The 91993-nt window shown below is 41.8% G+C and carries 71 protein-coding genes, 2 tRNA genes and 2 pseudogenes (1 of these 75 only partly in view); 28 read left to right on the top strand and 47 right to left on the bottom strand.

What is annotated here, in order from left to right; all coding sequences use genetic code 11:
- Nucleotides 1-34: 34 nt before the first annotated feature.
- The 4 genes from L2729_RS07965 to L2729_RS07950 all read left to right on the top strand — a co-directional run bounded on the left by L2729_RS07965 (nucleotide 35) and on the right by L2729_RS07950 (nucleotide 2245).
- Nucleotides 35-110, top strand: a tRNA-Val gene (locus L2729_RS07965).
- A 45-nt stretch (nucleotides 111-155) separates the two neighbouring features.
- Nucleotides 156-231, top strand: a tRNA-Val gene (locus L2729_RS07960).
- A 107-nt stretch (nucleotides 232-338) separates the two neighbouring features.
- A complete protein-coding gene (locus L2729_RS07955) occupies nucleotides 339-566 on the top strand; it encodes a hypothetical protein (RefSeq protein WP_101089292.1) in 228 nt (75 codons plus the stop codon).
- 449 nt (nucleotides 567-1015) lie between these two features.
- Nucleotides 1016-2245, top strand: coding sequence for an MFS transporter (locus L2729_RS07950; protein WP_248987787.1), 1230 nt, complete (start codon nucleotides 1016-1018; stop codon nucleotides 2243-2245).
- A gap of 157 nt (nucleotides 2246-2402) precedes the next feature.
- On the opposite strand, the gene L2729_RS07945 is transcribed toward L2729_RS07950, so the two are convergent.
- Complete coding sequence (locus L2729_RS07945) at nucleotides 2403-3629, bottom strand: MFS transporter (protein ID WP_248987786.1); 1227 nt, start codon at nucleotides 3627-3629, stop codon at nucleotides 2403-2405.
- Between the two features lie 182 nt (nucleotides 3630-3811).
- On the opposite strand from L2729_RS07945, the gene L2729_RS07940 reads away from it, so the two are divergent.
- Nucleotides 3812-4693, top strand: coding sequence for a LysR family transcriptional regulator (locus L2729_RS07940; RefSeq protein ID WP_248987785.1), 882 nt, complete (start codon nucleotides 3812-3814; stop codon nucleotides 4691-4693).
- A gap of 21 nt (nucleotides 4694-4714) precedes the next feature.
- Here L2729_RS07940 and maiA read toward each other — a convergent pair whose 3' ends face one another.
- The 5 genes from maiA to phhA all read right to left on the bottom strand — a co-directional run bounded on the left by maiA (nucleotide 4715) and on the right by phhA (nucleotide 10419).
- Nucleotides 4715-5368 carry a maleylacetoacetate isomerase gene (gene maiA / locus L2729_RS07935; protein WP_248987798.1) on the bottom strand — a complete coding sequence of 218 codons (654 nt, stop codon included), beginning with the start codon at nucleotides 5366-5368 and terminating at the stop codon, nucleotides 4715-4717.
- A gap of 482 nt (nucleotides 5369-5850) precedes the next feature.
- On the bottom strand, nucleotides 5851-6837 hold the full coding sequence (locus tag L2729_RS07930) for a fumarylacetoacetate hydrolase family protein (RefSeq protein ID WP_101089296.1): 987 nt from the start codon (nucleotides 6835-6837) through the stop codon (nucleotides 5851-5853).
- 523 nt (nucleotides 6838-7360) lie between these two features.
- Nucleotides 7361-8905, bottom strand: coding sequence for a transcriptional regulator TyrR (gene tyrR / locus L2729_RS07925; protein ID WP_248987784.1), 1545 nt, complete (start codon nucleotides 8903-8905; stop codon nucleotides 7361-7363).
- Between the two features lie 346 nt (nucleotides 8906-9251).
- Complete coding sequence (locus L2729_RS07920; protein ID WP_101089298.1) at nucleotides 9252-9593, bottom strand: 4a-hydroxytetrahydrobiopterin dehydratase; 342 nt, start codon at nucleotides 9591-9593, stop codon at nucleotides 9252-9254.
- A 34-nt stretch (nucleotides 9594-9627) separates the two neighbouring features.
- Nucleotides 9628-10419, bottom strand: a complete 792-nt coding sequence (gene phhA, locus L2729_RS07915; protein ID WP_248987783.1) for a phenylalanine 4-monooxygenase — start codon at nucleotides 10417-10419, stop codon at nucleotides 9628-9630.
- Between the two features lie 457 nt (nucleotides 10420-10876).
- Here phhA and galU point away from each other — a divergent pair, with 457 nt between their 5' ends.
- From galU to L2729_RS07895, 4 genes are all read left to right on the top strand, one after another.
- Nucleotides 10877-11782 (top strand): UTP--glucose-1-phosphate uridylyltransferase GalU, encoded by a 906-nt coding sequence (gene galU / locus L2729_RS07910; RefSeq protein WP_248987782.1) that lies wholly within the window; start codon nucleotides 10877-10879, stop codon nucleotides 11780-11782.
- Between the two features lie 50 nt (nucleotides 11783-11832).
- Nucleotides 11833-12846 (top strand): UDP-glucose 4-epimerase GalE, encoded by a 1014-nt coding sequence (gene galE / locus L2729_RS07905; protein WP_248987781.1) that lies wholly within the window; start codon nucleotides 11833-11835, stop codon nucleotides 12844-12846.
- 63 nt (nucleotides 12847-12909) lie between these two features.
- A complete protein-coding gene (gene napF / locus L2729_RS07900; protein ID WP_248987780.1) occupies nucleotides 12910-13386 on the top strand; it encodes a ferredoxin-type protein NapF in 477 nt (158 codons plus the stop codon).
- 178 nt (nucleotides 13387-13564) lie between these two features.
- Nucleotides 13565-13981, top strand: a complete 417-nt coding sequence (locus L2729_RS07895; protein WP_248987779.1) for a bactofilin family protein — start codon at nucleotides 13565-13567, stop codon at nucleotides 13979-13981.
- Between the two features lie 108 nt (nucleotides 13982-14089).
- On the opposite strand, the gene L2729_RS07890 is transcribed toward L2729_RS07895, so the two are convergent.
- The 5 genes from L2729_RS07890 to L2729_RS07870 form a co-directional block, all read right to left on the bottom strand.
- The gene (locus tag L2729_RS07890; protein ID WP_248987778.1) at nucleotides 14090-14827 is read right to left on the bottom strand and encodes a DUF2982 domain-containing protein; all 738 of its coding nucleotides are present in this window, start codon (nucleotides 14825-14827) and stop codon (nucleotides 14090-14092) included.
- Nucleotides 14828-14933: 106 nt separating this feature from the next.
- Nucleotides 14934-15671, bottom strand: a complete 738-nt coding sequence (locus tag L2729_RS07885) for a YdcF family protein (RefSeq protein WP_248987777.1) — start codon at nucleotides 15669-15671, stop codon at nucleotides 14934-14936.
- A 184-nt stretch (nucleotides 15672-15855) separates the two neighbouring features.
- Complete coding sequence (mak, locus tag L2729_RS07880) at nucleotides 15856-16761, bottom strand: fructokinase (RefSeq protein ID WP_248987776.1); 906 nt, start codon at nucleotides 16759-16761, stop codon at nucleotides 15856-15858.
- Nucleotides 16762-16969: 208 nt separating this feature from the next.
- Entirely contained in the window at nucleotides 16970-17749 is a 780-nt protein-coding gene (gene cysQ, locus L2729_RS07875) for a 3'(2'),5'-bisphosphate nucleotidase CysQ (protein ID WP_248987797.1), read from the bottom strand.
- 589 nt (nucleotides 17750-18338) lie between these two features.
- Nucleotides 18339-20909 carry a glycoside hydrolase family 3 protein gene (locus L2729_RS07870; protein WP_283104176.1) on the bottom strand — a complete coding sequence of 857 codons (2571 nt, stop codon included), beginning with the start codon at nucleotides 20907-20909 and terminating at the stop codon, nucleotides 18339-18341.
- A 585-nt stretch (nucleotides 20910-21494) separates the two neighbouring features.
- Here L2729_RS07870 and L2729_RS07865 point away from each other — a divergent pair.
- Nucleotides 21495-24083 (top strand): glycoside hydrolase family 3 C-terminal domain-containing protein, encoded by a 2589-nt coding sequence (locus tag L2729_RS07865; RefSeq protein WP_248987775.1) that lies wholly within the window; start codon nucleotides 21495-21497, stop codon nucleotides 24081-24083.
- A 2-nt stretch (nucleotides 24084-24085) separates the two neighbouring features.
- Here the strand turns inward: L2729_RS07865 and L2729_RS07860 are convergent, their stop codons facing one another.
- Nucleotides 24086-24982 carry a LysR family transcriptional regulator gene (locus tag L2729_RS07860; RefSeq protein WP_248987774.1) on the bottom strand — a complete coding sequence of 299 codons (897 nt, stop codon included), beginning with the start codon at nucleotides 24980-24982 and terminating at the stop codon, nucleotides 24086-24088.
- Between the two features lie 91 nt (nucleotides 24983-25073).
- Here L2729_RS07860 and L2729_RS07855 point away from each other — a divergent pair, with 91 nt between their 5' ends.
- Both L2729_RS07855 and L2729_RS07850 read left to right on the top strand, forming a co-directional pair.
- Nucleotides 25074-26198, top strand: a complete 1125-nt coding sequence (locus L2729_RS07855; protein WP_248987773.1) for an alkene reductase — start codon at nucleotides 25074-25076, stop codon at nucleotides 26196-26198.
- Nucleotides 26199-26701: 503 nt separating this feature from the next.
- Nucleotides 26702-28168 carry a capsule assembly Wzi family protein gene (locus L2729_RS07850; RefSeq protein WP_248987772.1) on the top strand — a complete coding sequence of 489 codons (1467 nt, stop codon included), beginning with the start codon at nucleotides 26702-26704 and terminating at the stop codon, nucleotides 28166-28168.
- Nucleotides 28169-28321: 153 nt separating this feature from the next.
- Here L2729_RS07850 and rfbD (L2729_RS07845) read toward each other — a convergent pair whose 3' ends face one another.
- The 5 genes from rfbD (L2729_RS07845) to L2729_RS07825 all read right to left on the bottom strand — a co-directional run bounded on the left by rfbD (L2729_RS07845) (nucleotide 28322) and on the right by L2729_RS07825 (nucleotide 36589).
- Complete coding sequence (rfbD, locus tag L2729_RS07845; protein WP_248987771.1) at nucleotides 28322-29404, bottom strand: dTDP-4-dehydrorhamnose reductase; 1083 nt, start codon at nucleotides 29402-29404, stop codon at nucleotides 28322-28324.
- A 163-nt stretch (nucleotides 29405-29567) separates the two neighbouring features.
- Nucleotides 29568-30314 carry a phosphatase gene (locus tag L2729_RS07840; RefSeq protein ID WP_248987770.1) on the bottom strand — a complete coding sequence of 249 codons (747 nt, stop codon included), beginning with the start codon at nucleotides 30312-30314 and terminating at the stop codon, nucleotides 29568-29570.
- A 91-nt stretch (nucleotides 30315-30405) separates the two neighbouring features.
- Nucleotides 30406-31899, bottom strand: a complete 1494-nt coding sequence (locus tag L2729_RS07835; protein WP_248987769.1) for a sigma-54-dependent transcriptional regulator — start codon at nucleotides 31897-31899, stop codon at nucleotides 30406-30408.
- 137 nt (nucleotides 31900-32036) lie between these two features.
- Complete coding sequence (locus L2729_RS07830) at nucleotides 32037-35669, bottom strand: PAS domain S-box protein (protein WP_248987768.1); 3633 nt, start codon at nucleotides 35667-35669, stop codon at nucleotides 32037-32039.
- Nucleotides 35669-36589, bottom strand: coding sequence for a phosphate/phosphite/phosphonate ABC transporter substrate-binding protein (locus tag L2729_RS07825; protein ID WP_248987767.1), 921 nt, complete (start codon nucleotides 36587-36589; stop codon nucleotides 35669-35671). Before L2729_RS07825 ends, L2729_RS07830 begins: the two co-directional genes overlap by 1 nt.
- A gap of 293 nt (nucleotides 36590-36882) precedes the next feature.
- On the opposite strand from L2729_RS07825, the gene L2729_RS07820 reads away from it, so the two are divergent.
- The 12 genes from L2729_RS07820 to L2729_RS07765 all read left to right on the top strand — a co-directional run bounded on the left by L2729_RS07820 (nucleotide 36883) and on the right by L2729_RS07765 (nucleotide 52098).
- Nucleotides 36883-38130 (top strand): SpoIIE family protein phosphatase, encoded by a 1248-nt coding sequence (locus L2729_RS07820; protein ID WP_248987766.1) that lies wholly within the window; start codon nucleotides 36883-36885, stop codon nucleotides 38128-38130.
- A 13-nt stretch (nucleotides 38131-38143) separates the two neighbouring features.
- Complete coding sequence (locus L2729_RS07815; RefSeq protein WP_248987765.1) at nucleotides 38144-38536, top strand: ATP-binding protein; 393 nt, start codon at nucleotides 38144-38146, stop codon at nucleotides 38534-38536.
- Between the two features lie 426 nt (nucleotides 38537-38962).
- Nucleotides 38963-39313, top strand: a complete 351-nt coding sequence (locus tag L2729_RS07810; RefSeq protein WP_248987764.1) for an STAS domain-containing protein — start codon at nucleotides 38963-38965, stop codon at nucleotides 39311-39313.
- A 25-nt stretch (nucleotides 39314-39338) separates the two neighbouring features.
- Nucleotides 39339-40673, top strand: a complete 1335-nt coding sequence (locus L2729_RS07805; protein ID WP_248987763.1) for a polysaccharide biosynthesis/export family protein — start codon at nucleotides 39339-39341, stop codon at nucleotides 40671-40673.
- A gap of 26 nt (nucleotides 40674-40699) precedes the next feature.
- Nucleotides 40700-42112 (top strand): GumC family protein, encoded by a 1413-nt coding sequence (locus L2729_RS07800; protein WP_248987762.1) that lies wholly within the window; start codon nucleotides 40700-40702, stop codon nucleotides 42110-42112.
- Nucleotides 42067-43314 (top strand): O-antigen ligase family protein, encoded by a 1248-nt coding sequence (locus L2729_RS07795; protein WP_248987761.1) that lies wholly within the window; start codon nucleotides 42067-42069, stop codon nucleotides 43312-43314. Before L2729_RS07800 ends, L2729_RS07795 begins: the two co-directional genes overlap by 46 nt.
- A 537-nt stretch (nucleotides 43315-43851) precedes the next feature.
- Entirely contained in the window at nucleotides 43852-45381 is a 1530-nt protein-coding gene (locus tag L2729_RS07790) for an oligosaccharide flippase family protein (protein WP_248987760.1), read from the top strand.
- On the top strand, nucleotides 45368-46447 hold the full coding sequence (locus L2729_RS07785) for a glycosyltransferase family 2 protein (protein ID WP_248987759.1): 1080 nt from the start codon (nucleotides 45368-45370) through the stop codon (nucleotides 46445-46447). The genes L2729_RS07790 and L2729_RS07785 overlap by 14 nt, the downstream gene beginning before the upstream one ends.
- Nucleotides 46448-46758: 311 nt before the next feature.
- On the top strand, nucleotides 46759-48801 hold the full coding sequence (locus L2729_RS07780; protein WP_248987758.1) for a WecB/TagA/CpsF family glycosyltransferase: 2043 nt from the start codon (nucleotides 46759-46761) through the stop codon (nucleotides 48799-48801).
- A gap of 10 nt (nucleotides 48802-48811) precedes the next feature.
- Nucleotides 48812-50281 (top strand): sugar phosphate nucleotidyltransferase, encoded by a 1470-nt coding sequence (locus L2729_RS07775; RefSeq protein WP_248987757.1) that lies wholly within the window; start codon nucleotides 48812-48814, stop codon nucleotides 50279-50281.
- 93 nt (nucleotides 50282-50374) lie between these two features.
- Nucleotides 50375-50797: an adenylyltransferase/cytidyltransferase family protein gene (locus L2729_RS07770; RefSeq protein ID WP_248987756.1), complete on the top strand. Its 423-nt coding sequence runs from the start codon at nucleotides 50375-50377 to the stop codon at nucleotides 50795-50797.
- A complete protein-coding gene (locus L2729_RS07765) occupies nucleotides 50797-52098 on the top strand; it encodes a CDP-glycerol glycerophosphotransferase family protein (RefSeq protein WP_248987755.1) in 1302 nt (433 codons plus the stop codon). The genes L2729_RS07770 and L2729_RS07765 overlap by 1 nt, the downstream gene beginning before the upstream one ends.
- A 440-nt stretch (nucleotides 52099-52538) precedes the next feature.
- On the opposite strand, the gene rfbC (L2729_RS07760) is transcribed toward L2729_RS07765, so the two are convergent.
- Nucleotides 52539-53078, bottom strand: coding sequence for a dTDP-4-dehydrorhamnose 3,5-epimerase (rfbC, locus tag L2729_RS07760; RefSeq protein WP_248987754.1), 540 nt, complete (start codon nucleotides 53076-53078; stop codon nucleotides 52539-52541).
- Between the two features lie 221 nt (nucleotides 53079-53299).
- Here rfbC (L2729_RS07760) and L2729_RS07755 point away from each other — a divergent pair, with 221 nt between their 5' ends.
- On the top strand, nucleotides 53300-54817 hold the full coding sequence (locus tag L2729_RS07755; protein WP_248987753.1) for an MBL fold metallo-hydrolase RNA specificity domain-containing protein: 1518 nt from the start codon (nucleotides 53300-53302) through the stop codon (nucleotides 54815-54817).
- 336 nt (nucleotides 54818-55153) lie between these two features.
- On the opposite strand, the gene rfbB (L2729_RS07750) is transcribed toward L2729_RS07755, so the two are convergent.
- Together rfbB (L2729_RS07750) and L2729_RS07745 are read right to left on the bottom strand one after the other, a co-directional pair.
- Nucleotides 55154-56206: a dTDP-glucose 4,6-dehydratase gene (gene rfbB / locus L2729_RS07750; RefSeq protein WP_248987752.1), complete on the bottom strand. Its 1053-nt coding sequence runs from the start codon at nucleotides 56204-56206 to the stop codon at nucleotides 55154-55156.
- Nucleotides 56207-56824: 618 nt separating this feature from the next.
- Entirely contained in the window at nucleotides 56825-58774 is a 1950-nt protein-coding gene (locus L2729_RS07745; RefSeq protein WP_248987795.1) for a polysaccharide biosynthesis protein, read from the bottom strand.
- Nucleotides 58775-59364: 590 nt separating this feature from the next.
- Between L2729_RS07745 and L2729_RS07740 the strand changes: the two genes are divergently transcribed.
- A complete protein-coding gene (locus L2729_RS07740) occupies nucleotides 59365-59706 on the top strand; it encodes a hypothetical protein (RefSeq protein ID WP_248987751.1) in 342 nt (113 codons plus the stop codon).
- Between the two features lie 138 nt (nucleotides 59707-59844).
- Here L2729_RS07740 and L2729_RS07735 read toward each other — a convergent pair whose 3' ends face one another.
- Both L2729_RS07735 and L2729_RS07730 read right to left on the bottom strand, forming a co-directional pair.
- Nucleotides 59845-60171, bottom strand: coding sequence for a hypothetical protein (locus tag L2729_RS07735; RefSeq protein WP_248987750.1), 327 nt, complete (start codon nucleotides 60169-60171; stop codon nucleotides 59845-59847).
- Nucleotides 60172-60861: 690 nt separating this feature from the next.
- A pseudogene (locus tag L2729_RS07730) lies at nucleotides 60862-61899 on the bottom strand (IS110 family RNA-guided transposase).
- Nucleotides 61900-62208: 309 nt separating this feature from the next.
- Here L2729_RS07730 and L2729_RS07725 point away from each other — a divergent pair.
- A protein-coding gene (locus tag L2729_RS07725; protein ID WP_248987749.1) for an IS3 family transposase occupies nucleotides 62209-63365 on the top strand; the annotation gives its coding sequence in 2 pieces (ribosomal slippage) (nucleotides 62209-62455 and nucleotides 62455-63365; 1158 coding nt in all).
- Nucleotides 63366-63373: 8 nt separating this feature from the next.
- On the opposite strand, the pseudogene L2729_RS07720 reads toward L2729_RS07725, so the two are convergent.
- From L2729_RS07720 to rfaH, 22 genes and pseudogenes are all read right to left on the bottom strand, one after another.
- Nucleotides 63374-63508: pseudogene (locus L2729_RS07720) on the bottom strand (sugar phosphate nucleotidyltransferase); the annotation flags it as partial.
- 226 nt (nucleotides 63509-63734) lie between these two features.
- Nucleotides 63735-64283, bottom strand: a complete 549-nt coding sequence (locus L2729_RS07715; protein ID WP_248987748.1) for a sugar transferase — start codon at nucleotides 64281-64283, stop codon at nucleotides 63735-63737.
- Nucleotides 64280-65206, bottom strand: coding sequence for an NAD-dependent epimerase/dehydratase family protein (locus tag L2729_RS07710; RefSeq protein WP_248987747.1), 927 nt, complete (start codon nucleotides 65204-65206; stop codon nucleotides 64280-64282). The genes L2729_RS07715 and L2729_RS07710 overlap by 4 nt, the downstream gene beginning before the upstream one ends.
- A 21-nt stretch (nucleotides 65207-65227) precedes the next feature.
- Entirely contained in the window at nucleotides 65228-66160 is a 933-nt protein-coding gene (locus L2729_RS07705) for a glycosyltransferase (RefSeq protein WP_248987746.1), read from the bottom strand.
- Between the two features lie 90 nt (nucleotides 66161-66250).
- A complete protein-coding gene (rfbD, locus tag L2729_RS07700) occupies nucleotides 66251-67114 on the bottom strand; it encodes a dTDP-4-dehydrorhamnose reductase (protein ID WP_248987745.1) in 864 nt (287 codons plus the stop codon).
- A gap of 14 nt (nucleotides 67115-67128) precedes the next feature.
- The gene (gene rfbC, locus L2729_RS07695; RefSeq protein WP_248987744.1) at nucleotides 67129-67677 is read right to left on the bottom strand and encodes a dTDP-4-dehydrorhamnose 3,5-epimerase; all 549 of its coding nucleotides are present in this window, start codon (nucleotides 67675-67677) and stop codon (nucleotides 67129-67131) included.
- Nucleotides 67677-68573, bottom strand: a complete 897-nt coding sequence (gene rfbA, locus L2729_RS07690) for a glucose-1-phosphate thymidylyltransferase RfbA (RefSeq protein ID WP_248987743.1) — start codon at nucleotides 68571-68573, stop codon at nucleotides 67677-67679. The genes rfbC (L2729_RS07695) and rfbA overlap by 1 nt, the downstream gene beginning before the upstream one ends.
- Before the next feature lie 2 nt (nucleotides 68574-68575).
- On the bottom strand, nucleotides 68576-69658 hold the full coding sequence (gene rfbB / locus L2729_RS07685) for a dTDP-glucose 4,6-dehydratase (RefSeq protein ID WP_248987742.1): 1083 nt from the start codon (nucleotides 69656-69658) through the stop codon (nucleotides 68576-68578).
- A gap of 126 nt (nucleotides 69659-69784) precedes the next feature.
- Nucleotides 69785-70759: an acyltransferase family protein gene (locus L2729_RS07680; RefSeq protein WP_248987741.1), complete on the bottom strand. Its 975-nt coding sequence runs from the start codon at nucleotides 70757-70759 to the stop codon at nucleotides 69785-69787.
- A gap of 213 nt (nucleotides 70760-70972) precedes the next feature.
- Nucleotides 70973-72037, bottom strand: a complete 1065-nt coding sequence (locus L2729_RS07675; RefSeq protein WP_248987740.1) for an acyltransferase family protein — start codon at nucleotides 72035-72037, stop codon at nucleotides 70973-70975.
- A 639-nt stretch (nucleotides 72038-72676) separates the two neighbouring features.
- Nucleotides 72677-73561, bottom strand: a complete 885-nt coding sequence (locus L2729_RS07670; protein WP_248987739.1) for a glycosyltransferase family 2 protein — start codon at nucleotides 73559-73561, stop codon at nucleotides 72677-72679.
- Nucleotides 73551-74750: a hypothetical protein gene (locus tag L2729_RS07665; RefSeq protein ID WP_248987738.1), complete on the bottom strand. Its 1200-nt coding sequence runs from the start codon at nucleotides 74748-74750 to the stop codon at nucleotides 73551-73553. The genes L2729_RS07670 and L2729_RS07665 overlap by 11 nt, the downstream gene beginning before the upstream one ends.
- 1 nt (nucleotide 74751) lies before the next feature.
- On the bottom strand, nucleotides 74752-75969 hold the full coding sequence (locus L2729_RS07660) for an oligosaccharide flippase family protein (RefSeq protein WP_248987737.1): 1218 nt from the start codon (nucleotides 75967-75969) through the stop codon (nucleotides 74752-74754).
- Entirely contained in the window at nucleotides 75962-77221 is a 1260-nt protein-coding gene (locus L2729_RS21780) for a glycosyltransferase (protein WP_248987736.1), read from the bottom strand. The genes L2729_RS07660 and L2729_RS21780 overlap by 8 nt, the downstream gene beginning before the upstream one ends.
- Entirely contained in the window at nucleotides 77214-78293 is a 1080-nt protein-coding gene (locus tag L2729_RS07650) for a DegT/DnrJ/EryC1/StrS family aminotransferase (RefSeq protein WP_248987794.1), read from the bottom strand. The genes L2729_RS21780 and L2729_RS07650 overlap by 8 nt, the downstream gene beginning before the upstream one ends.
- 11 nt (nucleotides 78294-78304) lie before the next feature.
- Nucleotides 78305-78898, bottom strand: a complete 594-nt coding sequence (locus tag L2729_RS07645; protein ID WP_248987735.1) for an acyltransferase — start codon at nucleotides 78896-78898, stop codon at nucleotides 78305-78307.
- Nucleotides 78899-78920: 22 nt separating this feature from the next.
- Nucleotides 78921-79865 (bottom strand): Gfo/Idh/MocA family protein, encoded by a 945-nt coding sequence (locus tag L2729_RS07640; protein ID WP_248987734.1) that lies wholly within the window; start codon nucleotides 79863-79865, stop codon nucleotides 78921-78923.
- 12 nt (nucleotides 79866-79877) lie between these two features.
- On the bottom strand, nucleotides 79878-81158 hold the full coding sequence (gene tviB / locus L2729_RS07635; RefSeq protein ID WP_248987733.1) for a Vi polysaccharide biosynthesis UDP-N-acetylglucosamine C-6 dehydrogenase TviB: 1281 nt from the start codon (nucleotides 81156-81158) through the stop codon (nucleotides 79878-79880).
- A gap of 354 nt (nucleotides 81159-81512) precedes the next feature.
- Nucleotides 81513-82463: a Wzz/FepE/Etk N-terminal domain-containing protein gene (locus L2729_RS07630; protein WP_428848231.1), complete on the bottom strand. Its 951-nt coding sequence runs from the start codon at nucleotides 82461-82463 to the stop codon at nucleotides 81513-81515.
- A 117-nt stretch (nucleotides 82464-82580) separates the two neighbouring features.
- Nucleotides 82581-82928 carry a four helix bundle protein gene (locus tag L2729_RS07625; protein WP_248987731.1) on the bottom strand — a complete coding sequence of 116 codons (348 nt, stop codon included), beginning with the start codon at nucleotides 82926-82928 and terminating at the stop codon, nucleotides 82581-82583.
- A 171-nt stretch (nucleotides 82929-83099) separates the two neighbouring features.
- Nucleotides 83100-85847 (bottom strand): SLBB domain-containing protein, encoded by a 2748-nt coding sequence (locus L2729_RS07620; RefSeq protein ID WP_248987730.1) that lies wholly within the window; start codon nucleotides 85845-85847, stop codon nucleotides 83100-83102.
- A gap of 1035 nt (nucleotides 85848-86882) precedes the next feature.
- Nucleotides 86883-87413, bottom strand: a complete 531-nt coding sequence (rfaH, locus tag L2729_RS07615; RefSeq protein WP_248987729.1) for a transcription/translation regulatory transformer protein RfaH — start codon at nucleotides 87411-87413, stop codon at nucleotides 86883-86885.
- 432 nt (nucleotides 87414-87845) lie between these two features.
- Between rfaH and L2729_RS07610 the strand changes: the two genes are divergently transcribed.
- Nucleotides 87846-89351: a peptide MFS transporter gene (locus L2729_RS07610; protein WP_101092186.1), complete on the top strand. Its 1506-nt coding sequence runs from the start codon at nucleotides 87846-87848 to the stop codon at nucleotides 89349-89351.
- 476 nt (nucleotides 89352-89827) lie between these two features.
- On the opposite strand, the gene L2729_RS07605 is transcribed toward L2729_RS07610, so the two are convergent.
- The 3 genes from L2729_RS07605 to L2729_RS07595 form a co-directional block, all read right to left on the bottom strand.
- Complete coding sequence (locus tag L2729_RS07605; protein WP_248987793.1) at nucleotides 89828-90043, bottom strand: four helix bundle protein; 216 nt, start codon at nucleotides 90041-90043, stop codon at nucleotides 89828-89830.
- Nucleotides 90044-90113: 70 nt separating this feature from the next.
- Entirely contained in the window at nucleotides 90114-90464 is a 351-nt protein-coding gene (locus L2729_RS07600) for a four helix bundle protein (RefSeq protein WP_248987728.1), read from the bottom strand.
- Between the two features lie 615 nt (nucleotides 90465-91079).
- On the bottom strand, nucleotides 91080-91993 hold the 3' portion of the coding sequence (locus L2729_RS07595; RefSeq protein WP_248987727.1) for a response regulator. Its footprint extends 193 nt past the window's final position; 914 of the gene's 1107 nt are visible here — the last part of the coding sequence; its start codon lies beyond the right edge, outside the window; the stop codon is at nucleotides 91080-91082.

The raw sequence follows: 91993 nt of genomic DNA, 5'->3' as shown, positions 1-91993 counted from the left end.
AGAGAATAACAGTTAGTACAATTAGTAAGTCCCAGGTCGATTAGCTCAGCTGGGAGAGCACCTCCCTTACAAGGAGGGGGTCACTGGTTCGAGCCCAGTATCGACCACCATTCTCTGCTAAAGAGAATAACAGTTAGTACAATTAGTAAGTCCCAGGTCGATTAGCTCAGCTGGGAGAGCACCTCCCTTACAAGGAGGGGGTCACTGGTTCGAGCCCAGTATCGACCACCATATTTCCTCTCTAGATTCGATGTTACACACCATTTTTTTATCTATTCTTCTTCAGTACTTCTCAATTTCAACTATCCTTTAGTATGTTCTATTTTTGGATGAATCTCATGGCTGACGTTAGTCAATCGGCTTCACTTTCGAGTATTGCCGCCTACTTAAAGCTCACGTATCAATACGATCAACAAACTGCGCTTGTAGAAGCAAAAGAAGTCATGCAAAACTTAGTCAGAATGCGACAAAAAGGGTTTATCACGGGTTGGTATTTCGACGAGCAAGGTCACCTTGAGTTGCTTCCTAGCGACACAGTGATGCACCAGATAAATCCAACTAAATAATACTCATCATAAGTGGCATCAATACTGTTTAGCGATGCTAGATATACTTCAATCATCTGCGTCTACTTAGATGTAGTGGACGTCGATATTGCAGAAGTAATAAATGAACTATATCGACAAGATATTAAACCGCGATAAATGCTCAAAGGCTTACGGCAACAAGCATAAAGGAAGTCACTTTTTCAGAACACCTCACTATCTCGCTTCATATAACGACCTCAGCATATCTAAAAAGTATCACTTAACATTAGCGCTATTCACTTGATCTCAGGACTCTAATTTTCGATAGTATTTGACCTATAGCTGTTAACTTACCATCAAAGATGACATCTTCTATTCAGCACGTTAATTAAAACCCACATCATTAAGTAAACATTTTTATTTACTTAACTAGCTGTACATGTAATATTTAGCTTTATCATTACCAGATAAAGCTAAAGATGAAAGAGATGTCTACCTGCACGACTCAAGCTGAAGCAAAAAAGATACTGATGATCACTTTGATAGTGACGCTTATTAGTGTTGCTGGTATTGCCCTTCCCTACCCCATCTTAGCGCCACTGTTCGAACAAGGTGAAAGTGCATTAACTCAGTTTCAAGGTCTACCTAAAGAGCTATTACTAGGCATCGTATTAGGTGTCTATCCCTTAGGTATTATTATAGGTAGTTCTTTTATTGGCGCTTTATCTGATAGTTACGGTAGGCGTCGCCTATTAACTCTGACCTTAGTGGGCAGTGGTATTGGCTATAGTGCGACCGCTTTCGCTGCACTCTCTGGTAACTTTGCGCTATTTTGTATCGCGAGGCTAATGACAGGCGTGTGCGAAGGCAATATTTCGATTGCCCGTGCAATCGCAGCAGACCTTCACCCTATCATCGATAAAACTCGCAGCTTTTCTCTCATTAGTGCAATGGGCTACGGTGGGTATTTACTAGGTCCTCTTATGGGTGGCTATTTAATTTATTCGGGGATTGAAACAGTATTTATTGTCGCGGCTATTGCATGTTTCTTGTGCGCAGGGTTAAGTCACTTCCTAATGCCATCAAGCCTAAACGAAACGACCAATGCACCAAGCAATGCTTCAAGCCTTGTACTGCTGCGCCAAGTTGATTTACGCCGTTTTTTTATGCTGTACTTATTGTTAACTATGGGAGTCAACCTCTACTACGAATTCTACCCCCTATTTTTAGTCAGACAATTCAGCTACACCCCAGTAGATATTAGTTGGGCTACCGTATTCTTAACGGCATGTATGATTTTTACCAGCATTTGGATTAACCCAAAAATTCAGCAAACAATGTCACATGCTAGAGCAGGCTTAATGGGAGTTATTATCTTTGGCTCTGCCCTTACCGCGCTTCCCTTTCTCACCAGCCAGCTATATTTAATTTGTTTCGCACTCATGGGCGCAGGAATAGCCATTTATAACGGTTTCCTGCCAGTGTACTTATCGAATTCATACCACAACAACGCACAGGGACAACTGATGGGAATGTTGGTGACTATATTCTGCTTAGGTAACTTACTCGCTGCGGGGCTTGGCAGTATATTGAGTATACTTGATGTGAAATGGGCTTTACTCAGTGGGGCTTTAGTCACATTTTTTGCAGCTGCGGTGTTCTTTCATGGCCATTATCGGGCAAAAATATGGCCGCAACCTTCGAGTGCACCAGCTTAGAGAAGTTAAGCAGCAATAGGCCGGCAAGTCCGTATTTATCGAATGGTACTGAGAAAACCCAGTGCTCTTTAGTCGCTGGGTATTTCACATTGTCCCGATCCATAAAGATGGGCTTTAAAAGCAGCTCAGCATAAACCCCAGTATTAATTAATATATGTTAAGCAGTAAATGACACAGGGCTTTTTGCATTCGCAGGCGATATTAACTTATTGACGAGTACAGCCAGTACACTCAAGCAAATCATTGAACCGAATACAACACCTTGCCAACCCCAATGTTGCCAAAAAGGTAACAGATAAGGTCCGCCAATGGCAGCGCCTAGATAGTAACTGCATAAGTACAGCGCTGTGGCTTTTGCACGATGTTGCTTAGCGATAAACGCAACCCAAGCATTACAACTGCTGTGAATAAGAAAAAAACCGAATGAGGAGACCAGAAACCCTACGTAGATGGTAATCACACTATCAAAAAGGGTAAATAGTGTCCCTAGCATTAGCGCGAGAACTGACAAACTAAATACACGTTTAATGCCCAGTTTACTAATCCATTTGGCACTACGATACGATGCATATGTACCGCTTGAATAACAAAGGAAGATCAAGGTGACCTCAAAAGGTCCCTGCATGAAGGGGCTCGCCATTAAATGCAGTTGTATATAGCTAAACTGATTGACCATCACCATGAATGCGACGCCACCTACAAGATAAATTAATCTCAACTTTGGGTTAGCTAGATGATGATAAAACCCTTTTAAATCTGATTGCACAGCGAATTTTCCGAGTCCAAGCTTAGGCTTAACAAACTGACTGTCAGGTAACATCGTTGCAGCGAGTATCGTGCCAATGAGTGATAAAGCCGCCAACAGCGCCATTGCCTCATGCCATTGCAAATATTCAGACATCATACCGCCAAGTAACCTACCCGTTATACCACCAACACTGTTCGCTGCAATATAAATGGCCCCCGCTTTTAACAGCACATTGCCACCAAGCTCGTCTTTAAAATAAGCCATTGCCATCGCGGGCACTGAAGCGAGTAAAACCCCTTGTACCATTCGCAATGCAACAAGTTGACTGAAATCACCAATAAATATTGCAATTATATCCACAATAACGAGCAGATAAAGGCTAATAATGATCGGGCGTTTACGGCCGATACGATCTGACAGAACTGCAAACAGTAGCAACGAAAATGCCATTGTGAAGCTTGTCACCGATAACAATAAAGTCGCATGTGTTTTTGACACCCAAAATGTCTCGGCAATAAGCGGTAGCATTCCCTGAACAAGATACAAATTGATAAAAATAACAATCGAAGCAATAGATAAACCGCCAATTAATTGTAGTTCGCGCTTATCGTTAACCTGCACAGCAGTATTGCTCATAATAATATGACTCTTCACAACGTTGTCTCAGTCCGATGATCATAGCAATGCTAGTTACATAACGATAATAACTAAAAACAGCTCTATTCATTGATTTTTGTTATGGAAAGTTAACTTCAAAATTGGCAGTATAACCACTCGAGAACAAAACATTTCGTCGTTCCGCCTTAAATGGGTTTGCTATGGATATAAAACAGTTAAAACATCTTGATGCATTGATAACCTCAGGAAGCTTTACTAAAGCCGCGCAACAATTAAACATAGCGCAACCAGCACTGAGCCAGAGCATTAAAAGGTTAGAAGGCTCGCTCGGGGTTACGTTAGTAGACAGAGGCGCCCACAAGCGCAGTAAGGTCCTTTCTCTAACCGCTGAGGGACGCGCACTACATCAACACGCAACACTCATTATTAAAAACATGGCGCAAGCAGAAGCACATATCAAATCAATGGCAAATTTGACCAAAGGTGAAGTGAGGGTTGCCGTTCCCGGTATGTTGGGCTCTTTTTACCTGCCAAGCCGATTAATGGCTTTTAGGCATCAACATCCGGACTTGAAGTTATCATTATTTGAAGGTGGTACTCGTGACACGTTAAAAATGCTGCTACGAGAAGATGTCGATATCGCCATCATTACCGCCAACGATTTGAACGAAAACTTTGAAAGTCATCTTTTACTGCAAGAACAGATGGTCGTTGCCGTAGGTAAACATCATCCGTTAGCGGATCAAGCTTCCGTGCCCCTTGAACAGTTTTTTCAACACGATTTAGTCCTATTTAAACAAGGATACTTTCATCGAGAGTGGATGTTAGCACAGGCTGAGTTATTGGGCCTCAATGCCAGTATTGCATTTGAAACTAACCTTATAAACCTTATAAAACAAGTGGTTGCTCAAGAGTATGGAATTACCAGTGTGTTGGAAATGGTGATTGAACCGCATGACAACATTTTGGCAAAACCTTTTGATCCGCCAGTGTATTTAGACCTGCACATTGCTTGGAAAAAGCAACGCCCAATCAGTAAAGCCGATCGGGCGTTTGTCGAATTCTTAATGCAAAACCGCTAGAAATTTACGCGATTGCCTAACTTATGTCGCGTCGTGCTGATTCTCGGGAATCGCATCAATAAAGACTTGCTGAGCTAAACAATGTGCATTAACCCGTACAATATTGGGAAATGGCGTCATATCGACGTTAAATCGCTCTGCGTTATAAACTTGCGGCACCAGACATAGGTCAGCTAACGTGATGTTATCGCCAAAACAGAAATCACCACTATATTGTGCCAATTGCTGTTCTAATGCAGCAAACCCTTGATTTACCCAGCTGTGATACCACGCCGTTTTTGCGTTATCGCTAGTCTCTAATTCTGCCGCTAAATACTGCAATACTTTTAAGTTATTCAAAGGATGGATTTCACACGCTACCGTCAGCGCCATCGCTCTTACAATGGCTTTGTCAAAAGCACCGATAGGTAAAAGTGGGCTATTGCTATATCTATCTTCAAGGTACTCGATTATCGCAAGTGACTGCGTTAACACCCACTCTTGGCCATCTTCATCTGTTGTCACCAATGTAGGGACCAACTCCTGTGCATTCAAGGCAGTGTATTGGGACTGATGTTGCTCACCACCATTTTTGACTAGATGAACAGAAATGTGCTCAGCAGTGAGTCCTTTGCAATTCAGCGCGATACGCACACGGTAAGCCGCGCTTGAACGCCAGTACCCATATAATTTGATCATTCTGACTTCCCTTTTATATCAATAACGTTGACTCACAAGCGAGTAAGCCATGCCTCATCAATGCAACCTGAATTGAACAGATTAAGCGTTTCCGAATTAACCACATATGTAATTCCAACAGGCTTATCAAATACCAATTGCATTAAGTATTTGACCAATTCAGAGCGCCTCAGACTTTTCAATTCAAGGCGCATTGGTGAAAAAAGGGTTATTCCCTTTTAAAGCACTGCAAAGCAGAAGTGGAAAGTCTGAGGCACTCACGTAGTGCGGGTTTCAAAGCCCTTTAAGCTTCGCTGTGGGCTTTAGATATAGAATAACTATTAGCTTCAATCCCCCATCTCGCCTACAGGGCTTTGAATTCCCGCTGAATGGTCAAACTTTTAATCCAATTGGTATTAACGCAACAACCTAAAAAAAGAGTTAACCCTTACGAATTAACTCTTCATGTTGCTAATTGCATCAATGGCTTAGACTACAAATCAAGCTTTATACTCAACAACCTGCTGATCAATCGTACCAAATATTGAATGCTCATTTTCATCAAGCATTTCAATACGAACACGGTCGCCAAAGCGCATAAATGGAGTTGATGGCTTACCTTCTGCAATGGTTTCAAGCATACGAGTCTCAGCAAGACAGCTTGAGCCGGCACTGCGGTCATAGTTAGAAATCGTTCCAGAACCAATAATGGCACCAGCACCTAAAGGACGACTCTTAGCCACGTGAGACACCAATTGGCTGAAGTTGAACGTCATGTCGACACCCGCGTTTGGACGACCAAACAGCTCATTATTTAAATGAGTGATTAATGGCAGATGTACTTTACTATCTTGCCACTTGTCGTTTAACTCATCCGGCGTTACCGCTACAGGTGAAAAACTGCTTGAAGGCTTAGCTTGGAAGAAACCAAAACCTTTGGCTAATTCACCTGGGATCAAGTTTCTTAGGGACACATCGTTAACCAGCATTAGCAGTTTAATGTGCTTAGCTGCATTTTCTGTTGTAATTCCCATTGGCACATCATCAGTGATCACGGCAATTTCAGATTCAAAATCAATGCCCCACTCTTCACTCGCTAATAGGATGTCGGCTTTAGGTGCAATAAAACAATCTGAGCCACCTTGGTAAACTAACGGATCGGTCCAGAATGTTGCTGGCATCTCAGCCCCACGTGCCTTACGTACCAATTCAACATGGTTTACATAAGCACTACAATCGGCCCATTGATAAGCTCTTGGAAGCGGTGATAGACACTTAGCTTCGTCAAATGCAATGGCGTTATCCATCAAACCTTCGTTCAATGCATCATAAAGCTCAACCAACTGTGGGTTAAGTAGATCCCATGCATCTAGCAACTGCTGCATAGTATGAGCAATAGCTGGTACCGCAACCGCTTTAGTTAGATCTCGGCTAACTAACATTAACTGGCCGTCACGGCGTCCATTATCATAACTTGCTAACTTCATACTCACTCCTAATAAAATGTGGCTAGCTGATTATCCCAGCTTTTGCATGCTGTTTTAAATGGATCAAGCTTACGCCTAAATCTGCTTTTGCATATACCCGTTCTACTTGAAAATGCTCGCTTCAGAGGCGTTGTGCCAGTTCAATTCTAGGCGCATTAACGTAGAAATGGTGATTTCCTTTTAAGTTAATGCAACAACGAAGTGGGCTTGCACAACCCCTTCTTTGATGGGTTTTAATGGCCTTTACTCTGTGTTATTGATTTTACCAAGGGAGCGACCATTAGTTGCAATCAATGCCTTGATCAAAGCCCATTAAATTCCCACTGAATCCTGCAGTTTCAGGCAGAACGGGTATAGGAATACATTAACTACGGCAATAGTGGAATAGCGTGAGCCAAATCACATTTATGTAGAATGGCCCCTAGTTTGTAAACATATGATTACAGCCTATATGAAATAGGCTGTAATGGGGGTTATTGATGATTTTTTGCTGCTAAAGCAAGCAATGACTGGCAACCCGATGTTACATGGTTTTATGCTTACTTATTTTGTATTCACGCAACTTATTCGCAATAGCAGTGTGGGACACTCCTAACTTTTTAGCTAATTGACGTGTACTTGGGTAAGCAGGATATAATCGACGCAGTAAACTTGCTTCAAATTGCTTCATCGCTTGCTCAAGGCTTCCCTCGAATTGATGATCAAAATAGCCAAAACCTTCAGCGTATGATGGCAATTTAAGCTGGTCTACCGTCAATTCCGCACTGCCATCCCACATTGATACAGCTCTAAAGATGGCATTTTTAAGCTGACGTATATTACCAGGCCAAGCATAACCCAGCAGATGTTCACGACACGCACCTGAGATACGGCGAATAGGAATAGATAATTGCTGGCTGTAATGCTCCAAAAACATTTCCGTCAGTGGAATAACGTCAACTTTTCGTTCGCGCAAAGAAGGCACATGAAAGCCTAAGACGTGGATACGGTAATAAAGATCTTCTCTAAACTCACCACTTTGGCAAAGTTCAGCTAGATTTTTTTGCGTCGAACAGATAATGCGAACATCACTTCGCACCTCTTCATCGCCGCCCACACGTCTAAAGGTACCGTCTTGTAAAAAGCGTAATAACTTAACTTGTGCAGATCGAGACATCTCAGCGATTTCGTCTAAAAAGACCGTTCCGCCTTTGGCTTCTTCAAAAAAGCCGCGTTTAACCACGCTCCCATTACTAACATAGCCAAATAACTCTTCTTCGGCTGCGCTGTCTGGCATAGCGGCGCAATTAATCGCAATAAAAGGTTGATCGCGGCGCATACTGGCATCATGACATGCTCGTGACATCAACTCTTTACCGGTCCCCGTTTCGCCGGTGATCAATAATGGCGCGTCTAACTGAGCCATTCTCCGGGCCTGCACAAGCACCTCTTTCATCTTATCGCTTGTTGCTAATACATTTTCAAAACCTGCAGTTTGGTTTTGCAACGCATTAAACTGTTTACCTAAACGGGCCGGTGACTTTAAAGACACCACAGCACCAGCAAGAATCGGGGTTTCACTGCCGTCTGGTAAATAGATAGGTAACATTTCGGCCAGATATTCGTTCTCACCAATATTGACCCGGGTCGCTTGCGCAAGCACTGTTGATTCACTCAACCAACGGCTAAAATTGAAGCCTTGTACCCAGTGACCAATAGATTCTTCGATGACCTCATGTTCAGCCATACCAATAATATGCAAAGCCGATTCGTTCACAATACGAATACGGCCTTTTATATCGAGGGAAAATACAGAATCAGGCAACGTCTTTAATAAGGTTTTTAGCGCGTAATGCTCTTGTTCTGAAGGCATAAAGGAGACGGTTCGTACATCATGTACACCTTCTACTTTACGGATGAGCGGCAGTAACTCACTGAGCATATCAAAACTAACTTCAGCAAATTGCAGATACAGAAAACCCTGATTGCTAGCATCGATAGCAAACAAGTTGATCCCATAATCTTCCATTATCAATAATATATCTTTCGCTAGACCGACTCGGTCCAAACAGCTGACTTCCAAGCGCATACTATTGCAGTTCCCTTTTCTAAATAATTGTTATTGGGATAAAACTAATTGCATTAACTATTTAATGGTCTTTGAAGCTAATTTAGTGGCAGCATCAATGGACAAACACCGATCCACTTTCGACTAACATTAACGTAGACAATCAAATAGTTAATAAAACTGATAAGAAGCTAGTAACCAGCATTAAGCGACGCTAAGCTCTGATCTTATAAGAAGAACAGATAACTGTTAAGCATATTTCGCCTATACGTTAAAAGGTTATGAGGGTTGTGGCAAGGCTTGTTTACAGCAGATTTGTAACATAAAGAAAAAAGAAGCGTGCCAGCAGCGCTGGCACGGCATAAAACTAGTCAGCTAATAATCCATCTGTTTTGGCAGCCATAATAAAATCGTTCTTGTGCAGGCCCTTAATTGAATGAGACCACCATGTCACAGTCACTTTTCCCCACTCGGTCAAAATGCCTGGATGATGAAATTCAGCCTCTGCAAGATCGGCAAGTTTGTTGGTGAACGCCATTGCCAACTTAAAATTCTTAAACTTGTACACACGCTCAAGCTGCATAATTCCGTCACGCACTTCTACAGTCCAGTCAGGGATCATACGTACAAGTTCACCCAGCTCGGCATCACTCACTTTAGGTGCATCTGCTTGACAGGCTTCACACTTCATTTGGGCTAATTCAGTCATTATCTTTCCTTTAATTCTGTAATTTAAATCGTATTTAACCCGCTTTAGCAGGATACGTTGCTGCAAATAATCCAAGCTGCTGGGCTTTCTTTACCGCGCCCATAATATCCATTTCAGCGATACCATCGAGATCACTAATACTATTTATTGCATAATAGATGGGTTGCATAATATCGATACGATAAGGGGTTCGCATCACATCAACCAGATCGAACGGTCTAATTTCAGGCTCATTGCCCATCACAAAGAGTGTTTCACCAGGCGAGCTTATAATACCGCCACCATAAATGCTCAGGTCATTATTGGCTGCGCGTATAATGCCAAACTCAACAGTAAACCAATAAAGTCGTGCTAAGAAAACACGTTCTTCTCTACTCGCTGCTAATCCTAATTGACCATAAAGATGCGAAAAATGGGCAAACGATGGGTTGGTCAGTAATGGGCAATGTCCGAATACTTCATGGAAAATATCAGGCTCTTGCAGATAATCGAGTTCTTCACGACTTCGAATAAAGGTCGCTACTGGGAAAGATTTATTCGCTAGCAGTTCAAAAAACTTACCAAAAGAGATAAGCGCCGGTACTGCCGCCGTTTTCCATCCTGTCGTTTCTTGTAGAACCGCATCAATTTCACTTAGCTGCGGTATCCTATCGCTTGGCAATGCCAGACGCTCAAGTCCATCGATGTAAGCTTGGCATGCACGGCCGGGTAAATTGACAAGCTGTCTTGCATAGAGCTCTTGCCAGATATCATGTTCGTCTTGTGGGTACTGGATACGGCCACTTGCATCAGGCAAGTGAGCGATATACTTAGTTGGTTTGCTCATGGTGATAAAAACACTCGTAACTATTGCCTGTCTCCATAGTTAACCAAACTCGGTTTTTTGTTAACTAGATCACAGTTTATTCTTTACTCGTTACGGCCTACTGAATGTAACGAATAAGTTACGCATATCTATCTATGCCAATAAATGCTTTTATTAACAGTGAATTTAATGTACGCCTACATTTACACCTTGGTTGGATTTTTAACGCCAAACCATAAAATACTTCACTAAAAAGCGTAGAAGGGAGCTTTAATCCTGCACTGGCATAAATTACTGAGCAAAGAGGCTTAAGGAACATTGGATACTCGCTAAACAATATACGATGAAAAATTCGCCTTACAAGCTTCAAATTTAATAAATATCAATCAGCTTCGCCAAAATCAAAGCACACCTGATTAAATTTCAGTATAGAATAAAGCTAAGACATTAATCCGTTGATAGTAAAAGTAGGAAGATAATGAAACAACATAAGATTCTAAAAGCAGTTATCCCCGTCGCAGGTCTTGGTACACGGATGTTACCAGCAACAAAAGCGATGCCTAAAGAGATGCTGCCCGTTATGGATAAGCCCCTTATCCAATATGTTGTAAAAGAAGCTATCGCTGCGGGGATTAAAGAAATCGTTCTGGTCACCCACGCCAGTAAGAATTCCGTTGAAAACCATTTCGACACCAGTTTTGAGCTTGAAGCGCACCTTGAGCGCCGAGTGAAAAGACAGTTACTGGCAGAAGTGCAATCAATTTGCCCTGCTGATGTGGCCATTATTAGTGTGCGTCAGGCGCAAGCAAAAGGTTTAGGCCATGCCATTCTTTGTGCTAAAACCATTGTTGGTGATGCCCCTTTTGCGGTGTTATTGCCTGACGTTATTATAGATGATGCTAGCTGTAATTTAGCCAAAGACAATTTAGCACAAATGGTTGCGTTATATGACGAAACCGAAGTCGGCCAGATAATGGTTGAAGGCGTGCCACACGATCAAGTCGATCAATACGGTATTGCAGACATTGGTGGCCAAGAGCTAAAACCCGGTCAATCACTTCCGCTTACCCAATTAGTTGAAAAACCAGATGTTGATCAAGCACCGTCTAATTTGGGTGTCGTTGGCCGTTACGTTCTTCCAGCTGATATTTGGAAGTACCTAGCAAAGACGCCAGCGGGTGTAGCTGATGAGATTCAATTAACCGATGCGATTGCCATGCTGATGGAAAATCAAACGGTTAATGCCTATTACATGCAAGGTAAAAGTCATGACTGCGGTAATAAGTTGGGCTATATGAAAGCCAATGTAGAGCATGCACTGCGCCATAAAGATATTGGTCCAGAGTTTGCCAAGTATCTAAAAGACATAGTGAAAAGTCTTTAATACTTATTTCACTTCATGAGTAAAAAAGCAAAGTCGTAAAGGATATTGAGATGACAATTTTGGTAACAGGTGGTGCTGGTTATATCGGCACGCATACAGTAGTCGAACTGCTTAACAGCGGCAGCGATGTCGTGATCGTCGATAATCTAAGTAACTCTTGTGTCACTGCATTAGAGCGCGTCGAGACAATCACGGGTAAATCTGTGACCTTTTGCCAAGGCGATGTTCTGAACAAACCTTTTTTACAAAAGGTGTTTACCGACCACGATATTGAGTCTGTCATTCATTTTGCAGGCTTTAAAGCCGTAGGCGAATCTGTAGAGCAACCGCTTCGTTACTATGAAAACAACGTTACTGGCACCCTTGTTTTATGCCAAGTAATGCACGAGTTTAACGTCAAGAATTTAGTATTCAGCTCTTCCGCAACGGTTTATGGCGATCCGGCATCCTTGCCGATAACGGAAGATTTTCCAACCAGTGCGACTAACCCTTATGGGCAATCGAAATTGATGGTTGAACATATACTCGCAGATCTACACCACGCTGATTCAAGTTGGAATATTGCCCTTCTAAGGTACTTTAACCCTGTTGGCGCTCACGACAGTGGTTTGATTGGTGAAGATCCAAATGATATTCCCAATAACCTGATGCCGTTCATTACCCAAGTTGCGGTAGGAAAACGAGAGCAACTCAGTGTATTTGGTGATGATTACGATACCGTTGATGGCACAGGTGTGCGTGATTACATCCATGTGGTTGACTTAGCTATTGGTCATTTAAGAGCACTTGATAAACTCCGCACCCAGCCGGGTCTAGTGACTTATAACCTAGGCACAGGTCAAGGCTATAGTGTGCTAGAAATGGTTAAAGCATTTGAAAAAGCCAGCGGCACCGTCATAAAATATCAATTGGTTGCAAGGCGAGCTGGCGATATAGCCGCTTGTTATGCTAATCCACAAAAAGCCCTAACGGAGCTTAATTGGCAAGCAACGCATAATATTGATGATATGGCGCAAAGTAGTTGGCATTGGCAGTCAAGTAACCCTAATGGCTACAGCAGCTAAACAAACAATACGTTTAGTTAGTGATGCATTAACGCACTATCGACAAAACCAAGAGTACAGCGGATGAACAGTATCAATCAAAGTCGACGTCGTCTTTTTAACCGTAAAAAGAATGATGCAGTTCATCTTCCTTGGGTGAAAAAAGACATCGAATTTACTGATGAATGCACCCGCTGCAATAAATGTATTGAAGCGTGTGAAACCAACATCATCATCAGAGGTGATGGTGGTTTTCCCGAAGTCAATTTTAACATTGATGAATGTACTTTCTGTCAGCGCTGCGTTGATGTTTGTCCAGAACCTTTATTTACCGACACCAGCGCTGCGCCTTGGGAAGTCACCGCCTCAATACAAGACACTTGCATGGCCTATCAAGGCATATGGTGCCAAAGTTGTAAAGATGCTTGTGATGTAAGCGCTATCAGCTTTACCATGGCGATAGGCAAAGCGCCTCAACCTAACATTGATATTGATGCTTGCACGGGTTGCGGTGCCTGCGTTGCGCCTTGTCCATCCAATGCAATATTAATTAAGACCTGATTAACACGGATATTTTTCATACTAATATCTCTTGCCATAAATCCTTTTCTCCAATGAACACTAGTCCTCTCCCATGCTGAAGAGCCAAAATAATGACAGCGAGTGCCAAATATAAGTGGTTTTTAAATGTTTTTTTTCAAGGTAACATCAAGCTACCTTGACTAACAGCGGCGCATTTATGTTTAACAGAAAAAGAAGCGGTGGGCTCACTTATATTGCCCAAGGAACCAAACTGACGGGAGAGAGTGAATTCAGCGCAGAGGCATTAGTCTCTGGTGAAGTTTATGGTGACATCCAATCCACAAGTAACATCACCATTGAACAAGATGGCCTAATCGATGGCGTATTGAATTGCCAAGAACTGCGAGTATCAGGCACCTTTCGTGGCAAATTAAACTGCAATAAGCTCAATATAACCAGTACTGGTGTTGTTGACGGTGAAGTGGCTTGTCAATCGATGGAGATTTTTGAAGGCGGCCAGTTTATAGGAATGCGTGTTCGTGACGAAATAGCCTTTTTACCCGCCTCTTCAGTAGACAAACAAGAAGCCGTTAAACCAGCACAAATTGAAGATGCACAATTATCCACTAGCTGATAATTAGCTAAGAACTAAGTTTATAAAACAGCAAGGCTTTATAAACTTAGTTTTTATATCATTAGTTTTTTTAGCTCTATACTTTTATAGGTTAAGTATTTATCCGCTTCAATTAGCTCTATCGACCAAAGCCAATCTTTGATACTCGCGCACGAGTGCAATAAACTCGTCCGCAGGCCTATCTAAAGCATCTGTGGCGATATAAAGATGAAAACCTAAATGACTGCCCAATATACGGCATCGATGGCCAAACATAGCCAGTACGCCTTTATAACGACTATCGTCTTCAATAAAGGGCGTGAACTCTTCACTCATTTGGTTTTCTAATGTCGATAGATCTTCATCTTGCGCCGACGCAGTCATCAATAGCGGTCTTTGCTCGGTCAGTAATCCCGAAGCCAAGCGCAGTGAGATACAATCCAAAATGGGGCCTATTAACTTCAGCTTTAACCCTACATAGGGCAAAGTGAGTGTCTCCAGACCTTGAATCACTCTTGGCTGATCAAATCTTTGAATATTATCCCAATCTATTTTAACCTCACCACGGCGATGAAAGTAGCGGATCCCATCGGTATCAATACTTACCGTCACTTCAGGCTCAAATATCTTAGAGACACCGAGCACAGCTGAAATAGCACCGAAAGCGAAACATACAATACCAGGTGCAAATAGATGGCTGCCGTTAATAAAGAGTCCTATCCCGATAGTGAGCCCGGTGATACCGGCAAACGTCAGCGTTAATCCATTACGTTTATTCTCGGGTTTAATGAACAGCGGTTCTAAATTCGATACTTCCAATGTGGTGTCTACTATAAGTTGATTAACATAAAATGACTCTACAGCCATCGCTGACTCGTCGGTATAAAGAGTAACAATCTCGCCAAAATATCTGGCCTTAATATTCGCTCACAACGGTAAGATGAGTAGCCTTACTATGGACTTACACCGCGGCTCAAATTACACGCTTTAGTTTAAACCAAAGTAAACCGAGATACTCGTGGATAGCACGCTGTGACGATAACAAACTTTCAGCATCAAAATACCACCAATAGGTTTGTCTTTGAGCGAAATCCGTCGGCGCAGCAGTTACATTTAATCCTGCATGTTCAAATATCGCCATAGAACGCGGCATATGGCTTGCTGAGGTCACCAAGCGAAAAGGCGCATCTACCACTTCCCATTGCATATACTGTGCTTCTTCTATGGTGTCTTTTGCTAACGGAAACTTGATAATGGAATTTGGGTTGACTCCAAGCTCTACCGCAGCATCAAACATAACATCGGCATGGGCTCTTTTGTTAGTCCCCCCGCTCCAGCCGCTGACCACAAGCTTACAGTCTTCTCCTAATGAAAGTTGTCTTATCCCTTCACTCAAACGGGCCAGCGCCGTGTTTGATAACTGCTGCACCGCAGTATGATTATCAGCCTCATCATGACTGTTGCCTAACACCATCACCAAGCAACCTTTACCCATAGGCTCATTATTCACAGGGTATTTATCTTCTAACGGGACTAATAGTGTGTTGCTGCCCATGCTGCTGCACAGAATAATTAATACCCCCCCCGCCATCGCTAACAGGCTTTTTGCCAACTTTCGATTACGGATCACCACAAAGCTAAGGACAATGAAGATGATCACCAAGGGCACAGGCATAAATAGCTGAGAAACGATCTTCTTTAACAAAAACATGAGATGAAACCAGAAATGACTGAACAGAATTGCAAGTTTAGCATGCTTCTCAAGTGGTAAGGTTAGCGATTATTCTTGGCCGCCGCCTTTAAAAAGCCAACATGAAGCATGTAGTACAGAGATCAAAAAGCCATATACTCGATATGGCTTCGTCGTGATCTTTAGCGGTAAAACATCGCGCGCTCTATATCTCGTGCTTGCTCCAAAGCCAAGCTGCACCGCGAACGCCAGAGGAGCCACCATACATATTTTGCACTACAGGCGTTCGACATTCACCGCCAAGCACATATTTAGATAGAATATTTGGCAACAATGAATAGAGTGCTTCAATATTAGAAACGCCACCACCAAGCACTATCACATCAGGGTCTAAAATATTAATCACATGGGCCAGTGAACGCGCTAACCTATCGATGTACCGCTCAAATGCCTCTTTAGCAAGTATCTCTCCGGTTTCGATTCTTGCAGCGATTTCAATTCCGCTTGTCGCATCGCCGCCCGCCTGCTTATAGTCACGTACAAATCCGGTACCAGAGATGAAGGTTTCAATACAGTTTCGATTACCACAAAAACAACGGGTCGAATTAAACTCATCAGCACTCATCCATGGCAGAGGATTATGCCCCCATTCGCCACCAATGCCATTACCACCACCATGAGCTTTACCATTAATGGCAAGCCCTCCTCCGCAACCAGTACCAATAATCACGCCAAAAACCATGCCTTTACCGGCTGCTGCGCCATCCATAGCTTCAGACACGGCAAAGCAATTAGCATCATTAGCAATTCGAACTTCGCGATCGAGGCGTTGACCTAAATCGACATCCAGTGGATGGCCATTGATCCATGTTGAATTGGCATTTTTAACCAAACCTGAATAAGGTGATATCACACCAGGGATCCCCACGCCAACAGTACCAGTTTCGCCAAGTTGAGACTCGGCTTCATTAATCATGGCTTCTATCGCATCTAAGGTCGCCACATACTCTCTGGGCGTAGGCACACGTTTACGAAAAAGCTCTTCGCCTTCATGGTTCAATGCAACTAACTCAATTTTTGTACCACCAAGATCGATGCCAATCCGTAACATTTAACCCTCTCCCATAATCGTAGTGATCATTCTAATGATACTATTGAGGCAACATGCCTTAGTACACAAAGCCTTTAAGCGCTTTCTTATTGAACGCTATTGTTTAACACCAATGCCTAAAAGCTAATGCTTAGAGACTTAAAAGCTAATCCTCAAACATATGACTTAAACACTAATTTTTTTAACACTATTGTTTAATCATTAATACCTAAACCCAGTGCGGCGCATAAGCAATAAAGTATGGATTCAAAATATCTGACTTTTGATTGTAATCCAGTGCGGTTTCACTGCCATATTGCAGCACTTTTCCACCAGCACTCTCTAAGACAGCTTGGGCTGCAGCAGTATCCCATTCGCTCGTCAGACCCAATCGTGGATATATATCAGCTTCGCCTTCAGCCAGTAAACAGAACTTAAGTGAACTACCCACACTCTTCATTTCATGCTCGCCAAGTGCTTGCAAATAAGTTTGTAAACCTGGACTAATATGCGAGCGGCTGCCGACCACTCGTGGTACGGCTTGCTTATCCAAGTCTATTTTAACCAGTGGTCGTTGTGTACCTGCTTGTTTCAACCAAGCACCACCATCGTGACTGCCAAAGTAACATTTATCTAAAACAGGAGCGTAAACAACACCTGCTATCGCTTGCCCTTGATGAATAAAGGCGATGTTAACGGTAAACTCACCATTTCGTTTTATAAATTCTTTGGTACCATCCAATGGATCTATTAACCAGTAAGACTGCCATTGCTTTCTTTCATCCCATGCTATCGTCGTTGACTCTTCAGACAGAATCGGAATATTCGGCGTTAGCTTAGCAAGTGCGGCCACGATGACGTTATGGCTTGCTAGATCGGCGGCGGTAACAGGGCTATCATCCGATTTAACATCAATCGTAAAATCATCTGTCGCATAAACCGTCATAATTGCATCGCCTGCAGCGACAGCAATATCGACTATCGATTCCAACCAAACGGGATTGAAAATCGCTGTTTTACGGTTGCGTTGTTCTACTGACGTTTCTGTTTCAATCCGACTCAAGGTGTTCTCTCTTATGCTTAATATTTCCAGCCGACCATTATGCCATCGACCCAAAACAAAATTTAATAACCAATTGCTCAATCTCGGTCTAAAAGAGACTAAGCCAGTCTCATAAACAAAAATAGTGTTAGCGCTATGCTACATGCGTATTCAATCGCTTTATTCAAATTACATCTCGCGATACCTGGCATTTATCGCCACAACAATATCAACCTCTCCAGAGCTTAGCCATAATATACCCGTTCTACTTGAAAATGCTCGTTTCAGAGGCGTTTTCAACCGCTAACGCTTTGTTACTGGTGAATTTGGTATGAAGATAACAACACTAAGATTGTCGGTATCCACACTCTATCGACCAAGATAAGTTGGCTTGTTAAACGCTTAAGTTGTGATCATGAGAGTGAGAGTGATAGTGATAGTGATAGTGATAGTGATAGTGATAGTGATAGTGAATAATTGACTAGGCGATAAATCAACTCGATAGCCACCAAGGCCCGCTTTGGTGACGGGTGACTTACCAAGCTCAAATGACTGATTACGGGCACTGAATCATTGCTTGCTCATTATCATCGAGCGGCAGCATTTCAATATCGGCGAGGCTAACCGTTAATTTACCTGCTGTAGACAATGAGAATGGTGAGTTTACCTTGGAAAAATCAACACCTAAATCACTGAAACATTTAAGATCAATGCTAACAGACTGCCACTCATTTTGTGGTAAGGCCATTAACGCGTCAGTCACGTTTAATGGCTTGCCACAGTCAGTATCACAGCTCATAGCAATATAGACCTCATCACTAATATCACTGTCCACTTTTAGGGCAAAAGAGAGTACTGAGTTAGACTCCACGACCGCACTTAAATCTTTTGCCGAATGACTGCTAAAATTAATATAACCAAGCCCTTCACCATTAAACTCAACCCGTCTTGCATCTTCTTGTACAACTTTATCAACCGTCCGTAAATACACGGTTTCACTTTGTAAGACACTGCTGGTAACAGCGAGATGCTCGTGGCTATTGCCGATCGACATTATCCAAGGTGATTGCACTGAACGGATAAAGATAGCAACCCATTGCGGATTGTCATTGTTAAGCTCTGCAACTTCACTCAAGATCTCAAGCTCGGTGTTATCGTCGTAACTCAAACCATATCCGTAAGGAAACAATGGCTGATAGTTTTCATCAAAGCGATTTAACGCCATTTGTGTCGGGCTTTTTGGCCAAGAAAAAGACAACTTACCGCTCATATCGAACTGCGTCTTAGCATCGGGATCACTAAACAACACTTCAGCAACCCCAGCGCCTTCACTACCAGGTAACCATGCCGCGACAAAGGCATCTGCAGCATTCAACTCAGCATTGACCCACATAGGTCTACCGCTAATAAAAATGGCCACAACAGGTATGCCCTGCGCCTTTAGTTTTAGCAATAATGCGAGGTCCTGTTTATTACCATGCTGATACTCCAAATTATCAATATCGCCATGACCTTCGGCGTAAGGCTCTTCACCAAATACCACTATCGCCACATCTGGCTTAATCGCAAACTCGCCTGTTGGGCTTAGCATTGTTTTGCCACCCGCTTTTGATACTTGTGACTCAATGCCATCATAAATTGAGCTGCCACCAGGGAAATCAGCATTGGTATTATTAGTACCTTGCCAAGTAATCGTCCAACCACCTGATTGCTTACCGATGTTATCAGCGGCATCGCCCGCCACTAATACCACTTGGTTCGGTGATAATGGCAATATATTGCCATTATTCTTTAGCATCACCAGCGACTCTCTTACCGCTTGCTTCGCCACATCACGATGCGCCTTTGCGCCAATTAACTCCGTTTTACCCGATAACCTGCGCTGCGCTGGACTGGGTTTATCAAATAAGCCTGCTCGCATCTTAACTCTGAGTACACGCGTCACTGCATCATCAATGCGCGCCATAGGGATCTCGCCACTGTTAACCTGTGCCACTATATTATTAAACAATGGCTTCCATGCAGCCGTCGGCACCATATAGACATCTAGCCCTGCATTAGCAGCTTGCGGGCAGCTTTCATTACTGCAGCCTTTAATTTGACCGTGACCATTCCAATCCCCAACCACAAAGCCATCGAAACCCAGCTGATCTTTCAATACATCTGTTAGTAGATATTTATTACCGTGGTTTTTAACTCCGTGCCAGCTATTAAAAGACGCCATCACGGTTTGTGCGCCAACAGTTAATCCACTGATATAGCCTTGCGCATGAAGATCAAATAGCACTTGTTCTGTGACGATATTATCACCTTGGTCGATACCGTTGACCGTGCCGCCGTCACCCAAAAAATGTTTTACGGTTGAGATCACCCTTTCGTCACCCAAAAAATCTTGATCAGCCGAGCCTTGCAAGCCCTTCACGATTGATGCGGCATAAGCTCTGACAATGGCAGGATCTTCAGAATAGCCCTCATAACTGCGGCCCCATCTGTCATCACGAACCACTGCAACAGTAGGCGCAAACACCCAATCTATACCGGTAACCATGACCTCTTTTGCGGTAATGGCAGCAATCTGTTCAATGAGCTCGGTGTTATTGGCAGCACCAAGACCAATGTTATGGGGAAAAAGCGTCGCACCAATCACATTGTTATGTCCATGGACAGCGTCTGTGCCCCACATTGTTGGAATGCTCGAACCATCTAAAGAGTCATCCACCGATGCTTGATACATAGCTTCAGCTACCGCAATCCAGTCTCCAGCAGTGGCATGTTTGTCATCATTAGGGAATGAGCCACCACCATTAAGATACGAGCCAAAACCGTATGTGCGCATATCTTCGACTGTAATGTTACGGATCTCAGGCTGGATCATTTGCGCGACTTTTTGCGCTAACGTCATCTCACTGACCATTTTCGCGATGGTTTTTTCCATCTCTGCTTGTGGTTTTACTTCGAGCTGCAGTTTTGGCCATACAATCGACGCGTCACGGGGTTCAATCGGTGGAGAGTCTTTAAATGAACATGCGGTAATGCCTGTAATAATCAATGCCGTCGACAGCAAGATAATGACTGGGTTTTTAACTATTGATACGAGCACTTGCTGTTCTAACGTATTGTTCGTCATTATTTAATTCCCTTTAAATGCCCATGTATGGATAGTTAAACGACTTTGCATCATCAAACATTCCATTACAGCAACTCCCTGCTAGAAACCTGCTCAACATGGCTGCCTTTATGACCATAGAACAAAATATAGCCGTAGCACAGTAGCGGTAGGAAAAAAGCCAATTGAACAAGCATGCTATCCCCTAAGACTCCTTAGTATAAGAGCCATCATCAACAGCAAAAACCTTGAGATGCTAGGGAGCGATTTGGTGCCGAAAGCTAAAGAAGAAATTGAACATGTACAACAGTATGTTGACCTGAATGGTAAAACGCGGATGAGGTCTGCGCAGTCATCATTACGACCTAGACTGGCGGATAGAATACCGCCCAAACAGGCTAATGATTTATTCCGGTAATTGACTACACTCCAGCAGAGTGAACGAGCAGTGAGATGGGCTCAGGACATGGACCCTGCGCCAAATACAGGCCAACTTACAGCCAACCTCCAGCGATATAGAACCCTGCACGAATGGGTTTAGTCACCCTATGGCAATAAACCGATTTAACGATATTGATACGTCAGCAATCTAATAGGGAATTTAGAATGAAGTGTTCAACAACTGTTGTCATCGCCCTGAGTAGTTTTTTTGTGACGGCACCATGTTTTGCCGTCGGGGAGCTTGCTTCTAAAACAACTATCTATGATGAAGTCGGCCTAATAGAGCCTGTACGTCCGTTGTTACAATCACGCTTAACTCTGGTAGAACAAACCATTCAAACACTTATCCCGCAAATGACGTTAGAAGAGAAGGTGTCATTAGTGCATGCCAATGGCAAGTTCACCACTGCGGCAATTAAACGCTTAGGGATCCAGGAGATGTGGTTGTCTGATGGCCCCCACGGTGTGCGTCATGAAATTGAACGCGACAGTTGGGCCTCGGCTAATTGGACTACCGATGACTCTACTTATTTACCTGTATTGACTGCCGTTGCCGCCAGTTGGAATGTCGATATGGCGACCTTGCATGGCGCAGTGCTTGGCAGCGAAGCTCGCCATCGTGGCAAAGATCTTATTCTCGGCCCAGGCGTTAATTTAGCGCGGTTGCCGCTTTATGGTCGCAACTTTGAGTATTTGGGTGAAGACCCCTATTTAGCCGCAAAACTTATTGTACCGCAGATTATAGCGATTCAGAAAAATGATGTTGCCGCCACAATCAAACACTATGCACTTAACACTCAAGAGCTAAATCGTACCGCTGTGAATGCAAAACCTGACGAACGCACCTTGCGTGAGGTTTACCTGCCCGCTTTTGAAGCGGCGGTAAAGCAAGCAAACGTTTATGCCATGATGGGTTCATACAATCAATTCAGAGGCACTAACGCTAACCAAAGTAAACATTTGGTGATGGATATTCTAAAAGGAGAATGGGGCTATAAAGGACTGCTCGTTACTGACTGGAATGTCGATATCAATACTGTTGATGCCGCAATCAATGGCCTCGATCTTGAAATGGGCACCGATGTGCCTCACTACAACGATTACTATTTCGCTGAGCCACTGATTAAAATGATAAAGGCTGGCAAGGTACCCATAGCGGCATTAGATGACAAGGTCGCGCGGATCCTCAGAGTGCAACTCAGTATCGGCATGATGGATAACCATCGTCTCGCGGGTCAGCGAAATATCGCTTCCCATCGAAATGCTGCAAGACGAATTGCCGAAGAGGGCATAGTGCTACTCAAAAACAGCCGCCAAGTGCTGCCATTAGCTCAGCCAAAAGTAAGCAACATCTTAGTTTTAGGCCCTAATCTCGATAAAAAACATGCACAAGGTGGTGGCTCGTCAGAAGTAAAATCCCTTTATGAGATAACCCCTCTACAGGGGCTCAGAGACAAATTAGCGGATAACGTCACTATCACCGTTATGCGTGCCCAAAGTAGTCTATTGGCCCCTATCAGCAACGATTATTTAGCCACTAGACACTGGACTGGAACCCCCTCTTGGAACATCCGTTTTTTTGCCGATGACACCCGTCGAAAGCTCATCAACGAGTCATGGGTAGCCGACTCCGAATTTAAGCCCTCTAGTCTTATAGCTAAAGATACTCCACGATTTATCACCATGAAGGCGGCCATAAAACCGTTAAAGTCAGGTGTACATACATTAAAAGTGACCGCTAAAGGCAAGATTAATATAAAAATTGATGGCAAAACCGTGCTGCAAAATGACGGCTGTGCCGCTAACGTTTTAACTAAGAATATCTCGCTTATTCACCATAAAGAGTATCAGTTTGAAATCGAATATAACGGTACTGAAGGTTATACCCTAGGCTGGGATACCCCCAATAAACTGTTCAATAGTGAAGCTGAATACCTCAATGCCGCCAAGAAAGCCGATGCTGTTGTCTACTTTGGTGGCTTAAGCCATAGCGATGACAGAGAGTCTATTGATAGAACCGATTTGGTGTTACCCAATCAGCAAGATGAAATAATCGCTAAGCTCATTGAAGTTAACCCCAATACGATTGTGTTTCTGACGGCTGGAAGCGCTGTTGAAATGCCCTGGAAAGATAAAGTCTCAACCATCGTTTGGAACTCCTATAGCGGCATGGAAGGCGGACACGCTGTGGCAGATATGCTATTTGGCGATGTGAACCCCAGTGGCAAAATGCCTTTTACCTTGCCAAAAAATCTTGCTGATACCGCCCCTATCGCGCTCAACGATTATAACGCCATCGAGTCACTTTACTCTGAAGGCGTGTTTATCGGTCACCGCTGGTTTGAGCAGCAGAATATAAAGCCACTGTTTAGCTTTGGCCATGGCCTGTCTTACACTAACTTCACTCTAAGTGATATTACACTATCAGCATCAAGCATTAGCCAAGGTGAAACTCTGACGGTTTCAGTCACTGTCACCAATATTGGTAAAGTCGCCGGAGCCGAAGTGGTGCAACTTTACCTACATGATAAAAAAGCAAGAGTGACGCGGCCAAAAAAAGAGCTTAAAGGCTTTGCAAAAGTGATGCTACAACCCGGTGAAAGCAAGCAAGTTAACATGCAACTGAACCATCGAGACCTCGCTTTTTGGGACGATAAATCAAATAATTGGTTAGCAGAAGCGGGTGAGTTTGACGTCTTACTGGGATCTAGTTTGGACTACATTCATTTGCGATCTACTTTTACACTTAAGTAAATTTATTCTTGCGGATATAACTCGCACAGTAAACCGGTGATCCATTGATGAGTCTGAGTTTGGCTTGACCGTTGATGCCATGCAGCCACAACCTCAAAATGGGGTAATGGCTCAGGTAATGCGACTTCAGTTAATTTTTCATTTGGTAACATACGTGATGGTAAAAATGCCAAAATTCCCATTGCCTCGATGCAATCTGGCGCGGCTGAAAAACTCGGTAGTGACATAATTATATTACGCTGGAACCCCTTGGCAGCGAACCATTCGTCTGCCGAGCCCTTTAGACTTGCGCGTGAAGGTGAAATAATCAATTGTGGCGCAGCAGCGATTTCTTTTAAACTAAGCCCCTGATACTTATCTGCAATGCCCTTAGCCGCAACACAAACATGACGTTCTTCATACAGTAACATTGAAGGACAAGTTATCGGAATAAACGCTGGGAAGGTTAATGCTAAATCAATCTCACCTGTGGCCATTAGCTGATTTAAATTATCGGATTCAAATCGGCGAATGATTATTTTTAAATGCGGGGCTTGCTGTCTAATCTCCACGAGTAAAGACGGTAAGACAGTGCGCATCGCATAATCTGAGGCACTGATTTTATAGACCCCATTTAAGCGTTGTGGGTCAAACTCAGCCACTTCAGTTAATTCACCAATGGCCATTAATATCTGTTGGACTTTAGGGGCTAACTCTTGTGATTTTGGGGTTGGAACAACGCCATGGCTACCACGAATAAAGAGACGATCTTGGAATATATCCCGCAGTTTTTTCAGTTGTTCACTCACCGCTTGCTGAGTAATACCTAGCTTTGTGGCTGCTTTAGTTAAGCTATGTAGTTGTAATAGTGCAGCGAGTACCCTTAATTGTTTTATTTCCAGCTTACTGATATCAGCCATACTTGTTTCTCATACATGCTTCACTTGATTTTCATTGTACCTAAGCAAGGATATAGTTCAACTCATTCGCCACACCATGATAAAGACCATAATGAAAAATGACATTTTATTCACGCCAACTAAACTGGGCGCACACGTTTTAAAAAACCGTATCGTAATGCCACCATTAACACGTTCACGTAGTACACAACCTAACAATATTCCGAATGAATTAATGGCTAAATACTATACGCAACGCGCTTCTGCGGGGTTTATGGTCACCGAAGGCACTCAGATTGAACCTCGTGGTCAAGGTTATGCGTGGACACCCGGCATTTACTCCGATGAACAAATCGAAGGTTGGAAAAAAGTCACCAAATCAGTGCATGACGCAGGCGGTATTATCTTTGCTCAACTGTGGCACGTCGGCCGTGTTTCACATACCAGTTTACAACCCGATGGCACAGCCCCAATCGCCCCCTCTGCAATCAGAGCGGATAATGTGAAAGTGTTCATTGAAACAGGTCCAGGTGAAGGGGCATTAGCAGATCCAAGCATGCCACGTGAACTATCAACCCTTGAAGTCAAAGAACTCGTCGCACTTTATGCTCAAGCTGCTCGCAATGCCATGGCAGCCGGTTTTGATGGCGTTGAATTACACTGTGCTAACGGTTACTTAGTGAATCAATTTATTTCTGAGCACAGTAATAAACGCACCGATGAATACGGTGGTAGTTTAGAAAATCGTTTACGATTCTTAAAAGAAATCACCCAAGCGGTTGCAGATGAAGTGGGTAAAGAACATGTCGGCGTTCGATTTGCACCACTGTTTGCCACTACTGACGATGTACGTGTTTATCTTGGTTTAGTTGAAGAAAATCCACATGAAACTTATATCGAAGCCATTAAGACCATCGAAAGTATCGGTATTGGTTACTTGTCATTAGCAGAAGCTGATTGGGAAAACGCACCTGATTTACCTGACGCTTTCTATAAAGACGTTCGTGACACATTTTCTGGCATCATCATGTATGCAGGCAAGTACTCGGTAGAAAAAGCCAAGCATATCCTTAACGTGGGTTACGGCGATATATTTGGTTTTGGTCGTCCCTTTATTGCTAACCCAGATTTGCCTGCTCGCATTAAGAATGAGTGGTCATTTAATGAAGCGGACCCGGCAACGATGTACGGTGGTACAGAAGTGGGCTATGCCGATTACACTGAATACTCAGCTTAATCACAAATCAAAAAAGTCTGTTAAATGAGCATTAAGCCTATCGTTTAAGAATACTTGAACCATGTAACAGAGAGATCCTAACCCTCAATCTTATTGATGATATTGAGGGTTTTTTGTTTAAAAAATAAATGGCATGGGTTTATGGATAATTTAAAAGGCCGTACTGATGATAAGGAAAGTAGAAGCACATAAGCGTCAGCGGTTAATCTCAAACGTTAGCCGAATATATGGAAGCAATTAACTCTTCAGAATGGATATTGAATGTTGTTAATGCTAGAGCGATTAACAACCTTTCCCTCTGCACGTAAACCCAGCGGCGTAATCCTTTCGTCTACCTCATCAATAACGTCCTATTCACTGCTTATGTAATAACGATCAACAATATGAATAACTTGGTCACCAATTGTGCGTTATTAGCACTTATTTTGAATAACAAATCACTCTACACTGTCAGTGTATAGTTAAATACACTAGAATGCGCTTCATTGACATAAGGGATCCCAATGAAACTCAAATTATTAGCAGGACTTTTTCTTTTCGGTTGTAGTTCAGTACAAGCAGCTTGGTGGGTTGAACCCACGGACCTAGCACTTAGAGCTGATATCCAACTGCTTTCCGATACCGGGATTATTGTCCAACCCATTACCACCTACCCATTGATGTGGGATGGCCTAAAGCAAGATTTAGACAAAGCGCAGCCGGATCAACTTTCAGATCATCAACGCAGCGCCTTCGACAGAGTGAACAGTGCCTACGATAAAGATCATCGTGCATTTAGCACCAAAGTTGAACTTGCAGGCGCAACCGATACCACCAGATTCATTGGCTTTGGTCAAGACTATCGCGATAAAGGCCAAGGGACCGTTAGCGCCGAAGTCACTAAAGACTGGTTCAGTGGTCGTCTTTCTGCCAGCTATCACGCCGACCCTATTGACGGTAACAGTACCCGCTTAGATGACAGTTTTGCCGCGGTGATGTTGGGCAACTGGATCGTGAGTGCCGGTGCACAGCAAAAATACTGGGGACCGGGCTGGGACAGTGGTCTCATTCAAACGACTAACGCCAGACCTATGCCTGGAGTGACGTTGAGCCGTAATAACAGTCAAGCATTTGAAACACCTTGGCTTAACTGGATCGGACCTTGGACCTTTACCACAGCATTTAGCCAGATGGAAAGCGACCGTTATGTCCCAGACACTCAACACTGGGGTGCACGCGGTACCATCAGACCTATCTCAAAACTCGAAGTCGGTTTTTCTTGGACAATGCAATGGGGCGGCGAAGGTTATGGTAATGGCTTAGGTGATTGGTGGGACGGTCTGTTTAATGGCGGACAATCGGAAAGTGAGCTTGAGAACGGCCAAGAAAACATGTTAGCAGGATATGATTTCCGTTGGTCAGATACCGCCTTTGGTATTCCTTATGGGATCTATTACGAGCGCACCCATGAAGATTTCCATACTGAGAAGAATCGATTAATCAATGCGGCCAATATGGGCGGTATTGATTTTGTATTAACTGACTTAAACACTCGCGTATTCTTAGAGTACTCAGATACTAAAGTCTCTTGCGGTATTGACCCGCAAAAGTATAACTGTCTGTACGAACATGGATTCTACCAAAGTGGTTATCGTTACTATGGCCGTAGCCTAGGTAGCACTTATGATAATGACTCAGAAACATTCGTTATCGGCGGTATTACCCAGTTAGGTGGTGGTCAAAACATTACCAATAAACTGCGTTGGCTACGCCTTAATACCGATGGCATTGATAATGGATTACCTGAGGGTGGCAATCCTGTGTCACCTGGTGAGTATGAGCGTGTTTACCAATATGACACCAGCTACCATAGACCTTTCTATGAAGGCACTCTAAAAGTGGGTGGAACCGTGAGTTACAGTCAATATGTCACCTCTGGTGGCAATGACTGGGATACGACACTCTATGCAGGTTGGGAGCGAAGTTTCTAAGCGCTAACTATCTTTAGCTTAATTTATGTTGATGCCTTAAGCTAATATCTGAAAAAGGAGTATACCGTTAAGGTTTACTCCTTTTTTATTGCTTCACCTGCTCTATTCCCCAACAAGCTTTCATCACGCTAATAACAACTATCTCAACAACAGCTATCCCTCACTCAATGCCTGTACTGCTAACATCACTTTCAACTGTTCCTGCCATGAAGCGCGAATTAAACTGTCTTGCTCCATTGATATTTCAGCGAGTATTTTATCAGAACATAAGCCGCTATTCGTCGGTCTGGCGGCCAACGGATTAGGGTGCAGCTTTTGCCAACATTCCGTTGATATAGGGTTAATAGTGCAATGTGATTTGCTGCCAGTCTTACCCATTAACTCCTGAATACGTCTGGAAAAATCAAACCAGGAGCAATGTCCATAACCTGCGTAATGATAAATATTGTCGCCACAAGATAAAGCATCGCCGCTTAAGGAGCTCTTGTTACCTTGGTTACATTGCTTGCGTTCGTTCATGGCAATTTTAACTAATTTAAAAATGACCACCGCTAACGATTCACACCAGGTTGGACTGCCTCTTTGCGTATCAATCACACTTATGTTATCTCTGCTGCGAAACAGCTGTTGCATCGTTTTGACAAAGTTTTGTTGCCATGCGCTGTAAAGCCAAGCCGTTCGAATAATATAGGCCTGGTGACCTAAGATTTGCAGCACTGTATTCTCTCCCGCAAGCTTACTTTTACCATAAACAGAAATAGGCGATGGACTAACCTGTTCATCATAAGCCGAGCCTCTATCTCCTGAAAAAACAAAATCTGTTGATATATGGATTAAGGTAACCTCATCTCGCTTACATTGCTCAGCAAGTAACTTAGGCCCCTGTGCATTAATCTGATAGGCAATATCAACGTCGACCTCTGCTTTATCGACAGCATTATATGCAGCGCAGTTAATCAGCACATCTGGCTTTATGTGTTTAAAAGCAGCATCAATTGAAACGGGATCGCAAATGTCTAACTGTTGATGCGCGAGCAGGTATATTTCATCTTGTTCACTTAAACAGCTCGCCGCTTCAGGTAAATAACCAAGTAATTCACGCTGAGTACCAACGTTAATAGCTCCAGTGCTTTGGTCATCAAACGGACTCACTTTAACCTGCGCACCACTGAGTTCAGCGATTAACCCTAATGCATGAGCTAATTGCCCTCTGCCGCCTGTAACCAATATTTTCATAGCACAATGTTCATAGTATAACGTTCATAAAATCTGTTTTCATGGTGTGGATTTCATGCCTCGATGGGTGACATCATGGCCTATGTGTAGCGCTGATTTACCGTATAAACTTGAGTACTCAATAATAGAATACGTGGCAAATAAAACACATGGTTAAAAAAGCTTACTCAATTAAATCAGAATACTCATCAAGGGATGCATGGCCCCGCAATGATAGAAAGCACAACAAAGCTTCAGGGCTACGGTTAAGTAACCGTTCAATAGGAAACTCCACCGCCTCTATTATCTCAATGGCTTTTTCAAAGTTGCCTAAGCTAAAAGCGACGTGAGAATCAGAGCCCATAACCAGAAGTCCACCAGCCTCTTTGACTGCATTAGCAATGGCGGTACAGTTTGCTTCGCAGCCTTTTCTTGAAGTCAAAAAAGAGGAGTTATTAATTTCTAGCGCGACATTATGTTTGGCTGCGGCTGCAGCTACCTTTTTAATGTCTATCGGATATACCGTGTTACCGGGGTGAGTAATAATGTCGACATTACCGCTTTCAATACAGTTGATGAGCGCGCGAGTGTGAACCTCTTTAGTCGATGGTGGAAACACCGGTTCATGAAATCCCGCCAATACAATATCGAGCGTTTGCAAGTAATCACCAAAAAAGTCGATGTCGCCTGCATCATTTTTTATATTCGCTTCAATGCCACGTAACACACCAACACCATCAACGATGCGGGGCAATACTCGCATATTAACAAAATGCCAAAAATGAGGAGCATCTGCCATATCAGGCCCATGATCGGTGATGGCAAATAACTTGATGCCTTTCTCTTTCGCAACGCGAATATAATCATGCACAGTACTATAAGCGTGAGTTGAAGCTATGGTATGAGCGTGGGTATCGACTAGAAATTTCATGATTAATCTCGTTCTAAAAAACAAAAAGAGTAGACACGAAGTCTACTCTTTTAGCGGTGCTTTCTCTATCAACTATTGTGTTAAAAAGTGACTAGCCCTCTTGAGTTAAACTTGTCTCCAACTCTTCCCAACTCTGTCGTTTCCGGTAGATTGTCGAGGCACTAATATCCAGCAGTGCAGCCGCTTTGGGCACATTACCGCCACAAAATGCAATTGCATCTTCAATGGTCTGCTTCTCGGTTATCCATAGAGGGACAATATCAGCGGGGGCTGTTTGCGTTGCTACCGGCTTAGAAAAGTCACCTTCTACTTCGACAGTTCCTTTAACCACCGGAGGAGAATTAACATCTGCAAGCGTCGTCGGGCTGCTCTGCACTTTAGCCGCGATATGTTTAACGTTAGTATCTGCGGTCACCTGCATAGGTAGCATATCAAACTCAACCGTTTCAGCATCATTAAGCACCACCACTTGTCTAATGACATTTTGCAATTGCCTAACGTTGCCCGGCCATTGATAATTTTTAAGACATTGTTTAGTTTCAGCGCTAAAGCCTTTAAACTGCTTACCCTCTTCCTTGTTGTACTCTTTGAGTAATTTATTCGCTAGCAGCGAAATATCATTACCGCGCATTCTTAATGGTGGCAGTTCAATTGGGATCACATGTAATCGATAAAACAGATCTTCTCTAAAACGACCCGATTTGACTTCATCCCAAGGAGTACGGTTAGTCGCACTCACAAAACGGACGTCAACTTTCTCCTCTTTAGTGCCGCCAACGCGCTGAAAAACACCAGTCTGGATAAAACGTAATAACTTACTTTGCAGCTCCAAATCCATTTCGCAGATTTCATCAAGAAACAATGTCCCTTTGTGGGCGCGTGTTGCCGCACCATCACGGTGTGCTATAGCCCCAGTAAATGCACCTTTTGTATGACCAAAAATTTCACTCTCAATTAAGTCTTTCGGAATTGAAGCACAGTTTAATGCGACAAAGGCTTCATCTCGGCGACTACCAGCATGATGAATAGCATCTGCGCAGACTTCCTTACCCGTACCACTCTCGCCCACGATAAAAACAGACGCTTTACTATTGGCAACGCAGTCAATGGTTTTATAGACGGTTTGCATCGCCAGCGACTCACCAATAAAGCCCAAATAATGGGGTTTGGGTAAACTGCTTTCATATTTAGCCACCAAGTTAACCAGATGTCGTTGCTTAAGGGCATTTCGAACGGTAATTGATAAACGCTTAGCATCGAATGGTTTAACCAGGAAGTCAAAGGCGCCAGCGCGCATAGCATCAACCGCGAGACCAATCGTGCCATGAGCGGTGATCATAATAACGGTAATATCAGGATACTGTTTTTGAACAATATCAAGAATATCCATGCCGGACATATCGGGAAGTTTAATGTCTAACACTAACAGGTCCGGTTGCCACTGCTTTAACTCATTTAGCGCATCCTCACCATGATTAACATGAGTAACCTTCGCACCGTCCGCACGTAAGTACTCCGTGTATAGCGCTCCGAGCGACATGCTATCTTCTACGAGTAATGCACTGAACGAGCTCGTTATATCCATATAAACAATCAACCTTTAATAAATTATCGAACCTTAATATGTTGTCATCATCGCATCAATGACGCTAAGAGAGACAAAGGTTAGTGAGTAAAGTCTAGCAGTTATCAGTCAGTTTTCTTGCATGCTAGCGGATGACGTTACGCTAAACGGGCATTAAACACCTGTAGGGTTTTCTCGCCAATATCAATAACATCACTAAGTAACTGGACTACTTGATTAATATCACCCTCTTTGGCACTTAATTCAAGCCCTTTAGCTGCCACACTTAACGCTTGAGCACCAAAACTGCCCGCACTACTTTTTAATGTGTGCGCCTGTATGTCAACTTCATCTAGATCACATTCGCCTAGTGACTGATAGGCTTTTAACAGTGATTTTAATATACCGAGTCGCTCATCGGCCTCATTAATAAATACGCTGAACATTCTTGTCATCGCCTCTTCACCAAGCATACTGGTTAACTCTTTAAGCGTGGCTTCATCGAGTAATGGGCTATTTATCTCTTCAACAACGTCACTTGCTGACCCCTTCTCTAGTCCGTGTTTTTCAGTCAAACTTTGTCCCTCAGCTTGATAATTATCTTTGTTAAACTCTTTCTTAGGCTCTTGACTGATTGTAGACGCAGAACTCGATATTGATGCAGCCCTCTTTGATACGCACTCGATTGGATCTTTATCTGCTTGAGGCGAAGCGCTAACAGGATCATCCCATTCAGCCACTAAAGATTGACCATAACCGTTCACTTGATGATTTGCTTGGTAAGACGATCGAGTCATCGATGTATCCTTTGTCACCCACCGATTAACCGCTTTAATTAATTGTGCGCGATTGACTGGTTTAGGGACAAAGTCCTTCATGCCCGCATTCATGCATAATTCTACATCCTCTTTTTGTACATTCGCCGTCATAGCGATGATGCGTTGCTGCGGATTTTGCAGCAAAATATGTTCAGTGGCTTCAATACCATCCATTTCAGGCATTCTCATATCCATTAAAATCAACGCATATTCTTTATTCGCTGCCATAGCCACGGCTTCTTTACCGTTATTAGCGATCTCAACTTTAAAGCCCGATTTATTTAATAGCGCACTGGCCACAATCTGGTTTGCAGGGCTGTCTTCTGCTAACAAAATCGGTAATTGAGTTTGGCTTTCATTCATCAACATCTCTTCAGCGCTGTTTAACTCAGTATTAAAGCTGTGATCGCCACTGAGCATGCCAAGCATCATGTCTCTGCTTAGTGGTTTATTAACCACTTGCTCAAGACCAACCTCTGCCAATAATTTTGACGCTTCAGGCACAACCACCGTCATGAGTGCCGCCATTAGCGCCTCGTCATAAAGAAATGATTGTTTAATCTCTTTAGCCTGATCCACTTTGAGATCGACTAGGCAGTGCTCATCAATTAACACTAAATTAAAACGACCTTGCACCTTTAATACATTGAAGATGTTGTCGATGCTATCAACACAAATAGCGGTTACACCATATTGCCTATATTGTTTGGTAAACAATTCACAATAGGTCGTATTGGGATGTACCAGCAACACACGAGCATGAGCGGGTGTGACAGGAGATAACGGCACTTCTGTTTTGTCCAGCTCAAGTTTGACATCAAAACTAAAGCAACTACCTCTTCCTTGTTGGCTCCGTACTGCAATATTGCCTTCCATACGGTTGATAAGTTCTGCGCAAATGGCGAGGCCCAGTCCCGTGCCGCTATAGTTGGTATTGTACCCATCATGAACCTGACTGAACTCCTTAAATAATGTGCCTTGTGCTTCTTGGGGAATACCAATACCTTGGTCCGATACAGTACAGCATAACTGCACCTTGCTAGAGGTACCTTCAAGTAACCACATCTCGACAGCCACACAACCACCGGATGAAAATTTAATCGCATTATCAACTAAGTTTTGTAGCACTTGGCGTAATCTCTGACCATCTCCAATCAGACTTTCGGGTACATTACAATTGACAAAGCTGGCTAAGGTAACCCCTTTATCTTGTGCTTTAGGTGACAAAATCTGTAGCACTTGGCTGACCAGTTTTGCTGCCGAAAAGGCACTTTTTTCCAGTAACATCTGCCCAGCTTCAATTTTAGAGAAATCCAAAATATCGTTAATGGTACTTAACAGCGCCGTGCCTGCTTCTTTTGCCGTATTGGCATAGATACGTTGCTCTTTATTCAACCGTGAATCCAACATCAGCTCAACACTTCCCAGCACAGCATTAAGAGGAGAGCGAATTTCGTGGCTCATGGTAGCCAAGAATCGAGATTTTGCTTTACTGCCCTGCTCTGCTTGGTCTTTAGCCAGTTTAAGCTGAGTTTCGTACTCCATTCGTCTCGAAATATCACGAATAAACGCGGTTAACAGCATTTCGTCACCTAACTGCACCGGGATCAAAGTCAGCTCAATTGCGATAGGCTTGCCACTAAAGTCCGTCGCATGCATTTCGGTGGCATTTTTAATAGCTTTGCCTGCACCCGTACGGCGGTACTCTTCTAGCATGCCCCTAAACGCAATTTGCGTCTCGCCTCTAAACAATAGAGTCTCCATCAACTCACCCACTAAATCATGCTGATGGGCGTGAAACATTAAACAAGCTGAGTCATTTACCTCTTGAATTTTACCGGTAATATCGATAGTGACTAATGCATCTTTACTGCCCTCTAAGGTGGCTAATAAGATTGATTCTGTTCTTTGCGCCGCCACCAGCGCCCGCTTTACATCACTAAGATCTTTGACTAATCCTAAAAACAATAGCTCGCCATCAAGCATCATTTTTGAGATTGATAGCTCAATGGGAAACAGCTTCCCCTCTTTATGCTGCGCCAGTAACTCCCGACCTTTACCGATGATTTTAGCGTCACCGCTCTCAAGATAGTTACGGATATAACCGTCATGCATGGGCCTTTCAGATAAAGGTAAAAGTAACGATACATTTTCGCCTAATAACTCACTGTCTTTATAACCAAAAAGGCGACTAACGGCAGGGTTCACTTCGCTTATCTCACCACGCGTATTGATGATGATATAGCCATCTAAAGCGGTGCCTAAAATGGTACTCAGGCGCGTATTGGCATTCTCTAGCGCATGGGTTTTAATATCGACCTGTTCAACCATCTGGTTAAAAGCATGGGCAGCTTGGCCTATTTCATCCTCTGACGTCACCGGTATCTTGACTTGCTTCTCCCCCGAAAACACTCGAGTTGAGGCCAATTTTAACTGCTGTAGATTTCGGGTTAAATAGTGACCTAATAGCCAGGAGAACAGTGCAACAAGCAGCATTTCCAACGCAGCAATAAATAGAAATTGTTTGGTGGCATCAGCAATAAAGATATCAAGCTTTGATATTTCAACCCCAAGCTCTACTCTGCCATAAACAATGCCAGACTCGGCGACCATGGCCTCAATATCCAAAATGCCATCATCAACATAGGTCACACCGCTATCACGCGCGGCTAAATGAGCGCCATCAGTCACCCCAGCGGTCACTAACAGGTCATCTCTATTAAAGACATTCACATACAACACTTGATTAGTCGCAATAAGCTCATTGGCTAAATTACTCAGCGTTGATAAGTCGGTACTGAGCACGGCATCTTTTGCAGCAGCAGCAAACAATGATGCCGTAGATTGAGCACGCTTTTCTATTTCAGATTCATTAGAGGATTTTAAATAGTCGATGCTGGTATACACCAGGATCATTAACAGCAAGCCTTCAATAATCGCAATACCAAGAATCGTTTTTAATCTAAAAGACATTAGTTACCCTCCTTTAGCGGAATGGATAACTCACCCAGTTTTAATGCTCTAACATCATCCCAATCACTATCTTGAGCCGTTTTAAATGCACTAAAACCAAGCGTGTTGAGCAAGGCCTGACCTTGCGGTGACGCCGACAAAGCCTCTAGCTCTGCGGCCAATATTTTACGTGTGCTTGCAGACACTCTGGGATGTACAGCAATGGCGTGAGGCGTGTACTTTGGCGTGGTCCAAAGAATGCGCAACTTAGATTTAATTTCAACGGGTAAATTATTGAATGTTCTACCGACGCCGCCACCCGCTTCAAATAATCCCTGGGATACGGCTAAATAGACAGAATCATGCGAGCCCACAAACTTAGCCGTAAAATCGATATTTCGCTGCTTTAAGTTCGCCCTTGGGATCATACTGGCCGCAAATGCACCTGGTGCGGGAAACGCCATCGTCTTTCCGGCTAAGGCATCGAGATTGTGATAAGGCCCATCCTTAGCGACCACAATAATACCTTTGAGCTTTTTGTCTTTTTCTTTAACAAGAGCCTCATAACCCTGTGATTCATGAAACTGCGCATAATGGTAAGGATTCATATAAGCGATGTCATATTCCCCCCTTGCAAGCCTAGATTCAAAAGTAGGAATGTCGGGCGCCGTTGCAAAACGCAAATCAAGCTTTGCATTTTGCGACACTTCAGCCAACAGCGGTCCCCAGGCTTTAGCGAGTGTACTAGCCGCTTGCTGAGGCACAACGCCAAAGACTAAAATTTCCGTTGAGCGACGACTCTCAACCTCAGCAATACAGGTCTGTGCAAAGCATAGTAGCAAGCTAGCCATCACTATTTTTGAGCTATGCATCAAAAGCCTTTGTTCTTTATAGAAGAGTGAAAACATGCCGTTCCATCCTTGATCTAAATCTATTTTCATTTTACTAATACCAGCAATAAGTACGCCAAGATTAAAAATAGGCTAAATCAAACAGAGAATTTAAAATCTCTTTCTATGACAAAGACTTATTGTTTATTAATGCTTAACCTCAATATGGAACAGCCATTCGCAATTTGCAACAATCTCAAGTGCAAAATAGCACTGATGACGAGACCCTAAAAACTGTAAAAATACAAATAATCAATATATACAAATAGATAGTTCAGTATCATCGATAATGGCATAGCCTTTGCTGTCTCTCTGCATAGCCCAACAATTTTGCGAATTGAGTAATGACAGTGTTGACCGCTTCAGAAACAGAGCAACCGTTTAACATCATGCTTGTCGAAGATTGTGATAGCGAACGCTGCTTGTTAAGCGGTTTAATCACTGCGATGGGACTCAATAGCGTTGATTTCTCCGATGCAGAATCTGCTATTGATTACCTGAGTGATCACGATATCGACCTCGTGATTACAGATTGGATGATGCCAAATATGAACGGTATCGAGTTTTGCAAAATACTCAAACTTTCAATCAATAGCCCCTATACCATACTGCTCACCGGGAACAGTGATAATAGCCATATTGTTGAGGGGATAAATTCTGGCGCAGATGATTATGTTGCTAAGCCCTTTAATAGTGCTGTGCTCAAAGCGAGGATCAATGCCGGACTGCGGATCATAGAGATGCAGCGCCAATTGGCACAAAAAAATAAGACACTTAACCACTTACTTGAAAAAGAGCAACAATACCTCCGTTCAGTCAAACAAGATCTCGCGTTAGCAGCGCAGCTGCAGCAAGCGCTGCTGCCCGACAACGGTCTGCTCAATCAGCAATGGCAAGTGACCTGTGAATTTAAACCAGCACAGGATCTCGCTGGGGACATTTTTCAATGCTTCAATATCGACAAACAACATATTGGCTTTTATCTACTTGATGTCAGTGGCCATGGCACCGCAGCGTCTATGCAAAGCTTCACGCTGGCACAAAATTTAACCAATAACCATCAAGCGTGGCAGGCATTAGATGTGTGCAAACTCATCAACACACTTAACAATGAGTTTGGGGACCCACAAAATAGCGGCTGCTTCGCGACCATGGTGATTGGCATTGCCAACACAGTCACCGGCGCAGTGGAGTTAGTTAACGCAGGTCACCCAGCGCCAATAGTGATTAATGCGCAACAAGCCTACTTTGTCGACAAAACACCGCTCAAGATAGAACCTCAACTGCCTGTAGGGATCCGCAAAAATGTCCAATATAGCAGTAGCCATTTTTCATTAGCACAGCAAGAACACTTACTCCTATATTCCGATGGCATATATGAATGCCGTCACCCGAAGCATGGATTTTTTGGCCAGCCGCGTCTGCTCAAGATAGTCAATGATGCCAGAACACTCACGCCCGATTCATTACTGCATCACCTAACGCACAGTTGTGATCTTTGGCAACAGAAGCAAGCTCAGGATGATATTTCATTAATGCTGATCTCCGCACAGTCTGCGACCAATAACTCACTCACTTGCCAATTAAATTAATCAAGGAAAGAACATGAATAGCATACAGATAAACCTCAATAAATCCGTACTCGCCAAGCACTCTCTTTGTCTGGAAATAGAGCAGTTTATGTTGCAGAACCAAATAAGCTCCTCGCAACGATTTAAGATTGTCACCTGTGTACTCGAGGCTGTCGCAAACGTAATGAATCACGCTAACAACGGATCAGCAGATATGACGCTAATTTTGCACAATCGCGACAATAAAGTCATTGTCGACCTGCTGGATCACTCCGTATTACATAGCAGTAAAGCACCACAACAATGCCCTGATACTGATGCTCAGTCGGGTCGAGGTTTATGGATTATGCATAGCTGGATGGATAACGTGAGGGTACAAGAATCTGTCGCGGGTACTCATCTGCAATTGAGCTTATCAATCCAATGACACAGGCATATTCGCAAGCTAACTCAGCCTCAGCCTTAAACTCCAGCTCAAGCTCAACATTAGGGAGCAGGAAAACATCGTTGTGCTTTGGCTAACCAGTCAAGTCAGTGCTGTGCTGTGCACATAGCACAACGTATTGTTTTCTATGTTAAATATTCAACTATATTAACCTTTTTCTTACATCACATTGAGTTATTCGCAGATTGCTCATTATGCTTTGCATATTAAGAATCCCTTCCAAACGTACTCCAGCCAAAACCTCCAGAACAGATTAAACCCCTTAATAACAGACACTTAAAAGTTGGCACCAGAGTTGCAAATATCTATGTAAACCCAATAAAGATAAATGACAAACAAATCGTTATTTTGTCTTCATTAGCAACTATTCATTAGCAACCATGCCCAAAGCATATTAAGGAGCTTCCTATGAAATTCTCTCCACTAGCACAGAATAATGCCTGCAAAATCACCTTACCGGTCGAAATGGTTATGACACAGACTCCGACTCTTCGTGCCGCCATTTTGCAAAAAATCAACAGCGGGATGATTCAATTAGTTATCGACTTAAATCAAGTGCAATACATCGACTCTAGCGGCCTTTCAGTGTTAATTTCAGCGCTTAAAAAAGTCGAGGAGCAAGGTGGGGAAATTGTATTACTGTCACCCACAGCTGGCGTGCGTGCATTGATCGAGCTGACTCGTCTGCATCACGTTTTTTCTATCTATGAAGATGAAACAGCCGCTATTGATTATATATGCAATGAACTTGTTAGCTAACAAGTCAGGTATTAAGGAAGACGCTATGAACCCCAATCACAGCTTAAACTTATCCGCCACAGTCAAACACTCAGCATTGCCGCAGAATGCACAGCTGAGTCCAGTGATTAAGGTAAAGCAATTGAGTGCTTTATCTGGGCTACTCATCATCGCCATAGCGACGGCATTATCGGGATGCGTTCTGCCCCATCACCCAGAAGAAGCAGACATCTGTGACAACATAGAAGATGACATGACCCAATGCCACTTCTACGATAACGACACCCCTTACATGCGCAGCAAAACCAGCGAACGTGCGCCTAAAAATATAACTCAAAGAGCAAATAATCCCATGGGAACCACCTGGTTAATGCAAACGGGTCAAGCACAGCAAGCGCTACACTTGCCGCAAAATATTCGTTTATCGGTGGGTGATCGTTTGAACGTGAATGTCTTAAATGGACTCGAGTTCAGTGGTAAAGTCGAAGTCAACAACGACGGTTATATCTATCTACCTTACCTGCAACCCGTTCATGCCAAAGGGCTTGATGTTCAGCAATTATCAACCTCCATTGCGCAACATTTGGTTGAGCAAGACTTTATGCTCAAAGACAGCGTAAGGATCAGTATTACCCCATTAAAGTGGGCGCCAGTGCAGGTCACCGTTTCAGGTGGCGTATTTGAACCTGGACAGCACAAAATCAACAAGAAAACCGATACCGTGATTATCGATGATAGCGGCAGCCACAGTGGCGACCAAGCAGTAGAAAGAAGCATAGCAGCAGCGCTTCGAGCCTCTGGTGGAGTTCGCCCCGACGCGAATATAAGCGAAATTATTGTTATTCGTGATCAGCACAGTTTCAAGCTCGATCTTTCGGGTGTGATCCACGGCTACCCGGTGCCATCAATGACCCTCATGTCGGGTGACCATATTCATGTACCACAGCACGATTATTTTGATGATGCACTGGCTAGACCCTCGCAAATAACAGCGCCAGGGATCCGGGTGTTTCTGTCTAACCTCACGCAGCCAGCAAGCAGTAACTCGCAATCTGCAGTCGATACCGACGCCACTCGATTTCCCTATGGTACGCGCCTGCTGAGTGGTGCAATAGCGGCAAACTGTGTCGGCGGCGCGCAATCAACCAATGCCAGTCGACACTTACTACTGATCACTAAAAACCCTTTAACATCTGAAATGGATGTGATTGAACGCTCTATGGATTCGTTAATTAGACACTCTTGGGAAACGGGCATGAATCCAATATTAATGCCCGGTGACGGCATTGCTTGTTATGACTCACGAGTGACTAATATGCGGGAAATCGCGCGGACTATAACCGAAATATTGGTCCCTGCAACGCTACTTGAATTACTTTAATTGTCCTTAACGGAAAGGAGGCTATGATGGAAAAAAAACAATCAATAAGACCTCTACTGTGGATGAAGCGTTTGTTCGTCAATGGTAGCCAGATGCCCATTAAGCAGCGAAAAAGTGCTTATCTGAAGTTGACCTTTACACTGTTCGCTTGTATTTGGCTGCTGGTACTGCTGTTTATTCTCATGACCCCTAGCCGCTATGTAAGCCAATGGACACTCATTTTACCCGGCGCAGGTGCAGGCGCCGTAGTGAGTTTAGACAGTATCGGCCAAGCCAATAGTAGCGCTAGCTCACCCTATTTAAGCACTGCCATTGACCCTAGAATTAATTACCAGTCAATCGCCACCAGCAAAACCATACTCAATGCTGCGGCCAAAACCATGAACATTAAAAACAGCGCTTTTACTAAACCAAAGCTAAAATTGCCAAATCAAACGGGCTTGATGCAGTTCAGCATAAAATCAGCCACGGCTCAAGACGCACAACAACGAGCATGGGCGCACTATCACAGCTTACAAGCATTACTGTCGCTGCTGCGTAACGATGAAGTACAGCAACGAGAAGATGCTATCCGCGTAGGTATGGCGAGTTTTGCCAATAAAGTCAGCTTTACCCAAACCAAGTTACTTGAGTTTCAGTCGGAGCATGGTCTGGTCTCGCTTGACCAATTTAAAGAGCTAGCACTGACGATGGAGCGCCTAAAACATAGTAAAGTCACCTTGGTATCTGAGTATCAAGGCATTATTGCAAGCCAAAAAATGCTTGAAATACATCTGTCATTATCACCAAAACAAGCTGCCGGTTTGCTAACCCTTAAAAATGACCAGTTGTTTCAGCAATTACTGGTAAGCTATACCAATGTAACGGCAAAACTCACAGAATATTCAAGTCGATATGGTAAGCGCCACCCGCAGGTGGTTACCCATATAAATGAGCAAAAATCGATACTAGCGGCGATATCAAAGCGCTGTAAAGTACTGCTTGGTTATGCTGATAAACGCCTAATGTTAATGATATCAGTCGATGATCTTGATGGCCGAGCGCAATTAATGCAGCAGCTAATAACCCTCGATACTCAGGCCAAAGGGCTAAACCGTCGAATAGCCTCGCTGACGCAGCAGATCCATGACTGGGATCACCGCTTATACGACAGTAACGATGATGCTGCAAAACTAGAAGATCTACAAAGAGAACACCAAGTAGCCACCGCCGTATTCACCTCAGCACTGGCTAAAATGGATGTTGGTAAAGCTGATATATATTCGTCATTTCCTTTGATACAGTTAATGTCGTCACCAACAATGCCAGAGGCATCAGATAAGTTAGCATTATTGTTGGCATTGGTTGGCGGATTTGCCGCATCGATATCATTAATCGCAGGGATGGGAATGTTATGGATCCGCAAGCCTATACTCCAGAAAATTCTGATGAACGACTAGTTTGGTACTCCATCACAGGCACCTACCTATTTTGGTTATTGGGTGCCATGTATGTGGTCGCGCCGGTGATTGGCTGGATTTTATTGCTAAGGCTTGCCAAAAGAATCCTTGTGAACCAGCAGCAATTTGTTGTTTCAAATACGCAAAAATTCTGGATAGTGGCCATGTCGTTGATGTTACTCGCACTGGTCGTTGCGCATCTCACTGAAGGCTTGGGCGCTGCCAAATTAATTAAGTCGAGTATTGGTTGGGCCAAAGGTTGGGCGCTGTTAGCCATTTTCCCTTTAATTGGCTCACTTAATATCCGCCCACAAATCATCTATCGCGCCTGTTGCATCGTCTGCAAACACACCCTTATTCTACTGCCTATTTTTATACTCGCCTGGCTACTAAAACTACCCACTACGCTCTATACCTCACCGCTGAGTATTATTGGTGGACCTGGACCTGAATTTTTCAGCGTCAGTTTATATGAACTGGATCCTGCCAGCGGGATCCCCAGGTGGCGCCTGTTCACTCCGTGGGCACCGGCATTAGGCATGATGGCAAATCTGTTTTTTATCTTTACTACCCAAGAGCAATCAAAGCGGTATCGGTTTTATGGTTTCGCTGGCAGTTTGACTATGATTTTGTTGTCTCAGTCTCGGCTTGCGCTGGTGACTTACCTGTTACTCATTGGCTTTTTCATGTTCATACGTTGGTACCGTTCGCCATGGCTGTACTTTGTTGCTAGCCCAGCCCTGCTATTTCTCGGATTCTCTGGCTATAGCGTGCTTGAAAAAGTGCAACAAAGTGTCGACGCATTTAAGAATGCACGCGCAGGTTCAACCCGAGTGAGACAAGAGTTGGGCAACATCGCACTCGAACGTTGGGCTAACGAAGCCGTTATTTGGGGACATGGCATTGTTGAAAAAGGTCCGCATTTAGTGGAATACATGGTCATAGGTTCCCACCATACTTGGTATGGGTTGTTGTTTGTTAAAGGGCTAGTAGGCGCTTTAGCGCTAGCCTCAGCGATGTTAGTCACTTTCATTAGCCTACTGCGTTTTATTTTTAGCAATGCGATTTCAGCCGTAGCCGTTGCCATTCTGTTGCAGATGTTCCTATACACTTTTGGTGAAAACTTAGAGATCCTCGCCTACCTATTCTGGCCAGGACTCATCATTATCGGCATAGCACTAAAACAGAATAAAACTGCATAAAACAGCAAGCTAAAGTGACGACTCCACCCCAGCTCCAATCCGTCTCGATCCGGCCCCACCCCCAGCTCTTATCCGTTTCTATTCCGGCTCCACCCCAGCTCCAATCCGTCTCGATCCGGCTCCACCCCCAGCTCTTATCCGTTTCCTTTCCGGCTCTAATCCGTCTCTATTCCGGCTTCTATCCCTGCTCCACCCCGGCTCTATCCCGGCTCTATCCCGTTTCCATTCTGACTCGCAATATGCAAAATCCGCAGACACAATCCGTCCGAACATAGCAGCACACCAATACCGCCTTCATCCCAACGGATCAATCACAATACACTTCAAACACTTACATTCTTCCAGCGTTAAAACACAAGGTTGGCACGATATCTGTAACCCTCTGTATATGACAAGAGGAAAAGTCACCTCCAATAACCCTTAGCCAAAGACGTTAAAGCTAACGCTAAGAGTCGATGACAGATTACAGAAGAAGAGAGTGACGACGCGATTAACAGCTTAATCCTAGCCCTCTCGAATTGAATAACAGGTGGTTGTATGCAAGCTATTTCACAACTTAAAAGCACCCTAACCACCCTCTTAGGGAGTGCGCTTGGCAAGAGTCTATTTTGGCTTGGCTCCGCTCAAGTACTCGGTCGTATTGTGCGTTTAGGTTCTAGCATTATCATTGCTCGCTTACTCACACCGGAAGTATTTGGTCTGGTCGCCATCATTCTCACCAGTTTTGAAGTTATCTGTACTCCCACACGCAGAATATCATCCGCCGCATTAATACAAATGAATGATGAACAGTTTAACAATGCACTCACCAGTGCTAATCAAGTTAACTGGTTAGCTGCGATTACCGCCTTCGTTGCCATGAGCTTACTCAGTTTGCCGCTTGCATTCTATTACGATGACTTGCAGCTCATACTTCCTATGATACTCATGGCAACAAGCTATTTATTACTGCCGCTAGGCATGCTTTACGCCGCAAAGAACCTACGCCTCAACCGAATGAGGGTAGTAGGACGTGCCGTACTTTGGCAGACCGTTTTTGATGGACTTCTCACCGCAACATTGGCTTTACTCGGGTTAGGGATCTGGGCAATTATTTTGCCTAAGATTATTGTGATATTTATTTGGATTGGGGTTCATCGATATCACAATCCCCTTCCCGAGGCTTTATCAAAGACACTCGAATCAGCATCGAGTGCGATTAACTCCGGTCAATGCCAAACGAGCCCCCAAAAGCATAAACTGGGTTTAAGCCTACAAGCAATTGAGATCTTAAGGTTTGGTATACAGGTAGGTTTAGGTGACTTGGCAATCGCCATCCGCCAGAACATCGACTACATACTTGTTGGCTATTTCCTTGGCATAGAAGCATTGGGGATCTACTTTTTTGCTTTCAATGCCAGTTTAGGAATTAGTCTTGGTTTGATACAAAGCTATGGCACTGCGCTTTATTCGCATCTATGTCAGAAACAATCCAACGATGCTCAAAAGAACACTTCACAGCAGCAAAAGTACTTTCAATCACTCAAGTTTATTATGTTACTCACGGTGCCCATTATTACCGTGCAGGCTGCACTAGCCCCTTTTTACCTGCCGCTAATTTACGGTCAAAAATGGCTTGAAGCTGGCGCACTACCGATTTTTATTTTGCTTTGTCTCAGTGGTTTAGTCAGGCCACTTGGTGAAGCCGCTAGCCAATATTTAATTAGCTCAGGACAAAGTCGATTCAACCTTATCTGCAACAGTATTTTTACCTTAGTACTCGCAGTGACGATCACCCTCTGCAGTTTCTCAGGGCTCACAACGGTAGCACTGGGCATTTTGCTAGTGCATCTATTTATGATGCCCAGTTTCACTATTTACTTACAGCTAACCCAAAAGTCCGAGCCCGAACCTGAGTCTGACAGCAGCCAGATTACGCCTCCACAAACCGATGCAGCTTCAGCGGCCATCAGCACAGAAGTGACAGCTCAAGTGACAGCCAGCCCGCAATCCAGCATTCATAACCCTAATCAACCGACACAGCCGATAACCGTTGGCTCACGGGAGACACGCTATGACTTCTCATAACCAATACCACAAACCTTTAACTGCAAAAGTCTCTGTTGTTATGCCCATCTACAATGTTGAAGCTTTTGTAAAAGACGCTATCAACTCAGTATTGGCACAAGAATTTAGCCACTTTGAACTCATATTGGTCAATGACTGTTCACCCGACAACAGCCTTGCCCTGTGCCAGTCGTTTAGCGACCCACGTATTCGCATTATTAGTCATGATGTTAATCAAGGGTTGGCTGCCGCCAGAAATACCGGGATCCGCCACGCCATAGGCCGTTACGTCGCTTTTATTGATTCTGACGACATGTGGCACCCTGAAAAGTTAGCGCAGCATGTAGAACACTTAGATAATGCGCCGGAGGTGGGCATTAGCTTTTCTCGCTCACTGTTTATAGATTACCAAGGTAATGCCATTAATGTGTTCCAAATGCCACAGTTAACCGATATCAGCGCCAGTGATCTGCTGTGCCGCAATCCTGTTGGTAACGGTTCGGCGCCCGTATTGCGCCGAGAAACACTAGGTGATATCCGTTATCAAGCACTGAACAAAAGCCATCCCCATAGTTGCTATTTTGATGAAAACTTTCGTCAATCAGAAGATATAGAATGCTGGTTAAGGATCCTTGCAACCACCCATTGGAAAATGGAAGGGCTACCGGCGCCACTCACCTATTACCGCCTCAATAACCAGGGCTTATCAGCGGACTCCAATAAGCAATATGCTTCATGGGAAAATATGATCAACAAAGCCAGCCGCTACGCACCTGAGTTATTAGCCCAACACGAAAATCGCGCCCGCGCGTATCAACTGCGATACTTAGCGAGACAGGCCATTCGTAATAATGATGGTAAAGAAGCGGTGGTACGCATAAACCAAGCATTAAAAACATCACCGTCGATTCTTAAGCACGAAACCGGCCGTACCCTGGCAACACTTGCCGCCGCCTACCTGTTAAAAATATTGCCGCGCAGCGCCTATAAAGGCATTGAGCTATGTGCTCAAGCCGTTCTAGGACGTATGCAACGTGCTCGAATATCTAAAGACGGCGTGACACCCGAGCTAATGAACAGCTTATAAAGCAGAGCGACTCTCCTCTAGCAATGGCTTGTAAAAGCCTTGCTAGAGTCCATATATCCGTATACCGCCATATCCCCGTATATTCCCCTCTTCAACGCCCAACAATTGCCCGATTAAGAGTCATAAATCGTTTGCAGCACGCGATGCAAGTTGCAAACGGCTTAAAAAAACACAAGACAATACCTACTAGAAAACCCAGTAAACACCTGATTAAATTGAATATATAAGTGTTGGCCTATTACCTGCAATAACTCTTCATAACCTAGATTCATAACAGATACTGATAACCACGATTGATGACAACGAGGCCGATGATGACGAAAACACAAACGCGCGCTACCCGCACCACGGCATTCGCCATCCGTATTGTCGATGCACTTGCCGCAATCTTGATGATATTAATCACCAGTCCATTACTTGCTTATGCAATGCTCAGAAGCGCTGCCACGCATAACCATACGTTTGAGTCTGTGTTTATTTCTGGACCTAACAATAGTGTTATCGCGCTATATCAGTTTACTTACGCTGGACACTTTAAATCGCTGCCTATGCTATTGAACCTGCTCAACGGTGACATCAGCCTCCTGGGTAGCAAGATCGAATTTGCATTTGATGCAGAACAAGCTTGCCGTCAAACAGATAAAAACTACGCCATAAGCCCCGGAATCACCTCGATTGAGCAGATGAACAGTGCCACTGGCCTTGGCTTTGAAGCGGCACACCGCTCTCTCAACAAAGCCCACAGCAGCGTGATTAACTACATTGCAGCGCTAGTAAGAGCCTTATTCGTGTTGATTATCACCGGTATATTTATGCCAAAAACCAAACGTACAACCGCAACAATCTCTGTGTTTGGCATAGTGCTAGATAACTGGACCATGGCGGATCTTTTAAGTGATTTACAGCAACAGTGCCAAAGTGATACTCCATCAGTAATGAAACAATACAGCTTTGTGAATGCGGACTGTTTAAACATCAGCATGAAAAATGATGTTTATCGCCAGTGCTTACAACAAAGCGGACGCGTATTTGCTGATGGGATTGGCGTCAGGTTGGCTTGCTTAACCAAAGGGCATACGCTGAAAGACAATCTCAACGGTACCGACATGTTCCCAAGATTGTGCCAGCTCGCCGCCGAGCAGCAGTTGTCTATTTTTCTATTGGGGGGGGCTGATGGGGTTGCCATTGACGCTGCCAACAATATGCAAAAAAGCTACCCTGATCTAAAAATTGCAGGCGCTCATAGCGGCTATTTCAATATGAGCCACAAGCATGCCGACACCGGAGGCAACAACGCCAATAGCAAAGAGCCTAATAATAGTGAAAACAAGGCCGTTGTTGATTGCATAAACCAATCTCAAGCAGATATTTTGTTGGTCGCGATGGGCGCACCCCTGCAAGAAAAATGGCTTAAAGAGAACAAGCACCAACTCAACTGCCATGTTGGCATCGGTGTCGGAGGTCTGTTCGATTTCTATTCAAATCGGATCAAACGAGCCCCTTTATGGTTAAGACAAATGGGAATGGAGTGGACCTATAGACTACTGCAAGAGCCTAGCAGAATGTGGCAACGGTATATCATCGGCAATCCAACGTTTTTGCTACGAGTTTGGAGCGAAAACCGTCAACTGAGAAAGATGCAGTCAACGCAGCCGCAAAAGGTAAAGGCTAAAACAAATACTCACTACACCCCAAATTTTGATGCTAAGCGAGCAAATGCAAGCCGCGCAGCACATAACTTAGGTCGACGCTTAAACCGCGGCACTAAACGTATGCTCGATATTTCGGTATCAGCCACCTTACTTACGTTACTCATGCCTTTGTTCATTCTAATTTCACTCTGTATCCGTATTGAGTCGAAAGGCGCGGTGTTGTTTTGCCAAACGCGTGCAGGACGACATAACCAACCCTTCACCATGTGGAAGCTGCGCTCCATGTATCAAGACGCAGAGCAAAGACTCGCTGTGATGACAACAGACAATGAAATGCAAGGCGGTGTGCTGTTTAAGATGAAGCGAGACCCAAGAGTCACCCTGATAGGTAAGTTTATTCGTAAAGCATCAATCGATGAGCTGCCACAACTTTGGAATGTCTTAAAAGGCGATATGTCGTTAGTCGGTCCGCGCCCCGCGCTGTTAAGTGAAGTGAAGCAATACAGCCAGCATGATAGAAACAGGCTGCTGGTAAAACCTGGGATCACCTGTATTTGGCAGGTATCTGGACGCTCAAATATCCCTTTTGAGCAGCAAGTGGAACTCGACATCGATTATATCTACCAGCAATCAATCACTGCCGATGTTTGGCTATTGATTAAAACCATTCCAGCCGTGTTATTTGCTCGTGGCGCATATTAAGGAGCTGACTATGCAAGCAATCATATTCGCTAATCGAAATGGTAATGAACTCGCCCCCTTGCATGCGCATTACTGCCCTGCACTCTTGCCTGTCGGTAATAAGGCGGTGATTGAATTTACCTTGGAAGATTTAGCCGAAGCCCAAATTGACCGAGTGAGAATTGTTATCTCTGCTCAATCTGCAGCAATAGAAAAGCTCATTGGTAATGGCGAGAAATGGGGATTAAACGTTGAGTATTTTTTAAGTCGTGAGCAAGAAGCAGTATCCAACATTCTGCCACGGCTAGCGCTTAACCCAAATGAAGCAATATTGCTGGCGCGAGCCGATATGTTGAGAAGCCCTTGCATCAAATCATTCGTGCAATTTAGCCAACAGATGATGACTAGCCACGTAGTTGCAAAAATAGCGAACAAAAATGCAGGCCTAATGATGCTCCCTGGCGCCAAGCATTTTACTGAAGATCTCAACTGGCCATTAGCTAATAGCCAAAACGTGAATCAGAGTCCCGAGCAATCGCAAAGTGTCACTCAAATTCTGCACGGCGACTGCTTTATGCTCGATTCTCTGCAAGATTACATGAGTGCCAACCAAACGATTGCGTCAGCAAAGCTCACCGGCATAACCCCTAAAGGGCGATACTTTAGCAGTGCTTCCAAGGTACAGGGTTTTTACCTTGGTGCTAAAACCAAAACCGGCCAACTTAGAATGCACGACGCATGGGGTGTGATAGGTAAAAATACCTGGATAGATGAAAGTGTTGATATGCAGCAAAGCATTATCGTCGGCAAAAACTGCTTAGTAGAGAAAGCTTGCAGTCTAAATAACTGCCTTATTTTAGACAATACCTATATTGGTCAGGGGCTCAATGTCAGTAACGCCATTGTCTGTAAAGACTTACTGATCATGCCAGAAAATGGCGGCCACTTAACGCTCACGGACCCGAGTATTATCTCTGACAATGGCAAGCTCGCTAACCGTTTGCAGCCATTACAACACGTCTCCACATTGGATAGATTACAAGCATTGGTCATGTTCTCTATCGGCTTGCTGTTTGCGCCGTTATTGATGTTGATGTCGCTAATCACCCAGCCTAAGCAACCTTTGATCAGAGAATTTATTTTTATCAAAGGTGGACAAAAAGCAACTTGGCGTTGGAATCTAAGTCCGTTATTTATCGCCCGTCTACCGCAGCTTTATTGGGTCATTACCGGCCGACTCGCCCTATTTGGTGCGACGCCATTTGAGGCAAAAGTACAAACAACCAAACAGCCTAACCCAATCCGCTTGGCAACATCATTAGGGCTATACGGCCCATTGCAATTAGTTATCGACGCTGCAGCACCTATAGAAGAGCGTCAGTTTGTTGAAGCCGAATACCTTTGTATTAACCAGCGCAGTAAATATTGGTCGTTAGTCACCATGTCCATATTTGCCAAATCCGTTAAACACAAAATACCGATAAACACGGTTAAGCAATAACCATCATTAGCGAGTCATCAGTAACTGCTACGAATGTTGATTGATAACGAGTCCCTATTTAGCGCTCATCTAGAGAATATAAGAGAGAACATTATGAAAACGATTATTACTTACGGCACCTTCGATCTATTTCATTATGGCCATGTACGTCTGTTCAAACGTCTTAGAGCCCTGGGGGATAAGTTAATTGTGGCCGTTTCAACGGATGAGTTTAATGCGTTAAAAGGTAAAGCAGCATTTTTTAGTTACCTGCAGCGCGCTGAAATTGTTGAAGCGTGTCAGTACGTCGACATGGTGGTGCCAGAGACCCATTGGCAGCAAAAGGCCAAAGATATCTGTAAACACGATATCAGTATTTTTGGGATGGGAGATGATTGGCAGGGAGAATTTGATGAACTGTCAATACTGTGCGATGTTGTTTATCTAAGTCGCACTGGAGAGATCTCCTCAACCGAGATCAAAAATAGCCTTGCGGCCAAAATGCCAAATAATGACACTAATAAGGTGCAAAAATAATGCAGAATTCGGCTTTGCAGTGGGCTAAAGCAGCAACCAGAAAGCTGGTATATAGGCTATCAGCGCTTGCGCCTCGAAATGCAAATAAAGCCGTATTTGGCAGTTATAAAGAGCTATTTTCCGATAACAGTAAATACCTTTATAAACACTGGCAACAGAGCCAATTCATCCGCTGTATTTGGATCACTGCTAATAAAGATATTATCAAGCAGCTCCAAGGTGATGGTTGTGAAGTCTATTACCGCTGGTCAATCCAAGGTGCGTATCATGCATTAACCGCCAAATACTATTTTTACAACAGCTATATAGGTGACATCAATCAATGGCTGGCAAATGGCGCTGTAAAAGTAAACCTGTGGCATGGTCTGCCGATGAAGAGAATTGAGTTCGATATTACGTCAGGCCCAATGGCGAAGGTATTTAATCCAACATCACGATTTCAAACGTTTATACAGAGCATGCATGCACATCAACAACGGATTAAACCCGACCTAATGCTCAGCCCCAGCCCGCTAGTTGATGAATTGTTTAACAGCGCATTTAGACTCAAAAGTAGCAACTTACTTCGCTGCGGATATCCCAGAACCGATTACTATCGATTAACCCCACATCAGGCGCAATCCATCAAAACAGGCGTGCTACTGAAGAATGTAAAGTGTAGCGAAAGAGGCGCTGAAATGGGGAGTAAAACAGAGAGTAAAATGCAGAGTGAGGTTGAGAACGAAAGTATTCGGCAAAGCTATCAACAAGTCATTTTGTATGCCCCGTCATGGCGTGATGCTTTTGAAAGTAAGCGCTTTGAAGATGAAACGCCCTATACTGCCGCGTTTAACTGGGAAGCGCTATCAGAACAGCTGCAGAAAAATAATCAATTGTTTTTACTGAGATTACACCCGAATGAAGCCGAAATGGGCAATAAGCTTGCAAGTCTACCTAACATATTAAACATCAGTGCGATGGAAGATGTGTATGGCATATTGCATGAAATCGATTTGCTGATCACCGACTATTCATCACTGTTTATTGATGTACTACCACTCAATATCCCCATCTGTTTTTATCGATTCGATAAAGCGCAGTATCAACAAAACTGCCGCGAAATGTATGAGTATTCCAGTTCAATACCGACACTAGGACCAGAGTGCCTGACGTTCAACGAGTTATTACTTCAGATAGAACCCGCTTCGGTTAACGCTCTGACCAATAAATACAGCGCAAACTATCAAACAGCAAACAAGATGTTTTGGGGAGATGAAACCGAATCGTTTCGTGCATTAGAAGAGTGGGTGCAAGCTGGTTAAGAGCAGGGGAAAAGCCGAATAAGCTGAGAAGGTTTAAAGCCGAGAAGTACTGAGACGGTACAAGCTAAGATGGTTTGGAGCCGATCAAGAGCCGGTTGGAGCCAAAACGGTTAAGAGCGAGGGAAAGGCCGAACAAGCTGAGAAGGTCGGCATTTATACCGTCGCTTTGCTCTTTTCTAGTTTTTACCGTAAGCGAAGCGTTCCGTAGTGACGAAGTCGCGTGCCGTAAGGCCGTAGGCCCTTCGTCTAAGATTTTACCGTCTTTGCTAGTTTTTACCGTAAGCGAAGCGCTCCGTAGTGACGCAGTCGCGTGCCGTAAGGCCGTAGGCCGTTCATCTAAGATTTTATTTTTACCGTAAGCGAAGCGTTCCGTAGTGACAAAGTCACGTGCCGTAAGGCCGTAGGCCGTTCGTCTAAGATTTTACCGTCTTTGTTAGTTTTTACCGTCTTTGTTTCCCATCTTTATCCGATAATATCGGAACAATGCCCTTCGCTAACGGCCAATTGATGGCAATGTCAGTATCATTCCAGGCAATAATCCCCTCATCTTCAGGCGCATAGTAATCTGTGCACTTATAGATAATGTCTGCTGAATCACTCAAGGTTAAAAAACCGTGTGCGAATCCTGCAGGAATATACAGTTGCAGGCGGTTTTCAGCTGACAGAATTTGACCAACCCATTGGCCGAAAGTCACCGAACCTTGACGAATATCAACGGCCACATCAAAAATCTCTCCGGCGACCACTCGAATAAGCTTGCCTTGAGGATGGTTCTTTTGAAAATGCAGTCCCCGCAACACATCCTTTGCAGAGCGACTCATGTTTTCTTGCACAAAAGTGGGGGCTGTTAATCCTAGTCCCTCAAACAATTTGTCAAACTGAGATTGGCGAAAGGTTTCCATAAAAAAACCACGCTCATCACCGAAACGTTGGGACTCGAATAACAACACATCAGCAATAGCGGTAGAAATGAGTTTCATAATATCTCATGGTAAAAAGCGCGAAAAATAACTAAAGTACAGCAAAAGAAAAACTCGGTGCTAAAGTTCAGCAACAAGAGCAACAGTGGCCATCATTAAAATAACACTCATTAAGCACCTTTGCTGCCCGTTATATTTGCATCCTATTATATTTGCATTACTCTAGTTTAATCCATGGAAGGGGTTACCCAAACGATTTTGGTATAGATACGGAGATAAATATGCGAATAATCCATCACGGCGCAGTCAACGGCGTCACAGGATCTTGCCACCAACTTGATATCAACGATCACTCGAGTATTCTCATTGACTGCGGACTATTCCAGGGAGCTGAAACCGCGGGCAAAAGCGCCATTGAACAACTGCCGATAGAGTTCGAACTCAGTAATATCCAAGCACTAATTGTGACTCACTGCCACATCGACCATGTTGGCAGAATACCCTACTTGCTTGCAGCGGGCTTTAACAAACCTATCTACGCCACCGTGGCCACTGCAGCGCTACTGCCAATGGTTATTGAAGACGCACTAAAAATTGGTGTGACCCAAAACCACCGTATGATAAAGCTCTACTTAAAAAAACTGCAACAACTCATCACACCGATTGAATATAATCAATGGTTTGCCTTAGAACTCAACTCCCCTCTCAGCAACAACGCAGTGAATCACGCGAACCCAGGCCATCAAGCCAATACCTATAACCAAGCCAAAGCAAAATTTAAACCCGCGGGTCATATTCTTGGCTCCGCCTATGTAGAAATAGAGCTATCCAATAGTGCTGCCTCTAAAAATAAGCACACAAATAAGAACAAAGACAAGAGCCAAGACAACAACCAGAACAAAGCTAAGCACAGAGTAGTATTTTCCGGTGATTTAGGTGCGACTAATACTCCGTTGCTTGCAAGTCCCAAAAGCCCTTATAGAGCAGACACTTTAGTTATAGAGTCAACATACGGCGATAAGAACCATCAAGGACGTAAACAGCGGAGCGAGAGTTTAAGAAAGGTAATAGAAAAGTCTGTTGCAGATAATGGCGTGGTACTTATCCCAGCCTTTAGTATTGGCCGAACACAAGAGTTACTTTATGAACTAGAGCAGCTGATCCATCAATATCAGCATAAGAATGAGATGTGGCAACATATTGAAGTTATTATTGATTCGCCAATGGCCGCAAAGTTTACCGAGCACTACCTACAGTTTAAAACGCTGTGGGACAACGAAGCCAAACGCAAGCTCACTCAACACAGACACCCGTTAGACTTCGAGCAGCTTTATACCGTCGGCAGCCATCAAGAGCACCTAGCAACCATCGATTACCTGTGTAAGCGCAATAAACCGGCGATAGTTATTGCCGCGAGTGGCATGTGTACTGGTGGAAGAATTCAAAACTATTTAGCGAGGCTGCTCGGCGAGCCAACAACCGATATCATATTTGTAGGTTACCAAGCACAAGGAACAACAGGACGAGAGATCCAAACCTTTGGCCCTCGCGGAGGTTACAGCACCATAAATGGCAAGAGAGTAGCCATTAAAGCAGGAGTCCATACCGTCAGTGGCTATTCAGCCCACGCAGACCAACACAACCTAATTAACTTTGTAAAAGGCATGCGCATTAAGCCCACTCTAATCCGTATTGTACACGGCGATAGCGAAGCTAAAGCAGCACTCGCAGAGGAATATAAAAAACTACTCCCCAATGCAAAAATCGAGATAGGTGCGAGCGGAAACTGTACAAGCTGAGAAGGTGATAATCGGTTAAGAGCCGATTTAAAGCCGGATAATGCTGAGACGATAGAAGCTGAGACGATACAGGCTGTGATGTACAAACCAAAACGATGCAAACCAAGACGAAGCAAGGCTAACGGATAACAGCACATTCGATCTTACCGTCTTTGCTTTGTTCGGCCCTAAACCGTCTTTGCTCTTCCCTGCCCTTAATCTAATCTTTATCGGCTTTCATCTGCTCTACCCGGCATCTAACCGTCCCTAAACCGTCTCAGCCCTTCCCGGCCTTCAATCTTCCCAGCTCTAACCGTCTCTAAACCGTCTTAGCTTTTACCGGCTTCTAACCGGATTCTAACCGGCCCTAAACCTGCTCTCAACCGTCTTCCGCAGTCCCGACTCAAAAGATTCTTGCGGTTTCCAACCCAATTCTTTTTCGATTTTACTCGCGTCAATAGCATAACGTACGTCATGACCTGGCCTGTCGTTCACAAATGATATCAAGCTCGCAAAACCGTCAACACTCTTATCACTACCCTTCAGCGAATATGGGTTATCCGCAGCGACATCTTCAAGAATGTTGCAAATCTCTTTGACGACATCAATGTTCTGCATCTCTGTATTACCACCGACATTATAAGTTTCACCCAATGTCCCATGACACACTACCTGATAAAGTGCTCGTACATGATCGTCAACGTATAACCAATCTCTTATCTGCTTACCGGAGCCATAAATAGGAATTGACTTGCCTTCAAGTGCGTTTGATATAGTAAGAGGGATCAGCTTTTCAACATGCTGATATGGGCCATAGTTGTTAGAACAGTTTGATAATACGACTGGCAGGCCGTATGTTCTGTACCAAGCGCGTACAAGATGATCTGCGGCAGCTTTACTCGCAGAATATGGCGAACTAGGCGCATAGCTTGATTGTTCAGTGAACCTACCTCCATCAGGTAAATCACCATACACTTCATCAGTGGACACATGAAGGAAGCGAAACTTTTGCTGCTTATCACCTTGCAAGGCCGAGTAGTAATCTCGACAAGCTTCCAATAGTGTAAATGTGCCAACAATATTGGTCTGTATAAACTCATCAGCACCGCTGATAGAGCGATCAACATGGCTTTCAGCTGCTAGATGCATAATGGCATCTGGCTTAAATTGATCCAATACGCGTAGCAGTAACACCCGATCGCATACATCACCCTTTATAAATTGATAACGCGCGCTATGTTCAATACAGGCCAACGCGGAAGGTGAACTCGCATACGTGAGCTTGTCAATATTAACAACCTCATTTTGTGTCTGTTCAATAATAAAACGTACTAACGCAGAACCGATAAAGCCTGAACCACCGGTTATAAGTATGACTTTATTTGTCTTGCTATTTATTACCACAGCCAACTTAAAATACTCCATAAAAGCGCTAAGCTATAGCCCACAATAGGGCATGACTACAGAGCACAATTTAACTACTTTCAACTAAACCAAGAACTCAAAAACTAATTCCGCGTGGGGAATTTTGCCTCAACTACTTTAACAATCTCTTCTCACATACACCCAATGTCTTTGAAGAAGCACATTCCGTCTATATTATGAATGAACCTACACAATGAGGTTAGGTAAAAAACAGCCCTTAATCGTCTCAGCTCTAATCGGCTCTTAACCTGCCCTTCCCGGCTTTTAATCTACCTTTACCGGCCTTCAACCGTCTTTGATCTTCCCGGTTCTTAACCTGCTTTTACCGGCTTTTATCAGCCCTAAACCGTCTTAGCTTTTCCCGGCTCTAACCCTTCTCGGCCCTTACCGGCTTTTATCGGCTCTAAACCGGCTCTTAACCGGCCTTCGACTTTTCCGGCTCTAAACCGGCTCTAAACCGGCTCTTAACCAGCCCCTAACCGTCTTCGCTTATACCGATTTTTTTACCCCTTTAAAAACAAAAAAGGCCAACTCTAAGAATTGGCCTTTAAATAAACTTGAGGACGAATTAACAATTGGCCTTTAAATAAACTTGAGGACGAATTAAGAAACTAACGGGATAACTTTTGCAGTTTCTTTTATCGAATCCGTCTCTCTTGCTGACACACCTTGTTGCCATACCAAGTCGCAGATACCATCAGTTGGATTAAAGCCTGTCGGCGTAGTAAGCAAAATATCGCGAATCACTTCGTGTTGGAATGCATGACAAGCTTTATCAAGTCTTTCCAATATGATGGAGTATTCATTCCAACTCAAACATGACTCATTCGCAGTCATAATACGTTCGTGCTCAGTTCCGGTAACATCATCACCAATAAGCAACTCTTCGTAGAGCTTTTCACCAGGTCGTAAACCGCTAAACTCAATCGCTATATCACCATCTGGATTGATCTCGTTTCTAACTTCAAATCCACTCAAGCGGATCATCTTCGAGGCTAAATCTACAATTTTTACTGATTTGCCCATATCCAATACGAAAACATCACCCCCTTTACCCATAGCACCCGCCTGAATAACGAGTTGCGATGCTTCTGGAATAGTCATGAAAAAACGAGTGATTTCAGGGTGAGTAACAGTAACAGGGCCACCATTAGCGATTTGAGTTCGAAATAAAGGTACTACAGAACCTGATGAGCCTAAAACGTTACCAAAGCGAACCATGCAAAAACGAGTGTGCTTATTTTCTTTAGCGAAAGCCTGCAATACCAATTCAGCCATACGTTTTGTGGTGCCCATGACATTAGTTGGGCGAACCGCTTTATCTGTCGAAATTAAAACAAACGTTTCTACCTTGGCAGCAATTGCAGCTCTTGCGGTATATAGAGTCCCGAACACATTATTTCGAACTCCTTCCACTACATTGTGCTCAACAAGAGGCACATGCTTGTATGCTGCAGCATGGTAGACCGTTTGAACGCTAAAGGACTCCATTACAGCCTGAATTCGATTCTCACGCTGGACCGACCCCATCAGAGGGAAAATAGGTACATCTAAATTAAGCTCTAAAGCAATCGTCCTTAATTCCCTCTCTATCGCATATAAAGCGAATTCTGAGAGTTCAAACAAAACCAATTTAGCAGGTGATTGCTTTATAATCTGGCGACACAGTTCAGAGCCAATAGAACCTCCAGCTCCGGTTACCAGAACAACTTTGTTGGTAATATTGGCAGAAAGAAGATCCTCACGAGGAGAGATAGAGTCCCTTCCAAGCAAATCCTCAATCTCAACTTCTTTAATATCACTGTATAGCTTTTTGCCGTTCACCAAATCAGCCATCGCGGGGATAGTAAGCACTTGAACGGCCAAAGACTCGAGAGTTAACAAGATACTCTGACGCTTACTCCTACTAGCACTCGGTATCGCTAATAGCACTTTAGTTGCTGACTTTTGCTTGATAAGTTTACGAATAATAGAAGGTGAATGAACATGCACCCCTTGAATAACCGTTCCATGCAAACTTTCATCATCATCGACAAACGCAAAAGGATAATATTCGTGACTTTGGGCTAAAGAACTTAGAAGCTGACGCCCACTAACCCCCGCGCCATAAATGATCACGGGTTCACCAATACGCTTGATACCGGTTCCTACCAACGAGCGAACCATTGCTCGTGAACCGCCAATAAAAACCAGTGCAAAAGCGGCGTAAATAAGTGGGAAGGTTCGAGGAATATTAGCTTCCGTATAAAATGCTATCAGCACCAACGTTATCGTCGATACAACGACTCCGGAAGCAATCGCTACCACAGCTTGTAACCCCATATAACGCAATACCGCACGATAAAGGCCAAGTTTAGCAAACACGTACAAACTAACAGGCAGTACAAACAATAAAACCAGCCAATAATTGCGATCAGCTAAAACCGAAACGTCATCTAAACGAACTAATAAAGCACTCCAAAAAGCAAATAATAAAAATAAAGAATCAACTAACAAGCTCACGAAACGCTTTTGAGCGCGTGGTAACTTGAATATGCCTTGCAAAAAGTCCATTTTCCGCCCCAAATCCTTAAAGTTCATAAAATTCATAGTCTAAGATATCTTAAAATATCGACGCTATTATCTGTCATAGCTAAGGCTGGTGATTTTAACACAACCCACTTTATACATATACTCATTTAGCAGTACCCGAAAGGTACCCTCTTGGACGAAATTAGGTAACTAATTATAATCATCTGCATAAGCTGGAGGCTAGCTAGCTAGCTAAACTTGCTATATTCGCAGGGTTTTAGAACTAAAATCATTTAACACACCAAAAAATTTGCATTTAGTAGAATTAAAAAATGTTGTACCCTATTCTACACTTCTCCAAAAACCCTCTATAAATATCAATTATTCAGTTACTTATACGTGAACTTAATTTTAGCATGAGACATTAACTTGTCCGAGAATGGCTTTTTGAGACAGTTTGACCTCATCAAACACTGAGCTTAAAAGTTGATTTTAATACTTCAACATCAGCGTTGGCATTCGTTGAACGAACAAATGCCAACGCTCAGCCTTAGTACTATGCACAAAGCGTTCTGACTTACTCTATTAAAATTGAGTATAATAAGACGAGGGTATTAAGTTGGTATTTCTGAATGAATATAAAATCATCGATAAACAAAGAAGCTGCAAATAACAACACTAAAAAATCGGCAATTAATAGATCTTGCGCTCAAAAAGAGGAACCTATCAGTTACGATAATATCTTTGACGCTATAGATGAGGAAAAAGCGACATTCCTCAAAGATGACTCAGATCTGGCAATCGCCATCAGAGACATTTTGGCAGGAGGTAAAATATCTAATTCAGCCGAACATCAGTTTGCTCTGAAGCGAATAGAGCAATTGTGGGGAGCAAAGCCTGATACTGAATTGGCAATTGAGCTAAACAAGCTTGCTGATCTCATTTGTAAGTATGAAGAGAGATTTTTGAGTTAGTTCATTCCAAATGTCACGAGCAAGGTGATAAAATCACGTAACTCCATTTGAACATTATAAGCGGTATAGAGATTAACGGCGTTGTTGATCAAATCAGAGCGTTATAATCTTGCAGACTTAGCTTGGTGTACGCCCGTATTAAAGGAGGCCATCAATATCAACGTCGATTTCAGGTTGGTTTAATCTTGATTTGATCAACTCAACTTGCCTTTTCTTATCTTCTACCTCTGATTTAGCAAATCGCTCATTAAATTCAGTAAATTCGGGCGCTGTATCCTCATAACACTGAATGGGAGGCCACAACACATTGAGCAAAATCGCATAGCTGTCTTTGTAGTCGTCTGTCAGTTCGTCAGCTATAGCAAGTGCATGGGCGTACTCTTCGGGAGTAACAATCCCCTCGCGACCAAACGGTAAAGCGTTCTGTAATTCCTTAGCAAGAAACTTAATTTTTTTAATATCCACTGTGCAAACCTCTAGAACTACGGGTTAAGTTGAAGCTAAACCAAAGGAGTCATTTGGTAATTCCTTGTTATTATCAAAAATCATCATTGATTATGTCCAGAGACATGCCTGTGCGTAACTCGCTTTTGTCCGTGCGACCTGAAGTCGTATGAAGCGCTGTTCACCGCGATAAGAGTGAACCATCTGTATCACCAGATGACCCTAAGACTCTGAATAAAGCAGCGAGTCTGACAATGTAACGAAGTCCATTGGACGGGAGCTGAATCGTGAGAGGACGCTCCTCCTGATAACCACAATCGGGTGAGTGCTAGGGAGTCAGTATGATGAACGTAAGTGAATCCATGTAAGGTGCGTTATGCGAGAAACAGCGGAAGTGGTTTATACGCTGTGGCCAAAAGGCACGAGAGTTGGAAAGAGATTGGACAGTGCTCTTTCGTGATCAAATAACTCTCCGCACTATAGTGGGCATCTTATGTGGACTCCCCGGTGTCAACAACAAACAGGCACTCTTGAAGAAATAAATGCGAACTTATGTACGAGCTCTCAATTGAGTAGCGAACTCAGGCTCTATGATATTTACGCGAACCAGTGGATAAATCTAACCTGCGAGCTCAAGGCTCATTGATGCCGACTACCTTAACTGGCTGATTTTTAATCTTCGATTGTGCATTTTTGTTGTTTGAACGCTTTTTAAACTGAAATTAATTCTGCTTTATACTCTGTACCCTGTGTGAGCATGGCATAGGCGGTTCTGACCGTCTTATTGGCTAACGCCACAGCCGCACATTTTTTACCCCGTCACTCAACCAGAGCTTGGACCCAACGCTCCTTAGTCGTTTTGGCTTCTCTTTTGACTATATGACTGACCGCTGACAATGCGCCAGTGATTAACTGGCTTCTGAGAATGCTATTTTTAACGTGTTTTCCTATCGAACCCAGTTTGACCTTTCCACCTGAAGAATATTGAATCGGGGTCAATCCAATGCAGGCGGAAGCATCTTTCCCTCTGGAAACGACACCAATATCAGCGCAGCCCAATGCGATATAGAGATTAATCGCATTGATGGTACCCACACCTTCAATTTTTAATAATTTTTGAGCCTCTGGGTGAGTGTCAAGTGATTGTTCCAAACACAGATCATAAGTCTCGATGGATTTTACTATGGATAAATGATGTTGCCAGGCTGCGGCAAGAGCACCTCGAAATTCACAAGAAAAGTCATTTTCAGCATTTTCTAAAGTGGATTCAATGACACCACGCAAGCCGCCATTTCTGCTCGACACCACAATATTAAACTCTGCCAGTAACGAGATGAGCTGGTTACTCGACGCGGTTTTTTGTTTGATAGCAAGTTCTCGTAACCTCATGATGGATTGCAGTTGCTGCTGTTCGAGCGATTTACCCGTGATGAAATTGACCTCAGGTAACAGTGCGGCCTGAACAATCGCTAAGGCATCATTTTTGTCCGTTTTTTGATTTTGTCTGACGGCTGAGACTAACTTGGCCGAAATTAATTTAGCTTCATGACCAAATGATCCTGCTTTTTGTTTCCAGTAATTAGACATTCCACAAGCTTCAAAGACTATGGTTACGGGGGCTGAGTTGGCAAGCCAGCCAGTAAATTCATTAGGTGCCATTTCAGTATTTGAGTGCACCTTGTTATTTGTGAAGACACAAACTTGAATCACATTTTTAGCCAGATCAACGCCAATAATAGTACCTTTCATTTTGGACTCCAAAATCTCGTGAGAATTGAGATATAACGTAACTGATTAGAGAGTGGGGAGTCCAATTATCTATCCTGACACAGGGACATCCTTTAAATTAATGCTTTTTGAACCGCTTCAATATCCTTTACTCTAGCCATAAACACCATAGGATCAAATGTGGATTTTTTGAAGCCAAATCTTGTGTAAAAATCTTTGGCTGAGTCGTCGATAGCGTGAACAAGAATACCCGCTCCGACGACTACTATTCTGGTCTAATCGATCTGGACACCTTGATTGTGGATAATAGAACCAACGATTGAGGTGAGCATGAATACGAAAAGACAGTACCGAACTTACACCAAAGAGTTTAAAGAGGAAGCTTTAGGCTTAATAACCGAGCAAGGCTATAGCGTTCCACAAGCCGCAGACGCGCTTGGTGTATCATCAAACCTGCTGTATACCTGGAAACAGAAGGATGAGGAGCTAGAGAGTTCTAATGTAACTTCAGATGAGAGAGCCGAGCTTTTAGCCCTAAGAAAAGAGGTTAAACAGCTTCGGGTAGAGAAAGAAATATTAAAAAAGGCCAGTGCCTTCTTCGCGAAAGAAATGAAGTAAAGTTTCGGTATATCCGAGACAACCGCTCTCAATTCGAAATAAAAACAGTTTGTAAGGTACTGAAAGTCAGTCGCAGTGCCTATTATGACTGGCTAACGAGACCCGCTAAGATTATTAGCGAAAATGAGCTAAACCTGTACCGTACGGCAAAGCGCCTCTTCAAGCGTAGTAGTAACAGTTTAGGCTCACGTCAGTTAGCTAAAAAGCTCCGTGAAGAAGGCTTTGTTATTGGCCGTTATCGCACTCGTTCGATTATGCGTAAGTTAGGATTAGTGGTGACTCAGCGTCAAGCTTATAAAGTCACGACGAAACGAAAACACAGCGACAGCGTTGCAGATAATGTGCTGAGCCAGAACTTTAACCCGTCTCAGCCAAACCAAGCTTGGGCTGGTGATGTCACGTATCTGAGGACTAACCAAGGCTGGCTCTACCTAGCAATCGTAATGGATTTGAACTCTAGGCGTATCATTGGCTGGAGTCTATCTAAGCGAATGACGGTTAGCTTAGTAGAACGAGCATTACAGATGGCTATAACACTTAGACGACCAGGTAACGGCGTTATATTTCACAGCGACAGAGGCTCACAATATACGAGTAAACAGTTCCAAAGCTTACTAACTAAAAACGGAATGTTAGCCTCTATGAGCAGTGTTGGAGCCTGTTTGGATGACGCTGTAGTTGAGCGATTTTTTGGTAGTTTAAAACACGAGTGGCTGTTAAACATTGTGCATTTAACACGAGAGTCAATGAAGCAAGATGTTGAAGAATACATTAGGTATTACAACCATGAGCGGTTGCACACAACGCTCGATGATTTAACACCAATCAACTATGATAAATTACAAAGTCAGGTGTCCGGTTGTGCTTGACCAGAATAGCCAGCCGAAATACACTCATTCACAATGTATTGAATAAGCGGCTTATCAACGATCGGCAGCATCTCTTTCGGAATAGCTTTTGTCGCGGGCAACATACGAGTCCCCAGACCCGCAACCGGAATAACAACTTTCATAAATTATCCAAAAACGTGTAATATTATTAAGTAGGTTTTGACTGTTCGCTATCAATGAAGGCGGTCTGAATAATGAGCTATACAGTAGAAAATAAACTAAACAGCAAAACGAAGAAAAAAGCTTGATGAGTCAGTTTATCTCGTCTAAAAGCATTATTGAGACGAAAAGACAAACTGACATTACAACAAAATCAACAGACTAAGCGATAGATCCGAATAGATAGATCTATTTTACAGCATCACCAGCACCGCTTCCCGTGACTGTCATCATGATATACTTGAAGTAATCTTTAACATTTAGGGTATCAATCATCTGCTTATCGGTTTTTGCTAATAAGCCTGGCGTTGACATGTCAATATTTTGCACTTGTGCTAAACCCGTTACACCCGGTAACACATCATACACGCCTAACGCATCGCGTTCTTTGATTAACTCTTCTTGATTAAACAAATTTGGGCGCGGACCTACTAAACTCATATCTCCTTTTACTACATTAATTAGCTGTGGTAATTCATCAATTTTGGTTTTACGTAAAAAGTTACCTAGCTTAGTGATTGAAGCATTATTAGCTAAATGGCTAGCAACGGACTTGGTTTTAACCGACATTGTACGGAACTTAATCAATTTGAAGGCCTTTTTGTTTTTACCCACACGGATTTGAATAAAAATCGGCGAACCTGTATCAAATAAGCCAATAACCGTGACCACAAGCAGAACAGGCCATAATAACAATAAGCCAAAGAAGGCGGCGAAAAAATCTAATAGTCGAATCATTTTTTACTCTCTGAAAGTGAAGCCATTACTTGCTCCATAGTATAAGGTGGCGTCCAGCCTAAAGTATCTTGAACATTCGAAGAATCAACTTGTAAATTTCCCAGAAGTTGCTCTGCAATCGATGATTTCCCCACAAGACGGGCACCTAGTCTCATTAAGATAATAGGAACAGGGAGTTGAATTAGTTTTTTATTTAAACCAGTTGCAATACTATCGGTAAACTCTCTAATTGAAATGTCAAAATCATCGGAAATGCAAAAAATTTTATTTGCGGCTTTTGGATGATGAATACACATCTTAATAAAATCTATCAAGTTATCAACCGATATAAAACTACGTTTGTTTTTACAAAAACCGAAAGGTAGAAATGGTATTTTTTGAACCAACTTAACCAGTTTACCAACATTACCAGGTGCATCAATCCCATAGACTAAAGCTGGACGAATAATTACAACTTCCAAACTACTATTTTCAGCTATTTTTAATAGTGCATTTTCTGCTTTGCACTTACATTCAGCAGCGAAAGATTGTGGGAACATTATCGAGCTTTCATTGAAAGGTTTTTTAGATTTAATACCAAGCACGCTGATAGTACTAATGAATATAAATCGTTTGACTCCCATGTTCACAGCTTGTCTAGCAAGGTTAATGGTCCCTTTTACATTAACCTCATTGATATAATCATTAACATTTGAATTATTATGTGCAACACCAGCAAGATGAACTATAGTATTAACATCATCTAAACAGGCCTTCCATTCTGTGCTTCCTGAAATTTCACCAATCTCATAAGCTTTATCAATACAAGCAGATGATTTTAATTGCCGAACTACAGCTTTTACTATAAACCCATCTGAAAGTACACTGACTAATCGCTTACCAATAAAACCATTAGATCCTGTAACTAAAACTTTATCTTTCATATAGTAACTCTGTGCCAAGGCCTAATCAATTTCATTAGAATCATAACCTTTTATAAAGAATATTAAACATGCTATAGATAGCATGATTTTATGAAAAGGTTGCCGTCTACATTCCCAAGAAATAAAAAATAGCTGAAGCATTCCAAGTCTTTTATTAGTACTAATCAACCTAATTGGGAGGGATTGCTCTTGCCCAATAAAACAAGCCTGCTTCAATACCTTATCAAAACCACCTCCATTCATAATAGTTTTAAATCTTTGAATAAAACCTTGCCAACCTGAATTTGCTCCGATAACATTCAATTCATGCTGACGATACATCATCATTGGCTCAGGGTCTATATACCAACTAAAACCGTTATATCTAGCAAACGAATAACAATACCAATCATGCATCCAAAAAGTTTTACCTTTTTCTAATTTAACACGCAAGTGAGATTGCACTAATTCAGTTAAAGTACGCGATATAAGAAAGGTACATCCTGGCCCAGGAGATTCAAATAGATAGTCAAAATCAACTTGAGCATAACTCTTCTTTAGTAACTTTTTTTTCCCTGTCACCCAAAAAGCAGTAACATTTGAAGAATAAGCATCAGCACTATTCCTCTTCATCTCAGAGACAGCCCGCGACAACTTATTAGGTAACCAAATATCATCTTGATCTGCAAAAGATATGTATTGATAGGGTTTAAGATTCACTTCGCATAACAAACGAGTGAAATTATTTCCTGCTGAACCATACTTTTTACCGTAAGGAAGAATAAATATAATGCTTGGGTACTTAGAAGCATAACCATTAACAATCGACAGTGTAGAATCATTACACTTATCTACACTGATAATGATAGATAGATCTACACCTCGTTGATTAAGAATAGAGTCTAATTGTTCGCGAATATATTTTTCGCCATTATACGCCGCTAATAATACGGCAATGCTTGGTGGTGTATTCAAAATATTTGACCTAGAAAGTGGAACTACCTAAAAGGCATCATAATCATTACCTATTAGAAATAACACAATAGCCGACAATGGACACAAAAGTTAAACTAACTCATCCATCATTGATGACAACTGCGTACGCCAGTGTGTGGTATGCAAACCCGACACTTCTTCGGCACTTGCTTTGTCTATCACTGAAAAAGCAGGTCGCTTAGCTGGTGTTGGGTATGCGGAAGTCGGAATGGGTAAAACAGGAATAGCTTCACTTAACAAGCCTTTTTCAACACCTAACTCTTGAATAGCAATCGCAAAGTCATACCATGAAGCAATACCAGCATCTGTCCAATGATAGGTACCTATCACTTCCGGTTTGTCAGCAATTACCCATAACCATTGTGCAAGACCTTTTGCCCAGGTTGGCGAACCTACTTGGTCATAAATGATGCCAAGCTGAGGTTTTTCTTTCATTAAACGCAGCATGCTTTTAACGAAGTTATTACCGTTTACGGAATACACCCAAGCTGTACGTACAATAACACTTGATTCAGGTAAAATATCTTGAAGTGCGACATCACCTGCGAGTTTAGAAGCACCATAGACATTGATTGGGTTTGGTACAGAGTCTGTTTGATAAAGTGTCGTACTTGCACCATCAAACACAAAGTCAGTGGACACATGTAAGATGCGTGCATTAATAAGTTTACATGCGTTTGCTAAATATTTAGTGCCAAGTTCATTTACTGCATACGCTGTTCCTACATCTTCTTCAGCCTTATCTACTGCAGTATAAGCAGCAGCATTAATAACCAAATCAGGTTTATTATTAGCAATAAACTCAGAGACTAATGATTCATTAGAAATATCTAGTTCACCAATACCAACACTGATGACTTCAACCCCTTGGGGTGCAAGTTGCTCTAATTCACAAGCAAGTTGCCCACCTTTTCCTGTAATAACTACTTTCATATTTCGCTTACCTATCAATCAAATTTTGGTGCATCTTGAAACGAGAAACCTGTTACATCTTTCGTAGACAATTGTGGTAATTCACCATCGACTAACGGCCACTCAATAGCAATATCAGCATCATTCCAACATACTGACACTTCAGACTCCGGATGATAATAATCAGTACATTTGTAAACAAATTCCGCCGAATCAGTCATAACATAAAAGCCATGTGCAAACCCTTCAGGCACCCATAATTGGCGCTTATTTTCAGCCGAAAGTACAACCCCGACAGCTTTACCAAAAGAGGGAGATGATTGGCGCATATCCACAGCTACATCATAAACGCTACCAGATGTAACACGCACTAACTTACCTTGCGTTTGTATTTGCTGATAATGCAAACCACGTAAAATACCTTTCGTTGATTTACTATGATTATCTTGCACAAAAGGTCTTGCACCCGTTTTTTCCATAAATTCATCCGCACGAAAGGTTTCCATAAAAAAACCTCGTTGGTCTCCGAATACATTCACTTCAATAATTTTGACATCATCAATTTCGGTATCAATAAACTTCATTAAATCATTCCATTGGCAATGTTGAATAAATACTGGCCATAACCTGTTTTCTTCAAATTTTCAGCTTGCACAAGCAATTCATCCTTACTTAACCAGCCTTGCACATAAGCAATTTCTTCTAAGCACGCCACTTTAAAACCTTGTCGATGCTCCACTGTTTGTACAAATTGGCTAGCTGCTAATAGCGAGTCATGAGTACCGGTATCTAGCCAAGCAAAACCTCGACCTAACAGCTCTACATTTAAATCACCACGCTCTAAATAAGCAATATTAACATCAGTAATCTCTAACTCTCCGCGATGCGAAGGCTTAATAGATTTGGCAATATCAACGACATCATTGTCATAGAAATATAAGCCAGTAACCGCATAGCTTGATTTGGGCTGTTCTGGTTTTTCTTCAATGCTTAATGCTTTGCCACTTTCATCAAATTCGACAACCCCAAAACGCTCTGGGTCTGTAACATGATAGCCAAATACGGATGCTCCAGTTTTTACTTTAGCAGCAGCGAGTAATTTCTCAGAAAAGTGTTGCCCATAGAAGATGTTATCCCCTAATACTAAAGCAACATTATCATCTCCAATGAACTCTTCACCAAGAATAAAAGCTTGTGCTAACCCATCTGGGCTTGGTTGTTCTTTATAGCTAATTTCAATACCAAACTGATTACCATTACCGAGCAGTCGCTCAAAGTTTGGTAGATCTTCAGGTGTTGATATGATTAAAATATCTTTGATTCCAGCTAACATCAAAACAGAAAGCGGATAAAAAATCATTGGCTTGTCATAAATGGGTAATAGCTGTTTAGACGTACCTAACGTAATAGGATGTAAACGACTACCTGAACCTCCCGCTAACACAATGCCTTTGTACTTTGAAAGTGAAGAGTTAGACATACTTATTGATCTCCAATACGTTCTAATTGGTACTCGCCAGTTAAAACCCGCTTCCACCAGTTTTCATTATTTAAATACCACTCAACGGTTTTACGAATACCAGTTTCAAAGCTTTCTTCAGGCACCCAGCCTAATTCACGCTTAATTTTTGATGCGTCAATGGCATAACGCACATCATGACCTGGGCGATCGGTTACAAAAGTAATAAGATCTTTGTAATGAGTGAGGCGTGATGAGGAAGAAAAAGCAGGGTTACCAGAAATAGGCGCGTATTCGTCTAATAAAGCACATAAGGTTTCGACCACTTCAATATTCTTCTTCTCATTATGTCCGCCAATATTATAGGTTTCACCCACAACACCTTCGGTCACCACTTTATACAGCGCACGTGCATGATCTTCTACATATAACCAATCACGGATCTGACTACCATCACCATAGACAGGTAATGATTTTGCAGATAACGCATTCAAGATAATATGTGGGATCAATTTTTCAGGAAAATGATAAGGACCATAGTTATTCGAACAGTTTGTGACAATAACAGGTAAACCATAAGTGCGGTTCCAAGCTCGTACCAAATGATCGCTTGATGCTTTAGAAGCTGAATAGGGCGAACTTGGCTCATAAGATGTTTGTTCAGTGAACAGATCATCCGTGCCTTCTAAATCACCATACACTTCATCGGTACTGATATGGTGAAAACGGAAAATTGATTTTTTTTGATTCGATAACTTTGACCAGTAACTACGCGCGACTTCCAATAAAGTAAACGTACCAATGATATTGGTCTGTATAAAGTCGCTTGGTCCATCAATAGAACGGTCAACATGCGATTCAGCTGCTAAATGCATCACCGCATCAGGTTTAAATGCATTAAACACGCGTTCTAATTCAACACGGTTACAAATATCAACTTTCTCAAACATATAACAAGCACTAGACTCAATATCTTTGATTGACTCTAGATTACCTGCATAGGTTAAATTATCAACATTGAGAACACTATGATGAGTGTTTTTTATAATGTGACGGATAACTGCCGAGCCTATAAACCCAGCTCCGCCGGTGATTAATATATTCATATTAAAAATCCAATTAAAACAATTAAATTGTTAGACACATGTCTTCCCCTTCTACTTTATGAATGTCTAATTAAAGTTAAACAAAATTTAACTTTAATCAAAACATATACCCCCAAAGTAAATTTCTTATTTTGGCTTATGAATAAGCTTTGATTCTATAAAATGCCAACTACACAACGCCATAAACATTACAACAACACTTGAAGCGACAAAACCAATATAAATATTTTCAAACAAACCATACATAATAGAAATTTGAATCACTGGAAAATGCCAAATATAGATACCATAAGATATATCTCCAACTTTTTCGCTAACTTTAATGGGTTTTATAACATTAACGACGATATAAACAAATATTCCAATTAAAATACCATTCAATAAATAAAAGTGTTCAAACAAAAACAGCAATGGAATCACTAATGTCAAATGTTTCACTTTAAAGAATGAAAGATCAACGAAATTAAATAAAGCACCAACCATAAAGAATATCATCATTGAAGGAAGTTGATTATTCAAACTATGATTAAAACCATGATATTCAATTAAATAACCTATGGCATAATGACAACAGACAGAAATAATAGCTAGCGTTATTGTCAAACTTTTGTTACTTAAATACTTACTGAAAAACCCATAAATGATTGGAACGGATATATAAAACATCACTTCAACTTTAATAGTCCAAAGAACTCCGTTAACAGCTATACTATAAGGGTTATTCGTAAACAATTCAGGTAAAGACGGTGCTAAAAAATTAGCCAGGAAATAATTAGAGATTAAATATTTCAATGCACCATCGTCAATATAATTACCAAACGATTGAGAATAATTTATATAACCAATAATAAAACTTAATGTGATAACGATGAAATATAATGGGTATATTCTAAAAAACCTCGACTTTATATAGTTTTTCACGTCCATATTTCTTAAGTAACTTTTAACGATTAAATAGCCACTTACAACAAAAAAACATTGTACCGCAAAAGTACCAGGTAATTTAGATAAAGTATCGATACCAACTAGAGCTCCCATATGCATATAAAATACAATAGTCGCAAGTAGTATTCTTAATATATCAAAATTATTCTTAATCATTACTATGCTCTTTTAGATAGAATTTAATAATTAGAACAAGGTTACGAAATCCCGCATCCTGTAATAACTCGTAATAGGCACTCGTTATTCCGTTCTTCATTAGTTTTTTGGTTTCTACTTTTAACGATTCACTTGTATTCCGTAGATTCAATGCGATAATTATTAACGCAGTAATATTTTACAAATATATAAGTGTAAAATAAAGGAATACAACTAGAAATCATTTATTTTTTTCTGGCCAGGTTTTTCAACATGATTATATGTCATAGATGAGATAAATATAACCATTGCAATATATGGTATAAACAATAAATCATTTACCCAACCAAAACCAAGATCAATAATTCTTGAACCGTTAATCATGTGCATAAATTGATAACCCAGCATTTTATCTATTATTACGAACATAGCTTTCATTAAACTTATAAGCCAAGTATGAGTCATATAAATAGAGAAAGATAATATCCCTAACTTGGTAAATAATGGATTAATTAATACTTTAGAAATACAACCTTGTTGGTGAGAAAAGACTATTATTATTAATAAAAATAATATCGGCAATAGTAAATACCCCCAAACGCCATAATCTTGAACCCTAACTACAGAAAGTATTAATACAAGAAAGGTTATCGCAACGACTTCCATCCAAGAATTCACTTTTATATATGAATGTAATTTAAATGCTATTAGACCTAAGAAAAAACAATAAATACATCTAAAAATTGAAATGTCAAAAACATTCAGGAATGTGAATAAAGCGATAAATGCTAATGCAGATATCATTATAGGAGCAATAATTCCTTTTCGAAAATAACTATTCAAGCAAAAAAATGAAAATATAATATATGTGTAGAACTCAACACCTACACTCCAAGCAGGCATATTCCAGGTGGGTCCATCATGCAGACCAAAAGATTGAATAAAAAACAAGTTTGTTACAAATGAGTACAGCGAAAACCTGTCACCAAGATCTATATTTAAAATTATATTGGCTAAGGCAAAAGGAATAAACATTAACATCATAAATATATGTAACGGCCATAGTCTCGCAAATCTTTTTTTCATAAACAATTTAACATCGACTATATTTTTTAGACGCCCAAGATAGCTATAACTAATGACAAAACCACTTAAGACGAAAAAAAACTCAACAAACAAATATGAATTTCTAACAAAGTTAAGCTCTGTTATAAAGCCAACAACATGAAGATGATAAACCGCAACCATTAAAGCAGCTATACCTCTAAAACTATCTAATACATCAAATCTTTTATTCATTAAAAAACCTGTAATTTAATTTACTATACTATACGCTAATAAAAACATATTACTATTTGAGGAGAACAGTATGAGCATTCAGGACAATATAATGGATACCCGCAGCCAGTAAAGTTTCTGAGTACCTCCATTAAATAAAAAATCCGTGCCATATTTAAATCTATTTTATATTCTACTTGTAAAACCAATTCCACCTTCCAACAACTTAAAACTATTCCAAACATTAACTACGAGTGTTCCAGCTCGATTGTAGACACATATTTGTAGTGAGCCACCTTAAAGTCGGTATTCTGTAACCAATTTATCCACTCAACAATCAAATAAGACCGCGTCGGTATTAACATTCATGGTTAAATCAAGTTGTACACTTACTTAAACTACTTCTATTAATATTAGAGTTCTAATTCGATCGATAATAAATAACACTATGTCATATTCTTAGTAAAGAGATTAGGACGGAAATACGGATGAGTTATTTGGTCAAATTCTACCAAAATTAATGGCAATCGACTCATGGTCGTAAAAATTAATAGGAATGTTGATTTTTATGAACATGAGTTCGAAAAAGGTGTTACTACTTGTGAATCAATATAAGTTCCCAATAACTAAGTTTGTATTGCTTATCGTTGATATTCTAGCTTATAACCGGCCTGATAAGACTTTGTATAATTTTAACTTAACAAGATAAAAAAATTTGTTAGAATGCACTATATAACTCAACTTTTCCTTAAATGACAAACTAGTCAATAATATTTTGAAAAAATCATTATTCATACGTAAAGATTCAGACAATATTAATTGCTTTATTTTTCTTTGATTAACAATTTCATTCGTAAACCGGTTAATAAAATATTCATACGCTTTGTGCCTAATATTTAAATTGTGACTAAAATTTTCAAATGAAGATTGTAGCTTTATAGAATTATTTTCATGCTGACGATAAAGTAACCCTACATCATTGATATGAGCAACTTTTATAGGATAAAAGTCTATAAATGCTTTAAACCAAGTATCTTCATTCGGAAGTGTATTTGGAATAGGGAATGCTATTTTTGCCAGTTTTTTGTTCATAAGCATTGCACCACCACATTTAGCCCCACCATTGCCTTTAGGGAAGGTAATATTGTCTAAATCTTTGTTTTCCGAAAAAGTCCGAATTTTACACAAGGATATCATAGGTGAAGTTGTTGATGTTATAACATCAATGCGGCTTTGCAATACATTGGGAGCTAGAAGATCATCACCTCCAATAAAAACTATAAAATCACCTTCACTTTGCTCATATGCGAAATTAAAGGCATTTACTTTCCCTTTTATTGGTGTTTTGTGGAGTTTTATAACTCCTGGGTTCTCCAATTGAATCTTACACACTAATTGAAAAGTATCATCAGTAGACATATCATCTACAATTATGATTTCTAATTCAGCGTTAATTATAGAGTTTAATATAGAATATATACAATCTGAAATGTACTTCTCTTCATTATATACAGGAATCAAAACTGATATTTTTTTATTTATCAAAACAAACCTTATCAAAAACATATAAACTAATAATGTAGAATAGTAGAAGGAACATGTAAAGGCCTACGCTTCCAAAAAAACCTTCTCTCACAATTAATCTAATAATAAAACAATTGAATATTGCGTACATAAGCACAAAACGATATGGAGTACTATTCATAATATAATTTGATACTCTACAGTATATAAATATACACATTAAGACTAATGGAAAACCATAATAGCCTAGGTAGAGTGAATCTATAATGTAATTTGAAGCAAAACCGTAACCTCTATTAATATATTCTGCCATAAATGGACCTGAAAATGTATAAGTTTCATTTATAAGCAATCGGTACGGTTGTAACAATGCGAAAAACAAGCTAGCTATCACACCAATTACGGTACCATGTCCAACATAATTACCATCAAGAATTAATTTTGGTAATGTTATAAATGTTTCACCCATTTCCCCTAACAATATGATATGAGTAGGGATAAATGAATTTATTTTAGCTCGTAAAAGACCGACCAATAGTAAAATTAATATTAATATTATAGTAGCTATATATGGAATCTTTTTTTGACTGTAAATATAAATATAAATTAAGGTTAACATACATACTAATGCGGCACTCCGAGTTCCACTAGAAATATCTAATAAAATCACCGCGAACAAAGGAGTCAAAACAATAAAACTTCTTAATCTAAAATAAGTTAACACCACAACTGACACTGTAAAATATGCAACTGATTTAGAAAACTCATCTCTACTCAAAGCTGAATAGGTACCACTAAGAACACTAAAATCAATATCTTTCAATTTAACTAACAAGAATACACAAAGGATAATAAAAACAACAAAAATTAATGTTTTATTGTTTACATTAGGTTTTGCAGCCTTTAATGCATTGATATGTATTTTGTTTTTATCCGAGTTACTAAACACCAAAGAAACGGATAAGAATACAGTTGAAAAGGATACTAACAAATTAGAGAATACCATACTATCTAGGCTTATCCCCCAACGATAATACATATTTAGATCAGTAACGAAAAATGATGGTAAATTAAAATACAAAAGTGAAAAAACCAATATCAATAAATAACTATCAAAGAAAACAGTATAACCATTATGCTTCAGCTTATATAGAATAACAAACACTGAGAATATCGTAGAGACAATTAATATCATAATAGAAAAAAACATATTAGTGTTCCTTATAAATTTTATGACAATAAACAATCATTACAACAAATGTTGATATACTGTATGACATTGCTGCTCCGTAGCCTTCAAATTGAGGCATTAATAAAAGGCATAGCATAATATTAACAACCAAAAAGATCAGTGAAATCCAAAAATTTACATGCTGCTTACCTGACGCAGAGAAATGTCCTGATAAAATCCTAATTACAGAAAGAAAACAAAAACTAGGTAATAGCCACTTTACAATATTAAAAGCTTCAGTATATACCGCCCCAAATACGTATACGACTAACTCCCCTCCAACCAAATATATAACACCAGTAATAATACTCGTAATCAAGAATATAACTCGAGAATATTTAATCGTATTCTTCATCCTAATTGCTTTTGCTTGCTTTGTTAATACAGGAAGTAACACAAGCACAAAACTACTAGAAATAACTCCCATTTTGTCAATTAATTGAAATGCCAAATTATATTGACCAGCAACTTCACCACCGATATACATAGATACAGCTAAGAATTGAAACCTATAATTTATGATAGTGATTATATTTGTAACACATGAATATGCACCATAATTAAATATTTGCTTAATGATTAAGGCTGACTTTTTAATTTCATGAATATAAAAAGGAACACTTCTAATGCTAAGGCTTTTTTTCACATATAGATTCGAAATTAGCATTGAACTAAAGTAGGATAAAAAAAATGCTATTTCTACTTCCCAGAGAAGTACATCGCCTTCTCCATTCAAAAATGTTATACACAGTAATGATAAAAACACAATAGGTTGGATAAGTATAACAATATTTAAACTAGAGAACCTCTCTTTAGCTTGCAACACTGACATGAGTAATAACACATATGATGAAGAAAAACCGGTAATAACGGCCAACAGTAACTTACTATGTTCAAAACCAATGAAAAAAAGTATTACTCCTACTAATAGTACGAATAATATTGTTAAGTAAAAAAATATATCAATACACTTAAATGTGTCATTTAAAGATATATCACCTTTGGAAAGATAATATAGAATAGAAGAGTTTAAGCCAAATATTGCGATTATTGACACAAAAAGTGTGTATGTCATTAATAGCCCTAGCTCACCAAAATCAGAAGGCACGAGCCATTTCGCTGTTAATATAACAATAACTATTTGCAATAAAAGTGACAGCAACTGCCTAAACACTGTTAAAACAATTGCATTAGTCAAAATATTTTCCAATCGTTTTGGTATATAATTCTTTATAGTTTACTTTACTATTATATAGTTTAAAAATATGCTGACTTGCACTCTTAGATTTTAAGTTAACTTCTGTCTTGTTAAGTTTTTCAAAATCAACCAAAACTGATGCTATATCTTCACCGTCAATTTTATTAGACATAAGAAAGCCGATAGATGTAGAAGGTATCAAATCTCCAATCCCTCCAACGTTAGGAGCTACAGGGATAATACCATTCATCATAGCTTCCATAAGGGTGACAGGAACACCTTCCGATTCACTAGCATTAATTACAATATCATATGATTCATCTTTCAGGTGCTTTAATAGAGAAGAGTGTTCCATGAATCCAGTAAATTTATAATTTACATTATTACAGAACTTAAAACGCTCTTGAGAATAGTCTGACAAGCTTTTCAGCAAATCACCGCCTCCAATATGTGTCCAGTATATTGCTTTATTAGTATGTTTCGAGTACAGGTAAATTGCTTCAATTATTTTATCAACCCTCTTGACTCTTACGCAGTTTGATATTGAGACGATATTAACACTATTAACTTTTTCAACAATAGATTTACCGTCCTTGTTTTCTAAACAGCAATCAACACCCAATCTAGCAATAGATATATTTGAAAAATCATAATACTTAAGCGCATACTCTTTTGCCTGTTTAGATAACACTAATAACTCATCAAATAAGGAAGAAAACTGATATTTAAATGGCATATAGAAATACTTTCGACGCTCATGATATAAATCATAACCATGAGCTCTCGAGATACTAAATGTTTTCACTCCGGTAATATTTATCAATGTTGTTGCATAAGATGCATTTCCATTCCAGTAAGAATAGAACACTACAGACTTCCACTTCTTTTTCTTGATTAACGCTGTCAACCTGACTTTATAAAAAGCTATGTAATAAGCATTTCTTATTATAAACCCCACCGATAATGGTTGTTTTAATATCAACTTATAATTATTTAATAATTCCTTATAAAGCCAAGAACTGATAAACAAAAAATAAAAACTTATAATTGCATCTTTAATTGAAAACCCTGTAAGACATTTTGAATCAACAGCAACATGATCACCTATATCTCTACGTTCATGTTTCAATTCACACGGTAGAATCAAAAAGTCGGAGTTTCTGCAACCAGCCTGTCTAATTTCACTTTCAATAAACTCTTCTCCTGGAGAGAAAGGAAACGCATTAGTAATAAATATAACAGCGTCACTCACTTTTAACCTCCAAATACCCATGCATAGGTAGACTAAATACACTAATTGCTAATCTCTCAGCCACAGGGAAATCACCTTTTAAATAACCTAAATATTTAAATGCCGTTTGCTGATGCATACAAATACCATAATAAATTGCTGTAGGAAACCCTCTCTTTTTGTACTTAGCAATTTCCATCTCACGTTCTTCACTAACAAGCGTGTATTGTGCCCAAGAGCTTTCATAGCCATAGGGTACTTGTGGCGTTTGATATATGGAAGCTAACTGTTTTTCATAATTGGTGGAGGCTTTATTGCGATTAATCAGCTCTTGTGGAAACTCGGCTAGCTTCTCCAGCAGAACAGCTGCTTGAATTGTATCTAGACGACTATTAATGCCGATTCTTACGTTATCGTACTTGTCTGTGCCCTTACCATGTACTCGGTAAGATTTCAGAAGCTCTGCGTATTCATCATTGTTAGTGAATATTGCTCCACCATCGCCATAGCAACCTAGTGGTTTTGCAGGGAAGAAACTCGTTGTGGCAATATCACCAAAGCTACCAGCACGTTTACCATTGATAGAGCCACCAAACCCCTGAGCTGCATCTTCTATAACTTTAAGGTTATACTTCTTTGCAATTGACTCTATTAATGGATAATTAGCTGGCAGGCCAAACAAGTCAACGGCAACAATAGCCTTAACATTTAGTTTACCTTCCGAAATCGTTCTCAAAATCTGTCTTTCTAAATCCTTAGGGCAAATATTGAATGTCGATGCATCTGAGTCGACGAAAACCGGTGTCGCTTTCGCAAATGCAATAACTTCTGCTGTCGCAAAAAATGTAAACGTTGGGCAGAAAACAGCGTCGCCCTCTTTTATATCCAGTGCCATCATGCAAAGTGTTAACGCATCTGTACCGTTAGCACACGTTATCGCATGCTTAACACCTACATATTCAGCGAGCTTTTCTTCCAACTCAGCAACTTCTGGACCCATTATGTAATGTCCATGGTCAAGCACTTTTTGAATTCGGCTATCTATCCGCGTTTTAAGGTGCTGGTATTGGGCTTTCAAATCTATAAACGGTATGGTCTTTTTCATTATTTATTGCCTGCTCTTGTCACACAACCTTCGGCTAGCTTATAGAGGTCACCAGTATGCTCACAAATTGCGGTAGCGGTAGCACTATCGCCCGTAAGCGGTAAGTTTAGTTTCTCACCATATGCACTCATCCAGCCAATTTGCTTGGCGGGGACACCTACCACCAATGCAAAAGGCTTCACGTCTTTATTGACGACGGTGCCCGCCCCCACAAAGGCGTACTCCCCAACGGTAATACCGCACACAATCGTGCAATTAGCGCCAAGGGTCGCGCCTTTTTTGACTAACGTGTCTAAATACTCGTCTTTACGCTCTACGAGTGAGCGAGGGTTGTATACATTGGTAAACACCATACTGGGTCCACAAAATACCCCCTCCTCTAAATGGACATTATCGTAAACCGATACATTATTCTGAATCTTACACTTATCGCCGATAGTGACTTTATTACCTACAAAAACGTTTTGCCCCAACGATACTCCTTTGCCAATTCTTGCTCCACCGCAGACGTGAGCCCAATGCCAAACTCTTGAGTCACTGCCAATGACTGCGCCTTCATCAATAATCGCTGTATCGTGTTTCATGAAATTCATTTCTATAGGTCCTAAAACTGGCTTAAAGTAACTTTGACATCAATGGGTGATAATGCTCAACATTAGCAACAACGGCTTGGTCACGGATGCCTTCAACCGTCTCAATAGCGGTCCTATTTTCCTCTAGACCATAGCCATTACCCGCAAGAACATTTTCATAACTTTGAGTGTGCAAATCGGTAAAGCCACCAGAAAATTCAAGCTCTTCATCACCAATCATAATGCTACGATACGTTTTCTTCTCGCCTTGCACAGCGTTCTCAGGCAAGTTATTCGCATCTATAGACAAGAACCATTTAACGCGAGCACGCTCGTATTCTAAATAACCAGCAACGGTTTGCTCATCTTTATAATGTACTTCATTAAACGTGATATCGCCGAAGATGAAATGAAGCATATCAAAGAAATGAACGCCGACATTTGTCGCGACGCCCCCTGATTTTTCATCTACGCCCTTCCAAGACTTTAAGTACCACTTGCCTCGCGAAGTCATATAGGTCAATTCAACATCGAAAATTTCATCCGGAGAACTGTTTAAGACTTTATCGCGTAAAGCTATGATTGATGGATGTAAACGCAACTGCAGAATGCTGTTGACCTTCGCACCGTACTTTTCTTCGTACACCTTCAATGTATCAATTTCTTTAGAGCTTAATACTAATGGCTTCTCGCAGATAACATCGATACCATTCTTGAGTGCAAACTTCATCTGCGGCGCATGCAAGTAATTAGGCGAACAAATAGAGATATAATCCAGTTTATTGCCTCTTAACGATTCATCTTCAACATATGCAGCAAAGTCTTCAAACTCGGTAAAAAACTCAGATTCTGGGAAATTCATATCCATAATACCGACCGAATCATTCACGTCCATCGCTACAACTAGGTCATTACCAGTATCTTTAATGGCTTTTAAATGACGAGGTGCGATATATCCAGCAGTACCAATTAAAGCAAACTTTTTCATTACTTTGTCCTTCTATAAACGAATATCAGCAGCATCGAGTGGGAACACATACTTCACATCATAAACAACGTGATTGCTCTTCCCTAGTGCCCTGACTTTTTCAATGCCCATCTCTTTTAATTCGCTATGGTCAACCGCTAAAATAATGCCGTCATAGTAATTTTCTTTCAGCTCATTGATTAGCTCAACACCATATTCATGTTTGACTTCCACAGGGTCTGCCCATGTATCATTGACGTCTACATTAATATTAAAGCTCTGGAGCTCTTTAATTATTTCGATAACTTTAGTATTTCTCACATCAGGACAATCACCCTTAAAGGTGAACCCCATGACTAAGACTTTCGCTTCGTCAATATGAATTTTCTTACTAGAAAGTTTTTTAACCATCTGAGTGGCAACATAGCTCCCCATACCGTCATTGATACGACGACCCGCTAGAATAACTTCTGGCGTATAACCGACCTCTTTAGCTTTGTGCGTAAGGTAATAAGGGTCAACACTGATACAATGTCCGCCGACTAATCCAGGTTTAAATGGTAGAAAGTTCCATTTAGTCCCCGCAGCCTTCAGTACTTCTTCTGTATCGATATCCAGACGATTAAATATTTTGGCAAATTCATTAATAATGGCAATATTTAAATCGCGTTGCGTGTTTTCAATGACTTTTGCAGCTTCTGCGACTTTGATTGATGAGGCTTTATGCGTTCCGGCAGTGACTATTGAGCGATACACGGTATCAACAAAATCAGCGGTTTCAGGTGTTGAGCCCGCTGTGATTTTTACAATGGTCGTTAAACGATTAACTTTATCGCCTGGATTGATACGCTCTGGGCTATATCCCGCAAAAAAGTCTTTATTAAACTTCAAGCCTGATACGCGTTCGATGATCGGTATACAAACTTCTTCGGTTGCGCCAGGATAAACCGTCGATTCGAATACAACAGTATCGTTAGGTGAAATTATTTTACCTAACGATTCAGATGCCTTCTTTAATGGGGTTAAGTCAGGTGCATTGCTAGAGTCAATGGGTGTAGGAACCGTCACAATATAAAAATTACATTCTTTAATATCGTTTAATGAGGATGTGTAATTTAGTAAATGAGCCTCGCTAAGCTCCGCACTTGTGCACTCTAAGGTTGAATCTTTTCCTGACGTTAACTCTTGTACTCTTGGTTCATTAATGTCAAAACCTATCGTGTTATATTTTTTTCCAAATTCTACTGCTAAAGGTAAACCAACATACCCTAATCCAATGATACCTATATTCAAATTTCCAAGGGAAAAACTCATGACCTTAAGTCCTATTTATGTGATTTTAAAATTATATATTTTGAATTTTTACAGTTTTCAAACTCAACCTTTCAAACAAGGCTGAGACACTTTTTATCCATTTTGAGACAGTCGATATGTCGTCATCCCTTGTAAACCCTCGGTTTCACTGTTTTTCTTTAAACAGTCCCAATAGGCTGCAAAAACGTTTAGTTAACAGTCTACTGAACACTACGTTTACGGAACGCTCCGCTTACGGCATACGGTGAAAGATAAAACCTTGTTTTTACGGTTAACGGAACGTTTGCAAGCTCTCTTACGGAATGACCTTTGGTCACGGGATTACAAGATCGAAATCTTTCCGGGAGCGCTAGTTTAATCTTCTTTTCTTACGAAATGTCTTATGAGTACAAGCATTACCGCTAGCATGCCGCCGAGCATTGTTCCTAATACACAAATTAGTGCACGCTTGGGTCCTGATTTAACTTCAGGAATCAATGCTGGATCTATAGTTTTGAAAACATATTCATCTCTAACTTCTGCAAACATAATTGTTTTTGCTTGCTCTTCGATAAGCTTATAAAGAATTGAGCGAATATCAGCGACGTTAGTTAATGCAATTTGCTTATTTAAAAACTCACTACTACGATTTGCTTCAGCAACATCTCGCTTTTTCATGACTTTATTGATGTCTTCTACTAACCAGCTCACCCACTTTTGTGCGACTGCGGGTGATAAATGTTCAACCGATACGGTAACCATTGCGGTATCTTTAGCAGTGTTAACCGTAATCACTTTAGTAAACTCTTTATATGCCTCTTGCATTGAAGGTTCAGGTTTAAAGGGTGCTTTAACTTCGCGAACCCATACTTTTTTGCTGACATCATATAATTCATCATCGTATGCTAAGCTGTTGTCTTGCATGTTCCATTTTTCTGCGGCCATTAACTCTGGAAGAATGTTATGCTTTCGGATGAATTGACTGGTAAATTGACGAGACTTCATTACCTCTATCGCCATTTGAGTTTTATCAACACCTCCACCAGCGCCTAAATTTATGCCCGCCATGCTGGCAAGGCCGCCAAATTGCCCCGCTAACGCACTTAAGCCCCCGTTCTGTTCTTCACTCGCTGGTGCTAATAAAGCTTCAGATTTATAAGTGTTTGGCTGCATGACTGCGAATATCACTGAGCCTATGGCGAAAACTGCTGTTATAGCAATAATTAGCCATTTGCCTTGCCAAATTACGGAGAACAGTTCGCGAAGGTCGATTTCGTCGTCGTTTGTAGTTTGAGAGAACTGTTGATCTTGTGTGTACTTATTCATTTCATTGGACATTTAAAACTTATCTCATTATTTAAGTTTTCGAATACGGTTGACGGAACGTTCGCAAGCTCACTTACAGAACACTTCGTTTACGGTTACAGCGTCAAGCTAAGACGATTAATTGCGAGCTTTTATACTTTTAATCAATCCCGCTAACATAGCTGATACTCTCTCAGATTTTTTTAATAGCTCATCAACAAAGTCCGATTCAAAGTAACCTATATCTTTACCTATCATGGCCTGTGTCATCAATTCAGCAAGTGATGCTTTAGCAATGTACAAAAAATGTACTTGCTCTTTTATTCCTTGTCGCTCTATTCCCTCCGCTATGTTCGAAGGAACAGATAAACCAGAACGCGTTATTTGATCTTTGAAGCCCCAATCTCGCAGTTCTTTTGTTTCTAAATAAATAGAACATGAAAGTTGATAGCTAAGTTGCCAGACTTCTAACTTTTGAAATTTCATAACCATCCTTGGTTTTTAAATAACGAACGTTACACTTACTGCTAACAGAACGTTCGTAAACTAACTGACTGTGTACGGAACGGCCTTCGGCCTACAGAACGCTTCGCTCACGGTATGAAACGGGAACGCTTCGCTGACTGTAAGAGCTGTCAGTAAGCGTTCGTCCTGACTTTATAGATTTGCGACTGTGGCGAATGCGACTGCTGTGTTGTATATGATGCTGGTGACTTGGGTCCAAAGCGTTAGGCTGTCTTTGTATTCAGTATCTAACGGTACGATTATAGTATCGCCTGGTTGCAGGCTTGATTCGCTGCTGAACCACATTGAATGACTTGGAAGCATTACTGAACCGTCGGCTTTAATGACATACGTTCTGTCATCATCCGCACGTTCTCTAGCGCCACCCGACATAGCAAGATATTGGTCGATGGTTTGGCCGTCTTTGAATCGATGCGTGGCTGCGTGCTGGACTTCACCCATAACCGCAACAGTCTGCTTAGTCGATGGGATATACAGAACATCTTTATCTTCCAATTGTAGGTCTGCTTGCTCAATGCCTACGGATACTGCTGAGAGGTCAACCACTAAACGACCCACTGCTTTAATGGTTTCGAGATCAGTTAACATTAACTGCGCATCGCTGTAATTTACAACGTTACCGTCTTTCGAAACACCACGAGTAGCAATATCACGGCGTAATTGGTCAGCAAGCTTTTTAATTTCTAATTGCTCTTGTTGACGCACTGACTCGCGGACAAATACTGATGAAGGTAGGTATGCATATGAAGTAAATCCACCGGCACGATCTAGAACATCAGCTAACGTCTCACCGCGGCGGATATTGTAAGTGCCTGGGAACTTAACTTCTCCGCGTATTTCAACTGACTTATTTTCTTGCCAATCTGGGGTGGTCATTACCGTTAAGATATCGCGGCCTTTCAGCAACACATTTTGTTGTGCATCGCCATGCATGGCAAGATCAAGCGCTATATTCTTGTGGTTAATAGAGGAACCATCTGCAGTGGTGAACGTGCTTGTGAGTTCAGCGCGTATTGTATAAGCCCCTTCTTCTAGGCCTCCAGCAGCATTAACTAAGTCTTGAACTCGCGCATTGATTGCAAGGGGGTAAATACCAGGGTTATTCACTTTACCGTTAATGGCAACGGCCTGAACACCAGTACCCGCTCGACCTTGACTGTTGAGCTTCATAATGACTGGATAAAGCAATTCACTACGATTCATCACGCTGCTTAGCTTGATTAAATCTCTATCTTCAAACAGGTTGACCAACATTTTGTTGACTTCACCTTTAATCGCCGTGTTTTCGTTTTCTTCTGCTTTACTATTGATTGCGACACCGCCTAACTCTGAACGGTCGGCAAATTTTTGTTGATTCAGTTGAGAGAAGCCCGCTTTAAACAAATCGTTTCCAATAAGTGAATCACCCGCTAACGATTGTACTTTCTTAACGCGTTCTTTCACTAACTTATTCAGTTCATAGCGGTTCTGAGTCATATCACTGAAGTTAAAAAAGATGACCTTGTCACGCGGACGAAGCATTAGGTCTTGAGATGCTAACTTGCCGTTAATCGCTTGTGATGGCGAGAATTGATAAACCTGTATATCACCCTGCTTATTCATTTCGCGCACTATAATGGCGTACTCTAAATCAGCTGAAACCGTTAAATCGCCCCAAATAGATGGGACTAAATCACTGATTTTTTGTCCTTCAAACCACTGATATTTTCCAGGTCTGACAACCGCACCAACAACGGTGAGTGCGTCTTCATATTGTGATGCTGCACTTTTCACACGTATTACATCACCTGCAATAGCTGGAGTCGCTTTGCCTTTTTTGGAGGTAAGATCGACGTTAACGATGGTTCTAAGGCTATTACTATTAAATCGCTCTACACTGCTACGTTTTGGATAAGCGCCGGGTTTAATACCCGCCGACATCTCAATAACCTGCGCCATTGTTTCGTGCTTTTTAAGCTCGTAAATAGCAGGACGTCGAACTTCGCCAGTAACGCTGACTAATCCGCCTACCGATGGAATAAATACCACATCACCAGAACGCAGGCGCATGTCGCCAGAGGCATCACCACGAAGCAACAGATCGTACAAATCCATGCTGCCGACCAGTTTGCCAGCACGTTTTACTTGAATATTACGTAGCGAACCGATTTCATTAACACCGCCTGCGACAAATAAGGCTTGAGTAATGGTCGATAGGCTCGAGACGGTATACGAACCCGGCTTATAAGCATCACCCGCAACAAAAATGCGAATGGAGCGAAGTTCGCCCATGGTGATATTTGATTGAATACCAATCATCTGCTTTTTAATACGTTGGGATAGGGTTTTTCGTAACTGGCTAAAGTTTAATCCTGTTACAGTAATAGGCCCTAGTTCAGGGAATTGTATTACCCCTTCTCTGTTAATGACTAGGTCATATTCCTTGTTATCTTTACCATAAAGCTGGACTTTGATGTTATCGCCTGGACCCACAAGATATTCACTCGGGACAGGCACATCCGATACTGGCGCAAAGGTCGTCGGCTCGCCTGCAAAGAGGTCATAACCAAATCGTTTTAGTTCATTTTTTGCAGCTTCATCTTCAAAAGTAAGTTCTTTGTTTTTATCTTCTTCGTCTGCAGCTCTATTACCCTTACTACGTCCATCACCACGCGGGTTTACCAACTGAGGGCTTTCTAACTGTTGTTGAGTAGCGGCAGAGCCTCCTAGCATCGATGGGCTAATACCATATTGCTTAGCAAGACGTTGTTGTTCTGATGCTGGCAGAGTTTTAAATTGCTCTATCATTTGCGGAGATGGCATTGCCGCTTGCACTTGACCGCTTAATAACAGTAAAGCACTGGCGCCAGCTATAATAATTTTTTTGGTTTTATGTAACACCGCGATTAATCTCCGAAGAAAAGCAAAAATAATGAAAAAGTCAGCAATTGCTGACTAGCCAGGTCAATTTATAGTAACCCGATGTAATAGAACAAGTGGCCTTGCAACTCAATGGATGAGCTAACAGACAAAGCTAACGTATAAAGTGTTTAAAGTCGAAAAATCATATTGCTCATTCTTAATGTTCAAGCCAATAACTGAGTGAACACCAATGCTGAACGCTGAACCTCATGGAATGTTGAATCCCTGAGGGAAACGAACACAAAATGTAGCTGTGTATTGGATTTTAGACACGCTACCGCCCATGGATTACGGCTTCCAAAGTGCCCATCCGCGATGCGGACATTTCCAATTAGCTAACGACTATTCACTTACTAGCAACTTATGTAAGTGGCTAAATTAGTACTTAAGATAAGTTACTAAGTAAACTTAGAAAAAGTGAAAGGTTTGATTTCGTGAAACGTACTCCACTCAATCTGTTTTCCAGCTTTTCTAAATTAACTTATTGCTCTCTACCGTTTTACACAACAAATGTTAACCCTAGCGCTTAACATTTTTACAACTCGGCCACCAAGCTGAATAACACCTCAGAATCGCCTAAGGTCAACAATGCCAGCTGTAAATTTTCGTAAATACTATACAGCAATGAAAAGAGTTGAGCAGTAACTCTAAGAGCCTGCATTCGCCAAGTGCTCAAACATTCCGCTACCCACGCCATTAAAACTTGCAGAGCTACGGTTAACCGCCATTCTCTTACGTTAAAGATACCGTCTTAGATATCACTAACCACATGACTCATCGTATGAGCGGCCACATGTTCGACCGATATATCGTGTCATTCCACTTTGCTCAACAGGCTAAATTTATGGACTCATTCTAGAACGTACGCTTATTTATCACTAGTAGCACATAAGTTGTACTTATCGAAGCGCTATGGCCAATGTCCTACAAAAAAAATCGGATTTCACGTACAGAGTTCAAACTGCTACTTATGATACAAACATATTCAGTTTGTTATGTTTTTTACTTTAAATATCAATCTAAACGAGCAACACCAGCTTTATCGACAGCAACCCTTTGTTGCTTACCCATAATCTCGAAGAGTACAAAACAACGCTTTTCGCCATTTGTCTCTTCAAAAACACCCTCAAGTTCAGCGAAAGGCCCATCGACAAACTTCACTTTATCGCCACATTCAATCGCAACTTCCGCTGCATTTTGCTGTTCTGAGTCGGTGTTTGGTAGTAACTCGTTTAACCAACAATGTTCGCGCAGCTTAATGGCTTGAATGATACCGTCATCAACAGCTGTCATTAATTCTTTACAGCCGATGATGCGAATAACGCCTCTGGTGCTATGTATACGCGCAACGCTGGTGATTTGAGGATCAAAATGGACAAAGAGATAACTAGGGAACATAGAGACACGACGAACAGTTACTTTTCCTTTATGTAACTTTTCTTCTGGATAGGTAGGGATATAGGTTTCAATCTCTTGAAGTGCTAGGTTTTGTTGCGCTCGGACTTCGCCTCGAGGCTTACAATACAACAGGTACCAAGCTTTCATTAAAACCTCTCCAATATTAAACTATACAATAGTGAATTCCATTCACGGTGAGAGATTTTAGCAAAAAGCACAGTAAAAATGAAAGTTAATTCTATCTGTTTTTTCCAATACTGGTCGCAAATCTACCAAGATATAAAGGCAATCACTTAGAGTGGTTACTATGTCAGCAGTCACTTCCTTAAAATTGACTTAAGGCCCCTTAAAAGGGTATATAAGGTGGGCTTTATCGCATTTGGCGCTATTTTTAGCTTCAAATAATAAAAATTAGAATATAAGCCCGTAACAGTGCGATCAAATACGTTACATATAGATGCTGAAGATAACATTTACAGCGAATATATCTTACGCATTAGGTCTAGCTAATTTAAGCAAAACTATTTCTGTGGTTTTTATTAACCCGCAGGTAATCACAAGCTGAAGGTGGAAGAACAAATGAGCGGAATAAAACCCCAGGGGACGATGCTTGGGCATCCGAAGGGACTGTTCCTGTTGTTTACAACAGAATTATGGGAACGATTTAGTTATTACGCGATGCGCGCCATTTTGGTGTTATATCTTGTAGATAAAGTACAAGGCGAAGGCGGTCACGGTTTAGGTTGGACTAGTGCTGATGCCCTCTCTCTTTACGGTACTTTTACTGGTTTAGTCTATTTCACTCCTCTTATCGGCGGCTGGTTAGCGGATAATGTGCTTGGTCAACGTAAATCTATCTATATTGGTGGCGCCTTAATGGCCATCGGTCAATTTACTCTAGCTTTCCCCCATAGTTGGATTCCTGGTTCAGAAACTATGGCCTTTTATATAGGTCTAGGCACACTGATTATAGGTAACGGACTATTTAAGCCAAATATCTCTACCATGGTTGGCGATCTCTATAAAGAAGGCGATCATCGTCGTGATGGTGCATTCACTATCTTTTATATGGGTATCAACGTGGGTGCTGCACTCGCGGGCTTTGTTGTTGCTTGGGCTTATACTTCATTTGGTCAAACAGTCATATTTGAAGGACAGGAAGTCTTCATTAACAACTGGCAAGCAGGTTTCTTCTGCGCTGGTGTAGGTATGATTTTCTCTTTGATTATCCAGTACATATTTGCTCAGAAACTGCTTGGCGATATCGGTCGCTACCCTGCTGCTAAAGTTGATAAAGAAAAGTCAGCTGCAAGCGGTATTGTGCGAAAAGAACCGCTAACCAAAATTGAACGTGATCGCATCAAGGTGATTATGGTCATGGGTCTGTTCACCATCATTTTCTGGGCGGGTTTCGAACAAGCCGGTGGTCTACTTAACCTATTCACTAACGAATTTACCGACCGATCAATTGGTAGCTTTGAAGTACCAACGACTTGGTTCCAGTCTCTGAACGCTATTTTCATCGTTGTTTTTGCCCCAGTAATTGCTTCTATCTGGATCCGCTTGGGTAAGAACGAACCTAACTCTCCGGTTAAGTTTGCCCTTGGCTTAGTTCTACTCGCTGTCGGTTTCCTATTTATGATGGGTGCTGTTATGGAAATGGACGGTAGTGCCGATGTTAAGTCAAGCATGTGGTGGTTAGTCGGTGCTTACTTCTTCCATACAATGGGTGAACTATGTTTGTCTCCTATTGGCCTGTCTATGGTGACTAAGCTTGCTCCATTGCGTATTGCTTCGTTACTTATGGGTGCATGGTTTCTCTTTATTGCAGCGGCCAATAAGATTGGTGGTATTGTCGGTTCATTCATCGGGCACGATGGTACTAAAGAAGAACAATTGGCTAACGCCATGGGGATCTTTGCTGGTATAGCAATCACTGCAACAGTTTCTGGCATCATCCTTTACTTCATGGCTGATAAGCTTGTTAATTGGATGCACGGAGCTGAAGGCCATGCAGACACTGAAGAAGAAATTCTTGAGCAAGAGATTGCCGTTACTGCAGAGCATGAAGCTATCAAGAGATAGGTTTGAAGCCGGATAAAGCTGAGAAGGTTTAGAGACGGTTAAGAGCCGAATTAAAGCCGGATAAGCTTGAAAACATCAAAGCCAGAAGAATTTATCTTCTGGCTTTTTTTGGGGAAAGAAAGTCCGATTGTAAGATATGAGAAGGTTAAAAGCCGGTTTGGAGCCGAATGAGCTGAGAGCCGAATGAGCTGAGACGGTTAAGAGCTGGTTTGGAGCCGAATGGGCTGAGACGGTGGAAAACGGTTAAGAGCCGGTTAGAAGCCGAGCTAAAGACGGAGAGAGCTGAGATGATCGGAAGCCGGATTGGAGCTGGGAAAGCTGAGATGGTAGGAATCGATTAAGTGCCGGTTTGGAGCTGAATGAGTAGAGAAGGTTAAGAGCCGGTTTGGAGCCGAATGGGCTGAGATGATGAAAAGCCAATTAAGTTTCGGTTTAGAGCCGAGCCAAAGCCGGATAGAATTTTTGAGGTTTTTTGGTTAAGTGAGTAATCTTTTCTTTGTTCGAATAAGGGCTGCTGTCATCATTATTATACTTTCTGTTTCTCTAATTAATTGAACACCTGAATTAGATTCAAGGTAGCCGATTTTAACGCCTATTGTTAATTGGGTGATAACTTCAGCAGCTGAAGCCTTTGATATGTATAGAAAACGGATCTGCTCTTTTATTGACTCCCTTTCTATTCCTTCTGCAATATTGGAAGGGATAGATAATCCCGCTCTGGTGATTTTATCCTTAAATCCAAAATCCCGTGTGTCTTATTGGTTAAGTGAGTAATCTTTTCTTTGTTCGAATGAGGGCTGCTGTCATCATTATTATACTTTCTGTTTCTCTAATTAATTGAACACCTGAATTAGATTCAAGGTAGCCGATTTTAATTCCTATTGTTAATTGGGTGATAACTTCAGCAGCTGAAGCCTTTGATATGTATAGAAAACGGATCTGCTCTTTTATTGACTCCCTTTCTATTCCTTCTGCAATGTTGGAAGGGATAGATAATCCCGCTCTGGTTATTTGATCCTTAAAGCCGAAATCTTGTGTGTCTTTCGTTAACTCATAAATCGAACAACTGAGCGCACACGATCGCTGCCAAATTTCTAACTTCTTAAATTTCATATTATTCATCCTTGAATACCCAATCCTTATTTTTTTAATCTCAGCTTCTATCGTCCTAGCTTATCCGGCTCGTAACCTTCTAAGCTTGAATCGTCTCAGTCTGTATCATCTCAGCACTATCCGGCTAATAACCGGCTTTCAAATCTCCCCTCAAACCATCTTTTATCCGGCTCTTAATCGGCTCTCAAATCTCCGCTCGAACCGTCTTTAAACCGGCTCTTATCCGGCTCTCAAGTCTCCGCTCGTACCGTCTTAGCTTCACCGTCACTTAAATCGTCTCAGCACTATCCAGCTTTAAATCGGCTTTTCACCGTCTCTGCTCGAACCGGCTCTTAACCGGCTCTCAAGTCTCTGCTCGAACCGTCTTTAAATCGGCTCTTAACCGATTATCACCTTCTCAGCACTCTCCGGCTTTAGATCGGCTTTCCTCATCTCCGCTCGTACCGTCTTAGCCTGTTCCATCTCCGCTCGTAACGTCTTGGCTTCACCGTCACTTAAATCGTCTCAGCACTATCCAGCTTTAAATCGGCTTTTCACCGTCTCTGCTCGAACCGGCTCTTAAGTCTCTGCTCGTACCGTCTTTTATCCGGCTTCTAACCTTCTCAGCTCGTAACGTCAAGACGCCGAAAGCTGAATATAACCACCTGGGGGGGTGTTGGTGTCATGGATAAGGCCGTGGAATTGGTCGTTCAGCAGTTGTCGTTTGTGCTCACTGACGTTGGTAGATATACACAATTGCTCACCTGGCATCAAGGTTCGAAACTGAATAGAGGGGTTTCCCCAGTTTACCATTCCAAGTTGCAGTGTTTCGGCTAATGCCAGTGGCGACAACCCTTCACTGTTTCGCAGATAACAACGAAACTCTGCGCCAGCTTGGGCTATTGCAACGCGGTAATTACTGAGATTGATCACCACGTAAGTCATATCAACATAAATATCTAAACCGGATTTCAACATGCGATCATTGAGATAACTAAGCATATTAAAAGGCTCTGCGATCACTGTTGATAGCTTGTTCTGATAGCGTTTAAGCTTATGGTTTACAAAGCTCTTTAACAACACACTTGCAAAAGCTGCACGATTATCGTGAGGATGGAAATGTGCCATGTACATCATGATGTGGCTGTCGTCTAACATGGCAGTATCGATAAAATGGGCACTGACTTCGTTAGTATTAAACAGACTATAATCGATGGCAGCTTTACTGTACTCGATTCGACTTGGCGGGAAGAGTTGTTGCTGTACGCTTTTTGCCGCTTCCTCGCTTTGCTCTAACAGTTCAAGGTTCTGATTTAACTCCATGTAAGACAGCGATTCCAATTCATCAATTTGCAATGACTCCTCCAATGAGCCATTTAAACACTCTTGAATCGCATTTTCGATGAGGTACAGATCAGCTACAGGTTTTACCAGATAATCACTGGCGCCGTTTCTAAGCGCATCAACCACATTAGACATTGCTTGATTGCCAGAAATGATAATAGAGGGGGTACCGGGACGGTATTTATTCATGGCCTTTAGCATTTCTA

Source organism: Shewanella gelidimarina, from assembly GCF_023283945.1.
Lineage (GTDB): Bacteria > Pseudomonadota > Gammaproteobacteria > Enterobacterales > Shewanellaceae > Shewanella > Shewanella gelidimarina.
Note: the sequence above shows the minus strand (reverse complement) of the source record. Positions and strands in the feature narration are given on the sequence as shown.

Bases quoted from the DNA above. Each gene is read 5' to 3' on its own strand.
- L2729_RS07710 (WP_248987747.1), bottom strand. From the start codon at position 65,206: ATGAAAGATAAAGTTTTAGTTACAGGATCTAATGGTTTTATTGGTAAG.
- L2729_RS07675 (WP_248987740.1), bottom strand. From the start codon at position 72,037: ATGAATAAAAGATTTGATGTATTAGATAGTTTTAGAGGTATAGCTGCT.
- L2729_RS07895 (WP_248987779.1), top strand. From the start codon at position 13,565: ATGTTTAACAGAAAAAGAAGCGGTGGGCTCACTTATATTGCCCAAGGA.
- L2729_RS07930 (WP_101089296.1), bottom strand. From the start codon at position 6,837: ATGAAGTTAGCAAGTTATGATAATGGACGCCGTGACGGCCAGTTAATG.
- L2729_RS07600 (WP_248987728.1), bottom strand. From the start codon at position 90,464: ATGAAATTTAAGAAGTTAGAAATTTGGCAGCGATCGTGTGCGCTCAGT.
- L2729_RS07625 (WP_248987731.1), bottom strand. From the start codon at position 82,928: ATGAAATTTCAAAAGTTAGAAGTCTGGCAACTTAGCTATCAACTTTCA.
- L2729_RS07865 (WP_248987775.1), top strand. From the start codon at position 21,495: ATGAAGTGTTCAACAACTGTTGTCATCGCCCTGAGTAGTTTTTTTGTG.
- L2729_RS07680 (WP_248987741.1), bottom strand. From the start codon at position 70,759: ATGATTAAGAATAATTTTGATATATTAAGAATACTACTTGCGACTATT.
- L2729_RS07790 (WP_248987760.1), top strand. From the start codon at position 43,852: ATGCAAGCTATTTCACAACTTAAAAGCACCCTAACCACCCTCTTAGGG.
- L2729_RS07805 (WP_248987763.1), top strand. From the start codon at position 39,339: ATGAACCCCAATCACAGCTTAAACTTATCCGCCACAGTCAAACACTCA.
- rfbC (WP_248987744.1), bottom strand. From the start codon at position 67,677: ATGAAGTTTATTGATACCGAAATTGATGATGTCAAAATTATTGAAGTG.
- L2729_RS07810 (WP_248987764.1), top strand. From the start codon at position 38,963: ATGAAATTCTCTCCACTAGCACAGAATAATGCCTGCAAAATCACCTTA.
- L2729_RS07770 (WP_248987756.1), top strand. From the start codon at position 50,375: ATGAAAACGATTATTACTTACGGCACCTTCGATCTATTTCATTATGGC.
- napF (WP_248987780.1), top strand. From the start codon at position 12,910: ATGAACAGTATCAATCAAAGTCGACGTCGTCTTTTTAACCGTAAAAAG.
- L2729_RS07950 (WP_248987787.1), top strand. From the start codon at position 1,016: ATGTCTACCTGCACGACTCAAGCTGAAGCAAAAAAGATACTGATGATC.
- L2729_RS07955 (WP_101089292.1), top strand. From the start codon at position 339: ATGGCTGACGTTAGTCAATCGGCTTCACTTTCGAGTATTGCCGCCTAC.
- L2729_RS07740 (WP_248987751.1), top strand. From the start codon at position 59,365: ATGAATATAAAATCATCGATAAACAAAGAAGCTGCAAATAACAACACT.
- L2729_RS07825 (WP_248987767.1), bottom strand. From the start codon at position 36,589: ATGAAAATAGATTTAGATCAAGGATGGAACGGCATGTTTTCACTCTTC.
- L2729_RS07755 (WP_248987753.1), top strand. From the start codon at position 53,300: ATGCGAATAATCCATCACGGCGCAGTCAACGGCGTCACAGGATCTTGC.
- L2729_RS07610 (WP_101092186.1), top strand. From the start codon at position 87,846: ATGAGCGGAATAAAACCCCAGGGGACGATGCTTGGGCATCCGAAGGGA.
- L2729_RS07870 (WP_283104176.1), bottom strand. From the start codon at position 20,909: ATGACGAACAATACGTTAGAACAGCAAGTGCTCGTATCAATAGTTAAA.
- mak (WP_248987776.1), bottom strand. From the start codon at position 16,761: ATGTTACGGATTGGCATCGATCTTGGTGGTACAAAAATTGAGTTAGTT.
- L2729_RS07645 (WP_248987735.1), bottom strand. From the start codon at position 78,898: ATGAATTTCATGAAACACGATACAGCGATTATTGATGAAGGCGCAGTC.
- L2729_RS07885 (WP_248987777.1), bottom strand. From the start codon at position 15,671: ATGTTTTTGTTAAAGAAGATCGTTTCTCAGCTATTTATGCCTGTGCCC.
- L2729_RS07840 (WP_248987770.1), bottom strand. From the start codon at position 30,314: ATGAAATTTCTAGTCGATACCCACGCTCATACCATAGCTTCAACTCAC.
- L2729_RS07780 (WP_248987758.1), top strand. From the start codon at position 46,759: ATGATGACGAAAACACAAACGCGCGCTACCCGCACCACGGCATTCGCC.
- L2729_RS07775 (WP_248987757.1), top strand. From the start codon at position 48,812: ATGCAAGCAATCATATTCGCTAATCGAAATGGTAATGAACTCGCCCCC.
- L2729_RS07890 (WP_248987778.1), bottom strand. From the start codon at position 14,827: ATGGCTGTAGAGTCATTTTATGTTAATCAACTTATAGTAGACACCACA.
- tyrR (WP_248987784.1), bottom strand. From the start codon at position 8,905: ATGCGCTTGGAAGTCAGCTGTTTGGACCGAGTCGGTCTAGCGAAAGAT.
- rfbB (WP_248987742.1), bottom strand. From the start codon at position 69,658: ATGAATATATTAATCACCGGCGGAGCTGGGTTTATAGGCTCGGCAGTT.
- L2729_RS07940 (WP_248987785.1), top strand. From the start codon at position 3,812: ATGGATATAAAACAGTTAAAACATCTTGATGCATTGATAACCTCAGGA.
- L2729_RS07855 (WP_248987773.1), top strand. From the start codon at position 25,074: ATGAAAAATGACATTTTATTCACGCCAACTAAACTGGGCGCACACGTT.
- L2729_RS07945 (WP_248987786.1), bottom strand. From the start codon at position 3,629: ATGAGCAATACTGCTGTGCAGGTTAACGATAAGCGCGAACTACAATTA.
- rfbD (WP_248987745.1), bottom strand. From the start codon at position 67,114: ATGAAAGTAGTTATTACAGGAAAAGGTGGGCAACTTGCTTGTGAATTA.
- L2729_RS07815 (WP_248987765.1), top strand. From the start codon at position 38,144: ATGAATAGCATACAGATAAACCTCAATAAATCCGTACTCGCCAAGCAC.
- tviB (WP_248987733.1), bottom strand. From the start codon at position 81,158: ATGAGTTTTTCCCTTGGAAATTTGAATATAGGTATCATTGGATTAGGG.
- L2729_RS07920 (WP_101089298.1), bottom strand. From the start codon at position 9,593: ATGACTGAATTAGCCCAAATGAAGTGTGAAGCCTGTCAAGCAGATGCA.
- L2729_RS07745 (WP_248987795.1), bottom strand. From the start codon at position 58,774: ATGGACTTTTTGCAAGGCATATTCAAGTTACCACGCGCTCAAAAGCGT.
- rfaH (WP_248987729.1), bottom strand. From the start codon at position 87,413: ATGAAAGCTTGGTACCTGTTGTATTGTAAGCCTCGAGGCGAAGTCCGA.
- galU (WP_248987782.1), top strand. From the start codon at position 10,877: ATGAAACAACATAAGATTCTAAAAGCAGTTATCCCCGTCGCAGGTCTT.
- L2729_RS07850 (WP_248987772.1), top strand. From the start codon at position 26,702: ATGAAACTCAAATTATTAGCAGGACTTTTTCTTTTCGGTTGTAGTTCA.
- L2729_RS07640 (WP_248987734.1), bottom strand. From the start codon at position 79,865: ATGAAAAAGTTTGCTTTAATTGGTACTGCTGGATATATCGCACCTCGT.
- L2729_RS07665 (WP_248987738.1), bottom strand. From the start codon at position 74,750: ATGTTTTTTTCTATTATGATATTAATTGTCTCTACGATATTCTCAGTG.
- L2729_RS07785 (WP_248987759.1), top strand. From the start codon at position 45,368: ATGACTTCTCATAACCAATACCACAAACCTTTAACTGCAAAAGTCTCT.
- L2729_RS07835 (WP_248987769.1), bottom strand. From the start codon at position 31,899: ATGGATATAACGAGCTCGTTCAGTGCATTACTCGTAGAAGATAGCATG.
- L2729_RS07830 (WP_248987768.1), bottom strand. From the start codon at position 35,669: ATGTCTTTTAGATTAAAAACGATTCTTGGTATTGCGATTATTGAAGGC.
- L2729_RS07860 (WP_248987774.1), bottom strand. From the start codon at position 24,982: ATGGCTGATATCAGTAAGCTGGAAATAAAACAATTAAGGGTACTCGCT.
- L2729_RS07795 (WP_248987761.1), top strand. From the start codon at position 42,067: ATGGATCCGCAAGCCTATACTCCAGAAAATTCTGATGAACGACTAGTT.
- rfbA (WP_248987743.1), bottom strand. From the start codon at position 68,573: ATGTCTAACTCTTCACTTTCAAAGTACAAAGGCATTGTGTTAGCGGGA.
- L2729_RS07800 (WP_248987762.1), top strand. From the start codon at position 40,700: ATGGAAAAAAAACAATCAATAAGACCTCTACTGTGGATGAAGCGTTTG.
- L2729_RS07765 (WP_248987755.1), top strand. From the start codon at position 50,797: ATGCAGAATTCGGCTTTGCAGTGGGCTAAAGCAGCAACCAGAAAGCTG.
- rfbD (WP_248987771.1), bottom strand. From the start codon at position 29,404: ATGAAAATATTGGTTACAGGCGGCAGAGGGCAATTAGCTCATGCATTA.
- L2729_RS07630 (WP_428848231.1), bottom strand. From the start codon at position 82,463: ATGAATAAGTACACACAAGATCAACAGTTCTCTCAAACTACAAACGAC.
- galE (WP_248987781.1), top strand. From the start codon at position 11,833: ATGACAATTTTGGTAACAGGTGGTGCTGGTTATATCGGCACGCATACA.
- L2729_RS07715 (WP_248987748.1), bottom strand. From the start codon at position 64,283: ATGATTCGACTATTAGATTTTTTCGCCGCCTTCTTTGGCTTATTGTTA.
- L2729_RS07820 (WP_248987766.1), top strand. From the start codon at position 36,883: ATGACAGTGTTGACCGCTTCAGAAACAGAGCAACCGTTTAACATCATG.
- phhA (WP_248987783.1), bottom strand. From the start codon at position 10,419: ATGAGCAAACCAACTAAGTATATCGCTCACTTGCCTGATGCAAGTGGC.
- rfbC (WP_248987754.1), bottom strand. From the start codon at position 53,078: ATGAAACTCATTTCTACCGCTATTGCTGATGTGTTGTTATTCGAGTCC.